This is a genomic window from Paractinoplanes bogorensis (assembly GCF_018829635.1).
Lineage (GTDB): Bacteria > Actinomycetota > Actinomycetes > Mycobacteriales > Micromonosporaceae > Actinoplanes > Actinoplanes bogorensis.
Genome location: NZ_JAHKKG010000002.1, coordinates 510,562 through 625,904, shown reverse-complemented (window position 1 = coordinate 625,904; position 115,343 = coordinate 510,562). Strand labels below are relative to the sequence as shown.

Below are 115,343 nucleotides of genomic sequence, written 5' to 3'. Positions count from 1 at the left end.
CGCTTCCTGACCACTGACGGGGCCGCCCTCTCACTGATCGATGCGGCGTCGGGTGCGCTGCTCTGGACAGCCCCCGGCCAGCAGAGCAAGCTGCTGGCCACCGACGGCCGGCGGGTCTACCGAGCAGTCGGCCGAAAGGTCTCAGCCCTAGACATCCGAGACGGTCGCGTGGTCTGGACCCGAACCCTCGCCACACCAGCCACCCAGCCAGTACGCGCAGGCGGATTGGTTTATGTCGGTGGGCCAATTTTGTCCGCAGCTTCGGGCGTCGTAGTGAGTCCGGGTATCGCTCGTGGGGCGCAGGTTGTGACGGGCGGTTCCATCTACTTGGCCGAAGCTGGCAAGTTAACGGCCGTCGCCCCACGCCGGTGATGTCCGCCAAGAGCAGCACACCTACGTGCGTCAGAGGGCGATGTGCTCGCGGTGATAGTCCAACTGCCTCACATCGATAGCGTGAGACGGGGAGCGTCGCAATTTGCCGACGACATCGTTGGTGAGGCTGTCGCGCACTGTCCAGTCGGACTCGATATAGATAGCGCCGGTATCGAACATGACGTGATGGTTGGGACATAGGCACAGCACATTCCCGCGAGTGTCAGGGCCGTGGTGCGGCTTACCCAATCCCCGAATGTGCGCTGCTTCCGCGTATGGGCCAGCGGGGGTCACGATGCGGATCCCACAAATCTGACAGGCGTGACGGTGCAGTTCCTTCACGTGTTGCGCGACGGCGGTGTTGCGCACGATGCGTTGGATGGTGACCTGCGCACGCGCCGCGGGTTCATCGCTTCCATCGCTTTGGTCGTTGTCGAGCGCTGGGTCCGTTTCGCCGTCAGCCACTAGGCGAAAGCGCCAGACCCGGAATCCACTTCTACCCGTGGCATGCCAAAAATCGGCCACGCGATAGAGGCCGTCGTAGCGGAGACCGCTTGCGGGTGAGTGCTCAGCGTCGCCGCCCGCGCCGCGAACGACCCGCACGGGGTGGCCCTCGATGCTGCTGCGTGCCAACCCGGCATTGCCGTGGGTCAGCACCTGATCCGCGATCTGCTCCCGCGTATCAGGGTCTTGGCCGCCCTGCCCGGTGTAGATAATTACGTGGCCAAAATCTTCGTCGTCTTCGTAGCCGCCTGACACGACGATCGAGTCAGCGCCGTCCTTGCCGCCGGAGATGCCGGCTTGCGTCGGCCGATGGACTCCGGCCTCATGAAGCTCGCGGCGATTGTTAAATGTGGATCCAATCGGGAACCCGGTGATCTCCCCGTATGTCCTCTCAGGCATGAGGAAGATTGAAACTTTAAAAGAATTAGGCAACTGCCTAGCGCATACGGGACAACGTTACACGCGACTAGGTTTGAACTCCTCATCAAATGGTGTCTGTGGCACCTGGGTTGGGTCCGGAGGAGAACGATGGATGGCCAGGGCGGGCAAGATTGGTCGGTCATGCCCGCCCAATCGATCCTCTAACTCGGTCTCATGTAGATCTTGCGAGCCTGGACGTGCTCGGGTGTTGAGACATAGGCCTGCCCGACCCCGAGCTGCTCAATCTGCTGACTGAGATCCTGGCCGGTGCGCCCGCGGAGATACTGCGCCACGGTCTTCGAGCCGGGGAAGTTGGTCCGGAAGATGATTTTGGTGCCGGCGTTGTCCAGTACCTGGCGGCGGAAATCGTCAACACCCTGACTGGCGACCACGACCGACACCCCGTACTTCCGACCCTCCTTCATGAGCTTGGGCAAGGTGACATCCTTGGCCAAGCGATGTGCCTCGTCGAGTACCACGGCGAGCCGCATGGTGCCGTCTTCGGGCCACCTGAACATGTCCCGATAGACCTTGCGCAGCAGAAACGCGCCGGCCGCCAGTTGCACCTGTTCAAGGCCCAGGCCGCTGACATCGACGATCATTCCGCCGGTGGAAGCGGGGTCGAACGTGCCTTCTGCGTCGTCGCGGAACAACCCGAAGTCGGTCAGCGGACGCAGTCGATCTCGAGCATTACGTCCCCGAGCCTGCGCCTCGACTGCCTCAAGGGCGGTGGCGAAGTCGGCCAGGCGAGGAAGTGCGCTGCCCACCTCATTTTCTCGCCAACCGAGATCGCCGTAGCACTGCAGGAGGGCTTTGTAGACGTGATTGCGTTGGATCTCACCCAGCCCAGACACGTAGGCCATGACCTCGGCGATCTCCCACGATGCGTTGTTCGCTGGTCGAGCGACGTCGGCCCGGACCTCGAGCGGGTTGAATGGCAATCCTTGTGACGCGTCAACCACCAATGCCTGGGATGGTGGGTTGGCGGCCATGTCGCCGTGGAAGTCGAACACCAGCGAAGGCAGATCCTGGTCGGCGAAGTCAGAGATGATCTTGCGCGTGGTGACCGATTTGCCCTGCCCTGGAATCCCCACGATGAATGCGTGCGGACTGCCCTTGGTGCTGATCCGCCACGTCGCGGCAGCTCCCGTCGAGTCGTCGCCGAGAGTCACCTCAACTGACTCCACACCCGACTTCCGCTCCTCCGCCTGAACGTCGTCCTTGGGGGCTGCCGTGTTCGCCAACTCCTCGTTCGCCCGTCTGTCACGAGGCGCTGGCTCGTTCGTCACCGTCGGAGGTTGCGGTCCAGGCGTTACGTTTTCGGGGGTTGGCGGCGTCGGGGCGTCGTTTGAATCGGGTCGGGCGGCCGCCCTCGTCTTGGTCGTAGCGGGCGGTTTAGCCGATGCTCCGCCACCTTGGCTGCTCTTCGGCGGAGGTGCCTCGTAGATAGTGCTGAAGCCCACCTTGCCCAACTCGCGAGCCGTGATGACGGTCATCGGAATGTCGTTGTGCCGGGCCGGGAACCCTTCGTCGCCGCCCAGCGCGATGACGTATCCCCGCATGGTGATCTCGGGGTTCTCCTGCTGCTCTTCGATTCGGTCGATCCATTTGTGGAGATCGGTAATGCGATTGGCGTCGACTAGATGATGCGCGGCGGCCCGATCGGCGTAGTAATGGAGGAGGTTGGTGAGGCGTGCACGCTGCAGCTCGCCGTCGATGCGTGGGGGGTCGATGGCGAAAAAGCGTGTGACCAGCAGAGATTTGGTATCGGTCAACTGCTCGGCGATGCTGTCGGCAAGGGCCTGTGGCAATGCCGCCTCTCGACGCGCCTTGACCTCAACACATTCGATGCGGAACGCGCGCTGGCTCACTCGTACCAAGAGCATGTCACAGCGCCGTGTACGGTCGTTTCCGGTTCCGGAGCCAAAGATCTCCGGATGGGCATCGACCGGAATGATGATCGTATTGTCGAGCTCTCCCTGTTTCAACAGGTGCATCACGAGAGCGCCAAGACTGACCGCTTCTCGGGCGAGGTTGTCCTCGCCCAGCAGTCGTAGCGCAAGACGGCCCGACACGACAGACAGCGTTCGAAGCAGGTCGCCCACGCTCGCATCGAACGGCGCAAGGTCGATCTCCTTCATGGCGCTGCTTAGCAGCGAGGCGACCTCTCCTCGATGGGCGGTCGTAACAGTGAGACGGTCGCCGATGCCCTCGATGAAGTCTGGGGCGTAATCCAACAGATACTCATCCCGCCCACCGGTTTGAAGAGCCTGCTCGTACAGGTTGATGCCGAGGAAGCGGTCTACGGTCAGGATCCAGTCGGCTCGCTGATGGAGTCGGCGGAGATTTTCTGTTCGAGTCGAGTCGACAGTGATCTCCACTGTGGGCGTGCCGGCGCCGAGACCTAGGTGGCGGGCTAGGGCCGTCTGGTGGACGCGGTGCGCCATAGACAGCTCGCCATGATCAGTGTTTGGGCGTGTGTGCAAGGCCGGCATGATGCTCCACCGTCGCAGTTCGCCCGTACCGTCAACCAGGCGTGTCGTTGTCGGTGTTAGCAGGTCGCGGAAGGAGGCTGTCCGCCCAGTTGTCTGGGTGGTGAAGCCGCGCTCTGAGGTGGGGAGATTCTGCACAATCGCGATGTGGGCTCCAGCGTCGTCCGAGGCAGCGGCAGACATCGGCCGGACAGAGAGCGACAACGGTGGCGATAGATGACTAGCTCGTGATGCGCGTGCCGATAGACGAAGGTTGCGCTGAAGATCTTGGAGGAGGCTGACCGGCTCGATGAAGGAGACGTGATCGGTATAGGCGGTCACCTCCAGCCGAGTGCCCTCGGCCCCGTCCTCCTCGTCATCTGGCATGACGAGCGGACGGATCGCATCGGCAACCACATCGCCGCGCCCTGGGTTGACAGCGAGAAGGCGCAAGGCGGTTCCACCCGGATGGCCGCGTCGGAACGCCGTGATGCGTTCGCGCAGCAGGGCGGAGGTCGTTCGAACGCGCCCAGCGTCCCGAGTTACACGTAATGCATCGCAGATGGCCTCGGCCGCCGACTCTCGGGCCGGTTCGTCGATCGGCAGGTAGAGAGCGCTCCCGTGAGTCAATTCCGAGTCGTACAGCATCGGGATGTCGTCGTCGCCTAAGACCATAAAAGGCATATTTGCCGGCGAGATACGACGGGTTAGAGCAGCATCGACGCTGGTCGGGCGCGCCGCCTTGGGAAGATCGGTCAGATCTTCCGCCCACGACCGCAGAAGTTGGTCGTGGGCGGCGATCCACGCGAGACGCAGAGGGTGAAGAGGCAGGAGGACTACTCCGACGACCGGACCCGTCGCAGCCCGGGCCCGGACAGTCAAGGTCTCCAGCCGAAGTAGCGCAGGCGCTTGCTCGGGGTTGGCATCGAGCGCGCGCCGATAAGTAGCGAGATACTCGGCCACCTGCTGGTGGAGCTCGGTCGTCCAAATAACCGACTCAGCGGTATTCCGGGTGATTGCCTCGCCAAAGGCTCGTAGCAGCTTTGTCCGCCTCTCGCCCAGGGTACGGGGCAGCTCGATGGGTTCACCGACGACATCGTCCGCGGTTAGCGGAATGCCGGGCTTGGACTCGGCGGCCAACACCATCGGCTGATCGGGCTCGCTTGTGGCACGTTGCTGCAACTGAACCAAGAGTTCAGAAACCCGCACCTGAACGACACGCCGACTCCCCAGGCGGAGCGCGAAGATCTGGCCGGCCGGATCCCATCGGCCGACGTCTTCGGTATGGTCATCTAGGCCGCTGAGTGCTGCGTCGACGATCGCTTCGGGCAACGAATGAGCCGACGACTTGCGGATTTGGTCCGGCGTTTGAGCATCAACGACCGAGACCTCGAACCATTGGCTGTCCGCCACCGCCGGCGAATAGTCCGATAGAAGAACGCTGTCACCGTTCTTGTCTAGTGCCTTGAGGTGCACGACAAACTGGCGGCCGTTCGCGAGATCGTCCTCGGTGGCGCTTACCTTGACGGTCGCGCGCCGCCGATCGCCGGCTGCCTTCGCGCTCCCGATCGGCGTTGTCTCTTCCGTGCGTTGGTCCTCGGGCGGCAAAACCTCCAGGAGCCACTTGTCCACCGCGTCGGTCTTCGGCGGGTCCGTTGTCCACTTGACGACGACCACACCTTCGCCATCCTCGGGCACTCGGCAGATCAGCTCATTCTGGTCACCGATCTCGAGCTTGCACTGCTTGTCGAGAGTCTGGTCGGCCTTGAGGAAGGGTGCGATGCTGACCGCACCGAGGTTGGTTTCGACGTCGTCGGCCAGAGGCCACTTATCGAACGTTAGCGATCCGTCGCGTTGTGACGCGAGCCGGTATGTCCACTGCCGCGGATTCGACAGGGGCACTCCGACCGTCTCCAGAAACGCCCGCAAGTGTGACCGCTCGGTCGATTCGCGAATGCCGGCATCCACCAGCCGTTCGCCGATCGATGCATTCGACCGACGGGCGAACGCGATCGCTCTGGCCGCCCTTTCGTTTTTCTCCAGTCGGCTAATGATCGAGGTGCCGTGGTCCGGGATTAGTCCCAGCCGCCAGAGCTCGCGGCCGACGGTGGGCTCGGTTGGATCGCTGCTGATTGCGGCCAGGAACTCTGACCAGGCCGCAGTACCTGCCCGCGCGGAGATGAGACGGCGTAGCGCGAACACCTCGTTCGAGACTTCCGAAGGCCGCAAGCCGCGGTCCAACGTCTCCGCGGCTTGACGCATGAGACCGACCAACGGAAGCCGGTCAAAGGAGTTGTCGAGCGAGCTGGCCGCGTGTCCCTCGCCCGCGGGGACCAAGAGAAGCAACGGCCGGAGTTTTCGGTTGCGCAGCTCGACCGCACGGTCCGAGTCAATGCTGTGCTTGCCTGTTGGCGTTTGCTCGAGCACGTGGACATCCATGTCCGGCAAGTTCGATCGGAGGATCTCCGCAAGGGCCGTCGCCATCGCATTGTCGACGTCGTCAACTCGCGCACAGTGACCTGGGCGAACCCCTTGCAGGCCAGAGATCAGCTCGGCCGCGATGGCCTCGGTGAGGAGGCCAATGTCGTGGTTGCTCATGCGGCAGCCTCCCTCGGACGGTTCACGAACTGAGCGCTGAAATCATCGGAAAGACTCTGGAAGCAACCCAACAATTGAAGCTTTCGCGTGAAAGCCTCGAGGTTCGCCGCCGCGCCGGCACGCGCGTCTGGATCGTCGAACATTGCGGGCGGCTTCGCGACCAAGATTCCAAAACGGCTTTCTAGGCGGGCCAACACCTCACCTATCGGAAGCCGGTTGACCGTTCGCCTTCCGCCGGGCTCGACAAAGCAGAGGGCAAGAAGGGCGGTGAGCAACTCGTCGCTCGGCGCGTAGCGCCACGAAGCGCGGCTTCGAATCGAGCCAGACAAGATTCCGTATGGCTTACTTATTCCCCCGGATGTGTAAAACCAAAGTGTCTGGTTCTTAAGGCCACGCGCGCGCAGGCCCTCCACGAGAACGGCAGCGAGTTGGTCGGCTGGACTGAGTCCGGCGTCCTCGACCTCGGCTAAGAGGGCGAGTCCTTCGTCACCTGATTCATCTTCGAGAGCTCTCTGGATACGCATCAAATGAGTGCGCAGGGCGACCTTCATGTACAGATTGTCCCGCAGGCTGCAGGCGACCTTCAGTTCCTCTGAGGAAGTCATCTTGCTCAGGTCGGGCTTCTCGTCGACCATCAATCCGACAGATTCGTGGAGGGTGCGGATGAGGAGCCGGTCGGTGAAGAATGACCTCATGTTGTCCAGATCGCGCCGTATGCAACGCTTGGATAGCTCGTCGGAAGGGCCACCCTTTTCTCTGGTGAAGTCGCAGAAGATTTCCAGGGGATTGTCCGCATCCGCGTTTTCGAGGTCTTCGCAACTTTCGCCGCGCAGGAGCTTGCGAGCCGCTGCTCCAAGCCTGAGGGGCATTTGGAAGAGTCGAACCGACAGCACCGAGATGAGGAGTGACATAGCCTCGGCCGGAGGCATCTTGGGGCCGTAGAATCGAAGCAATCGAAGAATGTCGGAGCCGATGGGAAGAATGGCTCCGGGAACGGCGAATCCCTTATCGACCTTCTCTCGCTGCGGCGGGAACTTCTGGCTTCCCTCGAACTTTTCGAGCATGACCAGCTGCAGCAGGCTGTTGATGTCGATCTCGGTCACACGATCGTATTCCGGAGTGGCGGACGGCATGGGGCCTAGCTCGACGCCGCGACCGAAGACATCCATAAAGATCTGCTTGATCTCGGCGGTGGGATTTTCGCTACCCTGACGTTGTAGCGACGCCACCATGCTTTTATAAGCAAGGTCGTCGGCCTGCCGATTCCTGATGCGCGTGACCAAGCCGGACCTGTAGGTAGCGATAGTCAGCGGCTGCATATACTCCATCTTCTCGCTAGCGCTGACTTTCATGACTGACGTCCGCACCCACCCGTCCAGAAATCCACGCCCTTCCGGGGTCCTGAATCCTTCAAGGTCTTCGGACGTGCTCAGCTCGTGCAGATAGTACTGATAACCAAGCTTGTCTGGTCTGATTGTGCCCTTTCGACCCTGTCGTACCGCCATCTCAAGGATCGGTGTCATCATGCGATCGATATCGACGTCGCTGAGCTCACACGGAACCAACAGCCAGAAGCCCAGGCTATTGAGATCCTTCAGGCCCCTTGGAATCGTAAAGGTCATTGGACATCCAGGTGGATTCGCTGTCCGAGCCGGGTTGCCACCGCGGTTGATCCGGCCGGATCAATAATCTGCACAATCGTGGCGCTCTGCCGCCGTAATTGGGCGGCGAAGCCGTCGAGCTCTTGTCGCACCGCGTCGGAGTGGACGTCGTTGAGAATCTCGCCGTCGGCCGCGCGTAGGAGCAGTTCGACCGAGTCAAGAGTGAGCGGGGTACTCGGGCCGGCCTCATGCCGCAGGGTCAGTCGGTCGGGTATGGACTCGACGAACTCCTGGCCGCCGCCGTCAGCGCGCAGCGTGAACTGGTCCATGGGGATCGACTTCAGGACAGCCCATCCGCTGCTCAGATCCCCTTCCCGGATGGCCAGCCCCTGTTTGTCATAGAGCGGGGCTCCGACCAGTCGGCTCGCTCCTAGGAGAATGCGCTCGAGGTATCGACCGCTTGTCGGGTCGAGAAGCATGTCGATGAAATCGGGCAGGTACCTGTAGGCGCGGACTCGATCGCGTGTGGTGATGTTGTCGGCGGACCAGGTGCCCATAAAGAGGCCTCGGAAGGCGGCCATCGCCGCTCGGGGATTAAACAGTGCCGGGTCGGAATGCAGCGCTCGGTCCATCCTCGCCGCTCGTTCTACCTCGGGCGCGGCTACCAGCGCCGGGTCCATGTCAGTCCATTCCCGCACGAGATAGTCACCGCAGTCCGGGTCAAAGGCGAGGTCGGCCAGTAGATAGGAGGTATCGCGAGAGAGGTCGAGTCCCTGTTGGCGGGCCTCGTGGACTTCGGCGCAGGTGTGGTCGCCTGTGATGAGCCAGGCGATCGCGGATCGTACGTCTCGGAAGGTTGCCCGCCGTCGTCGCCGAAGGTGGCTAATCAGGATGAGCTCGACCGCCGCTTCCCGGGCATCGTTCTGCAGCCCGTCCGCGTTCTTGCGAATGGGGCACATGTCGCGTGATGCACATGTCGAGCAGATCTCCCAGCGGTGGTCCTGAACGAAGTTGTCAATGATGTCGGCCGCCAGGCCCTGACGCTCGAGGTTGGCGAGGGCACGCTGCTTGAGATCAACCACAGTGACCTTGGGGGTGGCCGAGGCGCCCCGGTGGATCTGCTGACGGACTTCGTGCGCGATGTCCCCGTACACGTCATCGAAGTCTTCGAAGAACTGGAGTAGCCGGCCGTCGTTGGCCGCGATGAGCGTCGTCCTATTACTAGCTTCCGCCGGATCGCCTAACGCCGCCTGAAGGAGGTCGTCGGATGAGGCGCCCTCATGGGACTCGCTTGCGTCGTAGACCGCGAAGAAGGATCGCCCGTCGCGATCGATTTGCCAGCCGGCCGGATCCTTCCGTACCGCGACGCCGCCTCGAGCGACAAGCTCCGTATAGACCTTGGCCAGGAACGACGTCTTTCCGTCACCCGGGTTCCCGGTCAAAAGAAGAGTTTGCAGCTGACCGTCGAGGATCGCGGGCAGCAGCTCGTTGTCGAGCCGGGTCTGCACGTAGGTGTCCTCGGCGAATGGATCGTCCAGACCTCGATTTCCGGCGTTGCCTCCGGAGCTGCCCCGATAGAGTGCTCGCAGATCGTTGACGGTGGGGTTGATCTGTTCCTTTCCTGACGCGGGGACGTTCGGCTGGGCGATGTCGAGTAGCCGGTCGAGCTCTCTCGCGTCGGCCGGCCGATTGGCCGGAGCCGGGTCCAAGGCTCGGAACAGTGCGTCGAGGAAGGCTGCGCCTTCCGGACCCCACGACTCGCGTTCGCGCGGCGTGGGAGGGGCCGGAGTACTATCCCGCATGGCGCCGTCCGATGCGTCTCCGACATAGGGCGCTCGGCCCAGCATGGCCATTGCGAGACTCGCCGCGAACGAATACAGATCGCTCTGGGTGGAGACGTGCTGTCCGTCGAGAACCTCCGGTGCCATCACGGCTGGCGTGCCGACGCTCCCCTGCTCCCCCACGACCGCCGCCAGCCCGAAGTCGATGAGGAAGGCCTCGTCATCGGGGTTGACGATGATGTTCCCGGGGCTGACGTCCGCGTGGACGCGGTTAAGGCCGTGGATGTAGCTCAGCGCGTCCAAGATCCGCTTGGCGATCCGGCGGGCCAGGCCCAAATCGATGGGGGCCAGGCGTGCCCGGTCGCGAAGATTTTCGCCATCGATGTATTCGAGTACCAGGAATCCTGGAGGAGTCTTGAGCTGGACGTCATAGACCTTGGCGCACGAGTTGTTCCGGAACTTGTCGGCGAACGCATACTCGGTATGTGCTGCTGATCGGGCGCTGTGAAACTCCTTCAACACCATCGTCTGCTGGCGATCGACATCCCATGCCTGCCATGTGGTGGCGTAGCTGCCCTGACCGAGCTGCCTCTTGATTTGATACCGCTCCTGAATCGTCTGACCGACGGCGAAGACATTGGTTTCCGGTCGCGGAGGACTCTCGACAGCAGTCTCCGGCCTAAGCCGGTCCACGGCGTCCACGGCTGTTGGTCGACTCTTCGGATTGGTGTTCAGACACTCGATGAGTAATTCACCGACGAGATCGTGGCTGCTCAGCGCCTCGGCGACTGCCACGGCGTTCGGAGTATCGGACGTCTCACCCATGAGCCAACCGGCTAACGACAGTGCCAGCGAATAGACATCGGATGCAGACGTAGCGAGTACGAGGCTGCTTTCGCACTCGGGGGCACGATATGGCTGGCCGAGATCGCCGTCGTCAACGAACAACGCGATGCTCTGCGCTCCGGCAATCCGTGCGCAGTAGAAGTCGCTGAAGCAGACCCGCATCTGCCGGCCGAGCCAGATCCGCCGGGGGTGTAACGCCCGGTGGGTAATCCCGGTCTCGTGCACTTCGGCGAGCGCCTGGAACGCGTCCTGTATGACGCCTCGGGCCAGATCCGTAGGGAGCGGTCGCGCCGGGTCCGCTTCAGCCACCGAGACCGCGAGGTTTCGCGTCTCCACCGGTGGAACCACCACCACGACAAGCCACTGATGGTCTTCGTCTTTAAACACCGGTTGGGCTTGCCATGTCCGTCCCTGAGTAGCACGGCCCTGGGTGGCGAGAGTCCGAATCGCATGCTCTTCACGGCGGATGAACGTCTCGGGATCGTCGTTGTCCCACCCATAAAGCGGGTAGCACCGGAGGAGTACCTCCTGCCCGTCCTGGTGCGCACGGAAACACCGCGCGCGGCCAATTGGGGCCAACTCCTGTTGCACGACGTAGGACCCGATGTTTTGAATCCGAGGTCCACGCTGGCCTAGCCCGCGTAGGACAGCCAGAGCTCTAGCACGTAGCGGCGTCAGGCCAGGGCTCGCCGCCTTGTCTAGGTCGACGAGAGTTCGCGCCGCCGTCGACAACGGCAGAATCAACTCCCGTGGGTCGTGCTCTCTCGCTGCGAAAAGTTGAAGGTGCGGATGGCTCAGCACTACACCGGCAACTACGCGTTTCTGCTTCTTAGCTGCATCCGACCAATTCGGTACCTTGTCGCGAAGCCACCCAGCGACAACACGGGCAAGGTGGTTCGCGCGATCCAACGGGTTCGGACGGTACTGCCCTTTGACCTCCCAGCGCGTATCGCCAGCAACAATCGCCGGCCCCCAGGACTTCTCCTCGAGCAAGAAGACCAACTGCTCGCCGACAACCAACAGGTCGACGTCGTCTCGGTCCTTGCCGGGGAGTTTGCGCCCCGCGATGATTTCCCAGCTCGGCGGCAGTTCAGCGGCGAGACTCTTAGCCGTCCGTTCCTCTCCAGGCCCTTCCCAGTCCCCAAGAACTAGTAGCTCGGCCACGGTCTCAGGCTCCTTCGGGGTAGTCGTCAGGCCACGTCCAACGGCGCGTGTGGTTAGGCAGCGCGCGCAGGCGGTCGAGGTAGTGGCCGTCCTTGGAATAGGTGATCACCAACTGGTCTCTGGCGCGTGTGGCGCCCACATAACCGACTCGACCCCAACGGGCGTTCTCGGCGGTGTCCGGCCGAGGTAGGCCCTCCAGGCCTACGAGGAACACCACAGCGAACTCATAGCCCTTCGCCGAGTGCACGGTCATCACGGTGACCGCTGGCAAGCCGTGTTGGTAGTCGTCAGCACCGCTGGACTTGACCAGGCGGTACGGAATATCGCGATCCGCCAACGCGTGACACACAGCGCCGACCAATCGCTTGTAAGTAACCAAAATGCCGATTTCGTCTAGTCGGCGGTCATCGGCTAGCAAGAGCTTCACGTCCGCAGCGACGGCATCGGCCTGATCGCGCGGTGAGTCGGCCCAAACGAGATCGACCGGCTCGCCATCGGGTGCATCATCGATCCCGGTGACGGTGTAAGCGGGATCGAGTGCTTCGGCCACGTGCAGGATGGGAGCAGTGCAGCGGTACGGCTGGGTCAGGTCGATCTCTTCGACCGCCCGCTCAGCGAGCGCTTTGTCGTTGTCCGCGTCCCAGTACAGCGCCTGGATTCGATCGCCGGCCAAGAGCGCTCCGCCTCGGTGCGGGCGGAGAGTGGCGAAAGCGAATGTTGTCCAGGCCGGAAGGAAGTCTTGCCATTCGTCTATCAGTAAGGCGTCGAGTGTGGGTACGATCCCGCGGTTTATCGACTTTTGGAGATCCGCGTCGGCCTTTGCTTCCTCGCTGAGGTTGAGGCTGTGGCCCTGTGCACGTGCGAATCGACCAAAAGTGCTGACGTGCACGTTTGGTTTTTCCTCGACAAGGCTGCGCAGATAAGGGACTAAAAGGCGGTTAAAACACAAGATCTGAATTACCCAGTTCGGATTATTTTGGGCGAGCCAACGTGCCCGGGCGGCTAGAACCAGCGTCTTGCCACTTCCCGGCGGGCCTCGGAGAATGGCGACATCGGTAATGGTTCGAGTAGCTATGTCGGCTTGGCGGCTGTCGAGGACCAGCCTGCGGTCAGCGCGGGCGTCAGCACCGGCGTCCGTCACCGCCCGTATCGGGACCTCGGCGAACTGGAGCGCGGGGGTCAGCTTGCGCTCCACCTCGTCTAGCGCCTCGATGGAGACCTCCACCTGGGGCCAGCCCTCGAGCCAGATGCCGGCCGCAACGTCATCGGCGCCGAGGAGGACCGTGCCGCTTACGGAGGAGCCGGGCATTAGTACTCTGCGGACCATTTGCAGGTCGGCGATCATCGGGATGTCGTCACGGAGGTTCGATATTTTCCGGTTAAGCGAGACCGTTGCTGTACGGTCGCGGGGCTCAATCGTCTCATCAACAACATCAACCGCAAGTAATGACCGCTTACTGTCGAGCACCACAACATCCGGCCAGGCGCTTATGTTGGGTGTGAACGCTCTCATCCCCAGCTGCTCACAAGCTTGCGCAAACATCTCGGTTAGGCCATTTTGGCGCTGCATTTTTAGGTTTTACCACAGGAAATGTCGTTGTCGCCTCGCCATCGCGGTTATCCGTTCATCCAAAATGATCTACAGATCTGGAATGAACGAATGACGAGCCATCGGCCGGTCGAGCCCGATGCCCGGCCGGCCGGCCGATCTTGGCATGGCGCTACTCAGGACAGTGATATGCGAGACCTGCGAGGAACGAGTGATCAGAAGCTCTCGTGTAGGCGGAGGCTGTCAGGCGACCGCCGCGGCGAAGGTGGCAAAGAGGTCGCCGGACAGCGGAGTCTCTAAGCGCCACGTCACTGCCATCGGTTGTTCTCCCTGGTGGCTCACGTAGGAGGCGCGGCCGAGGAACCAGAACGCACGGTCATTTACGCTGCTCCGCGCAAAGAGCAGGATGTGTCGACCCATCGCTTCGTGCTGTTGATATCTCCGACCCGTCGGGCTGTTCGAGGTGGTCCCGGACTGGCTCTCCCAATGGATCAGCTCCGGGCTGATCGCGTAGTCGTGGTACCGGGTCGTCGGTGAAAACTTCTTGCTGGTTTTGTCGAGCGTGAAGAGGAAGACGTCGGCGCCGATGCCCGCCGCGTCGTACACCCCCTCCCGCCACTCGGGAGTCTTTGCTCCGCTGCCCGCGCCGATGGCGGCGAGGATCTCAATACGCGTGTAGCGCGCATGAACCTGTAGCGGGACATCTGGCAGCGCTGAATGGTGGAGATGGTTCGGCGTGTCCTGCAGATCCGTGAGCAGTTCGCGTAGCTCGGCACACACCTGCGGATGAGCCCACAGTAGATCTGTCGCTTGCTGCAAACTGTCGTGCTTGGCCAGTACCTGGTTGCACATGCTGGCCACCAGCATGCGTAGGAGTCGCTGTTCGATGATCTCCAAGGCCGCGACCCGGGGAGGGTCGGCGGTCAGAAACTTGAGGTATGTGCCAAGGCGCTGGTGATCGTCAACGTGGAGAAGCCTGCCGATGGCACGACGCATCGCCTCCTCGTTTGGGCCTCTTGCCTCTACAGGCAACCCAGCATCCTGGCGCAGGTTTGACCAGGAATGGTTTCCTTCGTAGAGATCGAGAAGTTCGAGGCCGGTCTCGTGGAGATACTCGACGAGCGATGCTTCGCCGCGCGCCTCATGGAGTGCCCGGAGCTCGGTAACCTTGGCGGACCACCTCGTTGGGACAGCGTCACGGACGTTGCGAAGGACGATTTCTTGCGCGACGGCGTCGAGTTCCATGTGACAGCCCGCTGGCAGGTAAGGAAATTGTTCCGCTACTGCGGTCTCAAGGTCGCGCCGGCTGCCTCCGAGGAACGCCCGGTAGCGTCGATCGAAGCGAAACTCTCGACGGTGCTGGCCGACAAAGTCGAGCACGGTGCATGCCGTCTTGCCGATGGACTTGCGTAGGCCGCGTCCGAGTTGCTGCAGGAAGAGCGTGGCGCTGTCGGTCGGACGCAACATCAACAAGGTGTTAACCGTGGGTAGGTCTATCCCTTCATTGAAAAGGTCGACGGAGAACAAGACCTGCAAGCGACCCGCTTCGAGGTCGGCCAGGGCGGCTGCGCGGTCGGCTTCGGAGGTAGTACCCCAGACCGCGACGGCAGCGAGCCCAAGCTCACGAAACTGCTCGGCCATGTGCTGGGCGTGAGTAATGCTTACGCAGAACCCCAGGCAGCGAATCTTCGTTATGTCGCCGACGCGGTCAGCGAGTTGGTGGAACACGAACCGTGCCCAGTTGCCGTCCCGAACGTACTTGTTGGATAGCGCATCAGCGTCATAGCCCTGCCCACGGCGCCACGGCACGTCCCGAAGGTCGATGCCGTCGTGAATCCCGTAGTAGAGGAACGGCGTCAAGCGATGCTGCTCGATCGCGTCCCACAACCGAAGTTCGGCGGCAATGCGGTCGCTGAACCAGTGAAGGATCGGTAAGCCATCGGTCCGTTCGGGAGTCGCCGTCAACCCGAGCAACTCCTGTGGTTTGAACCTATTAAGCAGCTTGGCGTACGACTTCGCCGCGGCATGATGGAACTCGTCGACGATGATCACGTCAAAGTGGTCCTCAGCGAACTGGTCGAGGCGTTCGCTGGCAAGACTCTGGATTGAAGCGAAGACGTGGTCAAAGCGCGTTGGCCGTTCTCCACCAACCCAAAGCTCGCCGAACGTGTCGTTTCCTAGCGCTTGCCGGAAGGTCGCCAAGCCTTTGCTCAGGATCTCCTTCCGGTGTGCGACAAAAAGTAGGCGTGCGTGACCGAGACGATTGCGGAGCCGGAGGTAGTCCACGGCAGCCATGACCGTCTTGCCGGTACCTGTCGCCGACACCAGCAGGTTGCTGCGGTAGCCGTTCAGCCGGGAGATCGCGATCAGTTCCAGGAGTCGCTCCTGGAAGGGCTCGAGGCGAAGTCCGACTGCTGCCTGGCTCTGGAGGGCTTTAGTCAGGATTTGGACTACTTCCGCGCCCAAGACAGCTCGATCCTCGAGCGGTACTGACTCGAGCGCATGAATAACCTGCTGAGCTAAATGGTGTGCCAGGCTTGCGGTCGAGTCGGATGAGGTGCCAGCCACCAACGGGGGAACGGTTGCTGCGCGGGGTCCGAGGGACAGATCGGAAGAGTTCACCTGCAGGAGTCCGGCAGAAACTTGATCGGCCACGGGGTCAGTGTGCCGGACTTGCGGTGCAGCCCGAGGGGGGATTGGGCTCTGCACCCTCCCGACTTTCAGTCGGATAGCGTGATCCCCGTATGCCTGGTGAGCTAAGGGGAGCACGTGGAGCTGTTGCACTCGGGGAAGGTCCGTGAGGTCTACGCGGACAACCAGGACATCCTTCTGGTTGCGTCTGACCGGATCTCTATCTACGACGTTGTGCTTCCGACGCCTGTTCCGGACAAAGGGAAGATCCTCACCCAGCTCTCCCTCTGGTGGTTCGAGCAGCTGGCCGACGTAGTCCCGAACCACGTCATCTCCAGCACCGACGTGCCGGCTGAGTGGGCGGGGCGCGCGGTCAGGTGTGAGCGGCTCGACATGGTCATGGTCGAGTGCATCGCGCGGGGTTACCTGGCCGGCTCTGGGCTCAAGGAGTACGAGCGGGACGGGGCAGTGAGCGGTGTCGAACTGCCGCCGGGGCTGATTGAAGGGTCGGATCTGCCTGAGCCGATCTTCACGCCTACCACCAAGGTGCCGCCTGGTGAGGGGCATGACGAGTTCATGACCTACGCGGATGTGGAAGCGAAGGTTGGCAAAGAGCAGGCCGCCGAACTCAAGCGGATCACGCTCGAGGTGTACCGCCGTGGTCAGGAGATCGCGAAGGCCAAGGGCATCATCATCGCGGACACCAAGATTGAGCTTGGTCTGACGAAAGACGGCGTGCTCACTCTTGGGGACGAGCTGCTCACTCCGGATTCGTCGCGGTTCTGGGCTGCCGACGAGTGGAAGCCGGGGGGCACGCAGCGGTATCTCGACAAGCAGTTCCTGCGGGACTGGTCGTCGTCGTTGACCGACTGGGACCGTACGGCGCCTGGGCCGGAAATCCCGGACGAAGTTGTCGAGGCCACGCGTAACCGGTACGTCGAGGTCTACGAGCGGCTCACCGGGGACACCTGGCGCTAAGGGCCTACGGCACGCGGCCCCGGGTGGCGACCCACCACGCCGGCTGGGGCGCGTTGCCGTTGCGCTTGCGATAGAGGCGGATCCCGTACGCGGTGGCGATCAGCGCGAAGATGGCACCGGTCCAACCGCCCAGCACGATGCACACGGGAGCCAGGAACCACAGCAGGTAGGCCAGTGCCGTGTACAGGCGTGGCTTGGGCGTGCCCAGTCGGTCGACGCGCCGGCAGAACTTGGGGTCGGCCGAGCGGAGCTCCGTCACCAGGCCGTCGAACGTGGCTTTGTCTTTGGGGTCGAGCACGAGAGGTACCTCCGCCTGCCGGTCTGCTCGGCAGGCGCATTGATACCCACCGTTGCGGCGCGGTAACCCGCGACGCCACTCACAGTTGAACGAACCGTTCCGGCCCGAGTTAGCTGGACAAGGCCAAAACCAGCCCTCTGCTATTCGCGCCCATCACCGAACTTCCCGTGCCCGAAATTTCCGACAAGGTGATGTAAGAGGGATGGATCGTCTCCTCGAATGGGGGACGTGACGTGCTTACGAAGCGTGGTCGGAAAAGGCGCCCGACGGCAATTCTGAACCGCTTTAACAGTCCGATTTGGCCGGTCCGCGAACGGGAGCGTCGCCGTTCCTGATTTTTGACGAACTCCCAGGCCAGGGGCGGTGGAGCGGCGAAGATTATTGCACCGGCGGTAACAATTTACGCCGAAGGCCACAGTGGATCACGGAACGAAAGGACGCTGTCACGGAAAGGGCACAAAAAAGGCCCGGGACAGTCCCGGGCCGAAAAGGGAAGAGTGAATCAGGGGGCGACCGTGGAGCAGGCCGCACAGCCCATCTGGTCGCCGCAGGACGGGCACCAGTCATTGGTGCGCCGCATGTGCCATCCCAGGGCTACGCCGGCCAAGAGGCTCAGCAGGCCGACAAGAGCCGCGACGGCAATGGCGCCGGTCATGCCGCGGAACCGCGCACCGGAAGGCCTGTGGGCGTGTAGACGCCGCGTCCGAGGTGGCGACGGTCGACGGCCGGGTCTTCGCCCGAGCGGGCCGTCACATAGGGCGCGGTGAAGGTGTCGACGCCAGTGCCGAGGTGGGCGCCGGGGCGGTAGGTCACGGTGACCGCGCGGGGGGAAGCCGCCTCGATCACTCCGGCCCGCCAGCCGTCGCGGTAGACCCACACGCGGTCGGAGGGGTGGTAGCTGTCGGCGGGCGCTACATCCGCCGGGTCACGCTGGGGCGGGGCGATGGTCGGGGCGGACGTCGGTGCCGTGGACATCGAGATGACCCTCCATGATCTCGGGGACTCGGTCGTCCGGGTGGCGGGGGAAGCCACCGAGCCGTGCGTGCCGGCCGAGAAGCCGAACTTTCCGCCACGCTGAGTCAGCAGGCGGTGCGTGTCTGTCAGCTATCATGCTCGCGTACTAAGGCGTTCGCAAGGCCGGATGCACGTGCATCCGCAGCGGGCAGACGCTCGGGCGAGTGCTTGGGCTGTTTCGCAGTCGACGATCTCCCCCTTAGGATGCTTGGGGACTGCGGCCGGCAGCCCCTTTGACCAGCGATGTGAGGAGCCAGGTGAGCGCGGGTACGCAGCAGGAGGAGGCCCCGACCGGCGGCCCCACCGTTCTGCGCATTCTGCTCGGCACTCAACTCCGCAGGCTGCGCGAGGCCAAGGGAATCACCCGTGAGGACGCCGGGTGGGAGATCAGGGCCTCGGGTTCGAAGATCAGCCGCATGGAGCTCGGCCGGGTCAGTTTCAAGGAGCGTGACGTCAGCGATCTGCTGACGCTCTACGGCGTGGTCGCCGAGAACGAGCGTGAGGCGCTGCTCGTCCTGGCCCGCCAGGCCAACAACCCGGGCTGGTGGCAGCAGTTCAGCGACGTGATGCCGGGCTGGTTCCAGTCCTACCTCGGGCTCGAGGCGGCCGCGACGCTGATCCGCACCTATGAGATCCAGTTCGTGCCGGGTCTGCTGCAGACGCCCGACTACGCGCGCGCGGTCATCATGCTGGGTCACGCCGGGGTCACTCCGGAAGAGATGAACAAGCGGGTCGAGCTGCGCCGCCAGCGACAGGCCATTCTCGACCGGCCCGAGGGCCCGCAGGTGTGGGCCGTCATCGACGAGGCCGTGCTGCGCCGCCCGATCGGCGGCGTCGAGGTGATGAAGGCGCAGATCGAGGCTCTGATCGAGGCGTCCAAGAAGCCGAACATCCGGCTCCAGATCATCCCGTTCCACGCCGGCGGTCACGCCGCGGCGGGCGGCCCGTTCGCGATCCTGCGCTTCCCCGAGCCCGAGCTGCCCGACGTGGTCTATGTCGAACAGCTGACGAGCGCGATCTATCTCGACAAGCGCGAAGACGTGGATCAGTACGCGATGGCGATGGAGCGGGTCTGCATCGACGCCGAGCCGCCGAACCACACGCCGGAGATTTTGGGCAAACTTCTGCATGAGGTCGGACGTCCGGCCTGATCTTCGGCGACTGTCTGGAGTCACGCGTCAACCGGCGGTACGCTCGGCCAACTCTCCTTGACGGGGAGGACTCGTTCACGCCCGCTGCCGACGACCGTGAACGAGACCGCATCACCGTTGTTGAGGGTCTGCCTGGCTTGAGCCGCTAGGCAGACCCATTTTTCTCGAATCAGCCCAGCAGGTTGTCGAAGTCACCGTCGCGGACGCCACCGAGGAAAGCCTCGATCTCGGCCGGGGTGTAGATCAGAGCCGGGCCCTCAGGGTCGCGGGAGTTGCGCATGGCGACCTCACCGTTGGGGAGGACGGCGCACTCGACGCAGTTGCCGCTGGGGTTGCTGCGCCGGCTCTTCTGCCAGGTGACACCTTCCAACTGGCCGGCGGGGATGCCGTTGACCGCGTACGTCATTTCTTGCTCCCTTGGTTTTGCTCCGGTCGGGGATCGTCCGAAGCCAACTGTTCTCCCAATGAGCGACCGATGCCTTACAGGTGGTGCAAATGCACGTGCATCTGGCCTTGCGTACTCACGGGATTGTGAGCATGATAACGCACGTACCACACTCGCGGGTGTCACTAAGGGTGACATCTTTGAGTGACTGACCGGTCGCGGAACGGTGTTCGCGGCCTCGACGCAAGGCTCCTTGGCGGGGGCGTCCTTAGCGAGGGGTGACGAGATGACCGTTCCGAACATTGGTCCCGAGCGTTTCGACCAGGGCGATTCGTTCGCGGTTGAGCTGCGGATGGGCAACCCCGCGCCGCTCTGCCGGGACGTGCCGCTCACCGACGACGTCAGTGCTGCCACCACGCGTGCCACCGTGGTGACGCACCGATTCGGCGGGGTCCGGCACGCGCTGTTCCGCCCCGGGGCCCGGCCGCGGCCGACGACCGACGACGGAGGTTCCGATGCCCGAAATTGATCGCAGCGGCGCGTCAGCAGTGATCACTTTCTGTAGCGGAAGCTACCGGCGCGGCGCCTTCCGGGCGGTGGCCGAGTCGTCGTAACGGACCGTCGCGGCTATGTGGACGGTCATCGAGAGATGCTTGCTGAGCTGCAAGCTAATAAATATTAGGCGCCTCGCGCGATGAGGCGCCGGCCGGCTCCGGCCGGGTCGTCCGGTTCCCCCGTGCCGGGCGGCCCGGCCGGTTGGCGTTCCGCCCGCCCGTTGCACGTTCCGATCAGGACGAGCCGTGGCGTTCGAGAGGCCGGCGCGGTTGGCGTAGCCGAAATCAAAGACGAAGACCGCAGATGTACGCCTCGACAAATGCCACAACCGCACCAGCGTGAACCCCGCCTTCGGCGGCTGCCGCGGCGACCGAGGCGAAACGAAAGGCCGTAGCGCCCGACCGGGATGTTCCCGCGTCCCCGACCAGGCCGTGCGCACCGATAAGGCCCACGCCCCGGTTCGTGGGCAGCCCGCGGGTCAGGATCTGCGCCGACGCCGGCCGCACATCGTGATTCGCGGCCAGGCTCGCGTCGGGCGGTTCCGGAGTGTGGCTCGCCGGGCGCCGGCGTGGTGTGGTGGCCCCGGGTCAGGATCTGCGCCGACGCCGGCCACACATCGTGATTCGCGGCCAAGTTCGCGTCGGGCGGCTTCGGAGTGTGGCTCAGCGGGCGCCGGCGTGGTGTGGTGGTCCCGGGTCAGGGTTTGCGGGCGACCCCGGCCCAGTAGTAGGCGGCCTCGGGATTGTCGACCGGCTCGTCGGGGCGCCAGCTCGACACCGGCACCAGGCCGGGCGACAGCATCTCCCAGTCGCCGAAGAAGCGCTCCACGTCGGCCCGCGGCCGCGCCACCAGTGTCATGCCGGCATTGGTGGCCGCCGTGACCGCCTCGCCGACCTCGTCGGGCGCGAAATCGGCCGTCGGATGGGTGATCGCGAGCAGGCTGCCGGACGGCATCGCGTCGCGCAGGGCGGCCACCGTCGTCCACGGGTCGTCGTCGTCCGCGATCAGCATCAGGATCGCGATCAGCGTGAGGCCGATCGGCTCGTCGAACGAGAACGTGTCGCGCAGGACCTTGTCGTCGAGGATCGAGCGGGGATCGCGGATGTCGGCCGAGATGTATTCGCTGCGGCCCTCGGGTGTGCTGACCATCAGGGCGCGGGCGTGGACCAGAACGATCGGATCGTTGTCCACATAGACCACGCGGGCGCTCGGGATGATCTTTTGCGCGATCTCGTGCAGGTTGGGCCGGGTGGGGATGCCTGTCCCGATGTCGAGGAACTGGCGGACCCCCTCCTTTTCCACCAGGTCACGGGCCGCGCGGTGGACGAACTTGCGATTTTCGGCGGCCATGTAGCGCATGCCGGGGATCGCTTTGATCATGGCCTCGCCGACGGCCCGGTCGACGGCGAAGTTGTCTTTGCCGCCGAGCCAGTAGTCGTAGATGCGCGCCGAGTGGGGCACGTTGATGTTGACGCCGGGGGGCGCGACTTCGGGCACCGACTCCACTCGACCGCCTCCTCGCCCGACCCGCACCGGGTCGACTGTCCGTCCGGACGACAAGAATAGCGGTCGGAGGTGAGGAAATTCAGACCTGTCGTTGACCAAGAGAAGTCGCAGGTCAGGCCGCAGATGCCCGATCTCGGTACGAACGGGTCCTATCCGGACCGGGTACTCCGGATACCACCTGGTCGCGTCCACCGTGCTTGGCGGCGTACAGGTTGCGGTCGGCTGTGGACAACAGGCCGGGCTGGGTCGGGCTCTCCGCCTCGCCCAGGCCGGCCACACCGATGCTGACCGTGACCGGCAGGCCGCGGGTGAGATCGCCCCAGTCGTACGCGCCGACGGTCCGCCGGATCTCGTCGAGCTCGCGCGCGGCCCGCGACGACGGGCAGCCGGGCAGCACCATCAGGAACTCCTCGCCACCCATCCGGGCGATGAACCCGTCGGGCGACACGGCCGCCAGTTCCGTCTCGAGCAGCTTGGCCACCTGCACCAGCACCTGGTCGCCGACGTCGTGCGAGAGCTGGTCGTTGATCCGCTTGAAGTGGTCGAGGTCGACGATCGCGACGGTGACGTCGGGGTCGGTGTCGATCAGTCGCGGGAGCTGTTCGTCGAGGTAGCGGCGGTTGCGCAGTCCGGTCAGCGGGTCGCGCCGGGCCTGCTCGCGGAACCGCTCGGCCTCTTTGCGGGCCTCGGTCGTCTCGAACATCGCCTGCCGGGTGCGGGCCTGGGCCTCGCGCTGGCGGGACTGCAGACGGTTGTACGCGGCGAAGAAGACCTTGTGCGCCGCGTACGCCTCGGCGAACTCACCCCGGGCAGCGTGCAACTCGGCCTGCTCCTGGTGGGTCTGCACGAGGAAGTGCCCGAGCTCGCGGTCGGCACACAGCCGGCGCGACTCGTCGAGGCTGGCCTGGGCCCGTTCGTACGCCCCGAGCCCGCGCTGGGCCCGGGCCAGGTTGAGCAGATATTCGGGCATGGCGTCGGCGTCGTGCCGGCGGAACGACGAGTATTTCTCGATGCAGGCCTGCATGGTCTGCTCGGCCTCGGCGTAGTGCCCGTTGCTCATCTCGATCGCGCCGATGGTGTCGAGCACGGTCGCGTCGAGTTCGAACTTGTGCTCGGCCGAGAGCGCGCGCAGCCGCACGGCGACCTGGGCGGCCAGCTCGTGGTTGCCCGCCGCGTGTTCCGAGTAGGCGTAGTTGTTGAGCACGTAGAGCCGCAGGAAGGGCCGGTCGAGCTCGATGGTGAGGCGCTCGGCCTGGGCGAACCGCTCGCGGGCGGGCTCCATCGAGCCGGCGAAGGCGAGGGAGTCGGCCAGCTTGGCGCGGTGCCAGATGTGCATGAAGCCGGTGGCCGTCTCGTCCAGCAGTTCCACACTGCGTACGGCGTTGTCCAGGCTCTTCGCGGCATCGCCCAGGTGGCGGTGGATGGCGGCCCACACCAGGTGGGTGCGCGCGGTCAGCTGACGGGCGTTGTTGTCGACCGCCCAGCGGTGGATCTGCCACATGCGCTGGGCCGCCTCGGCGACGTCGCCGGCGCGCATCCGCATGTTGACCTGGCAGAGCCGGGCCCGGGTGACGAGCAGTTCGTCACCGAGCAGGCGGGCCTGACGCTCGTAGCGCTGGGCGCTCTCGAGCGTGGTCGCCGCGTCCCAGTGGATCTCGTCCTCGATCTCCAGCAGGGCGATGTGCAACTGCTCGGCGTCGAGCACTTCTCGGTCCGCAAACACGTGGCCAACCCCCTTCCGCTTCTGGCCCCCTTGATCGGCTGTGCCGCCCGACGGTTGAGGAAACCGCCATGATCGGCGCTCTCCGCTTTCGAAGGTTAGCTCTCCGTGAGACTGCGAGCCCATGGTCACAGACGTGAGCAATCTCGCCACTCAAGGTCACAGAAGCAACAGCGCCCGCCGCGGCCGGGAGGGCCGGGCGGGCGGGCGCCGATGCAGCACGGGGTCAGCGACGGAGGGCGGGGATCTGCACCTCTTCGTCGACGAGCGCCGCAGAGGAGACGGCGGGGGTCGAGCCTACGACCGGAGTGGCCGGGGACAGGTCGACCGTCGAACGCAGGGTGGTCGGCCGCATGAGCACCGCGGCCACCACGCCGACGACCGCGATCGCCGCGCTGATCAGGAAGATGTGCCCGGTGGCGTCGCCGTACGCGGCCCGCACGATGTGCTGGATCGAGTCGGGCAGAGCGGCCAGGTTGAGGGTGCTGCTCCCGCCGGTGCTGCCGGCCGGAACCCCGGCGTTGGCCAGGTCGGAGGTGATCTGATCGCTGACCCGGCGGGCGAGCACCGCGCCGAGCACCGAGACGCCGATCGTGCCGCCGAGCGAGCGGAAGAACGCCACCGTCGAGCTGGCCGCGCCGATGTCCTTGAGCGAGACCGTGTTCTGCACCGAGAGCACCAGGTTCTGCATCGACATGCCGACTCCGGCGCCGACCAGGGCCATCGCCACACCGACGTACCAGAGGGAAGTCTCGTGGTCGAGGAAGGAGAGCATGGCGAACCCGGCCACGAGCACGAGCGTGCCGGTCAGGATGTACGGCTTGAGCCGGCCGCTCTTGGTGATCATGCGGCCGGAGACCGTCGACGAGATCAGGATGCCGGCCATCATCGGGATGGTGAGCAGGCCGGCCTCGGTCGGGCTGTAGCCGCGGCCGATCTGGAAGTACTGGCCGAGGAAGACGGCGCCGCCGAACATCGCCATGCCCACGGCGAGGCTGGCCACGATGGCCAGGGCCGTGCCGCGCTGCTTGACGATCTCGAGCGGGACGACCGGCTCGGCGACCCGGGACTCGACCCAGACCGCCAGGGCCAGCAGCACCAGGCCTGCACCGACCATGGCGAAGGTCTGCCAGGAGAGCCACGCGAAAGTGCTGTCGACGAACGAGACCCAGACCAGCAGAGTGCTGACGCCGGCCGCGATGAGACCGGCCCCCAGGTAGTCGATCTTCACGTCGGCCCGGCGGATGACCTCGAGGTTCAGGGTCTTCTGGAGGACGACGAGGGCGATCACCGCGATCGGCGCGCCGATGAAGAAGCACCAGCGCCAGCCGAGCGTGGAGTCGACGATCAGGCCACCCAGCAGCGGGCCGCCGACCGTGGCCAGGGCCATCACGCCACCGAGGTAGCCGTTGTAGCGGCCGCGCTCGCGGGGCGGGATCATCGCGGCGATGGCGACCTGCACCAGCGCCTGCACGCCGCCCATGCCCAGGCCCTGGAACGCGCGGGCGGCGATCAGCTGACCCGCCGTCTGCGAGAAGCCGGCGATGATCGAGCCGACCACGAACACCACGATCGCGATCTGGACCAGCAGCTTCTTGCTGTAGAGGTCGGCCAGCTTGCCCCAGATCGGGGTGGAGGCGGTGGCGGTCAGCAGCGTGGCCGTGACCACCCAGGTGTACTGCGTCTGGCTGCCGTCGAGAGCGCCGATGATCTTCGGCAGCGCGGTGGAGACGATGGTCGAGCTGGCCATCGCGACGAAGAGCACCAGCAGGAGGCCGGACAGGGCCTCCATAATCTGGCGGTGGGACATGGCGCCCGGGCGGGTGCCGACGGTGGTGGCGCTCATGCGCGCGGCCGCCTCTCGAGGAGGAAGTATTTGCTTCATACAACTATCGAGAATGCTTGCCTATTGCGCAAGTTTGCTCATTGAGAAGCGAATCACACGCCGGTACGCTCATCTCATGAGCACCACTGCCGAGCCCGGTCTGCGCGAGCGCAAGAAGGCCGCGACCCGCCAGGCCTTGCACACCGCGGCGATGCGCCTGGCGATCGAGCACGGTTTCGACCGCGTGACGGTCGAGGCGGTGGCCGACGAGGCCGGTGTCTCCCGGCGTACGTTCTCGAACTACTTCGGCAGCAAGGAAGAGGCCCTGCTCTATGGCGAGCACCTGCGCATCACCCTGCTGATCGAGCAGGTGCGGGCCCGTCCGGCGAGTGAGCCGACGTGGGTGGCGCTGACCGCGGCGGCCCAGCAGTTCTATCTCAAGCTCGGCGACCTCGACCCGCACTGGGTGGCGCAGAGCCGGCTCGTCCGCGCCCAGCCCGCGCTCGTGGCGGCTCAGGTGCAGACGTTCGCGGCGCTCGAGCGTGACCTGTCGAGCGAGATCGCGGCCCGATCCGGCGACGACCCTACCGGCGTACGGGTAAAAATGACCTCGGCCGCTTTCCTCGCGTCGCTGCGGGTCGGCCTGCACATCTGGCTCGACCGGCCACCCGGCACCAATCTGTGGGAGCTGGTGAGCGAGACGCTGGCCGAGGCGGGCCGCGGATTCGCCCAGAACTAAGGCCGGCGCGACTCCGGGTGGGGGCCCGGAGTCGCGCCGTGTTCCTTTTGGGGATGCGGTGAAGCGTCAGCCGGTGAAGCCGGCGAAGATCTTGCTGAACTCGAACGGCGACTGCGCGATGTTGGTGCACTGGAACAGCGCGCCGTTGCAGGCGTTCTTGTCGCGGTTGGTCTCCCAGAACGACACGAAGCCGATGTGGTTCTGGTTGGCGAAGGCGACCAGGTCACGGGCGTCGGCCAGACCGAAGACGCCCTGGTCGTCGTTGACGCCGATCATCGGGGTGACGCCGACCATCTTGAAGGCGGCCGCGTCGCTGTTGCCGTAGACCGACTTGATCTGGTCCTTGGTGGACTTCACGGCCTGGATGGCCAGGTCGCCGTAGTCCTGCCCGGCCCGGCCGTAGTCCATCGCCATGATGTTGACCAGGTCGAGGTCGACGCCCGCGTTCTTGGCCGAGCGCACCACGTTGAGGCCGTCGGCGGTCAGGCCCTCGGGCAGCACCGGCAGCGTCAGCGAGATCTTCAGGCCCGGGTTGGCCTTCTGCAGGGCGGCCAGCGCGGTCGAGCGGCGGGCGATCGTGGTCGGGTCGGCCACCGCGGCACCCTCGATGTCGAGGTCGATGTACTTCAGCCCGTACGCCGACACGACCGCCTGATATTCGGCCTGCAGGGCGGTGACACTGGTGCACGCCTGGGCCAGTTCGATGCCGGTCGCGCCACCGAACGAGACCTTCACGTCACCACCCTTCGCCCGTACGGCGTCGATCTGGTCCTTGAACTGCTGGGTTCGCGGATCGAAGGCGTTGAACCAGCTCGCCTTGCAGCCGGTGCTGGTGACGAAGGCCAGGCTGTACGACTTGACGTTCCCGCTCGTGCCGAGCTGGGCCAGGGTGGTGGTGCCGTTGGAGAGCAGACCCATGTCCACGTACGGGGCCACGAGCACCCGCCCCGACGAAGCGGGAGGAGTCGTAGGCGGCGTGGTCGGCGGGGTCGTCGGCGGCTTAGTGGTGGGCGCGGCAGTCGGGGCCTTGGTGGTGGGAGCCGTAGTCGGGGCCGACCCTCCACACGAGACGCCGTTGATCGTGCAGCTGGTCGGGGCGCCGCTGCCGTTGACGATGAACCCGAACTCGGCCTTGGCGCCGGCCGCGATGCTCGGCGCGTACGCCGGGTTCTTCGCGGTCGACACGCCACCGGCGGTGGTGACGTTCGCGTCCCAGAAGCTGCCCAGCTTGGCGCTCGCGGGCAGACCGAAGGCGAGCGACCACCCGTTCACGGCCGCGCCGGTGCCGTTGGTGATCGTGTAGTGGGCCTGGTAGCCCGTACCCCAGTCGCTCTCCTTGGTGAAGGTCGCACTGAGGGCGCCCGCGGCCGTCGGGGCCGGATTGGTGGCCGCGGCGGCCAATCCGACTCCGCCGGCCACGGCGACGACCGCCGCAGACGCATAGATGGCCAGGCGTAGACGGCTGCGTTGCATGGGTGACTCCGATCGAAGGGGGTGTCGAACGGAATCGAGTCTCGGCCGGGCCGTGTTAAACAGTCTTGCGGGCAGCCTTAAACATCCTTAAATACCTGCAATCCGTCGACCACGAGCGTCATGTAGCGGCGCCACGCGTCGGGGTCGGGTGAGCTGCGCAGAACCCCCGCGTTGCCCCGCATGAGCAGGCTGATGTCGGTGCGGGCGAAGTCGGGTCGCAGCCGGCCCGCGGCCTGCGCCCGGCGGATCACCTGGGTGGCGCCGCGCTGGGCCGTCGCGAGCAGCTCGGCCAGCCGTTCGTCGTCGTCGAAGCTGGTGGTCACGAGCAGTTCGGACAGGCCACGGTCGGTCGCCTGGATCTCGAAGAGCTTTTTCACGTACGCCACGAAGCCGGTCCACGGATCGGGCTCGGCCAGCGCGTCCTCGGCCAGCTCGACGTACCCGGTCATCTGCCCCGCGAAGACCTCGGCGATCAGATCACGGCGGGTCGGGAAGCGGCGGTAGAGGGTGGCGTTGCCCACCCCGGCCCGGCGCGCGATCTCGTCGAGCGACGCGTCCAGCCCATGCTCGGCGAACACTTCGCGCGCCGCGGCCAGCAGCGCGGCCCGGTTACGCTGCGCGTCCGCCCGCAGTCGATCTGCCATGGGTGACAGGGTACCGACGGCACCGGGGAGGCTTCCCCGGTTGGTGTTAACGTCGCGCTCATGGAGACGATCAACGTGCAGATTCCCACCGCGGACGGGACGGCCGACGCGTACTTCGTGCGGCCCGACGGCGACGGCCCGTTCCCGGGGGTGCTGCTCTTCATGGACGCGTTCGGACTGCGTCCGCGCATCGCCGAGATGGCGGAGCGGATCGCCGAGCGCGGCTTCGCCGTCCTGGCGCCGAACATTCTGTATCGCGGCGGCCCGTCGCCGCTGGTCTCACCCGAGGAACTGGCCGACAACGAGAAGCGGGGCGCCGCGTTCGGCCGGCTGATGCCGATGATCCAGGGGCTGACCGCCGATCGGGTGGCCGCCGACAGCGCCACCTACCTCGGCTTCCTGCACGCGCAGCAGGGTGTGGCGGCCGGTCCGGTGCCCATCGTCGGCTACTGCATGGGTGGCACGAACGCGCTCCGGGCGGCCGAGGCGCACCCGGACCAGATCAACGCGGTGGCCAGCTTCCACGCCGGCCGGGTCGTCACCGATCAGCCGGACAGCCCGCACCTGGCCGTCGGGTCGCTGAGCGGCGAGGTCTACTTCGGTCACGCCGACAACGACCAGTCGATGACGCCCGATCAGATCCAGGCGCTGGAGTCGGCCCTCGGCGAGGCCGGCGTCACCTACACGTCCGAGGTCTACACCGGGGCGCCGCACGGCTTCACGATGTCCGACACCGCGATGCACCACCCGGAAGGCGAGCAGCGGCACTGGGAGAACCTGTTCGCGCTGCTCGAGCGCACCAAGCGCAGCTAGTTCGCGTACAGGCCGGGGAAGAACCGGTCGGTCGCGGTCACGTCGTAGACCTGGCGCACCTCGGTGATCCGCCCGTCCGCGATGGTCAGGAACTCGACCATGCGGGCGGTGCCGAACGGTGCCGCCAGGTCGTAGACGAGTGCGGCGCCGTCGTCCGCCGTGGTCCGCCCGACCACGGTGACCTCGTCGGCGAAGGCTGCGATCCGGTGCAGCACCTGCACCAGTTCCTCGTCGTCGACCGGGGCGTCCAGGTTCCACTCGATCTCGGCGTCGGGGGCGAGCATCTGCCGCACCGCGACCCGGTCGTCGCTGGTCCACGAGCGGGTCCAGAAGGACACGACGTCCATCGGCTTCTCCTTCGAGGTCATCGCGGCACTCCCGCCGTGGGCTTCGCGGGCATGGGGTCGGGGAACTGGCCGTGGCCGAGCAGGGCCGCGGTGGCCTGGGCGACGCGGTAGGCGGCGAGGCCGTCCCCGTACGGGTTTCCGGCCAGCGCCATCGAGTCGCGGCGCACCCGGCTCTCCATCAGCGACGCCACCTCGCTGGTGATAGCGGCAGGATCGGGCGCGACCAGACGGGCGCTGCCGGCCAGCAGCGCCTCGGCGTGCCGGGCCTCCAGGCCGATCATCAGGACCGGGCAGTAGGCGGCCAGCGCATCCTCGACCAGATCCTCGTCGTCGGTCACCACGGCGTAGGCCTGGGTGAGCAGTGTGGCGAACTCCAGCCCGGGCGCGAAGTCGGCCGCGCGTACCACCTCGAGGTCGGGGTAGCGGCCGGCCAGGTAGCGCAGGGCCGGGCCGATCGCCTCGGCGCGCTCGGCCGGGACGCCCAGCACGACCGTACGGCGGTCGCGTGGAGTAGCCGCGAGCGTCTTCGCTGCCAGTAACTGGGCGGCGTCCTGGGCCGTGCCGCCGGTGAGCAGGGTGTCGCCCGGGATCACGCGCTCGTCGAGCAGGTTCATCGCGGCCAGCGGGGTGGCCGCCAGGTGCACCGTGGTGATCTGGGCGAGCAGCCGGCGCTGCGCCTCGAGGGCCGAGGTCGAGCCCAGTTCGCCGGAGCGCCGTCCGGCGTCGATCTGCATGATCGGGACGCGCCGCCAGAACGCCGCGAGCGCGGGGGCCAGTCCGTCCCGTACGACCACAGCGGCGGGCGTACGGGCGGCCCACAGCTCGTCGAAGCGGCGCATCGTCTCGGCGTCGTCGACCGACGACGGCAGCGTGATCTTGGGGGCGAGCCCGAACGAGTCGAGGACCACGCCGATCGCGTCGGGGTCGGTGCCGGTCGCCACCGGGATCGGGGTGAGCCGGCCCTGCTCGCGCATGGCGAGCGCGACCGGCGCGAGCCGCACGGCCTCGGCGGGGGTGCCGGCGACCAGGTGGACTTCGGGCTGCGACATCGATCACTCCGTGTGCGTACGCAGGAGGGCCGCGAACCGGTGGAGGTCACGCGCCGTAATGGGGAACGGCTTGGACGCTATTTCAACTACTCAGCGTCACACAAGGTCTGCGCGTGGAAATGGCCGAATGGCCCAACCCAGACATCTCAGGCGGGCCATTCGCGGAGAAAACCGGGCATCACGGATGAACGCAGCGTGCGAACGTAACAACTACGCTGAGTGTCAGCCGCGCGGATTGTCGAGCAGCGAGGGGTCGTCGCGGAGCAGGGCGGCGAGGCGCCGGGCCGCCATCTCGGTCTCTTCCGGCTTTTCGACCTGCAGCGGAATCGGATGGGGGAGCGGGCTCGGCATGCCGCGCTGCTCGGGCACCGGAGCCCGCGGGGGGACGCCGCGCTCGGCCGCGGACGGCTCGGCCGGTGCACGGTGCTGCTCGGGGTGGATGCGGCGGGTCGTGCCGGCCGTGTCGGCGTGCGGCGCGCGCTGCTGCGGCGGGGTCACGGTAGGCGGCACGGGCGGGGGCGGCGTAGCCGCGTACGGGTGCGGGGGGTAGGTCATCGGCTGACCACCCGAGGCCATGCCGAGATCGCGCAGCCGGGCCCCCAGATCGCGGGAGGACTCACCGGGATCGCGCTCGGGGTAGCGCGGATCGGACGCCTGGGCCGCCGGCTCGAACGATCCGTAGGTGCGCTCGGCCGTGTCGGACTCACCATAGAAGGCCGGGCCGAACCTGTCCTGATCGTCCTGACTGAGCCGCCGGGTGTCACCGCCGACCGAGTCGGCCGAGGGCCGGGGCGCGAAGGACGCGGCGGGTGGCGCGGGTGGTGCCGAATAGGGCGGCTCGTCGGCCTCGATGTCGAAGTCGGCGTGCCGTGGGGCGGCCTCGTCGGGCGTCAGGGCGGCCGCGTTTTCGGCGTTCACCTGCACCTGGCCGTCGTCGGACAGGAAGAAGTGCAGCAGCAGCGGCTCGCCGGCACCCTCGACGCCCACGCTCACGCCCAGCTCCGGATGGCGGCCGACCACCGCCGCGATCGCCTCGACCAGCTCGTTCACCGCGGCCGGAGTGCTGCCGCCCGCCTCACCGGAGGCACGTCGGCGCAGCTCATCGCGTCGCGCGAGCTTGTCGAGGGCGTCATCCAATCCGCCTCGCACCTGACCGTCCTTCCTTAGCGGGTCTCGCCGGTTACCACTCTGCCCGCTCGGAGGCCGATTTGGGAACCTCGATCTTCTCAACCCGCCCGTACACCCGCCGTCAGGGGTACGAGGACTTCTGCCGGATGGCCTTGTCGAGTGCCTGATCGAGCACGACGAGTAACGCGTCTCGCACCGATCCGCGGAAACGGGCGTCGAACGAGAGCACCGGAACGTCCTCCCGTACGGCCAGAGCCCAGCGCACTTCATCCAGGCTGTAGCTCATTTGCCCGTTGAACGTGTTGACGCCGACGACGAACGGAAGCCCGGCGCGCTCGAAGTAGTCCACGGCGGGATAACAGTCGTCGATCCGGTTGGTATCGACCACGACCAGGGCACCCAGGGCCCCCTTGATCAGGTCGTCCCACATGAAGGCGAAACGCGACTGCCCCGGCGTACCGAAGATGTAGAGCTTCAGCGTCTGGTCGATGGTGAGCACGCCGAAGTCCATCGCGATGGTCGTCGTCGTCTTGGCGGTGGCCTGCCCCGGGTCGTCGATGCCGACCGAGGCGGAGGTCATCTCGGCCTCGGTCGTCAGCGGTGAGATCTCCGAGATGGCGCCCACGGTGGTGGTCTTTCCCACCCCGAAGCCGCCGGCCACGATGATCTTTACCGGGACCGGTGCCTTTTTCGGCCGGGCGCCGCCGCTACCCACCGCGGCGGTGCCGACGATGCGGTCAGGTGATTGCTCGTAGTCCACGGATCACTCGCATGATGGTCTCAGGGTCGGGGGTCTCGTTGTCCAGCACGTGGACGTCCAGTTGGCCGGCGGCCCGCAGGTCGCCGACGAGGATGCGCGTGACGCCGAGATGCAGGCGCAGCCGGGCGGAGATCTCCGCCACGGAGACGGGCTCGAAACAGAGGCCGACGATCGCGCGCATCTCGGGTGAGAGACGCACCGGGCCGGCGGTGGGGTTGACGGTCACCTGGGTCTCCATCCCGATGTCGGGATCGGTGCCGTCAGTACGCCCGGACGTGATGACGAACGGGCGCAGGGCAGCGGACTGCTCGACGACCGGCGGTTCCTCCTCGCGGGGCGCGGGGCGGTAACCGCCGGCCGAGAGCGGGCCGGACTGCAGGAAGGGGCGGACACTCGGCCGAGCCGGGTGTGCCGGGTCGTCGGGGTCCGGATAGGTCATTGCTGAACGGCGTTCTTCAACTCGGCGATCAGGCGCGGGCTGAGAGCGCCACCGGCCCGGGTGGCGAAGAGCGTCATCTCGTACGCGAGCGTGCCCAGGTTGGCCGAGCGGTCCGCGATGACGCCCAGCACCGATCCGGCGCTGATCGCCGTGACCAGCAGATAGCCGTCGGCCATGTCGATGATGACGCGGTTCAGCGAGCCCAGTCGGTACCAGCTCGCGGCGCCGCCGGCCAGGCTGGTGAGGCCCGAGACGACCGCGGCCAGGCGCTCCGCGTTCGGCCGGTCCTTGATCGCCGACATCGCCATCAGCAGGCCGTCGGAGGACACCGCGATGGCCTCGATCACCCCGGCCGTACCGGAGGTGAAGGAGTCCAGCAGCCAGTTGAAGGTCTTGGCCTCGGCGCTCAGCTGGGACTGGGCGTAGCCGTGACCGGTGTCGGTGCTGTAGGGGGAAGTCATCGCGGTTGTCCCTCGGGTTGTGGCTGAGTTTCGTTCAGTGCGAGTGCGACTCCGTACTCGAACTGTTCCATCAGGGCTCGGGCTTCCTCCGGGTCGAGCGGAAGACTCGGCGAGGCCGGCGGCGGATAGTTGGGCTCGTCGCGCGGCAGGGTGGCCCCCGGCACCCGGCGAGCCAGCGGAGCGTGTCCGGCCGACGGCGGCGAGGACATGTGCGTCTCGGCGACGTCCCACTGGGCGCGGCTGACCCCGGCCTCGAAGTCGTCGAACGCGGCCCGGGCGGCCATCGCGTCGTCCTGCGACGGCGTGCGGCTCGGCAGCGGGGTGCCGCCCTCGACGGGCAACTGGCTGCCCGGCACCCGGCGGCGCAGCGGGACGGTGGCGTCCGAGCTCGGATGCGGCTCCGCGAATCCCTGCTCCTGCGGCTCCGGATAGAGCGGCCGCTGCTGGGGGTAGGGCTGCTGCGGTTCGGGCTGCGCAGGAGTCGGCGCCTGGTAGGCCTGCGGCGCGTACCGGTAGTCCTCCTCGGGCGTGCGCTGCCGCGGGATGGCGGGCATCGCGGGCGGAGGCTCGACGGCCGGCTGCGCCCATCCGGTCGGCGGAGCCGGCACGGGCGGGGCGGCGGGCTGCGTCCAGGTGGCCTGCGGCGGCTCCGGCTGCTGGTGCCACGCGCTCGGACCGGCGGCCGGCAGCTCCGGCATCGCGGCCGGCACACGACCGGCGACCGGCGCGTTCAGGTCGTAGTCGCCGGTGACGACCGGCTGCTGGTAGGCGACCGGCTGCTGATAGGCGGGCCCGGGCGAATAGACCGGCTCGGCGTCGTAGACGGGCTGTCCCGCGTACGCGTCGGGCCGTCCCTCGATCGCCGGAGCTGTAGCCCGTACGGGAGCAAAGGCGTTCCACGACTGTCCGGTCTCGAGGGTCCGGGTGGCGCGGTGGAGCACGTTGGCGTCGAACGGCTGCTGGCTGCCGGGCACCGAGGCGCGCGCCGCGGAAGCGCCCATGACCTGGGCGAACTCGGACGTGTGATAGCCCGGCTGCGGGGCGTTGACCGACGGGAACGGCGGCACCTCGGGCACCGGGGTGTTCACGATCCGCGCGATCAGGTGGGACGGGTTCAGGTCGACCCACGCGGTGATGCCGCCGCCGGGCGTCTCGGTCAGGGTGACCTCGACGCCGTGCCGGCGGGCGAGCCGGCCGACCACGAACAGGCCGAGCACCTCACTGGGGGCGAGGTCGAGGCGTTCGCGACGGGTCAGCCGGGCGTTCTCCTCGACCAGACGCTCGGGCGGCATGCCCAGGCCCTGGTCGATGATCGCCAGGCGGGCGCCTCCGCGCAGCTCGTTCGCGCTGACCACGACCCGCGTGTGCGGCGGCGAGAACGCGGTGGCGTTCTCCATCAGCTCGGCCAGCAGCAGGGTCAGGTCGGCCAGGACGGCCGGCACGACCACGATCTCTTCCGGCACGTCGACGTCGACGCGGGTGTAGTCCTCGATCTCACCGAGGGCGAGGCGGACCACGTCCTGCAGCGGCAGCGGGGCCATGTGCTCGTTGGCGCCGGCCCCACCGGAGAGCACGACGAGGCTGGACGCGTTCCGGCGCAGACGGCTGGACATGTGGTCGAGCCGGTAGAGCTCGCCCAGGCGCTCGCTGTCGGTCTCGCGGCGTTCCAGGTTGTCGATCAGGGCCAGCTGGCGGCCGACCAGGTTCTGCGTACGGCGTCCGACGTGCGCGAACATCTGGGCGGTGTTGCGCCGGCCGAGCACCTGACGTTCCACCAGCCGGACGGCGGTGGTCTGCACCCGGTCGAAGGCGCGGGCCAGGTCGCCGATCTCGTCCTGGGCCTCGACGTCGACCGGGTCGAGTCGAATCGGGCGGACCGACTCGACGTCGTCGTCGGCGACACGTTCGAGCTCGGCCTCGGCGGCTCGGGCGATGCGGTCGGCCGAGGTGGTGAGGCGGCGCAGCGGCCGGGCCACCGCGCGGGCCATGAACAGGCTGAGCGCGATAACGATGAGCAGCAGCAGGAACGAGCCGCCACCGATCAGGAAGGCGTCCCGGATGGCGGTGTCGCGGTTGTTGGTGACAATCGCGTCCACGTCCGCGCCGACGCGTTTCTCGACGAAGCCGCCGAGGACGAGCACGGACTGCAACGACGGGAACAGCGTCTGGATCCGCAGGCGCGAGATGGCGGTGTTCGGGTCGGTCGCCGCCTCCTGCAGGAACTGAGCGCCGACGCGACCTGAGAACGCCTCCTGCGCACCGAGGTAGAGCCGGTACTGGCTCGGGGTGAAGAAGGTCTCGGCGTTCGCGATGACCTGTTGGAGCTGGATCAGTGCCTGCGTGAACAGACCGATCAGGCCCGCGTTCTTGGTGATCACGGCCGCGGTGAGGTGACCCGAGGCCTGGCTGATCAGGTCGTCACTGCGCAGGGCCTGCTCGAGGGCGAACATCTGCCGGCCGACGCCGGTCTGCAGGTCGGCGTTGGCCGACAGGCCGAGACCGTTGATCATCGGCGTGATGACCTTGGTGAAGTCGTTGACGATGTCGGGGGGCAGGATCGACTGGTTCAGCACGTTCTGCCGGGTGATGTCCAACTTGGAGGTATTGCGCAGTGCGCGGGCCAGCTCGCGGGAGACGGCGCCGCTGCCGTCGTCCACCCGGGCCACCGCGTCGCGCGCGGCCGCACTCTGCACCACCAGCGCGTTCTGGGTGACCAACTGGAACAGGTAGCCCACCGAGAGCAGGCGCTCCTCCTGGAGCTCCTGCACGGCGGTACCGAGACGACCGGCCAGGGCCACCCGGTCCGAGACGTTCTGGGCGTCGGTGGCGGCCTGGATGCGGTTGACGATGATCGGCACGCTCAGCGCCACGACGCCGAGCAGTGGCACGAGCACCAGCAGGGCGAGTTTGCCCAGGATGCGGAACTTACCGAACAGCACCGGACCGCTCCCGCCGTGTCGGGTCGAGGTCGCCGTAGCCCGGCGCCTGGTCGTACGGACTGGGTGCGCCGTATCCGCCCGGACCGCCGATCGGCCGGTTCAGCGCGACGTCGCGAGTGGACTCGCCGATCGGCCGGTCGGCCGGGGCCGGGGTGGACTCGGGGTCGCGGCGCCGGCTCAGGGCCGGCCAGAGCACGGCCCCGGTCACCAGCAGCAGCGCGAGCCCGGCCATCACGATGCTCTCGATGCGGCGGTAGTCGAGCGAGTCGAGCCGCTCGTCGAGCATCCGGTCCATCTCGCCCAGGGTGATGCCCGCGAGGTTGCCGAGCGCGGCCTGGAGCGTGGACTGCGCGGTCGTGATGGTGGCGATGGCGGGTGCTCCGCCGATCGGGTCGGCGCCGCGGTTCATGTCCTCGATCCGGCGCCGGAACGCGTCGAGCGAGCTGACCAGGCTGCCGCTGAGCGTCTGGCTCTTGGTGTTGTCCACCGCGGCCTGCAGGTTCTCAGTCAGCTGCTTCACCAGGTCCTGCACGGTGAGGTATTCGTGGAAGAGCTGGGCCTGCACCGGGGCCCGGCTCGCGGCGGGCAGGCTCTGCACCAGGGTGGCGTAGTCGCCCATCCGGTTCACCCGCACCACCGTCGTCGGCATGTCGACCGCCGCCGCCTGCTGCAGGTTCGAGATGTCGCTGTCGGGGTCGCGGTTGAGCTCGGAGTTGCGCCGCACGGCGTTGTACAGGCCCAGCGTCAGGTCGGTGACCACGATGTGGGCGTTCAGGATGTTGGCCGCGCCGGTGGTCTTCGGCAGCTTGCTGATCTTGTCCTTGAGGTCAGCCCAGCGCTCCTTGGTCCGCAGCGCGGTGCCGAACTTGGCGTCCACGGTGCTGACGCCGGTGACCGCGGCGGCCAGCGACGGCGGCGGCTCGGTGACTCCCTGGACGGCCGTCGACTGGGACTCGGCGAGCGCGCTGACCAGCGGGGAGAGGGCGGTGAGGAACTCCACGCCGTCCTTCTCCAGCTGCGTACGGTCACGCTGGTCGGCGTTGTCGGTCCACACCCGACCGAAAAGTACCCCGGTCGGTACAAGCACCAAAACCGTCAAAATCACCGCGATTGCGGAGCCTAAACGAGTTCGCCGGCTGTTCATTACTTCCGTCCTCCGCCATGCACGCGCGATGAGCCGCTATTTCGGCTACGTTCCGTAGCCGTCAGGTCGCACGGATCCGGGCCAATCTATCCGAGAAACCCTCAAGAAACTCCTTTCCAAGGGTCACATCTCTCTCGGCTGATCGGGGGATACAGAGTGCTGTTGTCGTCGTTGTAACAAGCGACCGGCTGGTGAAAGCCCTAGTCCACCCGGTTCCGGATCGCGGGAAAGCTACCGCGGCGATGTTAACGGCAGAGTGGCCGGACGAGAAGTCACAAGATTCATAATCGGTGACCGTTACGACCGATATCGATTCCACAATCGGTAGCGACACGATTGCTCTGTGCAAGAAGTGACTTTGAGTAGCGGAGTCCTCACGCCATTCCTGGCCAATCGGTGGATCTGTTCCGGGCTTTCCCCGGCACAAACCGAGGAAAAGCCCGAAACGGGTCAAATCCGGGCGAGAGCCTTCCGAAGCGGATCAAGGCCCAGCGAACCGAGATTCAACGCGTCACGGTGGAAGGTCTTCAGATCGAAATCGGCGCCCTTGCGGAGGCGGGACTCCTCGCGGGCCTGGAGCCAGATCCGCTCGCCGATCTTGTAGGACGGCGCCTGACCCGGCCACCCCAGGTAACGCTTCCACTCGAAGCGCAGCGTCTTCTCCTCCATGCGCGTGTGCGCCCGCAGGAACTCCCAGCCCAGCTCGGGCGTCCAGCGCTCGCCCGGGTGGAAGCCGAACGGGTTGTCGCGCGGGATCTCCAGTTCGAGGTGCATGCCGATGTCGACGATGACCCGGGTCGCCCGCAGCGCCTGGCCGTCGAGCATGCCGAGCCGGTCGCCGGGGTCGGACAGGTAGCCCAGCTCGTCCATCAGGCGCTCGGCGTAGAGCGCCCAGCCCTCGCCGTGGCCCGAGCACCAGCAGAGCAGACGTTGCCAGCGGTTGAGTGTGTCGGCCCGCAGCAGGGTCTGGCTCACCTGCAGGTGATGACCGGGCACGCCCTCGTGATAGACCGTGGTGACCTCGCGCCAGGTGGAGAACTCGGTGACGCCCTCGGGCACCGCCCACCACATGCGGCCGGGGCGCCTGAAGTCCTCACTCGGGCCGGTGTAGTAGATGCCGCCGTCGCTGGTCGGGGTCAGGCAGCACTCGATCTTGCGGGCCGGTGGCTCGATATCGAAGTGCGTGCCGTTCAGCTCGGAGATCGCCTTGTCGGCGAGCTCCTGCATCCAGTCGCGGAACGCCTCCTTACCCGGAATGTTGCGGGCCGGGTCGGCGTCGAGCGCGGCCACCGCCTCGTCGATCGAGGCGCCCGAGCCGACGATCAGGGCCGACGTCGCGCGCATCTCCTCCTCGAGCCGGAACAGCTCGGCGAAGCCCCACTCGTACGTCTCCTGCAGATCGACCTTGGCGCCCAGGAAGTACTGCGAGGACAGCTCGTAGCGCTCGAGGCCGGCCGCCTCCTTCTCGCGGCCCCGGGGCGCCAGGTCGCGGCGCAGGAACTCGGCGAAGTCGGCCGTGGCCGCGGTGGCCGCCTCGGCGCCGCGGGTCAGTTCCGCCGCGAGCGCCCCAGTGGCGTCGAGCCGGCCGGCCAGCCCGCGGTAGAAGTCGTCGCGGTCGGGGTCGGTCCACGCGTCGCACTGCTCGGCCACGGCCAGCAGCTGCGCGCGGGCGCTGACCCGGCCCCGGCCGGCCTCCTCGAGCAGGGTGCGGCGGTATTGGTCGAGAGCCCGCGGCAGGTCGTTGAGCCGGGTCGCGATGTTGGCGACCGCCTCCTCGCCCTCGGTCGGCATCACGTCGAAGACGCCGCGCAGCGCGTGCAGCCCGCTGCTGATGACGCTGATCTCGCTCTTGGTGAAGCCGGCCTCGTCGCGGGCCAGCTCGAGACCGACGCGCTCGATCATCGCGTCTTTGGCGACGGCCTCGGACTCGTGTTCCGGTTCGATCACATCGAGATCGTTGAGCGTGCGCCGGGCCAGCTCGGTCTGCGCGGCGAAGCCGTCGGGGGAGAAGTCGTCGGTCTTGGAGTCGTGCCCCGAGATGCCGACGTAGGTGGCGCCGAGGGGGCTGAGTTCCGCCCACTCCTCGACATAACGGTCAGCGAGGTCATCAATTCGTCCCACGGGCCGACCCTACGTTCTCGCCCGCGCCCGTCACGCCTCTTTTCCGGCGTGGTCCGCCGTCCACTCGAGCAGGCGATCCATCGACCAGGTGTTGACCACCCGATCGATCGGCACGTTGCACATCGCGGCCCGCTCACAGCCGAACCCGAGCCAGTCGAGCTGCCCGGGCGCGTGGGCGTCGGTGTCGACGCTGAACAGGCAGCCCGCCTCGACCGCCACGGTCAGCATCCGCTTGGGCGGGTCGAGCCGGTCCGGCCGCGAGTTGATCTCGATGGCCTTGCCGTGCTCGACCACGGCCGCGATCACCTTGTCGAGGTCGAACGTGCTCGGCGGCCGGGTGCGGCCGGCCCGGTGCCCGCGGTCGCCCTCGCCCGGGGCGGCCACCTTGCGACCGGTCATGTGCCCCAGGACGTCGAGGTGCGGGTTGGCGATCGCGTTGACCATCCGCTTGGTCATCCGCGGCGACTCGTCACGCAGCTTGCTGTGCACCGAACCGACCACCACGTCGAGCCGTTCCAGCAGCGCGTCCTCCTGGTCGAGGGAGCCGTCGTCGAGGATGTCGACCTCGATGCCGGTGAGGATGCGGAAGCCGTCCGGCAGCTGGTCGTTGAGCCGGGCCACGTAGTCGAGCTGCTTGCGCAGCCGGGCCGCGGTCAGGCCGCGGGCCACGGTGAGCCGTGGCGAGTGGTCGGTGAGCACCAGATATTCGTGACCCAGCTCGACGGCGGCCAGCGCCATCTCCTCGATCGGCGAGCCCCCGTCCGACCAGTCCGAGTGGCAGTGCAGGTCGCCGCGCAGGGCGTCGCGCAGCTTGCCCGCCGCGCCGGGCAGGTCGAGGCCCTCGGTCGAGCCCAGCCGGCGCAGGTAGACCGGCTCCTCACCGGCCAGCGACTCGGCGATGCACCGGGCGGTGACGGTGCCGACGCCGCTGATCTCGCCCAGCGTGCCCTCGGCGGCCCGCGCGGTCAGCTCTTCGTCGGAGATCTCGGCGATCTTGGTGGCGGCCGAGCGGAACGCGCGCACCCGATAGGTCGCCTCGTTCGCGCGCTCCAGCAGAAAGGCGATGCGCCGCAGGTCGGCGACCGGATCACGAGGGGAAGCCATGCGGTAAGCCTAGGGTGCGTCTGGCTAGCATCGCGGGCATGCGGACGATCGACTGGGTGGACGGCGCTGTCGAGATCATCGATCAGACGGTGCTGCCCGGGGAGGTGAAGATCCTCCGCCTGCGCACGGTGCCGGAACTCGTCGCGGCGATCCAGTCCCTGGCCGTACGCGGGGCGCCCGCTCTCGGGGTGGCCGGCGCGTTCGGGGTGGCCCTGGCCGCCCGGGTGCACGCCGACGACCCCGTGGCCCGGGACGAGGCCGTGCAGCGGGTCGAGAACGCCCGGCCGACGGCGGTGAACCTGGCCCGGGGCGCTCGGCGCGCGGCCGGACTGCTGGCTCAGGGGGCTGCGGCTGTTCTGGAGGAGGCTTTCCGCGTACGGGATGAGGAGATCGCTGCCTCCGAGGCGATGGCCGTGCGTGGTGCCGATCTGATGGTTGAGCTCTGCGGCGCGCGGCCCCGGCTGCTCACCCACTGCAACACGGGTGGACTGGCGGCGGTGACCGTCGGGACCGCCCTCGGCGTCGTGCACGAGCTGCACCAGCGCGGACAGCTGGCCGGGGTGGTGGCCAGCGAGACCCGGCCGCTGCTGCAGGGCGCCCGGCTCACCTCGTGGGAGCTGACCCGGTGGGGCATCGAGCACCGCGTCGCGGTCGACTCGGCCGGCCCGTTCCTGATGGCCCGGGGCGAGGTCGACGCGGTGATCCTGGGTGCCGACCGGATCTGTGCCAACGGCGACGTGATCAACAAGATCGGCACCTACTCGCACGCGCTCGGTGCCCGGCGGGCCGGACTGCCGTTCGTGGTGGTCGCGCCCGAGTCCACGGTCGACCTCGAGACCGCCTCGGGTGACGACGTCACGATCGAGGACCGCGGCTCGGCCGAGGTCACGCCGTGGGCGCCGGCGGCCAACCCGGCGTTCGACGTGACCCCGCACGACCTGGTGACCGCGATCGTGACCGACCACCGGGTGATCCGCCACGACCGCGGCGATCGCGTCTAGCCCTGTGCGGGCGTCCAAGGCTTGAGCCAGTCGGTCTCGGGCCAGCCCTCGGCCGCGGCCATCAGCGCGTAGCCCGTGCCGCCGTCGACCGTCTCCCGGATGATGTCGGCGTGGCCGGTGTGCCGGGCCGTCTCCTGGATCAGGTGCAGCAGCACCCACCGCAGCGTCCAGTGGGTCATGTCCTTGCTGTTCCACGGCACCGAGTGGTCGATCGGGATCCGGTGGCCGAGGTCGTCCAGCTCGGTCACCGTCTTCTCGGTCTGCTCGGCGACGCGGTCGTAGCGGGCGAACACGTCGTCGATGCTCTCGCCCTCGGCCAGCCGGAAGTTCTCGGCGTAGGCCTGGTAGTCGAGTTCCTGCTTCTCGCCCCGGACCTGGCTCATCCAGCCCGCCTCGGTCGACGCGCAATGCTTGATCAGCCCGCCGACGCTGAGCTCGCTGGCCGACGGGGTGGCCCGCAGCTGCTCGTCGGTGAGGCCGTACGCCGTCAGCCGCAGCACGTAGCGCATCTGGGCGAGGTAGGCGAGCAGGCCCTGCTGCTCATTGTCGATGGAACCGACCTGACCGGGCATCGTGGACTCCTTCGCGGTTTCGCTGTCACCCACCACGCTAGGGCCGATTGCGGCCACTTTCCGGCCGGATTGTCGACACCTTCGAGCGATCCTCGGCGACCGCGGTGACCCAGCCTCCCGCCCGGCCCAGTTCGAGCAGCGCGATCGCGTCGGCCGGCTGGTCCCCCGACGGCCCGGGCGCCGGGGGCCAGGCCCGTCGCAGCTCACCGGCCGGGCGCAGGGCCGGGACCAGCGCGGCGACCGGATCGGGCTCGTCCAGCCGGGCCCGCATCTCGTGCAGCTCGGCCAGCAGCCGGTCGAGCGTGGCGCCGACCGCGGCCGCATTGCCGCCGCACATGGCCGCGATCAGCTCGGCCCGGGTGGCCGCGACCCGGGTGCCGTCGCGGAACGAGCCCGCAGCCAGGGCGGCGGCGGGCGGGTTGTCGCGCAGCTGCCCGGCCAGGGCCGCCGCGAACAGATGCGGTACGTGGCTCACCTGGGCCACCGCCCGGTCGTGCTCGAGCGAGTCGAGCGGTACGACCCGCGCCCCGAGCCGGGTGATCAGGCCGGCCAGCACGAGCCAGTCGTCGAGACCCGTCTCCGCCTCCAGGGTCAGCACCCAGGCACACCCGTCGAACAGGCCCGCCTCGGTCGCCGCGAACCCCGAGCTCTCCTTGCCCGCCATCGGATGCCCGCCGACGAACCGCCGGACGCCGTGCTTCGCGGCCAGGTCGCGGACCGGGCCCTTGACCGACGTCACGTCGGTGACCAGCCCCGGGTAGCCGGTCAGCTGATCGAGCACCGACGGCAGCGCGGGCAGCGGCACGGCCAGCACGGCGAGCTCGGTGCCGGCGATGGCGGTGGCCACGTCGTCCGCGACCTCGAAGCCCGCCTCGGCGGCCAGCGGGCGGGTGGCCGGATCGGCGTCATAGCCGACCACTCGATGCCCACCCGCGACGAGCGCCCGCAGCAACGATCCACCGATGAGTCCGAGCCCCACGACCGCGATGTTCACGCCGGAACTCTCCCACACGGCCCATCATGATCAGCCGTTTGGCCAGGGGCTTTTGTCCGTTTCGAACAGATGGAGATGGGTGTGCCGGCGATTACCGTGAGTGGGCGACAACAACTGGACTTTTCTCCCGGCAGGCAGGGGGCCGCACCCATCGGGCGAGGGTGCGGCCCCTTGCGCTATGCCCTCAGGCCTTGCAGTTGCTCGACTTCTTCCAGGCCACGACGGCCGCCACCGGGCTCTTGCTGCCGCCCTTGCGCCACGACGCCAGATAGGAATAGGGCCAGACCACGCCGCGGCGGACCTTCCAGTCGCCGACCTTGGCGCACGGCGCCGAGATGCCGTAGTGCAGGTGGCAGACGCCGTTCGCGTTACCGGTCTTGCCGACCTTGCCCAGCAACTGGCCGGCGGTGACCCGGACACCCTTCTTGATGCCGGTCTGCACCTTGCTCAGATGCGAGCCGTAGTAGCGCACGCCGTCGTCGCCGAGCAGCGAGACCGAAAGGCCACCGTTGTTGGGGCCGTCGGGCGAACCCTTGACGTAGACGTCTTTGAGGCTGATCTCGAGGATCACGCCGCTGGTCGTCGCCACCACCGACTCGCCGCAGTCGGCGAAGATGTCGGTCGCCTTGTACTTCGAGTGCGTGGTGTGCCAGTCGACGTTCGACGCCTTGACCGGGAAGACGTACTTCACCTTTTTCGCCGTCGTGATCGTCGCCGAGCCGGTGGCGGACGCCGACGCCGACGGGCTGACGCTCGCGGACGCGCTCGGTGACGTGGCCGCGGGCTGGCTCGGCGCGGTGGCACTCGGCGCGGGCGCCGCCTCCGACGTCGCCGAGGGCTCGACGAACTGCGGGGTCGCGCCGACCGACACATCGCCGCCGGTGGGGCTGCCACAACCGGCCAGGCAGACGGCCAATACGGTCAAACCGGAGAGGGTACGGAGCAATCGCACCGAGCCATGGTGGCAGAAGTCGGCCGTTCCCGCCGACCCGCGCTGGATAGGCTGGCACGTATGACGACCGACTGGCAGGCGAAGCCGCCTCGAGGTGAGATGCCGATGCGGCCGCCGTCGGGGCTGTTCCCCGGTCCGTCCCGGCCGACCTATCGCGAACCGCACCCGATCACCGTCGTCCCCCTGCTGGCCGGCCTCGGCGCCGGCGTCGCGTGGATGGCGCTGTTCGGCGCGCTCGCCCGTGACCTGGCCGGATATGCCTGGTGGACGATCGCCGCGGCGGTCAGCGCCTGGGCCGTCGCGCTCGTCCTGACGTTCATCGGCGATCGCGGCACCGCGGCCGGCGTGGCCCTCTCGAGCGGCCTCGGCCTATCGATCGCCATGGGCTTCGTCGGTGCGAGGTGGATCACCACGCAGAACTGGCCGCTGTGGTGATTGTCCGATCTTGACCGCTCTTGTCGGCGACCAGATGTGCCGTCTCCGTAGCGGTGCGCACACGGCCTTGACTTAAGGTCCAGCAAAGGTTCAACCTCGGGTCCATGCCCCCCTCACCGGATCGGCTCGATCCCGATCGCCGTCGGCGTCGGCTCGAGTTGCTGGCCGCGCTCGCGAGTGCGAAGTCGGCGCGGGAGAACACACAGCCGCAGCGGCTGCGTAAGGCACGACTGCGCGAGCTCATCGCGATGCGCCGCCGCCTGGTGAACTGATTTCCCCGGCCGGCGCGGCCTGCTTCCCCGGCCGGCGCGGCCTGCTTCCTCGGCCGGCCCCGCCGGTTTCCTCGGCCGGGGTCGCCTGCTGACTGACTTCGTCGGCCGGGCAAGGCGTGGCGCGCGGCGCTCGCCGTTCCGGGCGCTACCGTCACTCGCGAAGACAATCGTCGCGTGGGGGGAAAGTTGTCGACATTCGCGGCCGCCGTGGGCCGGGGCAAGAACGGGTGGACGGCGTCCGAGCTCGACCTGAGCGGACTGGCCGACATCGACGAGGTGGTCGACGCGATGCGCGACGTGGAGGCGGACGCCGACGTCACGCTGCTCTTCGTCGAGAGCGACGACCAATATCTGGCGATCCTGCGGCTGGACGAGAACGAGGATCTGCGGATCTTCGGCTCGGACTCGGCCTTCGCCGACGAGTCGCGGATCGGTTCGGTGCTGCTCGGCGAGATCGAGGCGCCCGCGCTGGAGATCGACGAGCTGACCGCCGAGGGCGACGACGACGAGGACGACAAGCCGTCGGCCGACCCCGACGCCGATCCGGTCGGTGACGCCGACCTGCTCAACGACCTCGGGATCAACGCGCACCGGCTGCTCGCGCTGTGCGGGCTCGAAGGCATGATGCCGGCCGACGTGACCGCCGAGATCAGCCAGCGCATCGGCTGCGGCGACGAGATGGAAGAGCTGCGCGACGCGTGAGCCTGGCCGTCTCGCCGCGACACGTGGCCTGGATGCGGCGGGCCCTCGAGGTCGCGGCCGCCACCGGCGACGACGTGCCGGTCGGAGCGGTGGTGCTCGACCCGGACGGGCGGGAACTGGCCGCGGCGGGCAACGAACGCGAAGCGACCGGCGACCCGACCGCGCACGCCGAGATCCTGGCGCTGCGGCGGGCGGCGGCGCAGGCCGGTACGTCCCGGTTGGACGGCTGCACGCTGGTGGTCACGCTGGAGCCCTGCACGATGTGTGCCGGGGCGCTGGTGCTGGCCCGGGTGGCGGCTCTGGTCTTCGGGGCCTGGGAGCCCAAGACGGGCGCGGTGGGGTCGCTGTGGGACGTGGTGCGCGATCGGCGGCTCAACCACCGGCCTGAGGTGTATGCGGGGGTGCTCGAGGACGAGTGCGCCGCGCTGATGCGCAACTTCTTCCGCTGACCCCATTTTCCCGTACGGGCGTGGGCTGCGCACCTGCGTGCGTGGCGTGGCTTCTTTCCCGTACGGGCGTGGGCTGCGCTCCTGCGTGCGTTCGCGCGGCTCATCCCGTACGGGAAGGAACTGGGTCTTTGATCGTCAGGAGGCGCCGGCGATGGCGGTCTCGAGTCCGATCCGGACCATGTCGCCGAAGCCCTGCTCGCGCTGGGCCGAATCCATCTTGGCGCCGGTCTTGATGTGATCACTGACGGTCAGGATGGTCAGGGCCTTGGCGCCGTAGCGGGCGGCGATCGTGTAGATCGCGGCTGACTCCATCTCGACCGCGAGCACGCCGTAGTCGGCCAGCGCGTCGTAGAGATCGGGCCGGTCGGTGTAGAACGCGTCAGCGGCCAGAATCGGACCCACCCGCATCGACGTGCCCTGCCGCTCGGCCACCTCGACCGCGGTGCGCAGCAGACCGAAGTCGGCCACCGGGGCGTAGTCGATGAGGCCGTCGAAGCGGGACCGGTTCATGTTCGAATCGGTGGCCGAGCCGATCGCCGCGATCACGTCGCCCAGCTGCAGGTCGGGGGCCAGGGCACCGCACGAGCCGATCCGGATGACCGACTTCACGCCGTACTCGTTGATCAGTTCGTGGGTGTAGATCGAGGCCGACGGCATGCCCATGCCGGAACCCTGCACCGACACGGGAACGCCCTGGTAGGTGCCCGTGAAGCCGAGCATCCCGCGGACCTGGGTGTAGCACTTGGCGTCCTGCAGGAACGTCTCGGCGATCCACTTCGCCCGCATCGGGTCGCCCGGGAGCAGGACCCGCTCGGCGATGTCGCCCGGCTGTCCGCCGATGTGCACGCTCATCGGCGCGTCTCTTCTCGCTCGTTCATGCCCCGATCCTGCCAGGTCGGGCCTGCTTGTTCGGCCGTGGCGGCCGGACTTGTCCGGAGCGGCCGCGGCAATGGGCGACCCGGCGTCGAGCGCTGATCGGCGTCCGGTAACGTACTTCCCGGTGGTGTGTCCGAGCGGCCTAAGGAGCACGCCTCGAAAGCGTGTGAGGGTGCAAGCCCTCCAAGGGTTCAAATCCCTTCACCACCGCCATCAAGCCGGCGGCTCCGCGATCACGGAGCCGCCGGTTTTTTGTTGCCCGAGTGGCGGTCACTCTGCGTTGCTTTTCGCGGGTGGGCCGTACGGTCCGGGACGGGGTCGTCCGATCGGTTCTTTTCCATGATCAGGTATCGTGCACGTAACGCCGCCGTTTCGATGTCCCCTCGGCTCATTCACGAGCTGTAGCGATGACTCACGGTGACCAGATGGGGACGGCCCAAATACCTTCGGTGTCGCGCAAGTCACGCAGGCGAAAACCACCGGATCAGACAATGCCCTTTAACCGCCTGGTGAGAAACTTTCACAAGATTGCCCTACGCCGATCTCTCAGAACTGTCCTAGATTTGACTGGTGAGAGTTGAGAGTCACTGGTGGAATGGTGACGTCCGGCTTGCGCGCCGTGACGTCTACGTCCGCACCGATGGCGAGTCCTGGGAAGTGGAAGCTCAGATGGGCGGACCGCAGGGCAAGTCCAAGGTGCAAACGTGTCCAGGTCGGGCCTCGGCCATGATCCTGGCTGACGCGTGGCGCGGTCCACGCTGGCAGTGGCGCAAGCTCTAGGCGCCAGGAGCCCAGGCTGTGCCGCACGTTGACCCCATCGGCCAGCCATACTTTGCATAAGAGCCGGATCCTTTTCGGGATCCGGCTCTTATTGCGTTCCTGTTTCCGGCGGACTGTTTGTCCGGTGACAATTGTCCGCGTGGATCTAGCCTGAGCTGCCATCAACAGCGCCTCAGGAAGCGATTCGCATGCTGGCCACAGACACCGATCACCGCACCGACGTCGCCGTTCTCCACCTGCGCGGCGAACTCGACTCGGATACCGCGAGTCAGCTCCACAAGCTGCTGGCCGACCTGCTGGAACGCCCGGTCCCCCGGATCGTGGTCGACCTCACCGACCTCAAGTTCTGCGATTCGGTAGGGCTGAGCGCGTTCATCACCTGTAAGCAGGTCATCGACGCGCGCGGGGGCTGGCTCAGTTTCGCCGGCGCCAACCCGTTCCTCACCCAGTTGATGGAGACCGTCGGCCTGAGCCGATACTTCGCCATCTTTCCCGAGGTGGACGACGCGATCGCGGCGGCGCGGATCTGACCCCGGCCGGCTCCTGCTTCTGGCCGTCGGCTCCTACTTCTCGGCGTCGCCCTCTGCGCATCTCAGCGTCGCCCTCTACGACAAGAGCCGGGCCCCTCTGGGGTCCGGCTCTTTGCATGCTTCGGCTTCAGCTGCTGCTTCGGCTTTGGCTCCCGCTTGGCGGAGGATACGAGATTCGAACTCGTGAGGGTGTGAACCCAACACGCTTTCCAAGCGTGCGCCCTAGGCCTCTAGGCGAATCCTCCGTGAGCCAGGATACAGACACGTGGGTCGACGGACGCATGGGTCCCCGCCTCATCGGTCCGGGGCACCGGGTACGCTCTTGGTAGCTCCTCGTGCGGCGTGTATCTCGTGAACCTCCCCAGGGCCGGAAGGCAGCAAGGATAAGCGGGCTCTGACGGGTGCACGGGGAGCCCTTTTTTGTCTCCCTCTGCCTGCTCCCCGTCCGGGGGCCCGGGTTGGTTCTTGTCGTACCCCCGACGGACAATGGCGCGGTCGTCGAGGAGGGGCACCAGTGGCACTCGCGCTATACCGCAAGTACCGTCCGCGCACGTTCGCCGAGGTCATCGGGCAGGAACACGTCACCGAGCCGCTGTCGCAGGCGCTGCGCAGTGGCCGGATCCACCATGCCTACCTCTTCTCCGGCCCCCGCGGCTGCGGCAAGACGTCGAGCGCGCGCATCCTGGCCCGCTCGCTCAACTGCGAGCAGGGCCCCACGCCCGAGCCGTGCGGGGTCTGCACCTCGTGTCGTTCGCTGGCCAACGACGGCGCCGGCTCGATCGACGTCATCGAGATCGACGCGGCCAGCCACGGTGGTGTCGACGACGCCCGTGAGCTGCGCGAAAAGGCGTTCTTCGCGCCGGCCAACAGCCGCTACAAGATCTACGTGATCGACGAGGCCCACATGGTCTCGTCGGCCGGCTTCAACGCGCTGCTCAAGCTGGTCGAAGAGCCGCCGGAATACGTGAAGTTCATCTTCGCCACCACCGAACCGGAAAAGGTGCTCGGCACCATCCGGTCGCGCACCCACCATTACCCCTTCCGGCTGATTCCGCCCGCGGTCCTGCGGCCCTATCTGCAGCAGCTCACCGACGCCGAGGGCGTTCAGGTCGAGCCGGCCGTGCTGCCGCTGGTGGTGCGCGCCGGCGGCGGCAGCGCACGCGACACGCTGTCCGTTCTCGATCAGATGATCGCCGGCGCCGGTCCCGACGGCGTCAGCTACGCCCGGGCGGTCGCGCTGCTCGGAGTCACCGACGTCACGCTGATCGACGAGATGTGCGACGCCCTGGCGGTGGGCGACGGCGCGGCGGCCTACTCGACGATCGACCGGGTCGCCGAGGCCGGCCACGACCCGCGGCGGTTCGCGTCCGACCTGCTCGAGCGTTTCCGCGACCTGATCGTCCTGCAGCAGGTGCCCGACGCGGTGTCCAAGGGCCTCATCGACGGCCCGGCCGACCAGCTCGAGGCGATGGGCGCCCAGGCGGCCCGCCTCGGCCCGGCGATGCTGTCGCGCTGCGCCGACATCGTGCACAACGGCCTGGTCGACATGCGCGGCACGACCGCCCCGCGGCTGCTGCTCGAGCTGATCACGGCGCGCATGCTGCTGCCCGGCGCCGAAGATTCGACGGGCGCCCTGCTGCAGCGTCTCGAGCGCATGGAGCGGCGGTTCGCGCTGGGTGGCGAGCCGCTGACCTTGCCCGAGGCAGCTCCGGGGGGCGCGGCCGCTGCTCCCGCTGCTCCCGCCGTCGCGGCTGCGCCCGCCGCTCCGGCCGGCGACGGCGGCGGTCGGTCCGCTGCCAAGGCGGCCGCCATGGCTGCGGCCAAGCGGGGTGCCGCAGCTACCCGCGGTTCCACGGCGCGGGGGCAGGCGGGCGGTTCGGTCGCCCCGGCCAGCGCGGTCCCGGCCGCAGGCCCCGTTGGTGCGGCGGGCGCGGCCGCTCCGGCCGACGGCGGGTCGCCGGCTCAGGCCGACACCTCCGTGCCCACGCCCACCGCGCCGGTGAGCGCCGCTCCCACCGCACCGGTGAGTTCCCCTACTGCAGCACCGGTGTCGGCCGCTCCGGCGAGTGCCATACCTGCAGCGCCGGTGAGCTCCGCTCCCGCCGTGCCGGTGTCGGCCGCGCCGGTAAGCGTCACTCCCACGGCTCCGGTGTCAGCTGCGCCCGCAGCGGCTCAGTCGTCGGCGGCTCCGGTATCGGCCATGCCGGTCAGCGCTGCCCCCGACGCGGCCACGCCGGTAAGTGGTGTGCCCGGTGCCGCCGTCGATCCGTCCGCACCCAACTGGAATGCCGTAGCCGACGGCGGACCCATGCCGGGTGCTGATGCCGACAACTATGACGACCCGCCATGGGACGACGAGCCGGAGCCGGACGAGCCGCACTACGACGCCGCAGCCTCCGCCAGCACCGCGGCCACGGCCGGATCGGTCGCCGCGTCGGTGTCCCAGGCGCAGCCGACCGTCGCCGCCGCGGCACCTGAGCGTTCCGGCCCGTCGACACCCGAGGGCGCTGCCGTGTCCTCCGCACAGCCGGAGTCCGCAGCCGCCCGCCCGGTCTCGCCCGTCGCCGCGGCCGGGTCTTCTGCCGCCCGGCCGGTGTCGCCCGCTGCTGCGGCCGGGGCGGAGCCGGTCGGAGTCATTCCGGATGCGCCCGAGGAACCGGTGGCGGCGGCGGTCGAGGCGGCCGCGGCCGGTCCGGGGCAGTTGACGGTTCAGGCAGTCCGACAGGTCTGGCCCGAGGTACTCGCCGAGGTGAAGAAGCAGCGCGGGGCCGTGCGGGTGCACGCCATGGCCCGAGACACGAATGTGAGCGCGCTCGACGGTCACACCGTTGTGTTGACCGCCCGCTGGCCCGCCCATGCCCAGGCGATCAACCAGGGTGCCGAGCTGATCGCCAACGCGCTCTACGAGGTGCTCGGTGGCCGTTGGGAGATCCGGTGCGAGGTGGCCGGGGAGGCCGGAGCGATCGCGGCCGGCTCCGAGGGGCCGGGCCGCGACGGCGGACGCCGCCCGACAGGACGCAACCAGACCACGGCCGCGCAGCGCCCCGACGCGCCCGCGCCACGGCAGGCCCAGGCTCGCCCCGATGCAGCCGCCGCTCAGCCCGCGCCGGCCGGCCGGGCGCCACACACCCAGCGTCCCCAGCCGGAGGCGGCGTCCTCCGGCAGTGACGACGATTGGCCAGGTCACCCCGCGTCGGCCGGTCGAGCGCCGGACGCCCAGCGTTCGCAGCCGGCCGCCTCCAACGGCGATGGTCGAGCTTCGGACACTCAGCGCTCGCATTTGGAGGCGGCGTCCTCCGGCGGCGACCATCGGCCTGCGTCGGCCGAGCGAGTGCCGCACACCCCACAGCCTCAACCGGAGGTGGCGTCCTCCGGCGGCGATGACGAGTGGCCGGGTGGGCCCGCGTCGGCCGGTCGAGCGCCGGACGCCCAGCGTCCGCAGCCGGCGTCCTCGGACGGCGACGACGATTGGCCAGAACCGGCCCGGCCGGGCGGCGCCTCGGCCCGGCCATCCGCCTCAGCCGTCGAGGATGATGAGGACGACGACGGTGGCTGGCCGGAGGTCCGCGCGATCCCGACTGGTCCGTCCGATGCGGGTGCCTCGTCGACGACCGATGTAGGTGGCCGCGCCGGCATCGCAGCCTCGACTGCCGCTGCTCCCATCTCCGGCGGTGCCGCTCCGGGCGATGCTGTCTCGGCTGCTGCAGTCTCGGGCGGTGCAGTCTCGGGCGGTGCCGTTGATGGCGCTTGGGATGTCGCGCCTGACAACGCCACACCCGGTGAAGCCACCTGGGGCGGTGCCGCTTCCGGCGGAATGGGCTCAGGCGACGCGGCTGAGGGGGCCGCCGCCGGCCTCGAGCCCGGGGCGCAGATGCCGAACGGTGTTGACGACGTGAGGTCGGGACCGGGCGGGGAACAGGTCGGAACCAGTGGTACCGACAGCGCGGTCCCGGGTGGAGGGACTGTTCGTGAGTCGGCGGTCGACGTTTCGACCACTGATGGAGGCGTGGCGGGCGGGTCCGGCCTGGCGAACGGCGATGCCGCCCGGATCCCCGCCGGTGAGCAAGCGGCAAGCACGTCTGAGGCTGGTCCGGAAAGCGCTTCGGCCGTAGCCGCTTCAGGGAGTGCCGCCATGGCCGCGGCGCGGGCTGCGGCCCGTGCTGCCGGTGCGCGGGCCACGGGCCCGGGGACGACTGTGGCCGGCGGCGCGACCACGTCCAGTGCTACCGGCGGCGGGACTGCGCCTGCCCCGGCGACTGGAGGCCGCGCGGCGGCGACCGGTGGGCTCGCGGCGGCTCGGGCGGCGGCAGCCCGGGGAGCCGCGGGAACTCGGCCGGCGGCCAAACCGGCGGACGAGGCCTGGTCCGACGGCTCGCCCGCGGAGGAGGCGCCCTACGACCCCGAGTTCGACGGTCCGCCGGGAAAGCGGGGCGGCGGCGGGTTCGAGGGCTTCGACCCGGGGGACGAGCCGCTCGACGACGTCGTCGACGAGAAGACCGCCCGCGAGAGCAGCGAACAGCAGGCGATGCGGCTGCTCCAGGAGGCATTCGGCGCCGAGAAGATCGGCGAGAGCTGACCGCACGGCGACCGTGCCGCGGTCCGGCTCGTCCGGGCCCACGCCCGCGTGAGAAGCCCACGCCCGCGTGAGAAGCCCACGCCCGCGTGAGAAGCCCACGCCCGCGTGAGAAGCCCACGCCCGCGTGAGAAGCCCACGCCCGCGTGAGAAGCCCACGCCCGCGTGAGAAGCCCACGCCCGCCTGAGCAGCCCACGCCCGCCTGAGCAGCCCACGCCCGCCTGAGCAGCCCACGCCCGCCTGAGCAGCCCACGCCCGCGTGAGCATTGCGGATGCCGGTCCCTGGGCCCGGTTCGGCCCGGATCAGCGGGGCCAGGTCGCGGGCCTCGTCGGCGCCGGAGGAACCGGTGATCCGTATCTGATGGTGCGGTTGTCTCGCTCCTGGACCCGTACGGGAAGAGGGGTTTGGTCTCGAGTGGCGTGTGGTGTCGTGTGCGTGCGCGGCGGCTACGCTGGGCGGCGATTGTGGTGACCCGGGTGGGATCGACGGGCTTCAGCGCAGATCAGTGACTTCCGAGCAGAGTTTGAGGAGCGGTGCCATGCGGCCCGGTGGACAGCCGAACATGCAGCAGATCATGAAGCAGGCGCAGAAGATGCAGCAGCAGGTTGCGCAGGCGCAGGCTGAGCTGGCCGAGGCCGAGCTGACCGGCACGGCCGGCGGCGGGCTTGTCACCGTGACCGTGACGGGGCTCGGTGAGTACAAGTCGGTGAAGATCGACCCCAAGGCGGTCGACGCCGATGATGTCGAGACTCTCGAGGATCTGGTGCTGGCGGCGATCCACAACGCGGCCGAGGCGCAGCGGGAGCTCACCGAGGAAAAGATGGGGCCGGCCACGGGCGGCCTCTCCCTGCCGGGGTTCTGATCGCGTGTACGAGGGCGCCATCCAGGATCTGATCGACGAGCTGGGGCGGCTGCCGGGCGTGGGCCCGAAGAGCGCCCAGCGGATCGCGTTCCACGTTCTGTCGGCCGACCCGGCCGACGTCAACCGGCTGTCCACTGCGCTGCGCAAGGTCAAGGAGCTGGTGCGGTTCTGCACCACCTGCTTCAACGTGGCCGAGTCGGAGCAGTGCCGGGTCTGCCGCGATCCGCGCCGCACCAACGAGGTGTTGTGTGTGGTGGAGGAGCCCAAGGATGTGGTGGCGATCGAGCGGACCGGGGAATTCCGGGGCCGCTATCACGTGCTCGGTGGGGCGATCAATCCGCTCGAGGGAATCGGGCCGGACAATCTGCGCATTCGCGAACTGCTCCTGCGGCTCGGCACGGGAGAGGTCAAGGAATTGATCCTGGCCACCGACCCGAACACGGAGGGTGAAGCCACCGCGACCTATCTTGCACTGATGGTCAAACCGATGGGGATTGCTGTCACAAGATTGGCAAGTGGTCTGCCGGTTGGTGGTGACCTTGAGTATGCGGACGAAATTACCCTCGGTCGCGCCTTCGAGGGTCGTCGCGCCGTTTAGAGGTACATAACGTGATCGTATGATCACGAAGAGATAGCGTTTTGGTCGGGAATCGCTCCTCAAAAGACATCTACACGGTAGTTTCCGTTTGGTCGGAGCGGCAGGTCACGGTCACATCACGACGGGGACACGGAACCGTGCGTGTGCGGTCGGTGAACTTGACCTGAAGCACCGCAGTAGGTGAGTGTTCCTCCGATGGCGGCACACCCGCCGTCGAGTGCCTTCGTGGCAGCGGTCTGATCTGACCGGTGCGACGAGGGTCGGGCACTCGAGGCATGCGATAACCGATCGGTTGCCGTTCGCTGCGTGGGCCATCGTCATCCGGTCAGTGCGGGGGGTTCGTCTCTTCTGCGCGCCGGTGGCCGTGGACCTCATGCTCGTCCGGCCGCCGGGAGAGGACCGGCGCTTAGATGTCGCTAGGCCCAGAGGCGTCGATCACGGATGAGTCGACGGCTCCGACCGCCGACGCGGCCGAACGTCCCGGTGAGAAGGCTATTGCCGGACGATCGCTGAAGCAGATCGCCTGGCGCCGTCTCAAGAAGGACAAGGTCGCGATCGCCGGCGCTTGCGTCGTGATCTTCCTGATCCTCGTGGCGGTTCTCGCCCCGCTGCTGATCAAATGGTTCGGCCATCCGTTCGACGAGCCGCACATCGATCAGCTCGATCCCACCCTGAGCACGCCGCTCGGCAAGCTCGGCGGCATCAGCCGGGAGTTCCTGCTGGGCGTCGAGCCGCAGTCCGGCCGCGACATCTTCAGCCGGATCATCTACGGCGCGCAGACCACGCTGTCGGTCGCGTTCCTCTCGGCTTTCGTCTCGACGATCCTCGGCACGGTCTTCGGCCTGATGGCCGGCTTCCTCGGTGGCTGGGTCGACTCGGTGATCAGCCGGATCATGGACTTCCTGCTGGCCTTCCCGCAGCTGCTCTTCGCGATCGCGCTGCTGTCGGTCCTGCCCGACACGTTCTTCGGGCTCGGTGACCGCTGGTCCCGGGTCTTCGTCCTGGTCGGCGTCATCGGCTTCTTCGGCTGGCCCTACATCGGCCGGATCGTCCGCGGGCAGACGCTGTCGCTGCGCGAACGCGAGTTCGTCGAAGCCTCGCGCAGCCTGGGCGCCCGTTCCGGCCGCATCCTGTTCCGCGAACTGCTGCCGAACCTGGCCGCCCCGATCCTCGTCTACACGACGCTGATCATCCCGACCAACATCCTGACCGAGGCGGCACTGAGCTTCCTCGGCGTCGGTATCCCGCCGCCGAACCCGTCCTGGGGCGGCATGTTGTCGGACGCGGTCACCTTCTACCAGATCGACCCCATGTACATGATCATTCCGGGTGGAGTGATCTTCATTACCGTGCTGGCCTTCAACCTGTTCGGCGACGGCCTGCGCGACGCACTCGACCCCAAGGCTCGCTGAGCCGCGGGATCGGGCATCACCACCGCAATTTTTTCCGCGGACCGGCCGGGTTCGCTGTTCGAGGAGGTAGGAGAACTGGTGGCACGCAAGATGAGGGTGCTGGCGGCGTCAGGCGTCGCACTTACACTCGGGCTCACCACCGCCGCGTGCGGTGGCGGCTCGGACGACAACAAGAACAGCAGCAGTTCGAATGGCAAGTCGGAGTTCGGCGCGGCCATCACGAGCGTTGTCAACGCGAGCACGACCAAGGGCGGCACGCTCAACCTCTGGTCGTCGCAGGACGCGGACAGCTGGGACCCGGCGCGCGGCTACTACGCGTTCGTCTGGAACCTCAACCGTCTCTACACCCGCAAGCTGGTGGACTACGCCGCCACGCCGGGCAAGGACGGCCTGAAGCTTCAGCCCGACCTGGCCGAGGCCGAGCCGGAGATCAGCGCGGACAAGCTGACCTACACCTTCAAGCTGCGCCAGGGCATCAAGTTCGACGACGGCAGCGCGATCACGTCGAAGGACATCAAGTACGGCATCGAGCGCGTGTGGGCGACCGACACGATCTCGGGTGGCCCGTACTACCTGCCGAACGTCCTCGACCAGGGCCAGAAGTACACCGGCCCCTACAAGGACACCGCCCCGGACAAGCTGGGCCTGAAGTCGGTCACCACGCCCGACGACTCGACCATCGTGTTCAAGCTGGCCAAGCCGTACTCCGACTTCCTCTACCTGCTGGCCATGCCGGGCTCCGGCCCGGTGCCGCAGAAGCGGGACACCGGTGCCAAGTACGGCTCGAAGCCGGCGGCCTCGGGCCCGTACATGTTCAAGGACATCCAGCCCGGCAAGAGCGTGTCGTGGGTGCGTAACCCGAACTGGGACCCGGCCACCGACCCGATCCGTAAGGCTCTGCCGGACGCGATCAACCTGACCATCACCACCAACGCCGACGACCTGGACAACCGTCTGCTCGCCGGCACGGCGGACCTCGACGTCGGCCAGACCGGTGTGCAGGCCGCGGCCCGCACCAAGCTGCTGACCGACCCGAACCTGAAGGCCAACTCGGACGCCCCGACCACGGGCTTCCTCCGGTTCGCCGACATGACCCCGGTCGCGCCGATGGACAACATCGACTGCCGTAAGGCCGTCATCTACGCCGCCGACCCGACTGCACTGCAGGCGGCCCGTGGTGGCGAGTTCGCGGGTGGCGACATCGGCACCAGCATCCTCCCGCCGAACATCGCGGGCTCGGACGCGAACTACGACCCGTACAACCGCAAGCAGGGCAAGCCGCAGGTCGACAAGGCCAAGGAGGCCCTGGCCGCGTGTGGCAAGCCGACCGGCTTCAACGTGACGATCGCGGCTCGCAACAACCGTGACGCCGAGGTCAAGACGGCGGAGGCCCTGCAGGCTTCGCTCAAGGCCGTGGGCATCATCGCCAAGATCGACCAGTACGACGGTGCGCAGGACTCGGCCATCGGTGGCTCGCCCGAGATCGTGAAGCAGCGCGGTTACGGCATCATCATCACCGGTTGGGGCGCCGACTTCCCGACTGGTGCCGGCTACATGCAGCCGATCGTCGACAGCCGTTACATCACCAAGAACGGCAACTTCAACCGGGCCGAAGTCAAGGACCCGGCGATCGACAAGCTGTTCGACGACGCGGCCGGCGAGACCGACCCGGCCAAGGCCGCCGCGATCTACGCGCAGATCAACCAGAAGACCATGGAAGGCGCGTACCTCCTGCCGTTCGTGGTCGACAAGGCGCTCAACTACCGCAACCCGCGGCTGACGAACGTCTACATCCACGACGCCTTCGGCATGGTCGACTTCCAGGCCCTCGGCACCAGCGACGGCAAGTGACGTCGTTCCACCCTGGTAACAACGGGTAAATCGAAGGGTTGGTGAAGGCCGCCCCCGGCGGGCGGGTATCGAGAGATGCCCGCCCGTCACTCGGCCGAAAGTCGTGCTGGCATACATCGTTCGTCGCTTGTTCAACGCGATCATCACGCTGCTTGTGGTGACCGCGGTGACTTTCGCGATCTTCTTCGCGATCCCCAAGGCCACCGGTAGTGATCCGGCGCTGCTCTATATCGGCAAGCAGTCCGACCCGGCGGCGATCGAGGGCATCCGGACGAAGATGGGCTTCAACGACCCGATCATCGTGCAGTACGGCAAGTTCCTGAAGGGCATCGTGGCCGGCCGCGACTACGCCAACGGCCCCGACGTCACCCACTGCCCGGCGCCGTGTCTCGGTTACTCGTTCTCGACCGACCAGGAGGTCACGCCGCTGCTGATGGAGGACCTGCCGGTCACTCTGTCACTGGCGCTCGGCGCGGCCGTCCTGTGGCTGATCATCGGCATTTCGTTCGGCGTGATCTCCGCGTTGCGAAGAGGCACGTTCATCGACCGGGCGGCGATGACCACCGCGCTGGCGGGTGTCTCGCTGCCGGTCTACTTCACCGGCCTGCTCGCCTCCGCCATCTTCATCTACTGGCTGGAATGGCTGCCACAGGGCCAATACGTACCCTTCACCGAAAATCCGGCGGAGTGGTTCACCGGCCTGCTGCTGCCCTGGATCACGCTCGCTTTCCTGTTCGCGGCGACCTACGCCCGCCTCACCCGGGCCAACATGCTCGAGACGCTGGGCGAGGACTACGTACGGACCGCCCGGGCCAAGGGCCTCACCGAGCGGGTCGTCATCGGCAAGCACGCGCTGCGCTCGGGTCTCACCCCGATCGTCACGATCTTCGGTCTCGACCTTGGCGCGCTGCTCGGCGGCGCCGTCCTCACCGAGACCGTCTTCAACCTCCGTGGTCTCGGCTACCAGGCCCTGACCGCGATCCGGCAGAACGACCTGCCGATCATCCTCGGCGTCACCTTGATCGCCGCGTTCTTCATCGTCTTCGCGAATCTGATCGTCGACCTGGTCTACGGGTGGATCGACCCTCGCGTCCGGCTGGCCTGAGGGAGAGTCACACGTGTCCACCCCCATCGCTCGCCCGTACCTCGAGGTCAAGGACCTCAACGTCCGGTTCGAGACCGACGACGGCATCGTCCAGGCGGTCACCGACTCGTCCTTCAGCGTCGAGCGCGGCAAGACGCTCGGCATCGTGGGCGAGTCGGGTTCCGGCAAGAGCGTCACCTCGCTCGCCGTGCTGGGCCTGCACCGCACCCGCAGCAACGCCAAGGTGAGCGGCGAGATCTGGCTCGACGACCAGGAACTCGTGACGGCCACCGACGAGCAGGTCCGCAAGCTACGTGGCGGCAAGATGGCCATGATCTTCCAGGACCCGCTGAGCGCGATGCACCCCTACTTCACGGTCGGATCGCAGATCGTCGAGGCGTACCGGGTGCACCACCCGGAGACGAACAAGAAGGTCGCCCGCGAGAAGGCGATCGACATGCTGGCGCGGGTCGGCATCCCCCAGCCCGAGCGGCGCTTCAACGACTACGCCCACCAGTTCTCGGGCGGTATGCGGCAGCGCGCGATGATCGCGATGGCGCTGGTCAACGACCCGTCCCTGCTGATCGCGGACGAGCCCACCACGGCTCTCGACGTGACCGTGCAGGCGCAGATCCTCGACCTGATCCGCGACCTCCAGGACGAGTTCGGGTCGGCGGTCATCATGATCACCCACGACCTCGGCGTGGTGGCCGAGCTCGCCGACGACGTCCTGGTGATGTACGGCGGCAAGGTGATCGAGAAGGGGCCGGCGATCGACACCTTCCAGAACCCGCAGCACCCGTACACCTGGGGTCTGCTCGGTTCGATGCCGCGCCTCGACCGTGAGGTGCGCGACCGGCTCAACCCGGTCAAGGGCACGCCGCCCAGCCTGATCAACCTGCCCGACGGCTGCGCCTTCCACCCGCGCTGCCCCTACGCCGGGCGCAACGGCAACCGGTCCTTCACCGAGGTGCCCATGCTGCGCGGCGACGTGCACAAGGTCGCCTGCCACCTGCCTCCGGACGATCGCACCACGATCTTCCAGCAGGAAGTTCTACCGAACCTCTGAGCGGAAGTGAATTGACGATGAGCGAGAACCTGCTCGAGGTCTCCGGACTCCAGAAGCACTTCCCGATCACCAAGGGCCTGTTCAAGCGTCAGGTCGGTGCCGTACGCGCGGTCGACGGCATCGACCTCGAGGTGCGCGCGGGCGAGACGCTGGGCTTGGTCGGCGAGTCCGGCTGCGGCAAGTCGACCGCCGGCCGCCTGTTCACCCGGATCCTGGAACCGACCGGCGGCAAGGTCGTCTTCGAGGGCAACGACATCTCGCACAAGAACGTCAACCAGCTCCGGCCGCTCCGGCGCGACGTGCAGATGATCTTCCAGGACCCGTACTCGTCGCTGAACCCGCGGCACACGGTCGGCGCGATCATCTCGGCGCCGCTGCAGATCCAGGACATCCCGACCCCGCAGGGCCTCAAGAAGGCCGTGCAGGAGCTGCTCGAGCTGGTCGGCCTGAACCCCGAGCACTACAACCGCTACCCGCACGAGTTCTCCGGCGGTCAGCGGCAGCGCATCGGCATCGCGCGGGCCCTGGCCTTGCGGCCCAAGCTGATCGTCGCCGACGAGCCGGTGTCCGCGCTCGACGTGTCGATCCAGGCCCAGGTGGTCAACCTGCTCGACGATCTGCAGCGCGAGTTCGACCTGACCTACGTGTTCATCGCGCACGACCTGTCGGTGGTGCGGCACATCTCGGACCGGGTCGCGGTCATGTACCTGGGCAAGGTCGTGGAGATCGCGGAGCGCGACGACCTCTACAAGAATCCGCGCCACCCGTACACGGTCGCCCTGATGTCGGCCGTGCCCGTGCCCGACCCGGCCCGCCGGGACCGTGCGCAGCGCGACCGGGTGTTGCTCACCGGCGACGTGCCCAGCCCGATCAACCCGCCGTCGGGTTGCCGGTTCCGCACCCGCTGCTGGAAGGCGCAGGACATCTGTGCCACCGAAGAGCCGCCGCTGACCGTCCGGCTCGAGGACCCGCAGTCGCACCTGACCGCCTGTCATTTCCCGGTGGTCGACGATGAGACCGTCGCGGGCCGCCGTCCGGCTGCCACGCCGGCCTGAGTTCCTTTTCCCGTACGACGAAAAGGCCGCCCCCGCGTCACGTACGCGGGGACGGCCTTTGTTCGTTGTGGCTACTTGGTCTTCGACGACAGACGCTTCAGCGCCTTCATGGCCTCGACCGGGTTCTTCGGCAGCGACTCCCGCACGTTGCCGTTGTCCGGGGTGTTGCGGCGCTGCGAGGCGGTCACCGGCGGCGCGCCGTCGCCGTACTCACAGCCGACCACCGTCTCGCCCGCCTCGACCGCGTCGGCGCAGAAGTCGTAGCCGGCGCCCGCGTCGATGTTGTCGATGCCGCCGTCACCCCACACGGCGTCGTCCCCGGCGCCGGCCCGCAGGATGTCGTTGCCCGGGCCACCGGTCAGCAGCTCCTCGGCGGCCCGGTCCGAGCCGGTGATCCGGTCGTTGCCGTAGCCGCCCCAGATGCTCTCGACCGACTGGTAGATCGAGTCGCGCTCGCCCGCTGCGCCGTCGTCGCCGACGACCGCGTCGTTGTCGGCGGTGATGGCCTTGGTGCGGTTCCAATAGAACACGGCGTCGTCCCCGTCGCCGCCGATGAACGAGTCGGAGTCGGTGCCGGCCGGGTAGTCGGTGGCGTCCTCGACGAAGACGTCGTCGTCGGCATCGCCGTACATGATGTCGTTGCCCTGGTTGCCTTGCAGCTCGTCCTCGCCCGCGCCGCCCTCGAGCCGGTCGTTGCCCGGACCGCCGTACATCGTCTCGTCGCCGTTGCCGCCGAGCAGCGTGTCGTTGCCGGTGCTGCCGGACAGCACGTCGTTGCCGTCGCCGCCGGACACGACGTCGTTGTCGCTCTCGCCGCGCAGCACGTCGTCGCCGCCCAGGCCCGAGATGTTGTCGTTGCCCGTGTTGCCGTAGACGTCGTCCCTGAGCGGGCCGCCGGTGAACTTGTCGTTGCCGCTGCCGAGACGGGCCGTCATGCCGAGGCCGCTGTTGTTGACCACGGTGTCGCTGCCGTTGCCGACGTCGACGCGGACCCAGACGGGCGCGACCGAGAGGGCGCACCGGATCTTGGTCACGTCGCCGCTGACCGCGGAACAGCCCGCGCCGGCCTTGAGGCCGAAGATGTCATCGACGGTGACCGTGTTGCCCGAGCGGGTCACCACGACGTTGTTCGCCTTGTCGGCGGCGGCCGTGTAGGTCACGATGTTGCCGCTCACGACCGAGACGACGCCGGTGGTCGCAGCCTCGGCAGGGAGGGCGATCCAGGCGGCACCGGCTACGGCGGCCGCGCCGAGCACGCCCACTCCGCCGCGGATGACGGACTTCTTGCGGATACTCACAGTCTGTCCTTTCAGGACGATGTGCGGAGCTTGATCAGAAGCTCCATCCGGGTGGCGCCGGTCGGGCGCGCACTGGTGAGGGTGGTGACGGCGGAGCCGGACTCCTCGCAGTTGAGGACGGTGTCGCCGGCTGCCGCGTCGACGCAGGCGTCGTAGCCGCCGGCGCCGTTCAGATAGTCGTTGCCGTCCTCGCCCCAGAGGAGGTCGTCGCCGGTGCTGCCGGCGATCACGTCGTTGCCCGGGCCGCCGAAGAAGCCCTCGTCGCGCGTGGTGCCGAGCAGACGGTCGGCCGCGTCGCCGCCGCCCAGGCCCTCGACGGTCGAGCTGATCGAGTCGCCCTCGCCGGCCGAGCCGTCGTCGCCGGCCACCCCGTCCGCGTCGGCCGTGACCGGCTTCTTGCGGGACTGGTAGTCGACCACGTCGGTGCCCGGGCCGCCGGTGAACGAGTCGCGGTCGGTGCCCGCCGGATAGTCGGTCGGGGTGTTGAACGAGTCGTTGCCCGCGCCACCGTCGAAGACGTCGTTGCCCTGCTGGTTGATGAACACGTCGTCGCCGTTGCCGCCGAGCAGGCGATCGTTGCCGGTGCCGTCGGCGATGGTGTCGTTGCCGTCGCCGCCGGACAGGGCGTCGTTGCCCGCCTCGCCGCGCAGCACGTCGTTGCCGCCGAGGCCCCAGATCGCGTCGTTGCCGTCGCCGCCGTAGACGTCGTCGCGGGCCGGACCGCCGGTGATCTTGTCGTTGCCGCCGCGACCCCACGCGGTCATGCCCAGACCGCTGTTGTTGACCAGGGTGTCGTTGCCGTCGCCGAGGTCGGCGCGGATCCAGACGGCGCCGGCGCAGGTGATCCGGGTGACGTCGCCCTTGACCGCGGCGCAGCCCGGACCGGCCTTGAGGCCGTAGATGTCGTCGACCGTGAGCGTGGAGCCCGTACGGGAAAGCCTGACGTTGTTGGCCTTGCCCGGCGCGGCCGTGTAGACGACGACGTTGCCGCTGACCTTGGAGACGGTGCCGGAGGTAGCGGCCTCGGCCGGGACGGCTGTCCAGGCGACCCCGACGACGCCGAGCACACCGGCGACGAAGGTCTTGCGCTTACTCACGGCTGGTTCTCCTAGGCTTGCGCTACGTGAGGGGATTTCACGAAGCCTGGAGATCATAGGGCGATACGGGGGCGTTCCGCTGTCCCGTACCGCCCCGATAGGTCAGCCTTCCGGACGATTCAGGATGCCCACCACGACGGCGTGTACCGCTTCGATATCGGCCGGGTCACGCAGGGTGGCCTTGGCACCGGTGACGACGTACCACTCGTCGGCGTCCTTGTATTGGACGTGGACCACGACCTCGGAGCCGGTGACCTCGGTGCGCAGGGTCAGGTCGCCGGTCACGACGCCCACCTCGTCGGTCATGACGCCGCCCTGGCCGGCCACGATGTCCGTCGTGAGGGGAGCCGGTGCCGCGGCGGGTGCGGCTTCCGTCACAGTTGCGGGATCGGCGGCCGGCGCGGCCTCGGGTGCGGCCGCGTCGGGTGCGGCCTCGGCAGCAAGCGGCTCGGCGGCGGTCTCGGGCCCGGCGGGCGCTTCCGGGGCGGGCGTCTCCGGGGCGGACGTCTCCGGGGCGGGCGCTTCCTCCGCGGCGGGCGCTTCCGAGTCTGGTGTCGGCGTGGTCATCAGCAGGTCTCCAGCATGTCCTTGAGCGCGGTCTTCTCCTTGGTGGTGACCGTCAGCTTCCACTTGACCTTCACCGCGATCCAGTCTTGCGCATATTCACACCAACTGCTCGATTCGGTCGGCTTCCAGGTGGACGGGTCCTGGTCGCCCTTCGAGCGGTTGGACGACGCCGACACCGCGATCAGCTGCGGGTCGTCGAGATCGTTGGCGAAGTCCTCGCGCTGGGCCGTCGTCCATTTCGAGGCGCCGGACCGCCACGCGTTGGCCAGCGGCACCATGTGGTCGATGTCCACCTTGGTGGGTGAGGTGAGCTTCTGACCGTCGTACAGGCTGACCCACGAGCCGGCGACCACGTTGCAGCCGGAGGTCTTGACGTTCTTGCCGTCCCGCTTCAGTACCGAGTCGCGGACGTCGCAGTTGGAGCCGGTGCTGCGCCAGTGCGGGAACTTCTCGCGGCTGTAACCGCTCATCGAGCCCGCGCGGGTCACCACCTTGAGCGAGTCGAGCTCGGACGACGAGGTGGTCGCGTCCTTGGTGGAGCCGCCGGTGCTGGTGGGTGCGGGGGCGGGCTCGAGGGAGACGCCCTCACAGCCTGAGAGGCCCGAGAGGGTGAGCACGGCGGCGGCCAGAATCAATGCAGGGGTACGAGGGGGCACGCTCCCCAGCGTAGGAGAAGCGTGCCCCTTGTGCCCGAGTCGTCGCCCGTGCGCGGATCGTCCCGCGAGGCGAACGGTGGTGAAAGATCAGCCCGCGCGGTTGACGGCGCTGGTCACGGCCTTGATCGACGCGCTCACGATGTTCTCGTCGATGCCGACGCCCCACACCGTACGATCGCCGACCTCGACCTCGACGTACGCCGCGGCCTGCGCGTCTCCACCCGAGGTGAGCGCGTGCTCGTTGTAGTCGAGCACCCGCGCCTTGATCCCCAGCGGCGCGATGGCCTGCACGAACGCGTCGATCGGGCCGTTACCGACACCGACCAGCGGCCGGCGCTGTCCACGGTGGAAGATCTCGACGTCGATCTCGACCTTGCCGTCGCGGACCGTGGTCGTGTAGTCCTCGATGGTGAAGGCCTTGCGGGCCTGGTGGTCGACCAGGTATTCGCCGGCGAAGATGTCCCACATCTCCTGCGGGCTGACCTCGCCGCCCTCCTCGTCGGTGTGGTGCTGCACCACGCCGGAGAACTCGATCTGCAGCCGCCGCGGCATGTCGAGCTTGTGCTCTTCCTTCATGATGTACGCCACGCCGCCCTTGCCGGACTGGGAGTTGACCCGGATGACGGCCTCGTAGCTGCGGCCCAGGTCCTTCGGGTCGATCGGCAGGTAGGGCACGCCCCAGGTGAACTTGTCGATGTCGACCCCGGCCGCGTCGGCGTCGGCCTGCAGCGCGGCGAAGCCCTTCTTGATCGCGTCCTGGTGCGAGCCCGAGAACGCGGTGTAGACCAGGTCACCGACGTACGGGTGACGCTCGTGCACGGGTAGCTGGTTGCAGTACTCGACGGCGCGCTTGATCTCGTCGATGTCGGAGAAGTCGATCATCGGGTCGATGCCCTGGGAGAAGATGTTCAGCCCCAGCGTGACCAGGTCGACGTTGCCGGTGCGCTCGCCGTTGCCGAACAGGCAGCCCTCGATGCGGTCGGCGCCGGCCAGCAGGCCCAGCTCGGCCGCGGCGACGGCGGTGCCGCGGTCGTTGTGCGGGTGAAGGCTCAGCACCACGGACTCGCGCCGGGGCAGGTTGCGGTGCATCCATTCGATCGAGTCGGCGTACACGTTGGGCGTGGCCATCTCGACCGTGGCGGGCAGGTTGATGATCAGCGGCCGGTCCGGCGTCGGGTCGATCACGTCGATGACGGCCGAGCAGATCTCCAGGGCGTACTCGAGCTCGGTGCCCGTGTAGGACTCGGGCGAGTACTCGTAGAAGATCTCGGTGTCCGGGGTGTGGATCTCGGCGTACTTCTGGCAGAGCCGCGCCCCGGTGGTGGCGATGTCGGTGATGCCGTCCTTGTCCAGGCCGAACACGACCCGGCGCTGCAGCGTGGACGTCGAGTTGTAGAAGTGCACGATGGCGCGCTTGGCGCCGCGGATCGACTCGAAGGTGCGGTCGATCAGGTGCTCCCGGCACTGCACCAGCACCTGGATGGTGACGTCGTCGGGGATCAGGTCCTGCTCGATCAGCTGCCGTACGAAGTCGTAGTCGGTCTGGGACGCGGCCGGGAAGCCGACCTCGATCTCCTTGTAGCCCATCTGCACCAGCAGCATGAACATGCGCCGCTTGCGCTCGGGGGACATCGGGTCGATCAGGGCCTGGTTGCCGTCGCGCAGGTCGACCGCGCACCAGCGAGGGGCGGCCTCGACGTGCCGGGCGGGCCACTGGCGGTCGGGCAGATCAACGGCGAATTGCTTCTCGTACGGGACGTAGCGCTCGAACGGCATCTTGCTGGAGCGCTGGGTCTCGAAGGCAGAAGTGGACATGTGGAACTGCTCCAAGGGAGAGAAAGACGAGAAGGCGGCGCGCGTCAGCTCCGCGACGAGGTGCCGGCCTCGAATGGGGCCTCGTCGCGGCAGCTAAGAAGAAGGAGCGCCTGCCACATGTCGAAATCGACCCTACGTGACCGGTCGAGGCGTCGCCAGCACTACGCCCGGATGGTGGGAAGGTCAGGACGAGGGGACTACCCCGGACGGCTCGACGACCGGGGGCGGCGGCGGGGCGTCCATGCCCATCGGCGGGCCGGCGACCTCGGGGCCGGGCAGCGTCACGGTGGCCGGGCCGGCGATCTGGTTGGTCAGCTTGACCTCGCCGAACCCGACCCGGGCGGCGGTCAGCACGCCGTCGTCGGCATAGCAGTAGATGCCGACGTCGACCGGGGCGGCCAGCGAGGCCGAGATCGAGTCGATCGAGAAACAGGTGCCCTTGGCCCCGGTCAGCGGGGGTACGTCGCCGACGGCGAGGGCGGACTGCCTGTCGGTGAAGACGCTGAGCCACTGCCGGAAGAGCCGTTCGACCTTGGGGGAGTAGTCGGCCGGGACCTTCTTGCCCGGCTTGGCGACCTTGACGCAGGTGGGGCTGATCGGGTTGGTCTGCGAGCCGAGGGTGCACTGGAAGACGCCGGCCGCCGTCGAGAGGATGCTCACGTCGGCCGTGCCGCCGAGCGCGCCACCGCTGACATCGACCCGCCAGGTGCCGTCCCGGCCGACCGTGGCGACCACGTTGCGGGCCTGGCCGTCACCGTCGTCGAAGGTGTAGAGGGCCGCGTACGCCTTGTCGAGGGCCAGCGCGGCCAGCCCGACGAGCTCACCGCGCGCGCCCGACGTGTCAGGCGGGGCTGACGCCGACACCGACGGGCTGGGAGTCGGAGCGCTCTCGGACGCGCCCGAGCACGCCGCGACCCCGGACAGGAGCAACGCGGCGGACACGACAAGCATCGAAGGTGGGCGCACCGAGACATTCTCGCCTCCTTCGGCCGTAACGCCCGGACCGACGGGCCGTTCGCGCGTTCGGCGTGTCGCGCGTGTCCGGCCGGCCGGCGGCCGGAATCTGGGATCGGCTGTCGGTTCGGAACCCGGTCGCGGCTACTGTGGTGGCGATTGTCCTGACCGGCGCCGCCGGTACGTTCAGCCGAAGGATTGGGTTTCGCCGTGGCATTGGTGGTGCAGAAATACGGTGGTTCGTCGGTCGCGACCGCCGAGCGCATCAAGCGCGTCGCCGAGCGCATCGTCGGGGCCCGCAAGGCCGGCGACGACGTCGTGGTCGTGGTCTCCGCGATGGGTGACACCACCGACGAACTGATGGATCTGGCCAACCAGGTCAGCCCGCTGCCGCCCGGCCGTGAGCTCGACATGCTGCTCACCTCGGGCGAGCGCATCTCGATGGCGCTGCTGGCGATGGCCATCCACAACCTGGGTTACGAGGCCCGGTCCTACACCGGATCGCAGGCCGGCGTGCTGACCACGTCGACCCACGGCAAGGCCCGCATCATCGACGTCACCCCCGGCCGCCTGCGCAGCGCGCTCGACGAGGGTGCGATCGCCATCGTCGCCGGCTTCCAGGGCGTCTCGCAGGACACGAAGGACATCACGACCCTCGGCCGCGGTGGCTCCGACACCACCGCCGTGGCTCTGGCCGCCGCCCTGCACGCCGACGTCTGCGAGATCTACACCGACGTCGACGGCGTGTTCACGGCCGACCCGCGGATCGTCCCCGACGCGCAGCACATCAAGCAGATCACGTACGAGGAAATGCTCGAACTCGCGGCCGGCGGAGCGAAGGTGCTCATGCTGCGATGCGTGGAGTACGCGCGGCGCTTCAAGGTGCCGATCCACGTACGCTCTTCATACTCGAACAAGCCCGGCACCCTGGTCACTGGATCGATGGAGGACCCTGACGTGGAACAAGCGCTCATCACCGGGGTCGCGCACGACCGGAGCGAAGCCAAGATCACGATCGTCGGCGTGCCCGACGAGCCGGGCGCGGCCGGGCACATCTTCAACACGGTGGCCCAGGCCGAGATCAACATCGACATGATCGTGCAGAACGTGTCGACCGAGGGCACCGGGCGTACGGACATCTCCTTCACCCTGCCGAAGGCGGACGGCGCGACCGCCATGACCGCCCTCGACAAGATCAAAGATCAGATCAAGTTCAAGAGCCTGCTCTTCGACGACCACGTGGGCAAGGTGTCGCTGATCGGCGCGGGCATGCGCTCGCACCCGGGCGTCGCGGCCTCCTTCTTCGCCTGCATCGGCGAGGCCGGCGTCAACATCGAGATGATCTCCACCTCCGAGATCCGGGTCTCGGTGGTCTGCCGCGACAGCGACCTCGACACCGCCGTCCGCGCCGTGCACGACCAGTTCGAGCTGGGCGGCAGTGAGCAGGCGGTGGTTTACGGCGGGACCGGCCGGTAAGCCCGGCCATGGCGCAGCCCACGCTCGCCGTCGTCGGGGCGACCGGCTCCGTCGGGACGGTCATGCTCGAGCTGCTGACCTCTCGGCGCAACGTCTGGGGTGAGATCCGGCTGATCGCCTCGGCGCGATCGGCCGGCAAGGTGCTGAGCTGCCGCGGCGAACAGCTGACGGTGGCCGAGCTGACTCCCGAGGCGTTCGACGGCGTCGACGTCGCGATGTTCGACGTGCCCGACGAGGTGTCGCTGCAGTGGGCGCCCGTCGTGGCCGCCCGCGGTGTCACCGTGGTCGACAACTCGGCCGCCTTCCGCATGGACCCGGGTGTCCCGCTCGTGGTGCCCGAGGTCAACAAGGAAGACCTGCGCGAACGCCCACGCGGCATCGTCTCCAACGCCAACTGCACCGTGATGGCGATGATGATGGCGATCGCGCCGCTGCACCGCGAGTACGGTCTGCGCGAGCTGGTGCTGGCCTCCTACCAGGCCGCCTCGGGAGCCGGTCAGGTCGGCGTCGACACGCTGCACGACCAGCTCAGCAAGGTGGCCGGCGACCGGCTGCTGGGCTCCCGGCCGGGCAACGTGCGCCAGGCGGTGGGCGACGAGCTCGGCCCGTTCTCGGCGCCGCTCGCGCTCAACGTGGTGCCGTGGTCGGGTGCGCTCGAGCCGCTCGGCTGGTCGTCCGAGGAACTCAAGCTGCGCAACGAGTCCCGCAAGATCCTCGCGCTGCCGGCTCTCAAGGTCTCGGCCACCTGCGTACGGGTACCGGTCGTGACCGGGCATTCGATCGCCGTGCACGCGGTCTTCGGCTCCGAGGTCGACGCCGAGGGCGCCCGCCAGGCCCTGCGCAACGCGCCCGGCGTGATCCTGGTCGACGATCCCGAGGCGGGCGAGTTCCCGATGCCGATCGACGCGGTCGGCACCGACCCCTCGTGGGTGGGCCGCATCCGCCGGGCGATGGACGACCCGCGCGCCCTCGACCTGTTCGTGACCGGCGACAACATGCGCAAGGGGGCCGCCCTCAACACGGTGCAGATCGCCGAGCTGATCGCGGCCGAGCTGTCCAAGTGACCGGCGTCGTCGAGGTCGTCATCACGGCTTCCGACCCCGACTGGCTGGCCGCGTTCACCCGCCGGCTGGTCGACGACCGTCTGGCCGCGTGCGGTCAGCAGATCGCGGCGATCCGTTCGATCTACCGCTGGGACGGCGCGGTGCAGGACGACCCCGAGGCTCGCGTCGCCCTGCACACCCGGGCCGACCTGGTCGACCGGATCGTCGAGCGGGCCAACACCGAGCACCCGTACGACGTACCGTGCGTCCTGGCGTTGCCGATCGTCGCCGGCAACCCCGCCTATCTCGACTGGGTCCGCGCGGAGACGACGCTCGCCTGACGGCCCGGAGGCTGCGGCCGCGCGAGTCAGCGGCCGGCGCTCCACCACAGGTAGGCGGCCAGGCCCAGCCCCGCGACGGCGATCGCGATGCGCAGCGGGCGGTCCGGCAGATGGCGTACGAGGATCGAGCCCAACCAGCTACCGGCCAGGCACCCGATCGCCATGAGAGCGGCCGCGGCCCAGTTCACCGGCGCGACCACGGCGTAGATGACCGCGGCGGCCAGGTTGGCCGCCCCGAGCGCGATGGTCTTGACCGCGTTGGTCACCGGCAGCGGCTCGGTCGCGGCCACCGACAGAACCGCCAGCATGAGCACGCCGGCCGCCGCCCCGAAATATCCGCCGTAGACGCCGATCAGCAGAACCGCGACACCCACGGCGACCGCCGGCATCGACCGGTGCCCGCCCCACCGCCGCAGCGGATCGCGCATCAACAGCAGCACGGATCCGAGCGCGACCAGCACCGGAACAATCCGCTCGAACGCCGACGACGGCGTGGCCAGCAGCAGCGCGGCCCCGGCCAGGCCCCCGACCGCGGCCACCGCGCACAGCTTGGCCAGCCGCCGCCCCTGCCCACGAAGCTCCGGCCGGGCCCCGACCGCCGTGCCGGCCGTGACCGACATCAACGCCACGGTGTTCGTGACGTTGGCCGCGATCGGTGGAATTCCCAGGGCGAGCAGAGCCGGATAGCTGACCAGTGAGGCCAGACCGGCGATCGACCCGGTCAGCCCACCCCCGACACCACCGGCCACCAGGACCAGGGCATCACGCAGCAGCACCCGATCACCGTAGGGAGCGCCCCCGCCCCAGGTCACGCTCTCGTAGCCGACCTCACACGGTGGCCCGGCGGCGGAGCAGGAGGGCGGCTACCGCGACCAGTGCGGCCGGCAGGCCGATTCGCCACGCGGCGAGGATCAGCAGGCCACGGGTGTCGTCGATTTCGGCTACCTCGACCGTGGCGACGATCAAGCCCGCGCTCAAGGCCAGGCCGGTCGCCAGCAAAAGGCGCTCGTCGACCACGGTCCAGAGGGCCAACGCCACCACCAAGGCGAGCTGCACGCCCGCGGGCAAGTGGTAATCCCCGGCCCAGGCCAGTGGCAGTAGGATCGCCAGCGGGTGCAGGACGGGGCGGCGTGGGCCGGGGACCAGCAGGAAGACGGCGGCCACGGCGAAAGCGGACGTGGCCGGGATGCTGATCTGGTCGGTGCCGCTGAGCAGCAGGGCGGCCACGGCCAAGCCGAGCGCGGGCAGGCGGTAACCGATCATCACGGCCACCGACGCCAGGCCGGCGACGATCCAGGTCGCGATGGTCAGGTTGCTGCGGAGCTGGGTGCCGTAATAGAGGTCGTTCAACGGCGCCACGGCCCCGGCGATGAGCAGCATCAAGGCTGCGGTTCGTAGGGCGGCCTGCCAGCGTACGCGGGAAGGGTCTTGATCTGAGAGTCTCGCCCGCAGGCCGCCGAGCACCAGCGCCGGCAGCTCGCGCCGCATCGGCCGGCCGGCCGTGAGCAGGACGTCGAGCATCTCGTCGCGCGGGTGGTCGGCCGGATAGAGACGCAGCAGCGTGCGGTAGGTCTTCATGCGGTGCCCAGCCCGGGACGCAGTACGACGCGGGCCGCCTCGGACATGCGGACGGCCTCGGCCCGCAGAGCGGAACGACCCGAAGGGGTCAGCGCGTAGTGGCGGCGGGCCCGGCCGTTGACGATCTCTTCGCGGACGACCTCGATCATCGCCTCGCGCGTGAGGCGGTCGAGGGCCTGGTAGAGCGTGCCGGTGGCCAGGCTGATCCGTTGGTCGGACAGCTCGGCCACCCGGCTCATGATCGCGTAACCGTGGCCAGGCCCGTCCTGCAGCGCGGCCAGGATGAAATACGTCGGCTCCCTCACGAAGCCAACATATGTCATCCACTTACATATGTAAACCGCTAGGCCAGGTCGGCCCGGGTGAGCAGGGCGCGCAGCTGGATGCCCTCGGCCGACAGTGCCTCGGCGCCGCCCTCCTGCCGGTCGATCACGCAGAGGGCGTGGTCGACGTGCGCGCCGAGCTTGCGCAGCTCGCCGGTCGAGATGACGACCTGGCCGCCCGAGGTCACCACGTCTTCGACCACCAGCACGCGCCGGCCGGCCACCTCGGCGCCCTCGGCCAGGCGGGCCGTGCCGTACTTCTTGGCTTCCTTGCGGACGAAAGCGGTGGGCAGCTTGGCGTGCCGGGCCAGCGCGGTCACCACGGCGATGCCGCCCATCTCGAGCCCGGCCAGCACCTCGGTGCCCTCGGGGATCAGGACGGCCATCTGCTCGGCCAGCTTGTCGAGCAGCTCGGGGTCGGCCTCGAACTGGTACTTGTCGAAGTACTCGTTGGCGATGCGCCCGGAGCGCAGGGTGAACTCGCCGGTCAGCCGGCTCACGTCGCGGACCTGCCGCGCGAGGTCAGAGTCAGTCACAAGGAGCAAGCCTGTCAGGCCACTCCCGGACACCCGACGGCACCCCACACGCAACCACTCAGCAACCGACAAACCATGCCGATCAGAGGGTCATGCAGACCAACCCGCACCGGTGGTTCGGCGTGGGCCAGAGCAGTGCGCCCGATTCGCGCAAGGCGGGGGCCGAGGCCGCGTCCGAGGCGATCGGCGGACGGGAGGCCAAGGCCGTCTTCGTCTTCGCGTCGGTCACTCACGACCTGCCCGAACTGCTTCGCGGCGTACGGATGGAGGCCGGGCCGGACGCCGAGATCGTCGGCGCCACCACCATGGGGGAGCTGGGCAGCGCCGGTACGACGGTGGGCGGGCTCTCGGTCGCGGCGCTCGGCGGCGACGGGTTCACCGTGCAGGCCCGGGCGGCCCACGTCTACCAGTCCGACCCGCGGGCGGCCGGGGCCGCGGCGGCCGAGGCTCTGCACGACATGGACGACGAGCACAAGGTGCTGATCCTGCTGGCCGACGGGCTGGCGCGGCAGACGCACGAGATCGTCCGAGGGGCGTACTCGGCGATCGGGGCCAGCGTGCCCCTGGTGGGTGGGTTCGCCGCCGACGACCGGCAGTTCGCCAAGACCTACCAGTTCTTCAACGACGAGGTGCTCAGTGAGGCCGTGATCGGTCTCGCCCTCGGCTCGGACGGGCCGATGGGCATCGGGGTCGCGCACGGCTGGCGCCGCACCGAGCCACCGATGATGGTCTCCAAGGCCACCGGGCCGCACATCTACGAGCTGGACCACGAACCGGCGCTCGACGTGCTGCTGCGCCGCAACAACTTCGACGGTACGGCGGCCGAGTTCTTCAGCCAGGGGCATTCGCTGCAGCCGCTCGGACTGTCCCGGCGCAGCGGCGAGGACATCCGGGTGATCCACGCGGGTGACGACGAGGCCCGGTCGGTGTGGGGAACGGCCGACGTGCCGCAGGGCGCGCTGGTCTGGCTGATGGAGGGCGACCGCCAGTCGCTGCTGGACGGTGCCGCCTGGTCGTGCACCGAGGCGGTGGCCCGGCTCGAGGGTCTGCCCCCGCTCGGGGTGCTCGCGTTCGACTGCGGCGGTCGCTGGGCCGGGCTGGTCGAGGGCGGTCTCGAGCAGGAGATCCAGGCCATGCGTACGGCGTTGAGCGACGCCCCGTTCGCCGGCTTCTACACGCTGGGCGAGATCGCCCGGGTTCGCGGCGCGATGGGCACCCACGCGCTGACCCTCGTCACCCTGGCTCTGGCCTGACCATGCCGAGCTGGTCGTCCCACCTCCTCACCGAGTACTTCGCCGCGGTCAACGCCGCGGCCGATGAGACGTCGGCGATCGCCAGCGCGGTGGAACGGGCGACCGAGATGGTCGAGGCCGAAGTGGGCGCGGTGGTGCGGGAGGGCCGGGTCTTCGGGGCGTACGGCTTCGGTCCGGTCGTCCCCGAGACCGCGTTGCACGAGGTGGCCGCCGGTCAGCCGATGCTCGAGGTCCCGTACGTCGGTGAACTGCACGCGGTCAGCAATCCGCTCGGCTCCGAGACGGGTGACGCCCTGATCGTGGCCCGGTTGTCCGAGCCCTTCGAGCCGGCCGAGCGGCAGATGCTGCAGGGCATGGGTCAGGTGCTCGGTCTCGCGCTGCGCAGCATCCGGGTGCTCGCCGCGGAACGGCACATGCGGGCCGAGCAGGAGCGTCAGGCGTCGACCGCGCAGACCCGGCAGCGGCTGGTCGAGTCGCTGCTCACCATCCAGCGGGCGATCTCGGCCCGGCGTCCGCTGCCCGAGATCCTCGACGCCGTCACCGGCGGAGCGCACGACCTGCTGGGTGGGGCCACGGTCACGCTGATGCTGGCCGAGGGCGGCACCGACCGCCGGCTGACCGTCGCCTCGAAGCAGGGCGAGGACGTGTCACCACCCGAGAGCCTGGCCCGCGCGGCGATGGCGGGCGGTGCGGTGGTCGTGCGGCCGGACGGGGCGGGCTGGATGATCGCGGCGCCGGTGCGGGTCACCGGCGAGATGGCCGGCAGCCTGGTCGCGCACCTGCCCGGGGTCGCCGGGCAGCAGAACGAGCAGCGCGATCAGCTGGCCGCGTTCGCCCAGCAGGTGAGTCTGGCCCTGACCGACGCGCGCACGGTCGAGGCGGTGCGCGAGGCCCACCACGACCCGATCACCGGGCTGCCCAACCGGGCGCTCTTCCTCAAGATCCTCAACCGGGTGCTGGCCTCCCGGGTCACCAGCAGCGATCCGACCAGCGTGCTGTTCATCGACCTGGACCGGTTCAAGGCGGTCAACGACAGCCTCGGTCACGACGCCGGTGACCAGTTGCTCGCCCTCGTGGCGCGGCGGCTGCGTGGATGCGTACGGGCCAGTGACACCACGGCCCGCCTCGGTGGCGACGAGTTCGCCGCGCTCGTGCACGACTCGCCGGCCGAGACCGCCGAGGTGGTGGGCGAGCGGATCGTGACCGCCCTCAAGGAGCCGTTCCGGGTGGCCGGTCGCGAGGTGTTCATCGGTGCCAGCGTCGGCATCGCGATCTCGCGCGAGTCCGAGCAGAAGTCCGAGGAGCTGTTGCACAACGCCGACGTGGCCATGTACCGGGCCAAGAAGGACGGTCCGGGCCGGGTGCTGGTCTATCAGCCCTACATGCACGCCGAGGCGCTCGACCGCCTGAGCCTGCGCGGCGACCTGCAACGGGCGCTGCGCGAACGGGAGTTCCGGCTGCAGTACCAGCCGCTGATCCGGCTCGCCGACGGTCAGGCGGCCGGCGTCGAGGCGTTGATCCGCTGGCAGAGCCCGACCCGCGGATTCGTCTCGCCGGTCGACTTCATCCCGATCGCCGAGGAGTTCGGGCTGATCGTCGACATCGGGCAGTGGGTGCTCGAGACCAGCGCGGTGCAGGTGGCCAAGTGGCGGCGCGACCATCCCGACCTCACGCTGAACGTCAACGTGTCCGGCCACCAGCTCGTCCATCCGCGGTTCGCCGACAACGTCATGCGGGCCCTGGCCATCGCCGGCCTGCCGTCGAGTGCGGTGACGCTCGAGCTGACCGAGTCGGTGCTGATGAGCGAGCCCGACCTGGGCATGTCGGCGTTGCACGTGCTGCGCGGTCTGGGCGTGCAGCTGTCGATCGACGACTTCGGCACTGGATATTCGTCGCTGGCCTACCTGCGCGAGCTGCCGGTGGACGAGCTGAAGATCGACCGGGCGTTCATCGCTCGGGCCGAGTTGACCAGCGAAGATCTGGCCCTGGTACGCACGATCGTCGAGCTCGGACAGATCCTGGGTCTGCGTGTGGTGGCCGAAGGTATCGAAAATGCGGCCCAGCTGGCGGCGTTGCGCGGCCTCGGATGCGGTTACGGCCAGGGCTACCACCTGTGCCGTCCGGTCGATCCCGAGGTCGTGCTGGAACGACTGTCCGGGTCACCCGTTGGCGTACTTGATCACCGCTCTACCGCATGAGTCATGCTCTAGGGGTACTTTTCGGCTAATTAGTACATTTGCCCCGGAAGGAAAATAGACGGTGACACCCTTCGCGCTGCTCTTCCTGCTCGCCCTCGCCGGTTCCTCCTGCTTCGCCCTCGGCCGGGCCCTCGGCCGTGGCGAGCGCTACGAAAAGGGCTACCGTGAGGGTTTCCGGGACGGCGAGACCGGCTCCCTGGCTCGCGCCGCACGTCTCATCCAGCTCAACGACCGCCCGGCCATCGCCCCCGCTATCGAGTCGATGCTCGGGCCCTACGCGGTGCCCCAGCAGCAGCTGCCCGGGCGCAACGCGTCGCCGGCGGTCACGGCTGTTCCGGTGCGGCCTCAGCTGGCCATCTAGGGCAATTTCCTTCCAGATCAAAAGCTTGCGGGGGTACGGCGTTGCGCCGTGCCCCCGCACTGTTCAGTTCGACTTGTTCAGGCGCTCATCAGGCCGATAGCGAAGCCGATCGCGAAGCCGACCGGCCCCGCGACGAGGGACAGGATCAGCGCGAGCTGGGACAGACGTTCCTGGCGCCGCTTGCCCAGGACCGCGAAGATCACGCCGACCGGGGCGAACACGATCGGCAGGATGACGACCGCGATCGCCGCCATGACGAAAGCGACGATGCTGAACGTGTTGCCGGTGCTGTTGGCCGACGCGTACGGGACCTGGGTGTTGACCATGTAGGGCGGCGGTTCCGTGCTGTACGGCGGTGGGGTGTAGGCCGCCGGTTGTTGATAGGCCATCGGCTGCTGGTGCTGCGGATAGGCCGGTGCCTGGGGTGGCTGGTATCCGGCCATGGGCTGGGCGGCGGGCATGGGCGGGCCGGCGGGCATGGTGAAGGTCGACGTCGCGTCGGTCGCCCACGAGGGCGGTGGCGGCTGCTCGACGGCCGCTCCCCATGACTGCTGCTGCTGTTCCACCGCCGCCCACGACGGCTCGGTCGACTGCCATGAGGCGTTGGGTGACGACCACTCCGGTGTGGCCTGCTGCTGCGCGGGCGCGCCCGGCGCCGGCCACGCCGCCGCCGGGGGTGTTGCCGATTGGCCACAGTTGGCGCACCAGCCGTTGGGCTGTACCGCCGCCGAGCCACAGTTCATGCAGGTCATGGACACTCTTCTCCGGGGGTGTCAGGTCGACTTCAGCAATCGACCTGCAACCGTCGGAGATGAGTCTTCTAACCCAGCTGCTTACGCACCTCGGCCGCGACCCGTCCGCCCTCGGCCCGGCCCGCCACCGCGGCCTGCGCCGCCTTCATGGCCGGGCCCATCTGCCCCTTGCCGGTGAAGCCGCCCGCCGCGAGCGCCTCGGCCACCAGCCCGGCGATCTCCTCATCGGTCAGCTGCCGCGGCAGGTAGCGCTCGATCACCTCGCCCTCCGAGCGCTCCTTGGCCGCCTGCTCGGTCCGCCCCGCGTCGGCGAAGGCGGTGGCCGCCTCACGACGCTTCTTCGACTCCTTGGACAGCACCGCGAGCACCTCGTCGTCCGACAGGTCACGGGCCTCGGTGCCGGCGACCTCGGCGTTGCGTACGGCGGCCAGCGCCATTCGCAGCGTCCCCGTGGTCAGCTCGTCCCGGCCCTTCATCGCGGCGTGCAGGTCATCGTTCAGGCGGTCTTTCAACGTTCCCATGGACGGAGAAACTACCCTTGCTTTCCATGCGCAAGCGCTCCCTTTTCGCCCTGGGCTCCGGCATCCTCGCCGCCGGCGCCGCCACCTTCGCCTACGCCTCCCTGATCGAGCGCAATATGTTCACGCTCCGGCGCTTCGACGTGCCGGTGCTCGAGCCCGATGCGGAACCGCTGCGCATCCTGCATCTCTCCGATCTGCACATGATGCCGGAGCAGCGACGCAAGCAGGAGTGGGTGGCCGCGCTGGGTGGTCTCGACCCCGACCTGGTCGTCGTCACCGGTGACAACCTCTCCGACCCCGAAGCGGTGCCCGGCGTGCTGCGCGCCCTCGACCCGCTGCTGCACCTGCCCGGCGCCTTCGTCTTCGGCTCGAACGACTACCGCGGCCCCCGCCTCAAGAACCCGTTCGCCTACCTGGTGCGCCCCTCCTCCGAATACGAGGAGGACCAGCTCAAGCGGCCCAACCTGCCCACCGAAGACCTGCGGGCGGCCCTGGTCGACGCGGGCTGGGCCGACCTCAACAACGCCCGTACGCACCTCAAGGCGGGCGGCCGCTCCATCGAACTGGTCGGCGTAGATGACCCGCACATCAGCCGCGACGACTACCCGTCGGTGTCCGGCCCGATCGCCCCCGACGCCGACGTGCACCTGGGCGTAACCCACACCCCCGCGTCGCGGGTGCTGAACGCGATGGCCGCCGACGGCTTCGAGTTGCTGCTGGCCGGCCACACCCACGGAGGCCAGGTCTGCGTCCCGTTCTACGGCGCCCTGACCACCAACTGCGACCTGCCCAAGTCGATGGCGAAGGGCGTCCACCGCTGGCCCGGCTCCGACGCGTGGCTGCACGTCTCGGCCGGCCTGGGCACGCACCCCACCGCCCCGGTCCGCTTCAGCTGCCCGCCGGAGGCCTCGATCCTCACCCTGATCCCGCGCTGACCTGCGGTTTTGCGGTTAGGGGGATACCGATTTCGCGTGGGCCCCGGCGTCGGATAGTATTTCCTGGCAGCTCGGGGTGTGGCGCAGCTTGGTAGCGCGCTTCGTTCGGGACGAAGAGGCCGTCGGTTCAAATCCGGCCACCCCGACCAGTTGAAAGGGCCGTTTCCAGTGATGGAAGCGGCCCTTTCGCTATCTCTCAGACTATGTGGCGGTCGCGCGGCGGCACCAAGGCACCGACTACGACGACCACATCACCTTCGGCTGCCGCTTCGGCCCAGTGGCAGGTAGCGACTTGCCGGCTGCCACAGCGGTAGACGCTGCCGCCGTGGCGCCGGATGGTCCGCTCTACGGACACAAGCTCACTCGAGCCGAAGCGCTTTCTCACCCAAAGATCAGCGAATTCTGGAAAGTGATCGACTTCGTGGTCGAGACCGACCCGTTGGTGCACCAACACCACTACGGGCACGCGACTCCCACGATCCGGTAGCCCACGGCGGTGTGACCGTAGCGAACGAAAACGGGCGGGACATCGTGTGATGTCCCGCCCGTTTTACGTGTCTCGCTGGGTCAGCGGCCCGGCGGCTTGGGCGGGCCCGAAGGCTGACCACCGGCCGGCGGTGCGGCCGGGGCCTTGCCCTTTGACGGGTGGATGATGACGAAACCGCCCTTGATGGTTCGGCCGTCGGGGTCGGTGCCGGCTGCGGTGCCGACCGGGCAGTCGGACTCGACCTCGCTGCCGATGGAAGCGTCGAAGCCGGCGTCCTCGATGCGGCTGCGGGCGTCGTCGAGCGAGTCGCAAGTCACGTCGGGGATGGAGCGCTGATCGCCGAAGGCGATTTTGCGGTTCTCCGGCTCCTTGAACTGCTCCCTGGGCTTGTCCTTCATGTAGTCGGCCAACGTCTGGTAGACCGCCGGGTTGACCACGTCGTGGGACATGCGGTCGCGGTGGTCGGGCCAGTCGGGGTTGGCCATGTAGCCGGCCACCACCAGCGACGTGGTGCCCGCGATCAGCGCGGCCGTCTTGTCGCGGTCGGTGGTGCCGGTCTTGCCGAACACCGGGTGCTTGACCGTCGAGCGGGTCGCCCGGGCCGTCGCGCCGTTGCAGCGGCCCAGCTGGGCCGAGTCGCCGACGGGGCAGCGGGCCGCGTCGATCGCCGCTCGGGCCACATCTTTGCTCGTGGCCCGGATGCAGCGGGGCTTGCCGATGTCGAGTTTGTCGCCGTCCTGCGTCGAGATCTGCTCGATCGGCGTGGGCTCGCAGTACATGCCGTCGCCGGCCAGGGTGGCGTACGCGTTGGCCATGTCGAGCGGCGTCGACGAGGAGACGCCGAGCGTGAAGGCACCCCACTGGTTCGCCGCGGTCGTGTTGTTGGCCCACTCGTTCTCACGCGGCACCCGGAACTGGACACCGAACCGCTTGGCCACGGCCACCACGTTCTCCGCGCCGACCTGCTGCTCGAGCGGCACGAAGTAGGTGTTGATGGACTTACCGAAGCCGGTCCACATGTTGTAGATGCCTTCGCCACCGCCGCCGGAGTTGCTCGGGCACCAGAAGTGGGTGCCGGCGCAGGCGGACGGGCTGCCGCGTTCGACGATGTAGTCGGACTTGAACCGCTTCTCGGCCTTGATCGGGTAGGCCAGCGGGTAGCCCTTTTCCAGCGCGGCGATGATCGTGAAGATCTTGAACACCGAGCCGGCCTGGTAGCCCTGGATGTCGCCGCCGCCGCTGAGCAGCGGGTTCGTCGTGTTGGGGTAGGTCGCGCGTACGCCCTGGTCGGCTTTCTTCTTGTCCGACGAGAGCGGGTTCGGGTTGGCGGCGTCGGGCAGCTTGTACTTCCGGTTGGCCGCCAGCAGACGCACCTTGCCGGTGCCGGGCTCGGTCGCGGCCAGCAGCAGCGCGTTCTTGTCCTTCTCGGCGATGTGGTCGGCGATCCGGGCGCGCGCGTCCTTCTGGGCCTCGATGTCCATCGTCGTGGTGATGCGGTAGCCACCGCTCTTGAGGCGGCGCTCCCGGTCGTACGGGGTCGCGCCGAAGGCCTCCTGGCTCATCCACCAGCGGTAGAAGTAGTCACAGAAGAAGCCCCAGTTGTTGTTGGCCACCGAGACGCAGCCGTTGCCGACCGGCTTGACCTGGCGCGGGATGGCTTCCTTCTTGGCCTTGTCGGCCTGGGCCTGGGTGAGCGCGCCCATCTCGACCATGGCCGGGAGGATGTAGTTGTCGCGGCGCTGCTTGATCTGGTCGTACCCGTCCTTGGTGGTCGGGTTGAAGCTGGTCGGCGCCTTGACCATGCCGGCCAGCATCGAGGCCTGGCCGGCCGTCAGGTCTTTGGGCTTCTTGTTGAAGTAGACCTGGCTGGCCGCGAAGACCCCGTAGGCCTGGTTGCCGAACGGCGCGATGTTCAGGTAGCGCTCGAGGATCTGGTCCTTGTTGAGTTCCTTCTCCACCTGCAGCGCGTACTTCATCTCAGTGATCTTGCGCTTGGGCGTGTCCTTGGTCGCGTCGACGACCTCCTGCGGGTTCGTCGCCGAGTAGGCGAGCGACATCCGCACGTACTGCATGGTGATGGTCGAGGCGCCCTGCTTGGAGTCGGACTTGCCGCTGTTGTTGACGAACGCGCGCGCAACGCCCTTGAGGTCGACGCCGTTGTGGTTGTAGAACTCCCTGTCCTCGGCTGCGACCATGGCGTCCCGCATCGGCTTGGCGATGTCCTTCAGCGGCACGTCGCTGCGGAACTCGTCGTAGAACTGCGAGATCTGGGTCTTGTTGTCCGACGCGTAGATCCGGGTGATCTGCGGGGAGCTGAAGTCTTTGAGCTCACTGGGCAGCTGGGCGAAGGTCTCGCCCCCGGCCTTGGCGGCCAGCCCGGACATCGCGGCGGCCGGGAAAGCCGCGGCCGCGACGACGACGCCGGCCAGCAGGCCGCAGATCACCAACGAGGTCGCGTTCGCGAAAATGTTGTGATCGCGTCGGCGCATCCAGGAAGTCACCTGAGCAGGGTACGCGACAAGAGCACGAGACCGCCCGTCTGGATGGTCACGCTTCGCCCCGATAATTGTGCCCCGACGGCGTACTTCTTGCGACCATTTCCCCGAAGCGCTCCCGTGGCCTTCGTGGTGTTTGCCCGGAACCACCGGGCTGTACATATTTCAGGTACAACGTTGCGTAATCGCCCGACTACAGAGCATGATGGTCCGGCGAGCTTGTCGCACGACGTCTGTACGGCTTGGGGGACGAGAAGCCACTGGGCGTCGAGGGGGGTAACGCAAGGGGGGACGTTTACACATGGGGATGATCAGCGATTGGCCCAGCATGGCGGCGTGTCAGAGTGGCGACCCTGACGCGCTCTTCGTGCAGGGCGCCGAGCAGAACGTGGCGAAGAGGATCTGCCGCAGCTGCCCGGTTCGCTACGAATGCCTCGCCGATGCCCTGGACAACAGGATCGAGTTCGGCGTCTGGGGCGGTATGACCGAGCGGGAGCGACGGGCGCTGCTGCGCCGGCACCCGCACGTGGCCAGCTGGCGGAAGATGTTCGAGGCCGCCATGCGGGAGAAGGGCGCCGACAAGGTGCTCGTCCCCACCCGCTGAGAATCAGAAAGCGGCGAGAGCTCAGGCGAGCAGCGCGCCGATCGTCCGCAGCCCGTCGACGTCATGCACGTCGGCGGGCTGTGCCGTGACCGAGACCGTCGGCACGGCCGGGAACGCGTCGGTGAAGTTCGCGGCCACCAGCAGCTCACGCTCGGTCTGCCGGACCAGGTTGGCGTGGATGCGCAGCGCGTCGGCGGTCAGTGGGTGATCACCGGCGGCGGTCAGCGCGTCGGCCGCGGCCTCGCTCGCGTCGGCGGCCAGGGCCGGCACCTCGGAGCTGTGCATGCGGTTGAGCACCAACCCGGCCAGCGGCATCTTCTCGGCCACCAGTCGTTCGGCAAAATAAGCGGCTTCCCGTACGGCGTCCCGCTCGGGCGCCGCGACCAGCAGGAACGCGGTCTGCGGGTCCTGCAGGATGCGGTATGTCTGGTCGGCGCGCTGCCGGAAGCCGCCGAACATCGAGTCGAGGGCCGCCACGAAGCCCGACAGGTCGGTCAGCAGCTGGGCGCCGAGGATCTTTTGCACCGCCCGCGAGAACAGCCCGAACGACGCCGTGACCAGGCTGAACATGCTCTTCCCGCCGCGTGCCGGGGCGAGCAGCATCCGCAGCATCCGGCCGTCGAGGAAACGGGACAGCCGGGCCGGCGCGTCGAGGAAGTCGAGCGCCGAGCGCGACGGCGGGGTGTCGACCACGATCAGGTCCCACTCGTCGGTGGACCGCAGCTGGCCCAGCTTCTCCATCGCCATGTATTCCTGCGTGCCGGCGAAGGTCGAGCTCATGGCCTGGTAGAACGGGTTCGCGAAGATCTCGGCGGCCCGCTGCGGCGTGGTGTGCTGCTGCACGACCTCGTCGAAGGTCCGCTTCATGTCGAGCATCATGGCGTGCAGTTCGCCGCCGTTGTCGCCGTCGATGCCCTTGACCTGGCGGGGTGTGTTGTCGAGCTCGCTCAGGCCCATCGACTGGGCCAGCCGGCGGGCCGGGTCGATGGTGAGCACGACGGTGCGCCGCCCGTGCACCTCGGCCGCCCGCAGCCCGAGCGCGGCCGCGGTTGTCGTCTTGCCCACCCCACCGGAACCGCAGCACACGACGATGCGGGTGGACGGGTCGGCGAGCAGACCGTCGACATCGAGTCGTTCAGCGCTCACATCAGCCACTACTCAAGCGTAATCCGTACGAGATCGAGCGCACGCGGACTGTGGCGGGTCACGCACGCATAAGAGCGGCGGCCAGCTCGTCGAGCCCACCCTGATCGACCCCGCGGGGCAGCAACGGCAGCTCGACCAGGGGCCGGCCCGCGTCGGCGAGCTCGGCCCGCAGCCCCTCCTCCAGCTCCTGGCGGGTGAGGTGGGCCTTCACCTCGGTGGCGAGCCCGTTCACGGTGGCCGCGTCGGTCGGCAGCCCGGCCTCGGCCAGGCCCCGCTTGAGCTCGGCCTTGGTCACCTTGCCGGCCGTGGCCAGGGCGGGGCGGGTGGCGTTGAGCACGATCCGCCCGACCGGGATGTTCAGCGCGTCCAGCTCGGCGATCGCATCCAGCGTTTCCTGTACGGGCATCTCCTCGAGCAGAGTCACCACGTGCACCGAGGTCATCGGCGAGCGCAGGAGTGACGCGACGCCTTCGCTCTGGGTCTTGATCGGGCCCATCTTGGCCAGCTTCGCCGTCTCGGCCGTCACGTTGAGGAACCGGCCGATGCGGCCCGTCGGCGGGGCGTCCAGCACGACCGCGTCGTACGCCCGCCGGCCGTCGGCCGACCTGGTCGTGGCCTCCTTGACCTTGCCGGTGAGCAGCACGTCGCGCAGGCCCGGGGCGATGGTGGTGGCGAAGTCGATCGCGCCCACCTTGCGCAGGGCCCGGCCGGCCGCGCCCAGGTGATAGAACATGTCGAGGTATTCGAGGAGCGCCTCCTCGGGGTCGACCGCGAGCGCGCGCACCTCGCCGCCGCCGGCCACCTTGGCGATCCGCAGCTCCTTGTAGGGCAGCGGCTCGGTCTCGAAGAGCTGGGCGATGCCCTGCCGCCCTTCGACCTCGACCAGGAGCGTGCGCCGGCCGCCCGCGGCCAGGCCCAGAGCCAGCGCCGCGGCGACGCTGGTCTTACCGGTGCCGCCCTTGCCGGTCACCACGTGCAGCCGTGCCGGCCATCTGCTGACGAACTCGCCCATCCCTAAACCGTACGACGACCGATCAGCCGGTGACTTCGCAGACCAGCCAGCCGGTCTTGCGGATCACCGTGAACTCCAGCTGCTGCGAGGCGGTCTTTTCGTCCGCGGTCGACATGGTGAGCTCGACCGACACCCGTGCCTGGTCATCTTTGTTCTCGGTCACCTCAGGGTCGGCCCAGCGGAAGACCGGGTCGGTGTAGCCGTCGGCGTACGCCTTGATGTCGGACACCCGGTCGGCGATCTTCGTCTCGTCCCGGGCCTCGCGGCAGACCAGGTCGTCGGCGGCTTTCGCGTCCTGGTTGGTGTAGACGGCGGTGAGGAAGCGGGTGACGGCGGTCGACGGGTCGGTCGAGCCCGGGTTGTCGGCGTCACGGAGCAGGAAATAGGCCGACACGGCACCGCCACCGCAGAGGACGAGCGTGCCGACCAGGGCGAGCGAGATCCAGAGTCCGCCGCGGCGCCGGGCGGCCGGGGCGGCGGCCGGCACCTGGTAGGGCTGGGGACCGGCCCAGATCGGCTCGGGCAGCGGGGGCGCCGGCACCTCCGAGGGCACCGAGTGCTGCCAGGCCAGATGTTCGGGCGGGGTGGTCTGCCACTCGCCGGGGGCCTCGTGCTGGGCGTGCCAGGGCTGGGTCGCGGGCGGTGCCGTCCATCCGCCACCGGTCTCGACCGGCGGGATCACCTGGGTGCTGTCGGCCGGCGCGGCATCAACGAAAGCCGGCCCGGCGTCGATGAAGTCGGTCACAGGAGCGGGAGAGGGAGCGGGTCCGGGTCCGGGTCCGGGAGCGGGCGGCGGCCACTCGCCAGGGGGCCCGGACACCGGGAACGACGGGGGCGCGGACTCGTCATCACCCGGTACGCCGCCCTGCGGGTGCGTCATCTTGCCCTCCGTGCTCTCCCGGTCACCGTCCGGCTCCGCGGCTCGCTCAGCCTAGCCAAACCGACCGGTCCGCGGGCCCTAAGCTGGCCCGGTACCGACGATTAGGGAGTAGACGCGCGATGCAGAAGTGGGAGTACGTGACCGTGCCCCTGCTGGTCCACGCGACCAAGCAGATCCTCGACAACTGGGGCGAGGACGGTTGGGAACTGGTCCAGGTGGTTCCGGGTCCGAACCCGGAGCAGCTGGTGGCTTATCTGAAGCGGCCGAAGTCGTGACGACGCCGATCGCGGGTGAGGGCGGCGTGGACGCGTACGGGAAGCTCGCTGAACTGGGTCTGACCCTGCCCAAGGTCGTGCCGCCGCTGGCGTCCTACGTCCCGGCCGTGCAGACCGGCAATTACGTGTACGTCTCGGGCCAGCTCCCGCTCGTCGACGGCAAGCTGCCGCAGACCGGCAAGGTCGGCACCGACGTCGCTCCCGAGCGGGCCACCGAGCTGGCGCGCCTGTGCGCGCTGAACGGTCTGGCCGCGATCGAGGGACTGGTCGGTCTCGGGCGTGTCGTCAAGGTCGTGAAGCTGACCGGTTTTGTCAACTCGGCGCCCGGCTTCACCGGCCAGCCCGCGGTGATCAACGGCGCGTCCAACCTGTTCGGCGAGGTCTTCGGCGAGCAGGGCCGGCACGCCCGCAGCGCCGTCGGCGTGGCCGAGCTGCCGCTGGACTCCCCGGTCGAGGTGGAGATCATCGTCGAGATCGCGTGACCGGTTCCGCCGAAGCGGTTGCTAAGCGTTACCTGAGCGGGCACTGAGATCGCACATCTGGTCCTCTCGGAGAACCCCCCGCGCGACGTAGGATTTCGCGTATGGGGGGTGCTGCGCTGGACGGGCTGCCGGGCTGGGTGTCGCTGCTGCGTGCGCCCAACCCGGGGCCGATGACGCTGGACGGCACCAACACGTGGCTGTTGCGTGCGCCCGGTGAGTCCCACGGTGTCGTGATCGATCCGGGCCCGCTCGACGAGGGGCATTTGGCCCGGATCGCCGAGCAGGGTCCGTACGCGTTCATCCTCATCACGCACGGTCACCACGACCATGTCGAGGGCGCCGCCCGCCTCTCCGAGATCCTCGGTGGCACGCACGTGCTGGCCGCCGACCCGGCCCACTGCATCGGTGGCGAGCCCCTGGATCCGGCGGAACAGCTGGGCACGCGCGAGTTCCAGATCCAGGTCGTGGACACACCAGGACATACTGCCGATTCGGTGTGTTTTCTCGTCGAGTACGGGAACACCTCGCTGATGTTCACCGGCGACACGATTCTCGGCCGCGGCACGACCGTGGTCGCCCACCCGGACGGCGACCTCGGGGCCTATCTGGACAGCCTCGAGCGCCTGGAGGCGTACGGGAAAATCTCGATGCTGCCCGGCCATGGACCGGTGCGCACCGACGTCTCGGCGGTCGCGGGCGAATATCTGACCCACCGGCGCGAGCGGTTGGCGCAGGTGGAGGCGGCGATGGCGGCCGGCGCGCGGACCGCCGAACAGGTCGTTGACGTGGTCTATCCGGACATCGACCCGGCCGTCCGTTTCGCGGCGATCTGGTCGGCCGCCGCGCAACTGGATTACCTGAATCACAAAATCGGGGAATCAGGAACACCCGCAGGCAGGTTGGATCCGCTGTGACCTGTCCTGTGTGCGGAACCGTCGCCGTTCCGGGCGCCCGCTTCTGCCACAACTGTGGAGCGGCCCTGCCCGCCGCGGCCAGCCTGCCCGCGGCCGAGCGGCGCATCGTCACCGTGCTGTTCGGCGACCTGTCCGATTTCACCTCCTGGTCGGAAGACCTCGACCCCGAACGGGTCGGCGCGGTCACCGACCGGGTGCTGGCCGCGCTCGCGGGCGCGGTCAAGACGTTCGGCGGCCACGTCGACAAGTTGACCGGCGACGGCATCATGGCCGTCTTCGGCGCCCCGGTGGCGCACGAGGACGACGCCGAGCGCGCCGTCCGGGCCGCCCTGAGCATGCAGCGCGCGGTGCGCCGGGTGCTCGACGACGAGCGCGGCGGCGGCGCCCCGCTGGGCCTGCGCGTCGGCCTGAACACCGGCGAGGTGGTGGCCGGTCTGCAGGCGGGCATCGAATACACCGTCATCGGCGACACCGTGAACACCGCCGCCCGGCTGGCCGACGCGGCCGCGGTCGGTGCCGTCTACGCGGGTTCCCGCACGAGCGGCGGCACGCGGCACGTCGCCTCGTGGCGGCAGCTGCGCCCGCTGCGGCTCAAGGGCAAGCGCGAGCCGGTGCCCGCGTTCGAGCTGCTCGGCCTGCACGACGCGCCGGGCACCCGGTCCGGCCTGGGCGACGAGGCACCCTTCGTGGGCCGCGAGACCGAGCTGGGCCGGGTCGCGGGGCGGCTGGCCGAGGCGATCGACTCGAGCACCGCGCGTGTGATGGTGATGACGGCCGAGGCAGGCATCGGCAAGTCCCGGTTCGCGGGCGAGGTCAAGCGACTCGCGGCCGGCTACGACGTGGGCAACGGGCGCTATGCGGCACACACCGGGGCGCGGGTGCTGCGGGTGCGGTGCCGGGCCTTCGGCGAGCGTCGGCGATTTGCTCCGCTGGCTGACCTCGTACGGAAATCGGTGGGTCTGCCCAAGGATGTGGTGGCCACCGTCGGGCGCACGGTGGTCGAAGAGAGGCTGCGCAAGCTGGCCAACCGGCTCGGCCGCGACGGTGAGCCTGCCCCGATCGACCTCGACCGGCTGCTGGCGCTGCTCGGCTACGGCGAGGCCCCGGCCAACCCGGTCGGGCCCGCGACCGGCGCGGACTGGCAGCCGAGCAGTAAGCGGGCTGACGCCGAGGCGCTGTCGACCGCGGTCGCCGACCTGCTGACCGCGCTGGCCGCCGAGGCGCCGCTGGTGGTCATCGTCGACGACCTGCACGACGCCACCGCCTCGACCGTGGACGCTCTGGGCCGAACCCTGTCCCTGCTCGACGGGCCGGTCGTGGTGCTGCTGCTCGGGCGGCCCGAACTGGTGCGTACGGCCGGGGCCCTGACCCGCCTGGCCGACGCCGAGGTGCACACGCTGCCGCCGCTGCGTGGGGCCGACGCGTCCCGTCTGCTCACCTCTTATCTGAACGGTGGGAAGCTGCCGCAGCCGGACACCGACCGGTTGCTGGCCACCGCGCAGGGCAACCCGTTCTATCTCGCCGAGATGGTCACGCTGCTGATGGAGCGGGGCGCGCTGACCCCGGCCGTGGGCGCCAACGCGGCCGGCAAGTGGATGCTGGCCGACGGCTCGCTCGGCCGGCAGCTGCTCTCCCGCGACCTGGCCGCCGTGCTGGCCGCGCGCATCGACGCGCTGCCGCCCGAGCCGCGGTCGGTGCTGCGGGATGCCGCGGTGGTGGGCGACGCGGTGCCGACCGGCGTGATCGAGGCGCTGCGGGAACGGCGGGCCACGACCGACGCGCGTCCCGGGGCGGTGGCCGCGGTCGAGCTCGAGCGGTCGATCGATGAGCTGCTCCAGCGCCGCATGCTGCACCGGTCGCGCGGCGGCTACGCGTTCACCACGCCGCTCATGCGGGAGGCCGCCTACTCCGGCATCGGCAAGGCCGACCTGGCCGACCGGCACGCCTACCTGGCCCACTGGGCCGCGCCCGAGCACATGGCGACCAGCGGCTACGACACCATGGCCCGGCTCAACCTGACCGACAACGAGCGGGACGCGTTCGTCGCGACGCATGCCGAATGCGCGGTCGAGCTGGCCGATGCGGTGCGGTTGAGACCCGATGCTTCCGTACGCGATGTGGCCCCGCTCGGTGTGGCCGCGCTGGGCCGGTTGGCCCGTCGCGCGCTGGCCAACATCGAACCGGCCGCCTCGATCGAATACGCCGAGCGGGCGTCCGCGCTCGCCCCCGAGGGCCTGCCGTTGCCCGATCAGCTCGTGCACGCCCGCGCGCTGCTGCGCCTGGGCCGGGCCGAAGAGGCGCTGAACTACGGCGAGAAGATCGCCGCCGCGGCCGCCGACGAGCCGGTCAACCGGGCCGAGGCGCTGCTGGTGGTCGGCCGGGCTCAGGAGGCCATGGGCGAGACCAGCCGGGCGGTCACCGCCTGGCAGGAGGCGCTCGAGGTGGCCACCGAGGCCGAGCTGCTGCCGGAGCGGGCCAACGCGATGCGCCGGCTCGGCATGGCCGACTTCCTGGCCGGCCGGCTGAGTCAGGCGAGCAGCCGGTTCGCCGCCGCCTACCAGGTCACACTGGCCGCCGGCGACCGGCACGGGCAGGCCTGGGCGCTGCAAAATCTGGCCTGGGTGACCACCACCCGGGGCGACTTCGCGGGCACCGACGCCGTTCTCGGCCGCGCGGCCCGGCTCTTCGCCGAGCTGGGCGATCCGGTCGGGCGGTCGTGGCTGCGCGGCACCACGGCGTTCGCGCGCCTGCTGGCCGGCCGTCTGCAGGAGTCGCGCCGGCTGGCCCGGGTGTTCCTGCCCTTCGGCGACCGGGTCGGCGAGGCCTGGGCGGTCGGCACGCTGCGCGCGGTCGAGGCGTACGCGGCCTCCGAGCTGGGCGAGCTGGCCGAGGCGGACGGCGAGGCGCGCCGGGCCTACCGCGACTTCAACGCGGTCGGCGACGACTGGGGCCGCGGGCTGGCCCTGGTCGTGCGTGGTGCGGTCGCCCGTGGACTGGGCGAGTTCGACCACGCGTACGACCTGCTCTCCGACGGACTGTCCTACGCCGACCGCACCGGCCACCCGCTGCTGCTGGGCATGGCGGGCACGCTGCGCGGGTTCGTCGCCCTGCACCGAGGTGACCTGGCCGGGGCCGAGGCCGACGCGCGCAAGGTGATGACGGCGGTCGAGCCGCACAACCCGATGGCACCGGCCCAGGTCGGGCCGCGGGTGCTGCTGGCCGAGGCGCGGCTGCGGGCGGGTGACGCGCACACCGCGATGGGGCTGCTGGCACCGATCGCGACCGACACCGGGACGCCGTCGCTGCTGTTCTCACGGCGGCACGCCCTGGCCTCGTACGCGTCGGCGCTGCTGGCCGACGGTCAGGTCGACGCCGCCCGCACCTGGATCGGCCGGGCCCGTGAGGTCAACGCCGAAGACGTCCGCAGCGGCGTGCTGGCCGCCATGGTCCACGCCCGGGTGCTGGCCGCGGCCGACGACTGCACACCGGCCCGGGCGGCGGCCGAAGAGGCGGTGCTGCTGGCCTATTCGACCGAGCAGACCAGCGAGCGGATGGCGGCCGAGGAACTGCGCGCGGCCCTCCAGACCACCGGCGTCGAGGCGCCTGAAGGGGCAAGTGTCGCGTACGCGTCGGAGATGCCTGGATGATCTCCGCGATACCTGGCGTATTTTCGAGGCCATGACAGGAACCGGCATCCGATGACCGAGACACCGCGCGGGGCGATTCCCGTCCCGTACGTGCCTGGGATGTCCGGGTTGTCAGTGATGGCCCGTGGTGGGTACGCCACTGTCTACCGCGCGATGCAGGACTCGGTCGGCCGCGAGGTCGCCATCAAGGTGGAAAATCGCCGCCTCGAGAGTGACCGTGACCAGGCCCGCTTCCTCCGTGAGGCGCGGGCCGCCGGGCGCATGTCGTCGCACCCACATGTGGTCGACCTGTTCGACGTGGGTGTGACCGTCGACCAGCACCCTTACCTGATCATGGAGCTGTGCGACGGGTCGTATCTCGACCGCATGCGCCGCTCCCCGCTCGGCGCGGCCGAGACCAAAGACCTGGGCATCAAGATCGCCGACGCGTTGGTCCACTCGCACGCCAACGGGGTGCTGCACCGCGATGTGAAGCCGGCCAACATTCTCTACTCGCACTTCAACTCGGCCGTGCTGGCCGACTTCGGGCTGGCCGTGCTGGGCGAGATGCGCGACTCGTCGGTGACCCTCGAGGTGCTGACCCCGGCCTACGCGCCGCCCGAGATGTTCCGGCACGACGAGCCGAGCGGCGCCGTCGACGTCTATGCCCTGTGCGCGACGCTCTACGCGGTGATGCGGGGCCGTCCGCCGCGCTGGGACGGCGACCGCAGCCCCAGCCTGGTCACCCTGATGGACCTGTTCCACCAGCCCATCCCCGACCTGCCGGGCATCCCGCCGCAGCTGATCCAGGTGGTGCGCTACGGCATGGCCAACGATCCGGCGGCCCGGCCCACCGCCAAGCAGCTGCACGAACTGCTGACGAACGTGCAGCTCACCCCGTCGATCTATGTGCCGCCGCCGCGCTACACCCCGCACGACGACACCCCGACCGTGCGGAACCCGCGGCAGGTCAAGAAGAAGTGGTTCTTCGGGCAGCGCTGAGGGTGTCCTCTTACTCCGGGTCGAGAACCGCCAGTAACTCTCCGGTGTCGACCTCGGTGCCGGGATGCACGGGCAGTGACGCGACCACCCCGGCGCTCGGCGCGTGCACCGGGTGCTCGAGCTTCATCGCCTCCAGCGTGAGCAGCAGTTCGCCCGCCCGCACACGCTGACCCGGAACAACGAGCACCCGCCGTACGGCCCCGGGCAGCGGAGCGATCAGCGATCCCTCGACGGCGTCGGGCGCGGGCAGCGGGAACCGGGAGAGGGCACGGAGCGCGACCGAGCCCTCCGGGCTGTCCACGTACGAGACCTCGCCCACCCGGTGCACGTTGAAGGTCAGCCGGATGCCGTTGACGTCGAGCACCACCCGCTCGTCGCCCGCCTGCACGACGACCGTCTCGGGATAGTCGGCGGCCACCGGGGCCTGGCCCAGACCGGCCAGGTCGAGCTCCTCGGGGTCGACCGTGCGCACCCACCAGCCGGCCAGCTCGCCGTGCCGGTTCATCCGGTAGCCGACCTCGACCGGGCCCGCCGGGCCGTCGTACACCGCGGTCTGCGAACCCGACGGCACGTTGCGCCAGCCCGACGGCAGCGTGCCGAGCACGTTCGCGGCGGCACGACGGGCGGCCGCGCCGGCCAAGGCAGCGGCCAGGCATGAGAGGCGGACGGCGTCGACCGCCGACAGCAGCGGGGCGAACACCTCGGGCCGCCGGTCGAGGAAGCCGGTGTCCACGTCGCCGGTGCGGAAGGCGTGGTGGCGCAGCGCCCGCACCAGCAGGTCGCGGTTGGTGGCCACGCCGTGGATCTGCGCCCGGGTCAGGGCCGAGGCGAGCATCCGGGCCGCCTCCTGCCGGGTCGGCGCCCAGGCGACCAGTTTGGCCAGCGTGGAGTCGTGATGCACGCCGATCACCGAGCCGTTCTCGACCCCGGAGTCGAGCCGCAGGCCGGGCGCGGGCAACGGGCGGAACCGGCCGGCCACGTCGGGCACGGCGAACCGGTGCAGGGTGCCGGTCGCGGGCAGCCAGGCGTACGCGGGATCCTCGGCACAGACCCGCACCTCGATGGCGTGACCGCGGATCGGCGGCGGGCCCGGCATGGGCAGGCTCCCACCCTCGGCAACGAGCAGTTGCAGCCGTACGAGGTCGTAGCCGGACACACACTCAGTGACCGCGTGCTCGGCCTGCAGGGTCGGGGTGAGCTCGAGGAACCAGAAGTCCCCGTTCGGGTCGAGCAGGAACTCGACCGCACCCGCACCGACGAACCCGAGCGACCGTACGGCGACGATCGCCGCCCGGCAGAGCTCCTCGCGCAGCCCCGGATCGACGGCGGGCGACGGGGTCTCCTCGATGATCTTCTGATAGCGGCGCTGGATCGAGCACTCGCGCTCGCCGAACGGGATCACCGCGCCCTGCTCGTCGGCCAGGATCGGCACCTCGATGTGGCGCACGTCCTCGACGAACGGCTCGCAGTAGACCTCACCGGCCACCTCGCGCCGGGTGGTGGCGAGCGCCTCGGCCAGCGTGGCCGCGTCCCGGACGACCCGCAGACCGGCGCCGCCGTGGCCGCTGTCCGGCTTGATCAGCACCGGGAAGCCGGGCACCTCGGCCGGGTCGCTGAAACTGGCCAGCACCGGCACCCGGGCCTCGGCCACCAGCGCCTTGGTCTCGCGCTTGCTGCGCAGCACGCCGAGGGTCTTGGCCGGGGCGCCGACCCAGATCATCCCGGCGTCGGCCACGGCCGAGGCGAAGTCGGGATCCTCGGCCAGCTCGCCGATGCCGGGGTGGATCGCGTTGGCCCCGGAGCGCTGGGCCGCGGTGATGATCAGGTCGCCGCGCAGGTAGGACGAGCGCGGGGTGCCGCCGTCGAGGCGTACGGCGTAATCGGCCTCTCCGACATGCGGGGCATCGGAGTCGGCATCGGAGTAGACGGCGACCGTCTCGATGCCGACCAGGCGGCAGGTGGCGAACACCCGGCGGGCGGTCTCGCCACGGTCGGCCACCAGAAGACGTCGGATCACTGGTCTACCTTTCCGGCTCGGAAGGCGCCGACGTGCCCGGCGCCCTCGACGACCGCGCTGTGCACGGCGGAGAGGCAGAGCCCGAGCACGGTGCGCGTGTCACGGGGGTCGATGACGCCGTCGTCGTCCGCGTTCGCCACCGGGCCGTCGGCCGGCCAGCTGAAGGTGAAGCGGGGGTCGCCGGTGCGTCCGGTGTTGAGGGCGAGCAGCGGCACGGTGGAATGCGCGAGAGCGTCCACGGCCGGGGAACCGAGGGTGCCGGTCTCGTCGCGCTGCAGGAGCAGCAACGACGTGTCGGTGGCGTTGGCCAGCTGGATGAAGTGGACCGCTTTCTGGCTGTCGGCCGCGGTCTGCGGGATACCGGCGGCGGCGGCCAGCACCCCGACCGGATAGCCGTGCAGCTCGCCCCAGCCGGCCAGCACGGCGGCGCCGACGGCCGGTTTGAACTCGTCGAACTCGCTGCCGTCGAGGATGCGGGCGAGCACTTCGCGCGGGTCGAAGAGGGTGGTCAGGGCGAGCAGGTCCTCGACGTCGTACTTGGGTGGGGACGGGGTGGTGGTGCGCGGCGGGGGACCGCTCTTGCGCCAGTTGAGACGGCGTACGCACTGCCGGGCCAGGCGCAGGGCGTCCCGCTCGTCCTCGGCCAGCTGATCGGCGGGGGCGACCGACGGGCGTACGTCGGCGCCGTTCGACCCGTTCCGCGGCCGGGGGGAGGTCAGCATCTTGGCGTGCCCGCGCACCATGATCGTGTAGTCGGAGAGCGCGGGCAGATACGCGACGTCACCGGTGGCCGGTCCGAAGACCACACACACCGTGGGCACCCGCCGGGTGGACAGGCGGCTCAGGTCCCGGGCGATGCTGCCCCCGGGCGACGACGCGGCGCCCGGGGCCTCGGCGGCCGACTCGACCAGGTTGACCAGCGGCATCCGGTCGGCCGAGGCGATCCGGGCGGCCCGGCGGATCTTCTCCACCGCGTACGGGTTGGCCGCCGTGCCCTCGACGGTCGGGTCGGTCGCGATGATCACGCACTCGACGGCCTCGACCACGCCGATGCCGGTGACCACGCCCGCACCCACCGGGAACTCGGTGCCCCAGCCGGACACCGGGGACAGCTCGAGGAACGGGGCGTCCTGGTCGAGCAGCATCTCGATGCGTTCCCGGGGCAGCAGCTTGCCCCGCGCGTGATGCCGGGTGACCGCCCGCTCGCCGCCGCCCGAGCGGGCCTCCTCGAGCGCCGCCTCGAGCCGGTCGAGCCGGTCGAGGGTGGCGTTGCGGGCCTCCGGATAGCCGGGGGTGCGCGGGTCGACGGCGGTGTCGAGCACGGTCACGTCGGCACCCCGATGCGCTGTACGCCCCCCACCATGTTCAAAGCCGCGCCCTCTCGTATCCGCCGGTGCCTCTCGACCACCTCCGTAACGAGTGGTCAAGCAGGTGCGACACGGATGCTAAAGAGGGTGGTTTGTCCGCTTTTCGTGGGGTAAAGGACGACTTTTAGGGGCCGTCTCGACGAGACGGCCCCTTTTCAGTCAATCCAGGTCAGACGCGAGCGCGCCGCGCGAGACGCTCCGGGTCGAGGATGATCACGCTCTTGCCGTCCAGCCGCAGCCAGGCTCGCGAGGCGAAGTCGGCCAGCGCCTTGTTCACCGTCTCGCGGGACGCCCCGACGAGCTGAGCCAGCTCCTCCTGGGTGAGGTCGTGCGTGACGCGCAGCACACCACCGTCGCGGGTGCCGAACCGGCCGGCCATCTGCAGAAGGTTCTTCGCGACCCGGCCGGGCACGTCGGTGAAGATCAGGTCGGCCAGGGCGTCGTTGGTGCGCCGGAGCCGGCGGGCGAGCACGCGGAGCAGCTGCTCGGCGATCTCGGGCCGGTTGTTCAGCCATGGGCGCAGCGACGTCTTCTTGAGCCGGGCCATCCGGGCGTCGGTCACCGCGGTCGCGGTCGCCGTGCGGGGGCCGGGGTCGAAGAGGGAGAGCTCGCCGACCATGTCGGACGGGCCCATGATCGAGACAAGGTTCTGCCGGCCGTCGGCCGCACGCCGGCCGAGCTTGATCTTGCCGGACAGCACGATGTACAGGCTGTCACCGGCCTCGCCCTCGTTGAACAGGACGTCGCCCTTGCGGACCTCGACCGTGTCCATCTCTTTGGCGAGCGCCTCGGCGGCCTCCGGGTCTACGCCCTGGAAGATCCCGCTGCGCGCCAGTACCTCATCCATCGTTCGCACCTCCGAACAACGCGCAACGCCTGCGCTCGATCAGTCTAGGCGCACGCGGGCGGGAATCGGGCGGGCACCCCTTGATCTAGATACCGCAGGGTAACCAGTCCCGCCGTGACGGGCAGTATTTTTCGTCGCCAGGAGGAGGCAACGACAAGCCTTTCGACGGTTCGTCCGCGTCGCCACCTGACGGTATCGTCGCCATCGATGAATTCCCACCCCCCACATCGACGTCCGGGCGTTTTCGGGCGACCTGTTCTTACTGTCGCTATTGTCCTGGCGGTGCTGGCCGCGGTTGGCGTCGGAAGTGTCGCTTTTGCGAACCGAGACCGCGGGTCCTCCGCGTCTTCCTGGCAGCAGCCTTCGTCCTCGCCCGCGTCGTCTCCCTCCGCTCCTCGTGAGGAATCCGCCCCGGTCGCGAACACGGTCACTCTTTCGGCCACCGGCGACATCATGATGAGCAACGCGCCGAACCGGATGCCGCCCGCCGACGGCGACGGCTTCTTCGACTCGGTCAAGGAGTCGCTCGCGTCCGATCTGGTGATGGGCAACCTCGAGCAGCCGCTCACCGAGAACACGGGCGCCTCCAAGTGCGGGGCCGGGTCGTCCAACTGCTTCGCGTTCCGCTCGCCGCCGTCGTACGTCAAGCACCTCTCGGACGGCGGATTCGACCTCGTCAACACCGCCAACAACCACGCCAAGGACTTCGGTACGCAGGGTGCGCGCAACACCCGGGCGGTGCTCGACGAGGCCGGCATCCTGGCCACCGGCAACACCGACGAGATCACCGTGACCGAGGTCAACGGGGTCAAGGTAGCTGTCGTGGGCTTTTCCTCGTACGCCGGAGCCAACAGCCTCATCGATCTCGACCAGGCCCGGTCCGTGATCGAGAAGGCCAAGGAGCAGGCCGATCTGGTCGTCGTGCAGGTACACATGGGCGCCGAGGGCTCGGGGATGCAGCACGTGAAGCCGGGCACCGAGACGTTCCACGGCGAAAACCGGGGCGACCCGATCAAGTTCAGTCACGCGGTCATCGACGCCGGCGCCGACCTGGTCGTCGGGCACGGGCCGCACGTGCTGCGGGGCATGGAGTTCTACAACGGCAAGCTGATCGCCTACAGCCTGGGCAACTTCGCGGGCGGCGGGCGCACGCTCTCGCGCAGCGGGGTGCTCAAATACGGCGGGATCCTGCACGTCACGCTCGGTCAGGACGGGTCGTACGCGGGCGGCAAGCTGCTCTCGACGTACATGAACTCCAACGGCCTGCCGACCCGGGACGCCTCGGACGAGCAGGGCCGCAAGCTGGTCGCCGACCTCTCCGCGGCCGACTTCCCGGACACCGGCGTCAAGATCGGATCGGACGGGTCGATCACCCCGTCCGCGTGATCGGAACCTGTCGTAGGGGCGACGTACTCTTATGCGGTGACTTCGGTGGTGACGCGTTCGGCGAAACGGTTCGCGGCGGAAACGCCCATCGGGCGCAAGCGGCGGGCGCGCAAGATGGCCCGCGTCCTGGCCGAGACGCATCCCGACGCGCACTGCGAGCTCGACTTCACCACCCCGCTCGAGCTGGCCGTGGCCACGATTCTGTCGGCCCAGACCACCGACGTCCGGGTCAACCAGGTCACCCCCGAGCTGTTCAAGCTCTATCAGACCGCCGACGACTACGCGGCCGCCGATCGTTCCGCGCTCGAGACGCTGCTCAAGCCCACCGGCTTCTTCCGGGCCAAGACCGACTCGCTGATCAAACTGGGGCAGGCGCTGATCGAGCGGCACGGCGGGGTGCTGCCGGCCACGCTGGCCGAGCTGGTCGCCCTGCCCGGCATCGGCCGCAAGACGGCCAACGTGATCCTGGGCAACGCGTTCGACGTCCCCGGCATCACCGTCGACACCCACTTCCGGCGCCTGACCAACCGCTTCGGCTGGGTGACCGAGGAAGACCCCGTCAAGATCGAGTTCCTGGTCGCCGATCTGATCGAGAAGCGCGACTGGACCATGCTGTCGCACCGGGTGATCTTCCATGGCCGGCGCGTGTGCCACGCCCGCAAGCCGGCCTGTGGGGCGTGCACGCTGGCCTCGATGTGCCCGTCCTACGGCACCGGGCCGACCGAGGCGGCCGCGGCGGCCAAGCTGCTCAAGGGGCCGCGGGCTCGTGAGCTGGCGGTGGCCGCCGGGGTCGATCCGGCGCTCGTTCCGGCCGCGGCGGTCGCCGCGCCGGACGTTCCGTGACGCTCCCGCGGCGGCTCGCCGCTGCCTGGCTCTCGCGCCTTCGTCCCGCGGCTCACGTCCCCTCCGTGGCGGGCCTTCGTCCCGCGGTGGGTTCTCCTTCCGCGGCGGGCCTTCCTTCCGCTGCTCGCCGGCTTTGTGTCGCTGGTTCGGCTGGTCTGCCTCCTCGCCTGTGGCGTTCGTGGCTGGGTGTTGTTCGGTCGTTGGCGCGGCCGTCGCGACTGCGTCCTGTCGTCCGCTCGGTGATCGCGGCACCGCTGGCGGTGCTGTTTGTCGGGGGCATCGCGGCCTGCTCCGGTGATGAGCCGGCCGTGGCCTCGCCGTTCGCGGACTGTTCCGCGTTGACCTCGCCGCCTCCCTCTACCGCTCCGTCGGCCCCGTCCGCCATTTCCGACTTACCGGATTTGGCGCTGCCGTGCTTCGACGGAGACGACCAGGTGTCGTTGCGATCGCTGCGCGGGCCCGCCGTGATCAACATGTGGGCGTCCTGGTGCGGGCCGTGCCGGGCCGAGCTGCCGGTGATGCAGAGCCTGGCCGACAACGCGCAGGGCAAGCTCACCGTGGTGGGAGTCGACACCGGCGACACCCGGGACAAGGGCGCCTCGTTCGCGGGCGACGCCGGCGTGCGCATGCCGACCCTGTTCGACGAGAAGAGCACCCTGCTCAACTCCCTGGGCCGGATCAACCTGCCGGTCACCGTCTTCCTCGACGCGAACGGCAAGTCATATGTGCACCCGTTGCCCCTCGACGCCGAAGGCCTCGCCGAGCAGGTGCGCAAACACACCGGCGTGACGGTGACGCCGTGAGCCAGGGACGGGTGATCGCGCGGCCGGACGGGCTGCCGTCGTGGTTCGAACCGCTGCTGACCCGGGCCGGCGACTGCCGCACCGAAGACTTCACGACGCTGCGCCCACCCGTCGGTGGTGGTCGGCCCAGCGCCGTCCTGGTGCTGCTGGGCGAGGGCGAGTCGGGCCCCGACCTGCTGGTGCTCCAGCGGGCCGCGACCATGCGTAACCACGCCGGGCAGCCCGCTTTCCCCGGTGGCGGCACCGACCCCGAGGACGCCGACGCCGTGGCCACCGCGCTGCGCGAGGCGAACGAGGAGGTCGGCCTCGACCCGGCCAGCGCCGAGCCGCTCGCGCTGCTGCCCGACCTCTACATCCCGGTCAGCTCGTTCGTGGTCACGCCCGTGCTGGCCTGGTGGCGGCGCCCGCATCCGGTCAGCCCCAATCAGCCGGCCGAGGTGGCGCACGTGGCGAGGTTGCCGATCGGTGAACTCGTCGACCCGCAGAACCGTATTCGGGTGCGGCACCCCAGCGGCTGGATCGGTCCAGCCTTCGCAGTTCGGGGACTGCTCGTCTGGGGCTTCACGGCAGGGGTGATCTCGACATTGCTCGACATGGCGGGCTGGGCCAAACCGTGGGAGCCGGGCGCGCTGGTCGACCTGCCGGACGCGAGCGCTCCGGTGCCCGCCGCCCGAGGTGGCGCCCCCGACGAGGTGCTGCCGTGACCGCGTTGGGACTGGGCCGCGGTTCGGCCGCGATCGGTCAGTGGCCCCGCGCCTCTACGCTGGGTCTGTGTCCGTTGTCGATCTCTACGCTGGGCTCGTGTCCGTTGTCGATTCCTACGCTGGGTGAGGGTCCGTGGTCGATGGCATCCTGATCCTGCTCATGCTGGTCTTTGCGATCAGCGGTTACCGCCAGGGCTTCGTCATCGGCGCGCTCTCGTTCGGCGGCTTCTTCAGCGGAGTGCTCATCGGTCTGCAGGTCGGCCCGCTGATCGCCGACCGCTTCACCGACCCGACGGCCCGGCTCGTCGTGTCGCTGGTGACGATCTTCGCGCTCGCCGTCCTCGGGCAGACCCTGGCCGGCTGGCTCGGCACCCACCTGCGGCGGGCCATCCAGAGCCGCCCACTGCAACGGCTCGACGATGCCGGCGGCGCCGCCATCTCGCTGGTCGCGGTGCTGCTGGTGGCCTGGCTGATCGCGGTGCCGCTGGGCTCGACGCCGTTCCCGGCGCTCAACAAGGAGGTCCGCGAGAGCGCCATCCTCGGCGGGATCAACAGCGTGATGCCCGACCAGGCGCAGGCGCTGTCGTCGGCGCTGCGCGACACGCTCGACACCAGCGGCTTCCCCGACGTGTTCGGCGGCCTCACCCCGACCGATGCCAAAGAGGTGGCGGCACCCGACCCGGCGCTCAAGGGCTCGCAGATCGTCCAGAAGTCGAAGCGCTCGGTCATCAAGGTGCTGGGCACGGCGCCGAGCTGCTCGCGGCGCATCGAGGGGTCCGGCTTCGTCTACGCCCAGGAACGGGTGATGACCAACGCGCACGTCGTCGCCGGCACCCGCGAGACCGAGGTCGAGGTGAACGGCCGCCGCCTCGACGCGACGGTCGTCGTCTACGACCCCGACCGCGACCTGGCGGTGCTCTACGTGCCCGACCTGACCTCGCCGGTGATGCCGTTCGTGACGAAGAAGGCGGCGACCGGGGCGAGCGCGATCGTGCTGGGCTATCCGCAGGACGGTCCGTACGACGCGCAGTCCGCCCGCGTCCGCGACGTCGGCCGCATCACCGGCCCCGACATCTACGACTCGGGCGACGTGACGCGCGAGATCTACACGATCCGTTCGCTGGTCCGCAGCGGCAACTCGGGCGGCCCCCTGATCACCACGAACGGCCAGGTGCTGGGCGTGATCTTCGCCGCGGCGGCCGACGACAAGAACACGGGCTTCGCCCTGACCGCGGCCGAAGCGGCACCGGTGGCCCAGGCCGGCGAGTCCCGCACCCGCGGAGTACGCACCGGCGACTGCGCCTGACCGGCGGCGCTGCGCCTGACCGGTGGCGCTGCGCCTGACCGGTGGCGCTGCGCCTGACCGGCGGCTGTGTCGGCGGTTGCGCCTGACCGGCGGTTGCGCCTGACCGGCGGTTGCGCCTGACCGGCGGCTCCGCCTGACCGGCGGCTCCGCCTGACCGGCGGCTCCGCCTGACCGGCGGCTCCGCCTGACCGGCGGCTCCGCCTGGCTGGCGGCGGTCGCCGCCATGAAGTGGGCCGGTCGGTCGGTGTGCGGCTGGGTGCTGTTCGTGCCAGGTCGACGTTGTGCTGGGCTGGATGCTGTCGTGCCGGGACCAGCTCGAGGAGCTTGGCGGGCCACTCCTTTGTCGCCCTCGAGCGCCTCGAGCGCCGAGCCACGCACGACCGGCAGGTCGGTCGGAGTTGTGCTGGGCGGGATGCTGTCGTGCCAGGGCTGGTCGGCGTTGTGCTGGGGCAGGTTGGTGTCACCAGGGTCGGATGTCGTCTTGTTGAGTTGGTGGTTCTCTATGACGCGTGGCTGGATGCTGTTCTCTTGCGAGGGCCGGTTGTCGGTCGGTGGCTGTCGTGCCGGCAGCGGTCGTTGAAGGAACTTCCTGAGTTCACGACGGTTGCGCGTGCCATTGGCGGTTGCTCTCTCGTGCTCTCGTGTCGGCGGCGGTTCTCATGCCAGCAGTGGAGTCGCGTCAATGGCGGTGGCTGTCGTGCCGGGCGGCATTGCTGCGCCATAAGAAAGTCGCCGGAATGTGGGAACTCCGGGGCCGCTGCGGTCATAAGAGGGTGTGAGCGACACGGCCGACGGGATCCACACAGACGACGAGCTGTGGCAGCGGGCGCGTGCCGGTGACGCCGAGTGTTTCGGTGTGATTTTTGATCGGTATGCCGAAGCGGTCCGGGCCTTCTGCGCGCGTCGGCTCGGGTCGGTCGACGCGGCCGACGACCTGGTGTCGATCGTGTTCCTCGAGGCGTGGCGGCGGCGGGACGACGTCGAGTTGATCGACGGCAATGCGTTGCCCTGGCTGTACGGCATCGCCCGCCGGACCATGCAACACCGCTGGCGCACAGCCCGGCGACATCGGCGGGCGCTCGACCGGCTGCCGTCCGCACCGGCCGCCCCCGATCACGCCGACGAGGTGGCCGCCCGGCTCGACGACGAACGGCACATAGCCCGAGTGCGGGCCGCCCTGGAGAAGCTGAGACCGGCCGACCGTGACGTGCTGGTGCTCTGCGTCTGGCAGGGCCTGAGCTATACCGAGGCCGCGGTCGCGCTCGGCGTCCCCGTCGGCACGGTCCGTTCCCGGCTGGCCCGCGCGCGATCCCGCCTTGGAACGGCAACCGAGAGCGCAGCAACCGAGAGCGCGGCTGTCGAGACGACGGCTGAGGCGGATGCGGCCTCGGTTCCGTGCGACAACGTGGCTCGACGACAGGAGACGACATGACTGAGCTGCAGAGTCGGCTGGACCCGCGGCGCCGGGCCCAAATCCGGCACATGGTGATGGCTGAGGCAGCCGCTGGCCCGGCACCGACAAGGCACCGGATGGCGCTGGCCGGCGCACTGGCCGTGGCCGTTGTCGGGACGGGGGCGGTGGGCGTTGCGACCTATCCCGATCGGCCGGCTGACCACGGGCCCTGGACGGCCGTTCCGCAGGCGGCTCCTCCGTTGACGGCTCCGGACGAGGATATCGAGAAGTGGGCGTCGAAATGCAGCGACCTCGGCGTCGGCGGGGTGGGGATCGAGGGGGTGCCGGCCGGGCGGGCCGCGGCGGCCCGCCGTGAGGTGCTGGTCGACCGGCGGGGTGGATTCACCTACTGCGTGGACGTGTCGATGGGTAGCGGCACGGCGGCCGATCCGTTGATCGCGCTGTCCGGGTTGAAGTCCGACGACCTCAACAGCATGTGGAGCACGGTCTCGGACAAGCCTTTCACCGAACCGAGGGGCCGTGCGGTGCTGGTGCTCGGCGGCAACGTCGAGGCGACTCCGGCCCCGGCCCGCGGGGAGCTTCAGGCGTATCAGCTCTACGGCCTCAGCGGCGCCGATGTCACCGGTGTCGACCTGGTGCTGGCCAACGGTCTGCGGGTGACCGCGACCCTCCGCGGCGGAATCTGGGGTGTGTGGTGGCCCAGCGATCGCGGCGAGCCCACCGGCAGTCGGCTCGAGGTGCACACCGCCGCCGGCATCTCGACCGTCGACCCCCGATCGGTCCAGCTGCCTATCGGCTGAAACCCGAGCAAAAGCCACGATAGACGGCGAAAACCAAAGGAAACGAGCTTCTTCCCGTACGCCGTAACGCGCAGAGCCGTCCGCGAAAGTCGCTCCAGCGCGGACCGTGGCCGACCAAAAGCGACCGTGGCCCACTAGGCGAACCGCCGCTGACGAAGCCGGGATCAACCAGGCGCCGAGCCATGCCGACGCACGTCGAGCCGGCAAGAGGCCGAGCCGGCGAAGTATCAAGGCCGGCCACGACTAGGTGGTCAGGTCGAGGCGGCGAAACGGCGGATAGTCAGGGCGGCCGCCACCGCGGAGAGCAGGAACAGCGCACCCGCGGCCCACCAGCCGCGGCGGGTCGAGTCGGCGGGAGCCGCCAGCGGGGCGGCGCCGGTGCCGGGGTCGGCCTCGGGGGCGACCGGCAGGAGTTCGCGGGTTGTGCCCTCGGGGGCCGACTGGGCCTGGCCGGGGACGGGCGCGCTGCCGAAACGGGCGATGCCGGGGGACGGCGAGTCGTCCAACGGGTTTTCGAAGATCGGCGGCACCGACGCGGTCAGGGCGCCGACCGGGTCGACGAGGCCGAAACCGAAGACCGGATCGCGGCCGGGAACGCCTTTGTCTTTGGCCGTACGGATGATCCGGTTGATCACCTCGCCGGCGGGCATCTCGGGCCAGCGGGACCGGATCAGGGCTGCGGTGGCCGAGACCATCGGGGCCGCGAAGCTCGTGCCCTGCACCTTCCAGTAGTCGCCGCCGGTGTTGGCGCCGACCAGCTGGGTCGCGGGGGCCGTGACGACCGTTTCCTTGCCGGTGATCGAGCCGGACCACAGCGAGTTGCCGTCGCGTTCCATGCCGCCGACCGCGATCACGCCGGGTTCGCGGGCCGGATACCACACCCCGGTCGACGAGGACGCGCTCGTGTTGCCGGTGCAGGCGACGACGACCACGTCTTTGGCGAACGCGTAGTCGAGGGCGGCCGCGAGAGCCTCGCTGCTGCCGCTGCCGCCGAGCGACAGGTTGATGACCCGGGCTCCTTTGTCGACCGCCCACCGGACGCCCTGCGCGACGATCAGGGCGTCGTTGTAGCGGTTGTCCTGGTCGAGGACGCGTACGGGAAGAATCTTGGCTTTGGGGGCGATGCCCACGACACCGGCGGCATCGTCGTTGCGGCCGGCGATGATCGCGGAGACCGTGGTGCCGTGGCCGACCAGATCGGTGTCCCCGTCGCCCTTGTCGTCGACCAGGTCGAGACCGGGCAGCACCTGGCCCTGCAGGTCGGGATGGTCGGCGTCGACACCCGAGTCGATGACCGCGACCGTGACGCCCGCGCCGTTGGCATAGGTCCAGGCCTCGGCGACGTTGAGCGTCTGCAGGTGCCACTCGTCGGCGCGCACCGAATCGCCCAGCAGCGGCGCGGGCTCGGCCCGGGGTGCGGGGGCGGCGGAGACCGGCGTGACCGGAACGCCGAGCGCGAACAGTCCAGCCGTCGCGGCAGCGGCCAGTCGGCGACCACTCACCAAGGCGCACCGCCTCCAAAGGCCGGGAGAATGTCGATGCAGATTACTCCGAAACCAAGCGTTGCGGCGGTGATCCTTCGATGCCAGTCGCACTGCTTGTCTGTTAAATCTTCACGCATCTCGGTACGGCGCGAGATGGGCCAACTGGATGAGTCGTACCCCCTCACGGCGGGTGACCAGACGGCCGCGGCCCGGTGGTAGCGGCGACGGTCGAACCGGGCCGACCAGGGCCCCCTCGTCCGACGGTCCGGACATGACCAGACCCGGTGCCGAGAGCTCGCGCAACCGCTGGATGACCGGCTCGTAGAGGGCCCGCCCGGCCCCGCCGGCCCGCCGCGTGATGATCAGGTGCAGGCCGACGTCGCGGGCCTGCGGCAGGTATTCCAGCAGCGGGGTGAGCGGGTTGGTCGGACCGGCCACCACCAGGTCATAGTCGTCGACCAGGACGAACAGTTCGGGCCCGGTCCACCACGAGCGTTCGCGCAACTGCTGGGCGGTCACATCGGGGCCGGGCAGCCGCCGTTCCATGTAGCCGGCGACCGACTGCATCAGCTCGAGCGTCTTCTGCGCCTGGATGCCGTAGCCGATGCGGTGGTCCGACTCCGGCAGGTCCATCAGGGAGCGTCGGTAGTCGACCAGGATGAGCCGGGCCTCTTCGGGCGCGAAACGCTGCGTGATCGTCGTGGCCAGCGCCCGCAGGAACGTCGACTTGCCGCACTCGGCGTCGCCGAAGAGCAGGAAGTGTGGATCGGAGGCGAAGTCGATCTCGACGGGCTGCAGGTCGGCCTCGCTGATGCCGATCGGCAGCCGCAGACCCGAGCTGCGTTGCAGGTCCATTTCCCCGTACGGGACCTGGGCCGGAAGCAACCGCACGCGCGGGGCAACCGCTCCGCGCCAGTTGGTCGCGACCTCTTTGACCAGGTCGGACGTGTCGGCCAGGGTGCTCAGCTCGGGTCGCACGGTGAGCAGATGCAGGAACTTGTTCTTGTCGGTGGGGTGCTCGATGATGCCGCGGCCGGGCTTCTCGGGCACGGTCATCGCGGCCCGCCGGTTGACCGAGGAGTCGCTCGGGTCGCCCAGGCGCAGCTCGAGCCGGGAACCGAACAGGTCACGGATCGCGGGCCGGAAGTCCATCCACCGAGAGGTGGCGGCCACGACATGGATGCCGTACGACAGACCCCGGGTGGCGATGTCGGTGATGACCGGTTCCAGCTCTTCGTACTCTTTGCGCAATGTGGACCATCCGTCCACGACCAGGAACACGTCGCCGAACGGATCGTTGTCGGCGGCTTGCGAGGCCGTGTTGGCCCGCCGCCGGCGGTAGGACGCCATCGAGTCGATGCCCATCGCGCCGAACCGGGCCTCGCGCTCGGTCAGCAGCGTGGAGATCTCGCCCACCGTGCGGCGTACGCCCACCGCGTCAAGCCTGCCCGAAACGCCACCCACGTGCGGCAGATCGCGCAGTGTGCCGAGCGCGCCACCACCGAAGTCGAGGCAGTAGACCTGCACCTCGGCCGGCGTGTGGGTGAGCGCGAGCCCGCAGATCATCGAGCGCAGCGCGGTCGACTTGCCGCTCAGGGTCGAGCCGACGACCGCGACGTGGCCGGCCGCGCCCGACAGCTGCAGCCACATCACGTCGCGGACCTGCTCGCGCGGCTTGTCGACCATCGCGATCGGCACTTGCAGGGCACCGTGCAGCTCGGGGTTGGCGAAGGCCAGCCCGCGCACCGGGTCGGCGACCACCGGGCCGAGCAGCTCGTCGAGTGCCGCCGACTGGGTGAGCGGTGGCAGCCAGACCTGGTGGGCCGGCGGTCCCTGGCCGCCGAGCCGGTCGACCATCACGTCGAGCACGCTCTCGCCGGCCGCGAGCTCTTCGGGCTGGGGCTCGACCGGCTTGACCGGTTTCGGCGCCGGGACGTAGCGCGTCGAATACGACAAAACCTGCGGATCGGCCCCCGCGCCTCCGGAGGCGGCCCGGGCGCGCGCCTTGGGCAGTGCTCCCGAGACGTACGCGGCCTTGAACCGCAGCAGCGGCTCGGTGCCGAACTTGAGGTAGCCGTGGCCGGGCGATCGGGGCAGCTCGTATGCGTCGGGCACGCCGAGCACGGCGCGCGACTCGAGCGCCGAGAACGTCCGCAGACCGACCCGATAAGAAAGGTGGGTGTCGAGCCCGCGCAGCCGGCCCTCCTCGAGCCGCTGGCTGGCCAGCAGCAGGTGCACGCCGAGCGATCGCCCCAACCGTCCGATCTGGACGAAAAGGTCGATGAAGTCGGGTTTGGCGGAGAGCAGCTCGGAGAACTCGTCACAGATCACCAGCAGCGACGGCATCGGCGGCAGCGCGGCCCCACCGGCCCGGGCCTTTTCGTAGTCGCGCAGGCTGGCGTAATTGCCCGCCTTGCGTAACTGCTCCTGCCGCCGGATCATCTCGCCGTCGATCGCGTCGACCATGCGGTCGACCAGCGGCAACTCGTCGGCCAGGTTGGTGATCACGGCGGCCGTGTGCGGCAGGCGGTCGAGCGAGGCGAAGGTCGCGCCGCCCTTGAAGTCGATCAGGACGAAGTTCAGCGTCTCGGACGAATGCGTCGTGGCCAGCGCCAGCACCAGCGTGCGCAGCAGCTCGGACTTGCCCGAGCCGGTGGCGCCGATCAGCAGGCCGTGCGGGCCCATGCCGTCCTGCGCCGACTCCTTGAGGTCGAGCTCGACCGGGGCGCCGTCGGCCCCGACGCCGATCGGCACGCGCAGCTTGTCGCGGTTGGGCTTGGGCATCCAGGCCTGAGCCACGCTGAACGTCTCGGGATCGCCGATGCCGAGCAGGTCGGCCAGGCCCATCTCGGCGGCCAGCGGGGTGTCGGCCGACTTCGACATCGCGGCCAGGCGCAGCGGGGACAGCCGGCGGGCGACCGCCTCGGCCTGTTCGACGCTGAGCCGGTCGGGCGTGCCGACCTCGGCCTCGTGCTCCATCGAATAGGTGTTGAGCACCCGCCGCGCGCCGTGATGGGCGACCTCGAGCACCAGCAGCGAGCGGTCGAGCAGGCGGGGCGGCTGCTCGTCGAGGTCGAGCACGGTGACGCCGTCGATGCCGTCGTCGAGCTGGGTGGCGCCCTTGAGATCGGCGCCGTCGAGCACGATCACCACGTGCGGCGTGCTGACGCTGTGCCCGCCGTTGAACCGCGGGCGGTTGCCGATCACGTCTTCCAGCAGGGCTTCGAGTTCCGAACCGGTGCTGGCCACGAGCCGGACGTGGCCGAGCGCGTCGGTGCGGGCCGGATGCAGGTTGTGCGGCAGCCACTTCACCCACTCCCACGACGCGCGGCGCTCGGGACCGGCGCAGACGGCCACGATCAGATCGTCGGGGGCGTGGAAAGTGGACAGTTGGGCGACCACCGCGCGGGCCAGCCCCTGCACGTCGGAGGCGGTGCCCGGCCCGCTGCCGCGCAGGAACACCCGGGCGAAGCCGCGCAGCGAGGCGGCCACCGGCAGATCGGGCACGACCGAATAGGCATCGAGGAAGCGGCGCAGCGCACCCGCGGTCATCGGCTCGAGCTCGTCGAGCGGGCGGGTCACCGGCGGCAGCAGCGGCGTGGCCAGCGTCTGCGGTCCGACCGCGAGCCGCACGACGCCGAAATCGGGGTCGCTGGTGCGGCGTTCCCACACCCGATGACTGCCCGCGGTGGACCAGAGCTTGGTCGGATCGGGATGGCGGTAGAGCAGCCCGACACGTTGCCGACGAGCCGTTTCCCGTACGCGTTTGCGCAGGCCGGACAGATGCCGCAGGTATTCGCGGCGAGCGGCCATCATCTCGGCCTTCTTGGGCGAGCCGTTGGAACCGAAGCTGGTCGCCATCATCGCGATCGACGAGACGCCGAAGAGCCCACCGATCACATAGGACGACGGCCCGGTGCGGCCCTGCCCCATCATCATCGCCATCGCGACCGAGCCACCGAGCATCGGCAGCGCCATCATCGCCTGCTGCCAGCGGCCGCCGGTGGCCTGCGGGATCTCGGGCGGCGGCTCGACAGCGATCTCTCCGGTCGGGATCTCCGGCGCGGGACGCCGGGCCGACCTCTTGATCACTGTCGTGCTCATTCGCCGATTGTCCCTTTCGTCCACAAAGGCGCTTCCGCAGCGCGACGCTGCGTTGCCTCATGGTAGGTAAAGTGCGCTTGCGCCCGCAGCCTCGTCGACGTCGATGTACGCGAGCGCACAAAAATGGGGGAGTGTCCATGAGCATCGGACTGGCGCGCGTCACGATCAGCGCTCCACAGCGCCGCATCGACGTGGCGCTGCCCGAGCACGTGCCGCTGGCCGAGCTGCTGCCCGAGGTGCTGCGGCACGCCGGCGAGGGCCTGGCCGACGACGGCGAGAAGCACGGCGGGTGGGTGCTGCGGCGCACCGACGGCGTCGCGCTGGCCACGGCTCAAGGTCTTTTCCCGCAGGGGGTACGCGACGGCGAGGTGCTCCACCTCGTCCCGGCGCACGACGAATGGCCCGAACTCGAGTACGACGACGTCGTCGAGGCCATCGCCGAGGGTGCCCGCCGGCGGGGCAACGCGTGGACGCCGGCCTCGACCCGCACGGCCACCCTGATCGGGGCCGGGGTGCTGCTGGCGCTCGGTCTGGTCGCGGTGCTGGCCGCCGGCCCCGGGTGGTCGGGCGCGGCGTTCGCCGGGCTCGGGCTGGCGATACTGCTCGCACTGGCCGGGGTGACGGCCTCCCGCGCGTACGGGGACGCTCGCGCCGGGGCGGCCCTCGGGGCGTACGCGATGCCGTACGCCTTCGCCGGCGGCTCGGTGCTGGTGGCCTCGGGCGACCGGGTCGGCGTGTTCGGGGTGCTGCCCTGGCTCGGCGGCTCGGAACTGCTGGCCGGTTCGGTCGCGCTGCTGCTCGTCGCCGCGCTGGGCGCGGTCGGGGTGGCCGGGCAGCTACGCCTGTTCACGGCCGGGGCCGTGGTCGGCCTGCTCGGCGCGATCACCGCACTGACCAGCATGGTCACCACCGCCGCGGGCGCCGCCGCGGTGCTGATCTCGATTCTGGTCTGCGGCCTCGGCGCCCTGCCGCTGCTGGCCATCCGGTTCGGCAAGGTCCCGATGCCACCGGTCACGCTGCCGACCGGCGCCGACGCGTCCGAGGGCTTCACCGGGGTCAGTGCGTCGAGTGCGCTCGAGGCGGCCCGCGAACGACCCGACCGGGCCACCGTCTTCGCGGCCGTCACCCGCACCGAGGAACTGCTGGCCGGCATGCTGCTCGGCCACGCCGTGCTGGCCGTGGCCGGGTTCGCCGTCCTGTCCGCGGCGGGCACGCTCTCGGCCCGCATCCTGATGGCCGTGTCGGCGGCGGCCCTGCTGCTGCGTTCGCGGCTGTTCATCACCCTGCGTCAGCGGGTGCCGCTGGTGGTGGGCGGTCTGGCCGGCATCGCCGCGCTCGGGCTCGACCTGCTCGGCGGCGCGAACGCGACCGTGCTGCTCGGCGTGACCGGGGCCGCCCTGGTGCTGGCGCTGATCACGGTCGTGGCCGGCGCCACCTATTCGCGCAAGCCGCCGTCGCCCTATCTGGGCCGGGCGGCCGATCTGCTGGACACGCTCGTGGTCGTCTCGGTGATCCCGGTGGCGTGCGCGGTGATCGGGCTCTACGACGCGGTCGGCAACATCAGCGGCTGAAACGCATCGCGGACGGCCCCCGGGTGGGAGCCGTCCGCGCGGGACTGCGTGACGTCGGCGGGCGACGGCGTCGTCAGATCAGTGCTCGATACCCTCGGCCTCGGCGGCCTCCTGGCGCTTGAACGAGGCGCGGATCTCTTCCTCGGCCTCGACCCGGCCGGTCCACGTGGCGCCCTCGACCGACTTGCCCGGCTCGAGGTCCTTGTAGACCGTGAAGAAGTGCTGGATCTCCATCCGGTCGAACTCGCCCAGGTGGTGGATGTCGCGCAGGTGCTCCTGGCGGGGGTCTTCGAACGGCACGCAGAGGACCTTGTCGTCGCGGCCCTTCTCGTCGGTCATCCGGTACATGCCGATGGCCCGGGCCCGGATCAGGCAGCCGGGGAAGGTCGGCTCCTGCACCAGCACGAGCGCGTCGAGCGGGTCACCGTCCTGGCCCAGCGTGCCCTCGATGAAGCCGTAGTCGGCCGGGTACTGGGTCGAGGTGAACAGCGTGCGGTCGAGCCGGATGCGGCCCGTCTTGTGGTCGACCTCGTACTTGTTGCGGTGCCCCTTGGGGATCTCAACCACTACGTCGAAATCCATGTTGTGCTCCCTTGTTCGCCCGCTTGAGAGATAGACCGGTCACACGGGCGGGGAAAACTGTGGCCGATCGGTAGCGGCCGACAGGATCCGCGCGCGTCGGTGTGCCGGATGTCGCTAGTCTCCCCTAAGTCTGACGCCGCGTTCCAGGAGGGGCTTTGTGGGGAGGCAAGATTCACACGATGGTCCCGGGTACGACGGCGTGTCCGAGTCGCTTCGGGGCTCCGGAAACGGTAACCCGGCGACGGGTGGCGGGGCCGCTTCTTCGCCGGAGTTCGGAGCCACCGTCGACCTCAGTGGGCGCGTGACCGCACAAAAGCCTCAGCAGTCCCCCGAACCGGCTGGTCCGGGTGGTCCGGCGACCGTCCCGGCGGTACCCGTTCGGCCGGAATCGGCGCCCGGTCGGGCACAGGTTGACAGCGAACCTCAGTCAGGGGAACAAACCGCCCAAATAACCACCGGAGCCGAGGCGGAGCGGGCCCAGGGCGCGTGGGCCAGTGCGCCGGGCGAGGCCGCGGGCGGGACCTATGGGCGGGCGTCGGTGCCGCTGAACACCATGCGTGCCGCTGCGCCGGACAACCCGTCGGGCGGTGCCACCAAGGATGCGGCCGCGCCGCCTGCGTTGCCCGTGCCTGCGGCTACGCCACCTTCGCCGCTTGTGCCTGCGGCCGCGCCACCTGAACCGCCCGTGAAAGCGGCTGCTGCGGTTGGTGCGGCGGGGACGCGTACGGGGAAACGTACTAAATGGGTTGTTGCTCTGTCGATCGTGATTTTTCTGGTGTTGGCCGCCGGAATCGTCGGCCTGGTGCGCCCGGGACCGGTCGACAAATGGCTCTCGGCCGAAACGACCAGCGCGCCGGCCCCATCGCCGACGACGCCCGACCCGTCGCCCACACCGGTGCTGGTCGCGGCGGCCGGCGGCGGAACCGCACCCACGCCCGAGAGCGTGACCAGGGCGATCGACCCGCTGGTGAAGTCGCCCGCGCTGGGCACCAAGGTGCACGTCGCGGTGCTGGACGTGGCCTCCGACCAGGTGCTCTACGCCCGCAACGCGGACACCATGACCACGCCCGCGTCGACCACCAAGCTGCTGACCGCGGCGGCCGTGCTGGACGCGCGCGGACCGTCCTACCGGCTGAGCACGCGCGTGGTGGCCGGCAGCACGCCGGGCGAGGTGGTGCTGATCGGCGGCGGCGATCCGACGCTGGCCACCGCGAAGAACGCCCTGTTCCCCGGTGCGGCCCGGCTCGACCTGCTGGCCGACCAGGTCAAAAAGGCGCTGGGAACGACCAGACCGACCAGTCTGTTGTACGACATCTCGCTGTTCAGCGGGCCCGAGACGGCCCGGGGCTGGGATTCCAACGACATCGCGTACGGGCAGGTGTCCCGGATCCAGGCGCTGATGGTCAACGCGGGCCGGGTCCGGCCGATCCACAACGAGTTCGGCGGCGACCCGCGCTCGTCCAACCCGGCCGACGCGGCGGCCAAGGCGTTCGCCCGGATGCTCGGCGTGCCCGCCTCGGCGGTCAAGAAGGGCACCGCGCCGGCCACGGCGTCGACCCCACCCTCGTCGACCGGTGAGATCGCCCCGGGCGATCAGCTCGGCGTCGTCCAGTCGCCGCCGATGGTGCAGCTCACCGACTGGATGCTCGGGATGAGCGACAACACGGCGGCCGAGGTGCTGGGGCGTCAGGTCGCGATCGCGGACGGCAAGCCGGGCACGTTCGACGACGGCACCGAGGCGATCATCAAGCGGGTCGGTGATCTCGGGCTGCCGTCCGACGAGGCCAACCTCTACGACGCGAGTGGGCTGTCGCGGAACAACGGGATCAGCCCGACGCTGCTGACCGAGCTGCTGGCGTTCGCCGCGTCGGGGCAGCAACCGGCTCTGAGCAGCATGTTCGGCGGGCTGCCGGTGGCCGGCTGGTCGGGGACGATGCTCAAGCGGTTCGTCTCGCCGCAGCCCAACCAGGTCGGGCAGGGCATCGTGCGGGCCAAGACCGGCACGCTGAGCGGGGTCAACACGATGGCCGGGGTGCTGACCACGGCCGACGGGCGGCTGCTGGTCTTCGCGATCATGGCGAGCGGGTCGCCCGGCGCGGGTACCGGGCGCGCGGCGCTGGACAAGGTGGCTGCGCGTCTCGTTGCGTGCGGGTGCTGATCTCCGGGTTTCTCCTGAGGTGGGGGCTCGATTTGCGCGGGTACGGTGGTGGGCATGGCGCAGTTCGTTGATTGGGATCTGGCCGCCGCCACCGCGGGCGCGCTGTCGAAATCCGGGCCCGCGGTGTCCTACGACGACGCGATGGCGGTGGTGACCGACCTGCGCAATCTGACCGACGAGGCGGCCGGCCACGTGGCCGCCTACACCGGTCTGTCGTCGCAGGTCGAGGTGCCTCCGGTGCGGGTGGTCGACCGCAAGGACTGGGCCGCGGTCAACATCGCCGGCCTCAAGCAGGTGATCATCCCGCTGGTCACCCGGCTCTCCGGTGACAAGCAGCCGGGCGGGCTGGCCGACGCGATCGGCTCCCGGGTCACCGGCGTCCAGGCCGGCACGATCCTGGCCTACCTCTCCGGCCGCGTGCTCGGGCAATACGAGGTCTTCAGCGGCAACCCCGGCCAGCTGCTGCTCAACGCGCCCAACATCGTCGAGGTCGAACGCAAGCTCGGCGCCGACCCGCGCGACTTCCGGCTCTGGGTCTGCCTGCACGAGGTCACCCACCGCACCCAGTTCACCGCCGTCCCGTGGATGCGTGGCTACTTCCTGGGCGAGGTGCAGGCCTTCGTCGACGCCTCGCAGAACAGCGAGCACATCCTCGAGCGCCTCCGCCGGGGTGTGTCGACGCTCTCCGACGCGCTGCGCGACCCCGACTCGCGCTCGTCCGTGCTCGACATCGTGCAGACCCCGGCGCAAAAGGCGGTGCTCGACCGGCTGACCGCGCTGATGACGCTGCTCGAGGGGCACGCCGAGTTCGTGATGGACGGCGTCGGCCCCGAGGTCATCCCGAGCGTCGAGTCGATCCGGGCCAAGTTCAACCAGCGCCGCGAGACCGGCAACCCGCTGGAAAAGGCGGTTCGGCGCCTGCTCGGCATCGAGGTCAAGATGCGGCAGTACGCCGAGGGCCGCAAGTTCGTGCACGGCGTGGTCGAGCGGGTCGGCATGGACGGCTTCAACAAGATCTTCGACTCGCCGCTGACCCTGCCGCGTCTCGACGAGCTCGGCGACCCCGACGCCTGGGTGACCCGGGTGCACGGGTCGCAGCCCGCGATCGGCGGGTAGTTGGCCCGGATCCCGCCTTCGGTCGCCGCGGTGCGACTGGCCGTGCGCCGGGCGATGCCGGCGGACGGTCCGGTGCTGGTGGCGTGCTCGGGCGGGGCGGATTCGCTGGCGCTGGCCGCGGCGGCCCGCTTCGTGGGCTCCTCGGTGGGTCTGGTGACCGTCGACCATGGCCTGCAGGAGGGGTCGGCGGCGCGGGCGGCCTCGCTAGCGGCTTGGGCGACCGGCGCCGGCTTCGATCCGGTGCTGGTCGAGACCGTATCGGTGGACGGGCTGCCCGGCGGGCCCGAGGCGGCTGCGCGTGCGGCTCGATATGCGGCGTTGTCGGCGGCGGCGGCCCGTACGGGGGCGGTCGCGGTACTGCTGGGACATACGCGCGACGACCAGGCCGAGACGGTGCTGCTGGCGCTGGCTCGGGGAGCCGGGCCGCGGGGGCTGTCCGGGATGCCGGCGCGCAAAGGTCTGCTGGTGCGGCCGCTGCTCGACGTGGCCCGGTCCGACACGCGCAAGGCCTGTGCGGCGCTCGGGCTGGTGCCCTGGGAAGACCCGCACAACTCGGATCCGGCTTACGCGCGTTCCCGCGTACGGGGAAACGCTCTTCCGTCTTTGATCGAGGCTCTCGGCCCGGCCGTGGTGGCGAACCTGGCCCGGTCGGCCTCGATGATCGCCGCGGACAATGAGGCGCTGGACGGGTTGGCCGCTGATGCCCTGGACGCCCTGTGGACGAGTGGGCCGGCGGACACGCCCGGGGCCGCCTCCCTGTGGACAGCCGGCTCCGATCCGCTTGACGGCGCTGTAGCTTCCCCGTCGACGTCCCTGGGTGGGCGGGGGAGGCGGCGGCTGCTCAAAATTGACGTTTCGGATTTGTCGGGTATGCGGCCAGCGCTTCGACGACGGGTGCTGCATATGTGGGCGCGTGAGCTCGGCGCGCCCGGGAGTGCGCTGTCACACCGGCATGTGGAGGCGCTCGACGCGCTCATCACCGACTGGCACGGTCAGGGCGCGGTGCACCTTCCGGGCGGTATTCAGGTGGTCCGTGAGCGAGGCGCACTCGTTCGAGTGCCCTGACGTGCTGTGAGAGTTGTCACTCGCAGTGTCGGTTTCGCTGGTCAGTGCGGGCGGAACCGGCCATTTTCCTGCGGTTCCAGGTGAGTTGAGCACTGCCCCGTGCGGCGGTCGGCAACCTTCATACGGCACGCTGGGGCCATGGCTGACGGGTCCTGGTACGACGCCGACATCGACCACGTGATCATCTCGGAGGAACAGATCCGGGAAAAGATCGCCGAACTGGCGAAGCAGGTCTCCGCCGACCACGCCGAGGCGGAGGACGGCATCCTGCTGGTGTGCGTGCTCAAGGGTGCGGTCATGTTCATGGCCGACTTCGCCCGCGCGCTGGGTAACCACGGTCCGTCCACCGAGATGGAGTTCATGGCCGTCTCGTCCTACGGGCAGGGCACCACGTCGTCCGGCGTCGTCCGCATCCTCAAGGACCTCGACCGCGACATCACCGGCCGGCACGTGGTCGTGGTCGAAGACATCGTCGACTCCGGCCTGACGCTCTCGTGGCTGATGAAATACCTGCAGTCGCGCTCGGCCGCCAGCGTCGAGGTGGTTGCGC

At 68.9% G+C, this 115,343-nt stretch carries 94 protein-coding genes, 3 tRNA genes, 1 other RNA gene and 1 pseudogene (2 of these 99 only partly in view); 48 read left to right on the top strand and 51 right to left on the bottom strand.

Annotated elements, in window-relative coordinates; genetic code table 11:
- Positions 1-372, top strand: partial view of an outer membrane protein assembly factor BamB family protein gene (locus KOI35_RS07685; protein ID WP_215785317.1) — the 3' portion only. 720 nt of this gene lie to the left of the window's left edge; 372 of the gene's 1,092 nt are visible here — the last part of the coding sequence; its start codon lies beyond the left edge, outside the window; its stop codon occupies positions 370-372.
- Between the two features lie 30 nt (positions 373-402).
- Here the strand turns inward: KOI35_RS07685 and KOI35_RS07680 are convergent, their stop codons facing one another.
- The 6 genes from KOI35_RS07680 to KOI35_RS07655 all read right to left on the bottom strand — a co-directional run bounded on the left by KOI35_RS07680 (position 403) and on the right by KOI35_RS07655 (position 15,961).
- Positions 403-1,275 (bottom strand): YDG/SRA domain-containing protein, encoded by an 873-nt coding sequence (locus KOI35_RS07680; protein ID WP_215785316.1) that lies wholly within the window; start codon positions 1,273-1,275, stop codon positions 403-405.
- 182 nt (positions 1,276-1,457) lie between these two features.
- Entirely contained in the window at positions 1,458-6,365 is a 4,908-nt protein-coding gene (locus KOI35_RS07675; protein ID WP_215785315.1) for a helicase HerA domain-containing protein, read from the bottom strand.
- Complete coding sequence (gene mads7 / locus KOI35_RS07670; RefSeq protein ID WP_215785314.1) at positions 6,362-7,987, bottom strand: methylation-associated defense system protein MAD7; 1,626 nt, start codon at positions 7,985-7,987, stop codon at positions 6,362-6,364. The genes KOI35_RS07675 and mads7 overlap by 4 nt, the downstream gene beginning before the upstream one ends.
- Positions 7,984-11,757 carry a protein kinase domain-containing protein gene (locus KOI35_RS07665; protein WP_215785313.1) on the bottom strand — a complete coding sequence of 1,258 codons (3,774 nt, stop codon included), beginning with the start codon at positions 11,755-11,757 and terminating at the stop codon, positions 7,984-7,986. Before KOI35_RS07665 ends, mads7 begins: the two co-directional genes overlap by 4 nt.
- A 4-nt stretch (positions 11,758-11,761) precedes the next feature.
- The gene (locus KOI35_RS07660) at positions 11,762-13,327 is read right to left on the bottom strand and encodes a 3'-5' exonuclease (protein WP_215785312.1); all 1,566 of its coding nucleotides are present in this window, start codon (positions 13,325-13,327) and stop codon (positions 11,762-11,764) included.
- Between the two features lie 222 nt (positions 13,328-13,549).
- Complete coding sequence (locus tag KOI35_RS07655; RefSeq protein ID WP_215785311.1) at positions 13,550-15,961, bottom strand: DUF3427 domain-containing protein; 2,412 nt, start codon at positions 15,959-15,961, stop codon at positions 13,550-13,552.
- Between the two features lie 114 nt (positions 15,962-16,075).
- Between KOI35_RS07655 and KOI35_RS07650 the strand changes: the two genes are divergently transcribed.
- The gene (locus KOI35_RS07650) at positions 16,076-16,915 is read left to right on the top strand and encodes a phosphoribosylaminoimidazolesuccinocarboxamide synthase (RefSeq protein WP_215785310.1); all 840 of its coding nucleotides are present in this window, start codon (positions 16,076-16,078) and stop codon (positions 16,913-16,915) included.
- Positions 16,916-16,919: 4 nt separating this feature from the next.
- On the opposite strand, the gene KOI35_RS07645 is transcribed toward KOI35_RS07650, so the two are convergent.
- Together KOI35_RS07645 and KOI35_RS07640 are read right to left on the bottom strand one after the other, a co-directional pair.
- On the bottom strand, positions 16,920-17,213 hold the full coding sequence (locus tag KOI35_RS07645; protein WP_215785309.1) for a DUF3040 domain-containing protein: 294 nt from the start codon (positions 17,211-17,213) through the stop codon (positions 16,920-16,922).
- 651 nt (positions 17,214-17,864) lie between these two features.
- Complete coding sequence (locus KOI35_RS07640; RefSeq protein WP_215785308.1) at positions 17,865-18,188, bottom strand: hypothetical protein; 324 nt, start codon at positions 18,186-18,188, stop codon at positions 17,865-17,867.
- 296 nt (positions 18,189-18,484) lie between these two features.
- On the opposite strand from KOI35_RS07640, the gene KOI35_RS07635 reads away from it, so the two are divergent.
- Positions 18,485-19,378: a Sco1979 family transcriptional regulator gene (locus tag KOI35_RS07635; RefSeq protein WP_215785307.1), complete on the top strand. Its 894-nt coding sequence runs from the start codon at positions 18,485-18,487 to the stop codon at positions 19,376-19,378.
- A 169-nt stretch (positions 19,379-19,547) separates the two neighbouring features.
- On the opposite strand, the gene KOI35_RS07630 is transcribed toward KOI35_RS07635, so the two are convergent.
- Positions 19,548-19,784: a DUF397 domain-containing protein gene (locus KOI35_RS07630; protein WP_215785306.1), complete on the bottom strand. Its 237-nt coding sequence runs from the start codon at positions 19,782-19,784 to the stop codon at positions 19,548-19,550.
- Positions 19,785-20,049: 265 nt separating this feature from the next.
- On the opposite strand from KOI35_RS07630, the gene KOI35_RS07625 reads away from it, so the two are divergent.
- A complete protein-coding gene (locus tag KOI35_RS07625) occupies positions 20,050-20,292 on the top strand; it encodes a hypothetical protein (protein WP_215785305.1) in 243 nt (80 codons plus the stop codon).
- A 722-nt stretch (positions 20,293-21,014) separates the two neighbouring features.
- On the opposite strand, the gene KOI35_RS07620 is transcribed toward KOI35_RS07625, so the two are convergent.
- From KOI35_RS07620 to KOI35_RS07610, 3 genes are all read right to left on the bottom strand, one after another.
- On the bottom strand, positions 21,015-21,824 hold the full coding sequence (locus KOI35_RS07620; protein WP_215785304.1) for an SAM-dependent methyltransferase: 810 nt from the start codon (positions 21,822-21,824) through the stop codon (positions 21,015-21,017).
- 112 nt (positions 21,825-21,936) lie between these two features.
- On the bottom strand, positions 21,937-23,547 hold the full coding sequence (locus KOI35_RS07615; RefSeq protein WP_308120840.1) for a diguanylate cyclase: 1,611 nt from the start codon (positions 23,545-23,547) through the stop codon (positions 21,937-21,939).
- 223 nt (positions 23,548-23,770) lie between these two features.
- Positions 23,771-25,390 carry an MDR family MFS transporter gene (locus KOI35_RS07610; RefSeq protein WP_215785302.1) on the bottom strand — a complete coding sequence of 540 codons (1,620 nt, stop codon included), beginning with the start codon at positions 25,388-25,390 and terminating at the stop codon, positions 23,771-23,773.
- Positions 25,391-25,505: 115 nt separating this feature from the next.
- Here KOI35_RS07610 and KOI35_RS07605 point away from each other — a divergent pair, with 115 nt between their 5' ends.
- The gene (locus KOI35_RS07605) at positions 25,506-26,108 is read left to right on the top strand and encodes a TetR family transcriptional regulator (protein WP_215785301.1); all 603 of its coding nucleotides are present in this window, start codon (positions 25,506-25,508) and stop codon (positions 26,106-26,108) included.
- Between the two features lie 66 nt (positions 26,109-26,174).
- Here the strand turns inward: KOI35_RS07605 and KOI35_RS07600 are convergent, their stop codons facing one another.
- Together KOI35_RS07600 and KOI35_RS07595 are read right to left on the bottom strand one after the other, a co-directional pair.
- Complete coding sequence (locus tag KOI35_RS07600; protein WP_215785300.1) at positions 26,175-27,581, bottom strand: glycoside hydrolase family 18 protein; 1,407 nt, start codon at positions 27,579-27,581, stop codon at positions 26,175-26,177.
- A 77-nt stretch (positions 27,582-27,658) separates the two neighbouring features.
- Positions 27,659-28,225, bottom strand: a complete 567-nt coding sequence (locus KOI35_RS07595; RefSeq protein WP_215785299.1) for a TetR/AcrR family transcriptional regulator — start codon at positions 28,223-28,225, stop codon at positions 27,659-27,661.
- A gap of 60 nt (positions 28,226-28,285) precedes the next feature.
- Here KOI35_RS07595 and KOI35_RS07590 point away from each other — a divergent pair, with 60 nt between their 5' ends.
- Positions 28,286-29,038: a dienelactone hydrolase family protein gene (locus KOI35_RS07590; RefSeq protein ID WP_215785298.1), complete on the top strand. Its 753-nt coding sequence runs from the start codon at positions 28,286-28,288 to the stop codon at positions 29,036-29,038.
- Here KOI35_RS07590 and KOI35_RS07585 read toward each other — a convergent pair.
- The 10 genes from KOI35_RS07585 to KOI35_RS07540 all read right to left on the bottom strand — a co-directional run bounded on the left by KOI35_RS07585 (position 29,035) and on the right by KOI35_RS07540 (position 40,530).
- Positions 29,035-29,406: a nuclear transport factor 2-like protein gene (locus tag KOI35_RS07585; RefSeq protein ID WP_246612642.1), complete on the bottom strand. Its 372-nt coding sequence runs from the start codon at positions 29,404-29,406 to the stop codon at positions 29,035-29,037. The two genes, KOI35_RS07590 and KOI35_RS07585, sit on opposite strands and share 4 nt — an antisense overlap.
- Positions 29,403-30,434 carry a UDP-N-acetylglucosamine 2-epimerase gene (locus tag KOI35_RS07580; RefSeq protein ID WP_215785297.1) on the bottom strand — a complete coding sequence of 344 codons (1,032 nt, stop codon included), beginning with the start codon at positions 30,432-30,434 and terminating at the stop codon, positions 29,403-29,405. Before KOI35_RS07580 ends, KOI35_RS07585 begins: the two co-directional genes overlap by 4 nt.
- Positions 30,435-30,656: 222 nt before the next feature.
- On the bottom strand, positions 30,657-31,583 hold the full coding sequence (locus tag KOI35_RS07575; RefSeq protein WP_215785296.1) for a hypothetical protein: 927 nt from the start codon (positions 31,581-31,583) through the stop codon (positions 30,657-30,659).
- Between the two features lie 100 nt (positions 31,584-31,683).
- On the bottom strand, positions 31,684-32,295 hold the full coding sequence (locus KOI35_RS07570) for a GTP-binding protein (RefSeq protein WP_438870591.1): 612 nt from the start codon (positions 32,293-32,295) through the stop codon (positions 31,684-31,686).
- 4 nt (positions 32,296-32,299) lie between these two features.
- Positions 32,300-32,761, bottom strand: coding sequence for a DUF742 domain-containing protein (locus KOI35_RS07565; RefSeq protein ID WP_215785294.1), 462 nt, complete (start codon positions 32,759-32,761; stop codon positions 32,300-32,302).
- Complete coding sequence (locus KOI35_RS07560; RefSeq protein WP_215785293.1) at positions 32,758-33,222, bottom strand: roadblock/LC7 domain-containing protein; 465 nt, start codon at positions 33,220-33,222, stop codon at positions 32,758-32,760. Before KOI35_RS07560 ends, KOI35_RS07565 begins: the two co-directional genes overlap by 4 nt.
- Complete coding sequence (locus tag KOI35_RS07555) at positions 33,219-36,161, bottom strand: sensor histidine kinase (protein WP_215785292.1); 2,943 nt, start codon at positions 36,159-36,161, stop codon at positions 33,219-33,221. Before KOI35_RS07555 ends, KOI35_RS07560 begins: the two co-directional genes overlap by 4 nt.
- Positions 36,148-37,215 (bottom strand): hypothetical protein, encoded by a 1,068-nt coding sequence (locus KOI35_RS07550; protein WP_308120839.1) that lies wholly within the window; start codon positions 37,213-37,215, stop codon positions 36,148-36,150. Before KOI35_RS07550 ends, KOI35_RS07555 begins: the two co-directional genes overlap by 14 nt.
- A 540-nt stretch (positions 37,216-37,755) precedes the next feature.
- Entirely contained in the window at positions 37,756-39,426 is a 1,671-nt protein-coding gene (locus KOI35_RS07545) for a DUF885 domain-containing protein (RefSeq protein ID WP_215785290.1), read from the bottom strand.
- Positions 39,427-39,456: 30 nt separating this feature from the next.
- A complete protein-coding gene (locus tag KOI35_RS07540) occupies positions 39,457-40,530 on the bottom strand; it encodes a PHP domain-containing protein (RefSeq protein ID WP_215785289.1) in 1,074 nt (357 codons plus the stop codon).
- Between the two features lie 38 nt (positions 40,531-40,568).
- On the opposite strand from KOI35_RS07540, the gene mtnA reads away from it, so the two are divergent.
- On the top strand, positions 40,569-41,531 hold the full coding sequence (gene mtnA / locus KOI35_RS07535) for an S-methyl-5-thioribose-1-phosphate isomerase (RefSeq protein ID WP_215785288.1): 963 nt from the start codon (positions 40,569-40,571) through the stop codon (positions 41,529-41,531).
- Here the strand turns inward: mtnA and KOI35_RS07530 are convergent.
- The 3 genes from KOI35_RS07530 to KOI35_RS07520 all read right to left on the bottom strand — a co-directional run bounded on the left by KOI35_RS07530 (position 41,528) and on the right by KOI35_RS07520 (position 44,022).
- On the bottom strand, positions 41,528-42,103 hold the full coding sequence (locus tag KOI35_RS07530; protein WP_215785287.1) for a DinB family protein: 576 nt from the start codon (positions 42,101-42,103) through the stop codon (positions 41,528-41,530). The two genes, mtnA and KOI35_RS07530, sit on opposite strands and share 4 nt — an antisense overlap.
- Positions 42,104-42,140: 37 nt before the next feature.
- The gene (locus KOI35_RS07525; protein WP_215785286.1) at positions 42,141-43,097 is read right to left on the bottom strand and encodes a prephenate dehydrogenase; all 957 of its coding nucleotides are present in this window, start codon (positions 43,095-43,097) and stop codon (positions 42,141-42,143) included.
- Positions 43,098-43,281: 184 nt separating this feature from the next.
- The gene (locus KOI35_RS07520; protein WP_246612640.1) at positions 43,282-44,022 is read right to left on the bottom strand and encodes a M23 family metallopeptidase; all 741 of its coding nucleotides are present in this window, start codon (positions 44,020-44,022) and stop codon (positions 43,282-43,284) included.
- 87 nt (positions 44,023-44,109) lie between these two features.
- On the opposite strand from KOI35_RS07520, the gene KOI35_RS07515 reads away from it, so the two are divergent.
- From KOI35_RS07515 to KOI35_RS07500, 4 genes are all read left to right on the top strand, one after another.
- On the top strand, positions 44,110-44,484 hold the full coding sequence (locus KOI35_RS07515; protein WP_246612639.1) for a hypothetical protein: 375 nt from the start codon (positions 44,110-44,112) through the stop codon (positions 44,482-44,484).
- Between the two features lie 104 nt (positions 44,485-44,588).
- A complete protein-coding gene (locus KOI35_RS07510; RefSeq protein WP_215785284.1) occupies positions 44,589-44,756 on the top strand; it encodes a hypothetical protein in 168 nt (55 codons plus the stop codon).
- 186 nt (positions 44,757-44,942) lie between these two features.
- Positions 44,943-45,458: a tRNA adenosine deaminase-associated protein gene (locus KOI35_RS07505; protein WP_215785547.1), complete on the top strand. Its 516-nt coding sequence runs from the start codon at positions 44,943-44,945 to the stop codon at positions 45,456-45,458.
- A 32-nt stretch (positions 45,459-45,490) separates the two neighbouring features.
- Positions 45,491-45,907, top strand: a complete 417-nt coding sequence (locus KOI35_RS07500; RefSeq protein ID WP_215785546.1) for a nucleoside deaminase — start codon at positions 45,491-45,493, stop codon at positions 45,905-45,907.
- 135 nt (positions 45,908-46,042) lie between these two features.
- Here KOI35_RS07500 and deoD read toward each other — a convergent pair whose 3' ends face one another.
- The gene (gene deoD / locus KOI35_RS07495) at positions 46,043-46,759 is read right to left on the bottom strand and encodes a purine-nucleoside phosphorylase (RefSeq protein ID WP_215785283.1); all 717 of its coding nucleotides are present in this window, start codon (positions 46,757-46,759) and stop codon (positions 46,043-46,045) included.
- 147 nt (positions 46,760-46,906) lie between these two features.
- Between deoD and KOI35_RS07490 the strand changes: the two genes are divergently transcribed.
- Together KOI35_RS07490 and KOI35_RS07485 are read left to right on the top strand one after the other, a co-directional pair.
- Positions 46,907-46,996: transfer RNA gene (locus KOI35_RS07490), tRNA-Ser, on the top strand.
- A 755-nt stretch (positions 46,997-47,751) separates the two neighbouring features.
- Positions 47,752-48,093 carry an STAS domain-containing protein gene (locus KOI35_RS07485; protein ID WP_215785282.1) on the top strand — a complete coding sequence of 114 codons (342 nt, stop codon included), beginning with the start codon at positions 47,752-47,754 and terminating at the stop codon, positions 48,091-48,093.
- Between the two features lie 157 nt (positions 48,094-48,250).
- On the opposite strand, the gene KOI35_RS07480 is transcribed toward KOI35_RS07485, so the two are convergent.
- Positions 48,251-48,338 (bottom strand) — tRNA-Ser (locus KOI35_RS07480).
- 79 nt (positions 48,339-48,417) lie between these two features.
- Between KOI35_RS07480 and ffs the strand changes: the two genes are divergently transcribed.
- From ffs to KOI35_RS07435, 9 genes and pseudogenes are all read left to right on the top strand, one after another.
- Positions 48,418-48,514: signal recognition particle sRNA small type (gene ffs / locus KOI35_RS07475), an RNA gene on the top strand.
- A 93-nt stretch (positions 48,515-48,607) separates the two neighbouring features.
- Positions 48,608-50,239: pseudogene (locus KOI35_RS49295) on the top strand (DNA polymerase III subunit gamma and tau); the annotation flags it as partial.
- 2,967 nt (positions 50,240-53,206) lie between these two features.
- Positions 53,207-53,530, top strand: coding sequence for a YbaB/EbfC family nucleoid-associated protein (locus KOI35_RS07465; protein WP_215785281.1), 324 nt, complete (start codon positions 53,207-53,209; stop codon positions 53,528-53,530).
- A 4-nt stretch (positions 53,531-53,534) separates the two neighbouring features.
- Positions 53,535-54,128 (top strand): recombination mediator RecR, encoded by a 594-nt coding sequence (gene recR / locus KOI35_RS07460; protein WP_215785280.1) that lies wholly within the window; start codon positions 53,535-53,537, stop codon positions 54,126-54,128.
- Between the two features lie 410 nt (positions 54,129-54,538).
- Positions 54,539-55,540, top strand: a complete 1,002-nt coding sequence (locus KOI35_RS07455; RefSeq protein WP_215785279.1) for an ABC transporter permease — start codon at positions 54,539-54,541, stop codon at positions 55,538-55,540.
- Positions 55,541-55,618: 78 nt separating this feature from the next.
- On the top strand, positions 55,619-57,391 hold the full coding sequence (locus KOI35_RS07450; protein ID WP_308120836.1) for an ABC transporter substrate-binding protein: 1,773 nt from the start codon (positions 55,619-55,621) through the stop codon (positions 57,389-57,391).
- 103 nt (positions 57,392-57,494) lie between these two features.
- Positions 57,495-58,496, top strand: coding sequence for an ABC transporter permease (locus KOI35_RS07445; protein ID WP_215785278.1), 1,002 nt, complete (start codon positions 57,495-57,497; stop codon positions 58,494-58,496).
- Positions 58,497-58,509: 13 nt separating this feature from the next.
- The gene (locus KOI35_RS07440) at positions 58,510-59,544 is read left to right on the top strand and encodes an ABC transporter ATP-binding protein (RefSeq protein ID WP_308120835.1); all 1,035 of its coding nucleotides are present in this window, start codon (positions 58,510-58,512) and stop codon (positions 59,542-59,544) included.
- 17 nt (positions 59,545-59,561) lie between these two features.
- Positions 59,562-60,599 carry an ABC transporter ATP-binding protein gene (locus KOI35_RS07435; protein WP_215785277.1) on the top strand — a complete coding sequence of 346 codons (1,038 nt, stop codon included), beginning with the start codon at positions 59,562-59,564 and terminating at the stop codon, positions 60,597-60,599.
- A 71-nt stretch (positions 60,600-60,670) separates the two neighbouring features.
- On the opposite strand, the gene KOI35_RS07430 is transcribed toward KOI35_RS07435, so the two are convergent.
- The 6 genes from KOI35_RS07430 to KOI35_RS07405 form a co-directional block, all read right to left on the bottom strand.
- Positions 60,671-61,897 carry a calcium-binding protein gene (locus KOI35_RS07430; RefSeq protein WP_215785276.1) on the bottom strand — a complete coding sequence of 409 codons (1,227 nt, stop codon included), beginning with the start codon at positions 61,895-61,897 and terminating at the stop codon, positions 60,671-60,673.
- 11 nt (positions 61,898-61,908) lie between these two features.
- On the bottom strand, positions 61,909-62,994 hold the full coding sequence (locus tag KOI35_RS07425) for a calcium-binding protein (RefSeq protein WP_215785275.1): 1,086 nt from the start codon (positions 62,992-62,994) through the stop codon (positions 61,909-61,911).
- Positions 62,995-63,096: 102 nt separating this feature from the next.
- Positions 63,097-63,561: a hypothetical protein gene (locus KOI35_RS47105; protein ID WP_246612637.1), complete on the bottom strand. Its 465-nt coding sequence runs from the start codon at positions 63,559-63,561 to the stop codon at positions 63,097-63,099.
- Positions 63,561-64,226, bottom strand: a complete 666-nt coding sequence (locus KOI35_RS07415) for an HNH endonuclease family protein (protein WP_246612793.1) — start codon at positions 64,224-64,226, stop codon at positions 63,561-63,563. Before KOI35_RS07415 ends, KOI35_RS47105 begins: the two co-directional genes overlap by 1 nt.
- A gap of 78 nt (positions 64,227-64,304) precedes the next feature.
- A complete protein-coding gene (leuA, locus tag KOI35_RS07410; protein WP_215785273.1) occupies positions 64,305-66,032 on the bottom strand; it encodes a 2-isopropylmalate synthase in 1,728 nt (575 codons plus the stop codon).
- A 183-nt stretch (positions 66,033-66,215) separates the two neighbouring features.
- A complete protein-coding gene (locus KOI35_RS07405; RefSeq protein ID WP_215785542.1) occupies positions 66,216-66,983 on the bottom strand; it encodes a hypothetical protein in 768 nt (255 codons plus the stop codon).
- Between the two features lie 213 nt (positions 66,984-67,196).
- On the opposite strand from KOI35_RS07405, the gene KOI35_RS07400 reads away from it, so the two are divergent.
- Genes KOI35_RS07400 through cutA form a run of 3 tightly spaced genes read left to right on the top strand, consistent with a single transcriptional unit; the run spans position 67,197 to position 69,846 of the window.
- A complete protein-coding gene (locus tag KOI35_RS07400) occupies positions 67,197-68,462 on the top strand; it encodes an aspartate kinase (RefSeq protein ID WP_215785272.1) in 1,266 nt (421 codons plus the stop codon).
- 8 nt (positions 68,463-68,470) lie between these two features.
- Entirely contained in the window at positions 68,471-69,526 is a 1,056-nt protein-coding gene (locus KOI35_RS07395) for an aspartate-semialdehyde dehydrogenase (RefSeq protein WP_215785271.1), read from the top strand.
- Positions 69,523-69,846: a divalent-cation tolerance protein CutA gene (gene cutA / locus KOI35_RS07390; protein WP_215785270.1), complete on the top strand. Its 324-nt coding sequence runs from the start codon at positions 69,523-69,525 to the stop codon at positions 69,844-69,846. Before KOI35_RS07395 ends, cutA begins: the two co-directional genes overlap by 4 nt.
- Positions 69,847-69,872: 26 nt before the next feature.
- On the opposite strand, the gene KOI35_RS07385 is transcribed toward cutA, so the two are convergent.
- Genes KOI35_RS07385 through pyrE form a run of 4 tightly spaced genes read right to left on the bottom strand, consistent with a single transcriptional unit; the run spans position 69,873 to position 72,283 of the window.
- Complete coding sequence (locus KOI35_RS07385) at positions 69,873-70,622, bottom strand: sulfite exporter TauE/SafE family protein (RefSeq protein WP_215785269.1); 750 nt, start codon at positions 70,620-70,622, stop codon at positions 69,873-69,875.
- 52 nt (positions 70,623-70,674) lie between these two features.
- Positions 70,675-71,424, bottom strand: a complete 750-nt coding sequence (locus KOI35_RS07380) for a hypothetical protein (RefSeq protein WP_215785268.1) — start codon at positions 71,422-71,424, stop codon at positions 70,675-70,677.
- A complete protein-coding gene (locus KOI35_RS07375) occupies positions 71,421-71,729 on the bottom strand; it encodes a PadR family transcriptional regulator (RefSeq protein WP_215785267.1) in 309 nt (102 codons plus the stop codon). The genes KOI35_RS07380 and KOI35_RS07375 overlap by 4 nt, the downstream gene beginning before the upstream one ends.
- Positions 71,730-71,767: 38 nt before the next feature.
- Positions 71,768-72,283, bottom strand: coding sequence for an orotate phosphoribosyltransferase (pyrE, locus tag KOI35_RS07370; RefSeq protein ID WP_215785266.1), 516 nt, complete (start codon positions 72,281-72,283; stop codon positions 71,768-71,770).
- 92 nt (positions 72,284-72,375) lie between these two features.
- Between pyrE and KOI35_RS07365 the strand changes: the two genes are divergently transcribed.
- The 3 genes from KOI35_RS07365 (at position 72,376) to KOI35_RS07355 (ending at position 76,095) form a co-directional block, all read left to right on the top strand.
- Positions 72,376-73,536 (top strand): FIST signal transduction protein, encoded by a 1,161-nt coding sequence (locus tag KOI35_RS07365; protein ID WP_215785265.1) that lies wholly within the window; start codon positions 72,376-72,378, stop codon positions 73,534-73,536.
- 2 nt (positions 73,537-73,538) lie between these two features.
- Entirely contained in the window at positions 73,539-75,734 is a 2,196-nt protein-coding gene (locus KOI35_RS07360; RefSeq protein WP_215785264.1) for a putative bifunctional diguanylate cyclase/phosphodiesterase, read from the top strand.
- 61 nt (positions 75,735-75,795) lie between these two features.
- Positions 75,796-76,095 carry a hypothetical protein gene (locus tag KOI35_RS07355; protein WP_215785263.1) on the top strand — a complete coding sequence of 100 codons (300 nt, stop codon included), beginning with the start codon at positions 75,796-75,798 and terminating at the stop codon, positions 76,093-76,095.
- Between the two features lie 77 nt (positions 76,096-76,172).
- Here the strand turns inward: KOI35_RS07355 and KOI35_RS07350 are convergent, their stop codons facing one another.
- Positions 76,173-76,847: a hypothetical protein gene (locus KOI35_RS07350; RefSeq protein ID WP_215785262.1), complete on the bottom strand. Its 675-nt coding sequence runs from the start codon at positions 76,845-76,847 to the stop codon at positions 76,173-76,175.
- 68 nt (positions 76,848-76,915) lie between these two features.
- Positions 76,916-77,368 (bottom strand): GatB/YqeY domain-containing protein, encoded by a 453-nt coding sequence (locus KOI35_RS07345; RefSeq protein ID WP_215785261.1) that lies wholly within the window; start codon positions 77,366-77,368, stop codon positions 76,916-76,918.
- Positions 77,369-77,394: 26 nt separating this feature from the next.
- Here KOI35_RS07345 and KOI35_RS07340 point away from each other — a divergent pair, with 26 nt between their 5' ends.
- Positions 77,395-78,303 carry a metallophosphoesterase gene (locus KOI35_RS07340; protein WP_215785260.1) on the top strand — a complete coding sequence of 303 codons (909 nt, stop codon included), beginning with the start codon at positions 77,395-77,397 and terminating at the stop codon, positions 78,301-78,303.
- A gap of 72 nt (positions 78,304-78,375) precedes the next feature.
- Positions 78,376-78,452, top strand: a tRNA-Pro gene (locus tag KOI35_RS07335).
- 418 nt (positions 78,453-78,870) lie between these two features.
- Here KOI35_RS07335 and KOI35_RS07330 read toward each other — a convergent pair.
- Positions 78,871-81,279: a transglycosylase domain-containing protein gene (locus tag KOI35_RS07330; protein ID WP_215785541.1), complete on the bottom strand. Its 2,409-nt coding sequence runs from the start codon at positions 81,277-81,279 to the stop codon at positions 78,871-78,873.
- Positions 81,280-81,586: 307 nt separating this feature from the next.
- Between KOI35_RS07330 and KOI35_RS07325 the strand changes: the two genes are divergently transcribed.
- Complete coding sequence (locus KOI35_RS07325) at positions 81,587-81,889, top strand: WhiB family transcriptional regulator (protein ID WP_127498770.1); 303 nt, start codon at positions 81,587-81,589, stop codon at positions 81,887-81,889.
- A gap of 21 nt (positions 81,890-81,910) precedes the next feature.
- Here the strand turns inward: KOI35_RS07325 and bagB are convergent, their stop codons facing one another.
- The 3 genes from bagB to KOI35_RS07310 are packed head-to-tail and all read right to left on the bottom strand — an operon-like array spanning position 81,911 to position 84,792.
- Complete coding sequence (bagB, locus tag KOI35_RS07320; protein ID WP_215785540.1) at positions 81,911-83,035, bottom strand: ArsA family ATPase; 1,125 nt, start codon at positions 83,033-83,035, stop codon at positions 81,911-81,913.
- 58 nt (positions 83,036-83,093) lie between these two features.
- Positions 83,094-84,047 (bottom strand): ATPase BagA, encoded by a 954-nt coding sequence (gene bagA, locus KOI35_RS07315; RefSeq protein WP_215785259.1) that lies wholly within the window; start codon positions 84,045-84,047, stop codon positions 83,094-83,096.
- Positions 84,048-84,069: 22 nt separating this feature from the next.
- Positions 84,070-84,792 (bottom strand): Rv0361 family membrane protein, encoded by a 723-nt coding sequence (locus KOI35_RS07310; RefSeq protein WP_215785258.1) that lies wholly within the window; start codon positions 84,790-84,792, stop codon positions 84,070-84,072.
- Positions 84,793-85,046: 254 nt separating this feature from the next.
- On the opposite strand from KOI35_RS07310, the gene sp36 reads away from it, so the two are divergent.
- The 5 genes from sp36 (at position 85,047) to KOI35_RS07285 (ending at position 91,226) form a co-directional block, all read left to right on the top strand.
- Positions 85,047-85,202, top strand: coding sequence for a Sp36 family protein (gene sp36, locus KOI35_RS07305; RefSeq protein WP_093619400.1), 156 nt, complete (start codon positions 85,047-85,049; stop codon positions 85,200-85,202).
- Positions 85,199-85,684: a RidA family protein gene (locus KOI35_RS07300; protein WP_215785257.1), complete on the top strand. Its 486-nt coding sequence runs from the start codon at positions 85,199-85,201 to the stop codon at positions 85,682-85,684. The genes sp36 and KOI35_RS07300 overlap by 4 nt, the downstream gene beginning before the upstream one ends.
- A 101-nt stretch (positions 85,685-85,785) precedes the next feature.
- On the top strand, positions 85,786-86,598 hold the full coding sequence (locus KOI35_RS07295) for an MBL fold metallo-hydrolase (protein WP_215785256.1): 813 nt from the start codon (positions 85,786-85,788) through the stop codon (positions 86,596-86,598).
- Positions 86,595-90,245: an adenylate/guanylate cyclase domain-containing protein gene (locus KOI35_RS07290; RefSeq protein ID WP_215785255.1), complete on the top strand. Its 3,651-nt coding sequence runs from the start codon at positions 86,595-86,597 to the stop codon at positions 90,243-90,245. The genes KOI35_RS07295 and KOI35_RS07290 overlap by 4 nt, the downstream gene beginning before the upstream one ends.
- Before the next feature lie 51 nt (positions 90,246-90,296).
- Positions 90,297-91,226, top strand: coding sequence for a serine/threonine-protein kinase (locus tag KOI35_RS07285; protein ID WP_215785254.1), 930 nt, complete (start codon positions 90,297-90,299; stop codon positions 91,224-91,226).
- A 10-nt stretch (positions 91,227-91,236) separates the two neighbouring features.
- Here KOI35_RS07285 and KOI35_RS07280 read toward each other — a convergent pair whose 3' ends face one another.
- From KOI35_RS07280 to KOI35_RS07270, 3 genes are all read right to left on the bottom strand, one after another.
- On the bottom strand, positions 91,237-93,243 hold the full coding sequence (locus KOI35_RS07280) for an ATP-binding protein (protein WP_215785253.1): 2,007 nt from the start codon (positions 93,241-93,243) through the stop codon (positions 91,237-91,239).
- Positions 93,240-94,571 carry a carboxyl transferase domain-containing protein gene (locus tag KOI35_RS07275; protein ID WP_215785252.1) on the bottom strand — a complete coding sequence of 444 codons (1,332 nt, stop codon included), beginning with the start codon at positions 94,569-94,571 and terminating at the stop codon, positions 93,240-93,242. Before KOI35_RS07275 ends, KOI35_RS07280 begins: the two co-directional genes overlap by 4 nt.
- Positions 94,572-94,779: 208 nt before the next feature.
- Positions 94,780-95,457 carry a Crp/Fnr family transcriptional regulator gene (locus KOI35_RS07270; protein WP_203078383.1) on the bottom strand — a complete coding sequence of 226 codons (678 nt, stop codon included), beginning with the start codon at positions 95,455-95,457 and terminating at the stop codon, positions 94,780-94,782.
- A 207-nt stretch (positions 95,458-95,664) separates the two neighbouring features.
- On the opposite strand from KOI35_RS07270, the gene KOI35_RS07265 reads away from it, so the two are divergent.
- The 7 genes from KOI35_RS07265 to KOI35_RS07235 all read left to right on the top strand — a co-directional run bounded on the left by KOI35_RS07265 (position 95,665) and on the right by KOI35_RS07235 (position 102,713).
- Complete coding sequence (locus KOI35_RS07265) at positions 95,665-96,843, top strand: CapA family protein (RefSeq protein WP_215785251.1); 1,179 nt, start codon at positions 95,665-95,667, stop codon at positions 96,841-96,843.
- A 45-nt stretch (positions 96,844-96,888) separates the two neighbouring features.
- A complete protein-coding gene (gene nth, locus KOI35_RS07260; RefSeq protein ID WP_308120865.1) occupies positions 96,889-97,686 on the top strand; it encodes an endonuclease III in 798 nt (265 codons plus the stop codon).
- The gene (locus KOI35_RS48790) at positions 97,683-98,489 is read left to right on the top strand and encodes a TlpA family protein disulfide reductase (RefSeq protein WP_308120834.1); all 807 of its coding nucleotides are present in this window, start codon (positions 97,683-97,685) and stop codon (positions 98,487-98,489) included. The genes nth and KOI35_RS48790 overlap by 4 nt, the downstream gene beginning before the upstream one ends.
- Positions 98,486-99,193, top strand: coding sequence for an NUDIX hydrolase (locus KOI35_RS07250; RefSeq protein ID WP_215785250.1), 708 nt, complete (start codon positions 98,486-98,488; stop codon positions 99,191-99,193). The genes KOI35_RS48790 and KOI35_RS07250 overlap by 4 nt, the downstream gene beginning before the upstream one ends.
- A 133-nt stretch (positions 99,194-99,326) precedes the next feature.
- Positions 99,327-100,499: a MarP family serine protease gene (locus KOI35_RS07245; RefSeq protein WP_215785249.1), complete on the top strand. Its 1,173-nt coding sequence runs from the start codon at positions 99,327-99,329 to the stop codon at positions 100,497-100,499.
- A gap of 775 nt (positions 100,500-101,274) precedes the next feature.
- On the top strand, positions 101,275-101,931 hold the full coding sequence (locus KOI35_RS07240) for an RNA polymerase sigma factor (protein WP_215785248.1): 657 nt from the start codon (positions 101,275-101,277) through the stop codon (positions 101,929-101,931).
- The gene (locus KOI35_RS07235) at positions 101,928-102,713 is read left to right on the top strand and encodes a hypothetical protein (protein ID WP_215785247.1); all 786 of its coding nucleotides are present in this window, start codon (positions 101,928-101,930) and stop codon (positions 102,711-102,713) included. Before KOI35_RS07240 ends, KOI35_RS07235 begins: the two co-directional genes overlap by 4 nt.
- Before the next feature lie 251 nt (positions 102,714-102,964).
- On the opposite strand, the gene mycP is transcribed toward KOI35_RS07235, so the two are convergent.
- Together mycP and eccCa are read right to left on the bottom strand one after the other, a co-directional pair.
- Positions 102,965-104,218: a type VII secretion-associated serine protease mycosin gene (mycP, locus tag KOI35_RS07230; RefSeq protein ID WP_215785246.1), complete on the bottom strand. Its 1,254-nt coding sequence runs from the start codon at positions 104,216-104,218 to the stop codon at positions 102,965-102,967.
- Between the two features lie 108 nt (positions 104,219-104,326).
- Positions 104,327-108,301: a type VII secretion protein EccCa gene (gene eccCa / locus KOI35_RS07225; protein WP_215785245.1), complete on the bottom strand. Its 3,975-nt coding sequence runs from the start codon at positions 108,299-108,301 to the stop codon at positions 104,327-104,329.
- A gap of 137 nt (positions 108,302-108,438) precedes the next feature.
- On the opposite strand from eccCa, the gene eccD reads away from it, so the two are divergent.
- Positions 108,439-109,872: a type VII secretion integral membrane protein EccD gene (eccD, locus tag KOI35_RS07220; protein ID WP_215785244.1), complete on the top strand. Its 1,434-nt coding sequence runs from the start codon at positions 108,439-108,441 to the stop codon at positions 109,870-109,872.
- Between the two features lie 78 nt (positions 109,873-109,950).
- Here the strand turns inward: eccD and KOI35_RS07215 are convergent, their stop codons facing one another.
- Complete coding sequence (locus tag KOI35_RS07215; protein ID WP_215785243.1) at positions 109,951-110,454, bottom strand: inorganic diphosphatase; 504 nt, start codon at positions 110,452-110,454, stop codon at positions 109,951-109,953.
- A gap of 763 nt (positions 110,455-111,217) precedes the next feature.
- Here KOI35_RS07215 and dacB point away from each other — a divergent pair.
- The 4 genes from dacB to hpt all read left to right on the top strand — a co-directional run.
- Positions 111,218-112,612 carry a D-alanyl-D-alanine carboxypeptidase/D-alanyl-D-alanine endopeptidase gene (gene dacB / locus KOI35_RS07210; protein WP_308120833.1) on the top strand — a complete coding sequence of 465 codons (1,395 nt, stop codon included), beginning with the start codon at positions 111,218-111,220 and terminating at the stop codon, positions 112,610-112,612.
- Positions 112,613-112,666: 54 nt separating this feature from the next.
- Positions 112,667-113,728 (top strand): zinc-dependent metalloprotease, encoded by a 1,062-nt coding sequence (locus tag KOI35_RS07205; RefSeq protein WP_215785242.1) that lies wholly within the window; start codon positions 112,667-112,669, stop codon positions 113,726-113,728.
- On the top strand, positions 113,729-114,793 hold the full coding sequence (tilS, locus tag KOI35_RS07200; RefSeq protein ID WP_215785241.1) for a tRNA lysidine(34) synthetase TilS: 1,065 nt from the start codon (positions 113,729-113,731) through the stop codon (positions 114,791-114,793). It abuts the gene before it with no gap.
- 138 nt (positions 114,794-114,931) lie between these two features.
- On the top strand, positions 114,932-115,343 hold the 5' portion of the coding sequence (gene hpt / locus KOI35_RS07195) for a hypoxanthine phosphoribosyltransferase (protein ID WP_215785240.1). 164 nt of this gene lie beyond the right edge of the window; only the first 412 of its 576 coding nucleotides appear in the window; it begins with the start codon at positions 114,932-114,934; the stop codon falls past the right edge of the window.

Excerpts from the sequence above, each read along its gene's own strand:
- KOI35_RS07265 (WP_215785251.1), top strand. The coding sequence starts at position 95,665 with ATGAATTCCCACCCCCCACATCGACGTCCGGGCGTTTTCGGGCGACCT.
- KOI35_RS47105 (WP_246612637.1), bottom strand. The coding sequence starts at position 63,561 with ATGACCACGCCGACACCAGACTCGGAAGCGCCCGCCGCGGAGGAAGCG.
- eccCa (WP_215785245.1), bottom strand. The coding sequence starts at position 108,301 with ATGAGCACGACAGTGATCAAGAGGTCGGCCCGGCGTCCCGCGCCGGAG.
- eccD (WP_215785244.1), top strand. The coding sequence starts at position 108,439 with ATGAGCATCGGACTGGCGCGCGTCACGATCAGCGCTCCACAGCGCCGC.
- KOI35_RS07435 (WP_215785277.1), top strand. The coding sequence starts at position 59,562 with ATGAGCGAGAACCTGCTCGAGGTCTCCGGACTCCAGAAGCACTTCCCG.
- KOI35_RS07465 (WP_215785281.1), top strand. The coding sequence starts at position 53,207 with ATGCGGCCCGGTGGACAGCCGAACATGCAGCAGATCATGAAGCAGGCG.
- KOI35_RS07395 (WP_215785271.1), top strand. The coding sequence starts at position 68,471 with ATGGCGCAGCCCACGCTCGCCGTCGTCGGGGCGACCGGCTCCGTCGGG.
- KOI35_RS07360 (WP_215785264.1), top strand. The coding sequence starts at position 73,539 with ATGCCGAGCTGGTCGTCCCACCTCCTCACCGAGTACTTCGCCGCGGTC.
- mads7 (WP_215785314.1), bottom strand. The coding sequence starts at position 7,987 with ATGACCTTTACGATTCCAAGGGGCCTGAAGGATCTCAATAGCCTGGGC.
- KOI35_RS07380 (WP_215785268.1), bottom strand. The coding sequence starts at position 71,424 with ATGAAGACCTACCGCACGCTGCTGCGTCTCTATCCGGCCGACCACCCG.
- KOI35_RS07595 (WP_215785299.1), bottom strand. The coding sequence starts at position 28,225 with ATGGCAGATCGACTGCGGGCGGACGCGCAGCGTAACCGGGCCGCGCTG.
- KOI35_RS07205 (WP_215785242.1), top strand. The coding sequence starts at position 112,667 with ATGGCGCAGTTCGTTGATTGGGATCTGGCCGCCGCCACCGCGGGCGCG.
- KOI35_RS07605 (WP_215785301.1), top strand. The coding sequence starts at position 25,506 with ATGAGCACCACTGCCGAGCCCGGTCTGCGCGAGCGCAAGAAGGCCGCG.
- KOI35_RS07340 (WP_215785260.1), top strand. The coding sequence starts at position 77,395 with ATGCGCAAGCGCTCCCTTTTCGCCCTGGGCTCCGGCATCCTCGCCGCC.
- KOI35_RS07610 (WP_215785302.1), bottom strand. The coding sequence starts at position 25,390 with ATGAGCGCCACCACCGTCGGCACCCGCCCGGGCGCCATGTCCCACCGC.
- KOI35_RS07365 (WP_215785265.1), top strand. The coding sequence starts at position 72,376 with ATGCAGACCAACCCGCACCGGTGGTTCGGCGTGGGCCAGAGCAGTGCG.
- KOI35_RS07630 (WP_215785306.1), bottom strand. The coding sequence starts at position 19,784 with ATGACGTACGCGGTCAACGGCATCCCCGCCGGCCAGTTGGAAGGTGTC.
- mtnA (WP_215785288.1), top strand. The coding sequence starts at position 40,569 with ATGCGGACGATCGACTGGGTGGACGGCGCTGTCGAGATCATCGATCAG.
- KOI35_RS07235 (WP_215785247.1), top strand. The coding sequence starts at position 101,928 with ATGACTGAGCTGCAGAGTCGGCTGGACCCGCGGCGCCGGGCCCAAATC.
- deoD (WP_215785283.1), bottom strand. The coding sequence starts at position 46,759 with ATGAGCGTGCACATCGGCGGACAGCCGGGCGACATCGCCGAGCGGGTC.
- KOI35_RS07345 (WP_215785261.1), bottom strand. The coding sequence starts at position 77,368 with ATGGGAACGTTGAAAGACCGCCTGAACGATGACCTGCACGCCGCGATG.
- KOI35_RS07580 (WP_215785297.1), bottom strand. The coding sequence starts at position 30,434 with ATGTCGCAGCCCGAAGTCCACCTGGTCGCCGGCACCCCCGCCGAGGCC.
- bagA (WP_215785259.1), bottom strand. The coding sequence starts at position 84,047 with ATGGGCGAGTTCGTCAGCAGATGGCCGGCACGGCTGCACGTGGTGACC.
- KOI35_RS07680 (WP_215785316.1), bottom strand. The coding sequence starts at position 1,275 with ATGCCTGAGAGGACATACGGGGAGATCACCGGGTTCCCGATTGGATCC.
- KOI35_RS07585 (WP_246612642.1), bottom strand. The coding sequence starts at position 29,406 with ATGACCTCGAAGGAGAAGCCGATGGACGTCGTGTCCTTCTGGACCCGC.
- KOI35_RS07660 (WP_215785312.1), bottom strand. The coding sequence starts at position 13,327 with ATGCAGCGCCAAAATGGCCTAACCGAGATGTTTGCGCAAGCTTGTGAG.
- KOI35_RS07640 (WP_215785308.1), bottom strand. The coding sequence starts at position 18,188 with ATGTCCACGGCACCGACGTCCGCCCCGACCATCGCCCCGCCCCAGCGT.
- KOI35_RS07330 (WP_215785541.1), bottom strand. The coding sequence starts at position 81,279 with ATGCGCCGACGCGATCACAACATTTTCGCGAACGCGACCTCGTTGGTG.
- KOI35_RS07530 (WP_215785287.1), bottom strand. The coding sequence starts at position 42,103 with ATGCCCGGTCAGGTCGGTTCCATCGACAATGAGCAGCAGGGCCTGCTC.
- KOI35_RS07515 (WP_246612639.1), top strand. The coding sequence starts at position 44,110 with ATGACGACCGACTGGCAGGCGAAGCCGCCTCGAGGTGAGATGCCGATG.
- KOI35_RS07500 (WP_215785546.1), top strand. The coding sequence starts at position 45,491 with ATGCGGCGGGCCCTCGAGGTCGCGGCCGCCACCGGCGACGACGTGCCG.
- KOI35_RS07590 (WP_215785298.1), top strand. The coding sequence starts at position 28,286 with ATGGAGACGATCAACGTGCAGATTCCCACCGCGGACGGGACGGCCGAC.
- leuA (WP_215785273.1), bottom strand. The coding sequence starts at position 66,032 with ATGTCCACTTCTGCCTTCGAGACCCAGCGCTCCAGCAAGATGCCGTTC.
- KOI35_RS07565 (WP_215785294.1), bottom strand. The coding sequence starts at position 32,761 with ATGACCTATCCGGACCCCGACGACCCGGCACACCCGGCTCGGCCGAGT.
- KOI35_RS07560 (WP_215785293.1), bottom strand. The coding sequence starts at position 33,222 with ATGACTTCCCCCTACAGCACCGACACCGGTCACGGCTACGCCCAGTCC.
- KOI35_RS07625 (WP_215785305.1), top strand. The coding sequence starts at position 20,050 with ATGACCGTTCCGAACATTGGTCCCGAGCGTTTCGACCAGGGCGATTCG.
- KOI35_RS07600 (WP_215785300.1), bottom strand. The coding sequence starts at position 27,581 with ATGCAACGCAGCCGTCTACGCCTGGCCATCTATGCGTCTGCGGCGGTC.
- sp36 (WP_093619400.1), top strand. The coding sequence starts at position 85,047 with ATGCAGAAGTGGGAGTACGTGACCGTGCCCCTGCTGGTCCACGCGACC.
- KOI35_RS07325 (WP_127498770.1), top strand. The coding sequence starts at position 81,587 with ATGGGGATGATCAGCGATTGGCCCAGCATGGCGGCGTGTCAGAGTGGC.
- KOI35_RS07540 (WP_215785289.1), bottom strand. The coding sequence starts at position 40,530 with ATGGCTTCCCCTCGTGATCCGGTCGCCGACCTGCGGCGCATCGCCTTT.
- KOI35_RS07215 (WP_215785243.1), bottom strand. The coding sequence starts at position 110,454 with ATGGATTTCGACGTAGTGGTTGAGATCCCCAAGGGGCACCGCAACAAG.
- KOI35_RS07675 (WP_215785315.1), bottom strand. The coding sequence starts at position 6,365 with ATGAGCAACCACGACATTGGCCTCCTCACCGAGGCCATCGCGGCCGAG.
- KOI35_RS07510 (WP_215785284.1), top strand. The coding sequence starts at position 44,589 with ATGCCCCCCTCACCGGATCGGCTCGATCCCGATCGCCGTCGGCGTCGG.
- KOI35_RS07405 (WP_215785542.1), bottom strand. The coding sequence starts at position 66,983 with ATGCTTGTCGTGTCCGCCGCGTTGCTCCTGTCCGGGGTCGCGGCGTGC.
- KOI35_RS07270 (WP_203078383.1), bottom strand. The coding sequence starts at position 95,457 with ATGGATGAGGTACTGGCGCGCAGCGGGATCTTCCAGGGCGTAGACCCG.
- KOI35_RS07485 (WP_215785282.1), top strand. The coding sequence starts at position 47,752 with ATGCTGGCCACAGACACCGATCACCGCACCGACGTCGCCGTTCTCCAC.
- KOI35_RS07455 (WP_215785279.1), top strand. The coding sequence starts at position 54,539 with ATGTCGCTAGGCCCAGAGGCGTCGATCACGGATGAGTCGACGGCTCCG.
- KOI35_RS07295 (WP_215785256.1), top strand. The coding sequence starts at position 85,786 with ATGGGGGGTGCTGCGCTGGACGGGCTGCCGGGCTGGGTGTCGCTGCTG.
- KOI35_RS07285 (WP_215785254.1), top strand. The coding sequence starts at position 90,297 with ATGACCGAGACACCGCGCGGGGCGATTCCCGTCCCGTACGTGCCTGGG.
- KOI35_RS07350 (WP_215785262.1), bottom strand. The coding sequence starts at position 76,847 with ATGACCTGCATGAACTGTGGCTCGGCGGCGGTACAGCCCAACGGCTGG.